Origin of the sequence: Streptomyces sp. S3(2020) (assembly GCF_013044505.1) — a bacterium.
Lineage (GTDB): Bacteria > Actinomycetota > Actinomycetes > Streptomycetales > Streptomycetaceae > Streptomyces.
Genome location: NZ_JABERD010000002.1, coordinates 55,405 through 161,866, shown reverse-complemented (window position 1 = coordinate 161,866; position 106,462 = coordinate 55,405). Strand labels below are relative to the sequence as shown.

Genomic DNA, 106,462 nt, shown 5'->3' with positions numbered 1-106,462 from the left:
GAAAAGAGACAGCACCACGCCCACCCGCCCTTTCTCGGCGAGGAGTTCGACGGGACGCAGGAAGAAGCGCATACGGATCCGGCGTGCGGCGGACCGCCCGGGGGTCGTGGCCCAGCCGCGCAGCACCTCCACGTTGCGGCGCTGCGCGGCGGGCAGCGCGGAGGGGTCGAGGAATGCCGGGTCCAGCGCCAACTCCTCGGGATCCACGCTCACTTCGGTGTCCGGAAGACCGCCCAGCTCGCGCAGCTCCTTGGTGGTGAAGCGGGCCTGGGAGGGGCCGCGCCGACCCACCATGTGCACCTCGGACACCCGGCTCGCCGCCAGCGCGTCGAACGCCGCCTGCGGCATGTCCGTGGGGCTCAGCTCCGCCGCGCCCCGGGCGAGCATCCGGGCCACGTCGACCGCGACGTTCCCCACGCCGATGACCACGGCCGAGCGGGCACCGCGTACGAATCCGTCGTCCACGGCGTCCGGATGGGCGCTGTACCAGGACACGAACTCGGTCGCCGACCAACTGCCCGGCAGGTTCTCGCCGGGTACGCCCAGATGCCGGTCGGTGGCGGCCCCCACGCAGTACACGACCGCGTGGTACAGCTCCCGCAGCCGGGCGGCGGACACCCCGTCCTCGCCCACCCGCACACCGCCGAGGAAGCGCACCCGCTCGTGCTCCAGGACCGTGCGCAGATTGTTCTGGAGGGACTTGATCTTCTCGTGGTCCGGCGCCACCCCGTAGCGCACCAGTCCGTATGGGCAGGGCAGCCGGTCCAGGACGTCGACGCGGGCCGACGGATCGAGCTGGACGAGACTCTGGGCGGTGTAGCACCCGCTCGGCCCGGAGCCGACGACGGCGACACGAAGCACGGCGGTACTCCTTACCCGAGGGATCAGAGGAGATCGCTGATGTCTCCAGCATCGCACCGTCGCCGCTGCGCTGACAGGGTGCCGTACGGGTCCGTGGACGCGTGTCCGTTGGTATGGAAAGTGATCATGCGGTTACGTTGCGTGTGTGCTAGAAGCATCGTTTCTTAATCTTTCTGATCGTTGCCCGACGGACGGCGCGGTGTCCGTGTGGCCCGCGTGGGAAGTGCAGGAGGGTGAGGGCGCGACAGTCTGGTTCAACGTCCGGCTGGCGTTCACCGACGGCGCCCGGGTCGACGCGCTCGCCGTCGTGGCCGAGGGGCAGGTCTCGATCGAGGACGTCCGGGCCCAGCCGGCGCTCTCCCTCGACGACCTCGCGGTGTTCGCCGACTGGATCGAGGGCCCGCTCTGCGAGGCGTGCGGTGCCGGACCGGCGGACGAGGACGACGAACAGGCCGGATCGCGGCGCGCCCGGCCCGCCTGGCCGCGCGGCGCCGAGGGCCGCTGGCTGCTCGCCCAGGAGTACCGCGCGGCCCAGGACGAGGGTGTCGACCCGGTGCTCGCGGTGATGTGCGCGACCGGCCACAGTCGCCGCAAGTCGCTCAGGATGATCGCGCAGGCGCGCGACGCCGGTTACCTGACGCCACGTCACGCACGGCGCTAGACAGGGCGGTTGAGGTCGGTGGGGCCTTCTACTGCATGTCCCGCATCCGGGAGATCTCGGCCGTCTGCTGGGCGACCACGTCGTCGGCCATCTCCTCGATCCGGATGTTGTTGCCCTGCCCCTTCACGTCGGCGGCCATGGTGATCGCCCCTTCGTGATGCGTGATCATCAGGGTGAGGAAGAGCTCGTCGAAGGCCTTGCCCTTGGCGGCCCGCAGCTTGTCGATCTGTGCCTCGGTGGCCATCCCCGGCATCGAGGAATGGTCGTGCGCGTCGCCCTTCTCGTCTTCCTCCTCCTTGCCGTACGTCTTGAGCCAGCTCCGCATGGCGGCGATCTCCGGCCCCTGGGCCGCCGCGATCCGCTCGGCCAGCCTCTCGACCTTCTTGGACTCGGCGCGCTCCGGGACGAGTTCGGTCAGCTCCAGAGCCTGTGTGTGGTGCTCGATCATCATCCGGGCGTACGAGACGTCCGCGGAGTTGGGGGAGTCGTCCTCGGCGCGCTGGTCCGCGGCCTCGTCGGCGGAGAGGGTGCGGTTCGCCTCGCCGGGCTTGCCGGGCACGAGCACCGACGGTCCGCTCGGGGCCGGCTTCGCGTCCGAGTCCGCGTCGCAGGCCCCGAGTCCCAGCATCGCGAGGGCGGTGAGGGCCACCGGGGCGAAAAACTTCATTGCGATCTTGTTGCCCCCTGTTGGTATGTGCATGGCGAAGACAATACTTCGGTGGTGCGTGACCCGTTCCGAGGTGAACGGAACTAGGGAGGAAACAGTGATCCTGTTGAAGAATCCCCGAACGCGGCACAGACGACTGGGAGTTGCCACGGCCGCGGCCGGACTCCTGGCGGCGCTGCTGACGGCGGGACCGGCGGCCGCGACCCCCGACCCGGGGGACGGCTCCACCGTGGGCGAGGAAGTGTCCCGGAGCACCGAGGCCGAGGTCCGGGCCGCGATAGCCGACGGGGAGATACCCGGCAAGGACGAGATCGTCCACTCCGGCAACATCGAGCATGTCGCCAACTCGCCCAAGGCCTTCGCGAGTATCAACTCGGACCTGGCGTTCCAGGGCAAGTACGCCTTCTCCGGTAATTTCGACGGCTTCGTCACTTACGACATCAGCGACCCGAAGGCACCGAAGATCGTTTCCCAGGTCCTGTGCCCCGGTTCCCAGAACGACATCTCGGTCTCCGGCAACCTGCTCTTCCTGTCGACCGATTCCTCGCGCACCGACAACAGTTGCAACAGCACCACGCAGCCCGCGACGGAGAAGTCCTCCTGGGAGGGCATGAAGGTCTTCGACATCAGCGACAAGGCGAACCCGAAGTACGTCGCCGCCGTCGAGACCGCCTGCGGCTCGCACACCCACACGCTGGTCCCCGAGCGCAAGAACGTCTACGTCTACGTCTCCTCGTACTCGCCGAACGCCGCCTACCCCGACTGCCAGCCGCCGCACGACGGCATCTCCGTCATCAAGGTGCCGCGTGGCGCCCCGGAGAAGGCGGCGGTCGTGAGCTTCCCGGTGCTGTTCCCGGGTGAGGGCCCGGACGGCGGCGGCAACCCCGGTGGGCCCACCAACCCCGGCGTCTCCAAGACCACCGGCTGCCACGACATCACGGTGCTGCCCTCGAAGGACCTCGCGGCGGGCGCCTGCATGGGCGACGGCATCCTGTTCTCCATCAAGGACCCCGAGAACCCGAAGGTCATCGACCGGGTGCAGGACAACGTCAACTTCGCGTTCTGGCACTCGGCGACCTTCAACCAGAAGGCCGACAAGGTCGTCTTCACCGACGAGTTGGGCGGCGGCGGCGCGGCCACCTGCAACGCGGCGATCGGTCCGAACCGCGGCGCCGACGGCATCTACGACATCGTCGGCAAGGGCGACAAGCGCAAGCTGGTCTTCCGCAGCTACTTCAAGATCCCCCGCCACCAGGCCGACGTCGAGGTCTGTGTCGCCCACAACGGCTCGCTGATCCCGGTCAAGGGCAAGGACATCATGGTCCAGGCCTGGTACCAGGGCGGAGTCTCCGTCTGGGACTTCACCGACTCCTCGAAGCCGAAGGAGATCGCCTACTTCGAGCGCGGCCCGGTGAACACCGAGCAGCTCACCACCGCCGGTCCCTGGTCGGCGTACTACTACAACGGCTACATCTACTCGAACGACATCTCCAAGGGCTTCGACGTCCTGAAGATCAAGGACCGCCGCACGGACGCGGCCAAGTGGGTCCGGCTGGGCGAGCTCAACGTCCAGACGCAGCCGGACTACTTCGACTGACCGGCCGCGGGATCCCCGGTCTCGAAGAAGCGCGACAGATCGGTCTCGTACGTCCCGCCGGACGCCTCATCGGTGTCCGGCGGGACGCCCAGCTCCCAGTCCAGCCGGTAGCGCCCGAACAACTCGGCCCGCAGCACCGGGATCGGCATCGGCACACCGGGCACCAGGGCGGCGTAGACCGAGCCCATGAGCAGGGCGCGCAGCATCGGATAGTCGGCGTCGACGTCCTTCGAGCCGTTGCGGGCGACGGTGTCCCGTAGCAGTTCGGCCAGGCGGCGCTGTTCCGGGCACGGCATGAAGCCCTCGGCCTGGAGCAGTCCGGCCATGTGCTGGCGCATCAGCACGGGCCGCTCCCTGGCCAGGCCCAGGATCGCGTCGATGGCCCGCGCCATCCGCTCCTCGCCGTCGTCGGTACGCGGCTCGCGCTCCAGCGCCTCCTCCAGCGTGCGGTGCATCAGCCGGTGCACGGCGGACTGTACGAGCTGGCGCTTGCCGGGGAAGTAGTACGACGTCAGCCCGCGCGCCGAACCGGCCCGGTCCGCGATGTCGCCGAGCGTCGTCGCCTCATAGCCGTGCTCGGAGACCAGTTCGAGCGCGGCCTGCAGGAGCCGCTCCCGGGAACGCCGGCGCAACTCTTCATTGACCGAGGCGCTGCGCGGGGACATGCTGTAACTCCTGCGTTGACTGGTTACCAGCCAACTATACTCAGCACGTCCGGACCGGCCGGTGAAACGGCTGGTCAGGGCTGCCGCCTGTCTCGGGCGACGCGGGGGATCGCCCGAGGCGGGCGGCTCTTCCGCCCCGGTGGTGGCCTGAGGCTACTTACCGGCGGCGTCCTTCCGCGCTCCGTCCACGAGATCCAGCACCGCCAGCAGCCCGTCCGGGCGCTCGGTCACCGGCAGATGGTCCACGAAGTGCACCCCGCATCCCAGCGCTGCCGCACCGCCGTCGGCCCGCCGGTCGTCACCGACCATCAGGGTCCTGTGCGGTTCGGCCCCCAGTGCCTCGCAGGCGAGGGCGAACAGTCGTGGGTCCGGCTTCTGGACGCCGTGCTCGTACGACAGGGCGTAGGCGTCGACGTACGGGTCGAGGCCGTGCTCCCGGAACACGGGCCGCAGGTCCCAGCCGATGTTGCTCACGATCCCGACGCCGATCCCGCGCTCGCGCAGTGCCCGGAGCACCTCGGCGGTGTCCGGGTAGGGCTGCCAGGCGGACGGTGACCGGTGCCGGTCGTAGAGCCGGTCGTGCAGCCGCGGGTCGGGCAACGGCACCTGCCGGGAGAGCCCGGTGTAGGTGGCCCGGTGCAGTTCGGCGCTCTCGTCCCGGGTCGCCCACCGGCCGGCCAGCTCCTCGGGCACCCGCACCGGATTCGCCCCGCCGGGCAGCGCCCCCGCCACCTCCAGCGCCCTCGCCGTCGCGGCGATCTCGGCCTCGGGGAGCGCGATCCCGGCCTCCGCGAGCGTTCCGCGCAGCCAGGACTCGGTGGACTCGATGCGGAACAGGGTCCCGGAGAAGTCGAACAGCACGGCGATCATGCGGAGATCCTACGAGTCGACGTTCCACTCGACCGGAAGATCGCTGCCGCAGAACACGCACACGAAGTCGTCCTCACGCACCACCGAGCACTCCTGGCACGCCTCGCAGCGACGGAACACCACCTCGTGGGTGAAGCGGCCGCCATGACCGACACCGGCGTCCTCCAGGGCCCGGGCGACCGCGTGCCACGAACCGAGGTCCGGACAGTAGCCGGTCGACTGGTTGCTGATCTCGTGGGTCGACCACCGCCCGGACGTGCGGCCGAAGGCGATCTCGCCCGCCGCCAGGACGGGCCGGCCGCCGGCGCAGGCCACATGCTCGCTGCGCCGCGGCGCGAGCCGCAGCCGGCCGTCCAGGTCCACGACGAAGGTGTACGGTTCCCGCGCCTCGGCCTCGCCGCGCTCGGTCACCCAGGCGCCCAGGTCACCCGGTGAGCCGATGGCACGGCCCTCGGAGCCGGGGCGGACCGCCGCCGAGATCTCCGCCGGTCCCACGTAGCGGTAGCTCATGTGCCGCGACGTCCGTGCACGAGCACCGCGACGGCCACCACGAGCATCCCCAGCAGCCAGCCGCCCACGACGTCCGAGGCCCAGTGGACGCCGAGCCAGATACGGGTGAGACCGACACCGACGACGGAGAACACGCAGACGGCCAGGACCGTACGGAAGACGCGGCGGTCGGCGCCGTAGTGGTGCAGGAGCCACAGCAGGAGGCCGCAGACGACCGTGGCGGTCATGGCGTGCCCTGAGGGGTAGGCCGCGTAGCGGGCCGAGTCGACGGGGTCCGGCCAGACCGGGCGGGGGCGGTCGACGGCGGCCTTGAGCCCCTGTTGCAGCAGGGTGCCCAGCAGGCAGGTGACCCCCAGCCACAGGGCCGTCCACCACGCCTGACGCCGCCACATCAGCCACAGCGCGACCACCGTGCACAGCAGTCGCATCGTCCACGGGTCCCACACCCAGTCCGTGAGGATGCGGAAGGCCTGGGTGAGCCCTGACTCGTCCACCGCCCAGCGGTGCGTGGTCGTCGCGATGTCCTCGTCGAGGCCGGTCAGGGGGTGCCAGCGGACCGCGACCAGGGTGAGCAGCAGTACGGAGCACACGGTCAGGACACCGGCCGAGCGCAGGGCGGTGCGCTGGTCCTGCGGGCGGGGCGGGGCGTCGACGGGCGGCGAGTACATACCGCGATCCTCGCCGACGAGTGGGGCCGGAGGCGAATTCCGCCGTACGGCGACCTGCTAGCCGAGCGCCCGCAGTCCCGGCACGAACGCGACCAGCACCGGGACCACCGGTACCAGCGCCGCCGTCGCCGTCAGACGGAGCCGGTGTACCGCCGTGAGCCGGTCCGGGGGAGTGAGGAGTCGGTTCACCCGCTGCGGGACATGGGCCTGCGGGGTCGGGCAGGGCCCGAACACCCCCCGGTCCTCGTTGAGTTCCACCAGCGCCAGCGCGGTCGTCAGGCGCCCGAAGCGGCGGGAGGCCATGTCGTCCGCGGCGAGCTCGACGAGCCGGTGCATCTCGTCGCGGAACGCGGCGAACACCGGAACCTGCGGAAACCCACCCGCCAACGCGCCCGAACTGTGCAGCAGCCAGTCGTGCCGAGCCTGCGCGTGCCCCTCCTCGTGGGCCAGCAGGGCGTCCAGCTGCCGCCCCTTGAGGCGGCGCAACGCGGCGGTGGTGATGACCAGTTGGGGCGCCGACCCGGGCAGCCACCACGCGTCGGGCCGCCCGCCCTCCAGGACCACCAGACGGCCGGCGCCGCGCTCCTCGCCGGGCAACAGCGGGGCCCGCACCAGGAGTTCGGCCCGGCGCAGCCGCCGTCGCGCCCGCGCCCGTACGACCTCACGGACCAGCATCGCCGCGCTCCACACCCCGCCAAGGGCCAGCGTCACCGCGGTCGTCGCCGCCCAACTGCCGCCCCTGCCGAGCGCGTACGCCTCCACGACCCCGGACGGCGCCGGCGCGAAGACATGGGCGCGCACCGCCTGCCAGGCGGCCGCCGCGCTGAGTGTCATCGACAGGGCGCAGCACAGGAGTACGGCCGCCACCGCGCACTGCCACACCCACAGGGCGACCACGGGTTCACGGTCCACCCAGTCGACCCGGGCGAGCAGCCGAGGGGCGAGGACGGCGGTCAGCGCGCCGAGCAGCAACAGTGCCGCGGGGACCATCATGGGAGCACCCTATGAGCGGCGTACCGCCCAGGGGTACGGCCCCCGAGAGCAAAGTGACGCAGGACACGGCGGAGTTCAGAGCGTCGCCAGCATCGCGACCATCGCGATCCCCATCGACAGCCGGCACGCCCGCGCCAACTCCGGCCGGTCGCCCCAGCCGACCGTCCCGCCCCCGGCGGTCACGGGCACCAGCCGCACTCCGGACAGCAGGACGTACCCCGCGAAGTAGAGGAGCAGCACCCCGGTCAGCAAGGGGATCCCGGCCCCCGCGTGATGCCCGGGTGAGGCGGCCATCACGACCGCCATGTAGACCATGGCCGACGCCCCCACCAGGTGGTGCAGATGGTGGCTGCTCGCCCGGGCCGCCCACAGGGCCCGCACCGCCGCCGCACCGAACACGACGGCGTAGACCGACCAGGCCCACGGCGGCGGGGTGAACACCGCCGCGGGTACGGCCATCGCGGCCATGCCGAAGCCCATGAGCGCCTCGCCGCCCGCCGCACGGCGCTGCTCCTCGACCTCGCTGCGCATCCGCAGCAGACAGTAGGCCCCGGTCGCCGCACACAGCGCCACCAGCAGCCAGCCGGGCGAAGCCGGTCCGTGCACACGCACCTCCCCGCTCGACGGTCGGTCAGGGATGCGATGCCCCGCCCGCGTGGCGCTCACGCGGGCGCAAGGGTGTACACGGGGAGCATTCGGCGGAGCACGGCAGGTCAGCGCGGGGCGGTGAAATCCTTTACGAGTAAAACACCTGTTAAGGTTATGGTTATGAGCAGCGCGACCCCACGTCTTCCCCTCGCCGGTGTCCTGCGCCTCGGCCGGCCCTCGGACATCTGGTTCAAGCCCGCCCTGAGCGTCGTCGTCGCGGTCGCCCCGCCCAATCTGACCCTGCTGGCGCTCGGCCGCCTCGATCTGGCGATGTACACGATGGCCGGGTCCCTGTGCGCGCTCTACGCCCACAACCGCCCCTACGCCGCCCGGGCCCGCGCCCTGGCCTGGGTCGTCCTCGGCATGCTCGCCGGCCTCGCCGTCGCCCTCGTCGCCGCCTCGCTCACCACGAGCGCCGTGGCACTGGTCACCGTCGGCGCCCTGCTGGCCGCGGCGCAGAAGGCGCTGTGCGACGCGGCCCGGATCGGCCCGCCCGGCAATGTGATCTTCACCTTCATCAGCTCCGCCGCCCTGTTCGCCCCGCAGACCCTCGCCCAGGTCCCCGGCCACCTCACCCTCGCCGCGGCGGCGGGCGTCTGGGCCTGGCTCATCGGCATGGCACCCGGCCTGGTCCGCCCGCACGGCCCCGAACGCCGAGCCACCGCCCACGCGCTGCGCACCGCCGCCGCGTACGCCGAGCGGCCCGACGACCCCCGCGCCAGGGCCGCCGCGGCCGCCGCCGTCCAGGCCGCCTGGCAGGCGCTGCTGTCCGCGGGTGCCCGCACCGAGCCCCGCCGCGCCCTCGACCGCCTCGTCGTCCGCGCCGAGGTCGCCCTCGCCGCCCCCGCCGACACCGGCCCGGAACGGCTGCGGACCTGGGCGCGCGACCTGCGCGGCAACGGAGAGGTCCCACGGACCGAGGACCGGGGCGCACTGCTCGGCATCGACGCCGAACTCGGCCTCGGCGGCGTCCCGTTGCGGCGCCGCCTCGGCCCCCTGGCCCCCCTCGCCCTGCGCACCGCCCTCGGCTGCGCCCTCGCCGGATACGCCTCCCTGGCCTTCGGCGTCGGCCGCCCCTACTGGGCCCTGGTCACCGCCGCCTCCCTCTACCAGGCCAACCTCACCCTCACCTGGAGCCGCGGCGTCCAGCGCGTCGTCGGCAACCTCGTCGGCGTCCTCCTCTTCGCCGCCGTCGTCCCGCTCGCCCACCTCGGCCCGGCCGCCCTCGTCCTGTGCTGCCTCGCCTTCAACTTCGGCGCCGAGGCGCTGATCAGCCGCAACTACTGGCTCGGCAGCGTCTGCGTCACCCCGATGGCGCTGCTCATCACCGAGTTCGCCGGCTTCCAGGAGCCCGGCCGGCTGATCACCGAGCGGATCGTGGACACCGTCGTCGGCGCCCTGGTCGGCTTCGCCGCCGCGATCGCCGTCACCAACCGGCGCGCGGGCGACCGCATCGAGGACGCCCTGACCGCCGCCGACCGTGCCCGCGAACACACCGCCCGCCTCCTCGCCGAGCCGCACCCCACCCCCGTCGCCGCCCTGGAGTCGGCGCGCCGGACCCTGGCCGCCGCCCTCGTCGAACTGCGGGCCGGCATGGACGCCGCGTCCGGCGAGTGGTGGCAGCGCGCCCTGCCCCAGGAGCGGGTCGTGCTCGCCGAACAGGCCGGACACCGTACGCTCGCCGCGACGACACGACGGTTGACCAGCGCGACGACGGAGGACGTACGGCCATGACGGCGGAGACCAGCAGGGGAAGCGGCCCGCGGACGGACACGGTCGCGGCGGTCGTCCGGCAGTGGCAGAGCGTCCATCCCGGCCTCGACACCGGCCCCATGGAGATCATCGGCCGCATCAACCGCTCGGCCGCCCTCCTCCAGCAGGCCGAGGACGCCCCGCTGCGCCGGGCCGGCCTCAGCCGCCCCGAGTTCGACCTGCTCGGCGCGCTCCGCCGCACCGGCCACGAACTGACCCCCGGCGATCTGGCCCGCGAGACCTTCTCCTCGGGTGCCGCCGTCACCAAACGCCTCAAGCAGCTCACCGAACGCGGACTGGTCGAACGCCGTGTCGACAGCCGTGATCGCCGGGTGGCCCACCTCCGCCTCACGGACGCCGGCCGCGATCTCGTCGACGGCATCCTGCCCGAGCAGCTCGCCTACGAGACGGCGGTGCTGTCCGTCCTGGACGGCGGGATGCAGAGTGAACTCGCCTCGCTGCTCGGAGAGTTGCTGACACAGCTGGAAGGCCGCCTCGGAGCACTCCGCGTCTGATCGGCCGTTTCGGAAATTTCGGAACCGGCCCTTCCATTGACGTGATCCACACCCGCTCCCTAGGTTCGGTTCGATTCGCCGACTCATGTGCGAAATACCGGACGAAGGAGAGATGTCGTGGCAGCCGAAACGCTCACCGTCGACCTCGGCACCGAGACGGGCCCCTTCCACGGCGGCGCGAGCGGCACGCTCTACGGCCTCTACGGCGACGGTGTGCCCAGCCGTGCCGTCGTCGAGGGCATGTACGTCCGCACGGTCGCCACCAAGGCCCAGGACGGCATCCAGCACCCCGGCGCCGACGCCCTGGAGATCCTGCCGTCCTTCGTCGCGGCCGGCGGCAAGGACGTCTACCTCTACATGCCCGACATCCTGCGCGGCTTCCCCTACGAGTGGCCCGGCGCCACCGGCGAGGAACGGCTGGCCGGCTTCACGGAGAGCGTCCGCAAGCAGGTCGAACAGGTCCTGACCATGGGTGAGTTGGCGGCCCACGTCGTCTACGTCCCGTTCAACGAACCCGAGGGCAACATGTTCGGCGAGGGGGAGTGGAGCTACGACGGCATCTCGTGGCACACCGACCCCCGGCACTACTTCGCCGCCTGGCGGGACACCTACCGGCTGATCAAGGGCCTCGACCCGGACGCCCGGATCGCCGGGCCCAACACCTGCATCCTGTACCCCGAGGTCAAGGGGTTCCTCGCCTTCGCCAAGGAGCACGACGTCCTGCCCGACGTGATCACCTGGCACGAGCTGTCCTCGCCCGCCGAGGTCCGCACGAACGTGGCCGAGTACCGCGAGTGGGAGCGGGAGCTGGGCATCGGGCCGCTGCCCGTCAACGTCAACGAGTACGCCCACAACTACCACCTGTCCGTCCCCGGGCAGATGATCCAGTGGATCGCCGCGATCGAGGAGTCCAAGGTCGACGCCGACATGGCGTACTGGAACATCGCCGGCAACCTCAACGACTCGGCCGTCGAGGCCAACAAGGCCAACGGGCAGTGGTGGCTGTTCAACGCCTACGGCCAGATGAGCGGCAACACGGTCGAGGTGACCGCGCCGCGGCCCAACGTCCAGTACACGCTCCAGGGGGTCGCCACGCTCGACCGGGACAAGCGGCAGGCGCGGTTGCTGTTCGGGGGATCCGGCGGTTCCGCCGACATCGTCGTGAAGCGGCTCGACCTCTTCGGCGCGACCGTCCGCGCACGGCTCCAGGAGATCCCCTGGACAGGCCAACTCGGAGCCTCGGCCCAGCCGTTGATCCTCAAGGACGAGGAACTCCCGGTGGTGGACGGCACGGTGACACTGCCCCTGACCGGCCTCGACGAGATGTCCGCCTACCAGCTGATCCTCTCGCCCGGCGGCGACGGACCCGACCCCGCACAGCCTTCAGCGGGCTGGCGGCGGACGTACGAGGCCGAGGACGCCACGTACACCGGCGGCGGCTACTCCAGGAACGGTCCCGAGGGATCCCCGGCGGACGTCGACAAGTTCGCCACCTCCGGCGGCTACCACGTCGGCGGTCTGCGTACCGGCTCCGACGGCGTGCTCGCCTTCGACGTGGAGGTCCCGCGGGACGGGACGTACGAGATCCGGGTGTACGCCAACGCGCACAACCTCGCCGAACCGGTGCGGGAGCACGGCCCCACCAACGTGTTCCTGCGCGTCGACGGCGAGGACCCGCGCGAGCTCCTGCTGCCGCTCGGCTACAAGCCGGCCGTCTGGGGCCACACCGACACCGAGGCGGAGCTGACCGCGGGCCCGCACCGGATCACCCTCGCGGCACAGGATCCCGACCTCGGCACCACCCGGGGCGACGCGGTCGTCGACCGCCTCGACCTGGTCCTGCGCGACACCGGGACCGTCGCGCGCTACGACGCCGGGTACGCGGCCCTCGCCGGCGGAGCGCGGGTGAGCGGCCCCGCCGCCGTGCTCCCGCGCGGTGGGACCGCGACCTTCTGGGTGCACGCGGCCGACGACGGGGAGGCGACCGTCGGCCTCCGCGGGGACGGCGAGGGACTGCTGACGGTCAACGGGGAGGAGATCGGGCGGATCGGGGACGCCGAGCTGCCTGTCTTCCTCTCGGGAGGCGTCAACAAGGTCACGGTCGCGGCGACTTCGCACGAGCTCCTCGCGGAACAGCTCACCGTCGGCCCCTCACGCGGCCTGCTGCCCACCACGACGTACGCCGCCGAGGCGGGACAGCTGACCGGCACCGCGAAGGTGACCGCGTTCTCCTACGCCACCGGCGGCAAGGCCGTCGACGGCATCGGCCGCGGCGCCGCCAACGCACTCACCCTGACGGTGACGGCGGACCGCCCCGGACGCCACGCGCTGACGATCCGCTACTCCAACGGCGAGCAGCCGCCGAGCACCCACTACAACCCGGACCCGGTCTGCCGCCACGCGGACGTCACCGTCAACGGGGACGACACACGCCGTGTCCTGTTCCCCACCACCTTCCACTTCAACAACTTCTGGCAGCTCTCCGTCCCCGTCACCCTCCGACAGGGCGCCAACACCGTCACGTTCACCGCCGACGAACTCCCCGACTTCGACGGCACCGGCACGAACGCCCACGGACAGCGCTCCGCCCACGCCCCGGTCCTGGACTCGGTGACGGTGACGCCGCTCGCCTGACGACCGCCGTCAGGTCTAGGTCCGCGGTCCTCCTCCCCGGACCCGTGGAGATCGTCCGGAGGCCCGATGCCGCCGCCGGGGGCAACGGGCCACCATTTCCGGAGCAGACCTGCCGGAAGGAGCACGCCATGTCGTACCCCGAGCCCCGCTACCACGGCGACAAGGGCGAGGTGAACGCCGTCTTCCGTCCCGCCGACACCCCCGCGGACCTCTCCTCGCCCGGCGGCTCGACCCACTACCTCGCCACCCACGACTCGACCGGCGGCGAATTCGGTCTCTACAAAGTCGAGTTGGGCGCACGGTCGGCCGGCGCCAGAACCCACTTCCACAAGGCGATGTCGGAGTCGTTCTACGTCCTGTCGGGCGAACTGGAGCTCTACGACGGGGAGAAGTGGGTCACCGGTCGCGCGGGCGACTTCCTGTACGTGCCGGTCGGCGGCCTGCACGCCTTCAAGAACGTGACCGACGAGCCGATGTCCATGCTCATGCTCTTCTCCCCGGGCGCCCCGCGTGAGGAGTACTTCGAGCGGGTCGCGGAGATGACCCGGCGCGGTGGCGGGGAACTGGAGGAGTTCCGCGTCCGGCACGACAGCTACTTCGTGGACTAGAGGGGGCTAGAGGGGACCAGGGGGCTAGAGGACCTCGGTCGCCGTCCGCCGGTATCCCGAGCGCCGGTCGTCGATGTCCGTCCAGCGGTCGCCGTAGACCGTCCGGACGACGTCCGGGTCCCGTACGAAGTCGTGCGGGAAGCCCAGCGGCACCGCGCTCACCTCGTCCAGGCGTGTGACCGCGTCGGGGTCGAGGCGGACGTCGACGCTGCCGAGGTTGTCGGTGAGCTGGTGTTCCCTGGTGGCCGCGATGATCGGCACGACATTGCCGGGCCGCTGGAGCAGCCAGGCCAGCGCCACCTGGGCCGGGCTCCAGCCGCCCTGCTCGGCGATCTCCAGGACGGCGGTGACGACCTCGTCCTCCCGCGCGCTCGGCTTGTCGACGGAGGAGCCGAGCCGGCCCGTCTCGCCCCGCCGGTACTTCCCGGTCAGCTTCCCGGCCGCCAGCGGCGCCCACGCCAGTACCGCCTGGCCGAACGCCCGCGCCTGCGGCAGCAGTTCACGCTCCGGTGTCCGCTCCAGCAGGTTGTAGCGGAGCTGCGATCCCGCGAAGGCGGTCCAACCCCGCAGCTCCGCGAGGGTGTTGGCCTGCGCGATCTCCCATGCGGGCCAGTCCGAGACACCGACGTACAGCACCTTGCCGGTCCGTACGAGGTCGTCGAGCGCCCGCATCACCTCGTTGACCGGGGTGAAGTTGTCGCGGGCGTGCACCCACAGGACGTCGAGCCGGTCGGTGCGCAGCCTCCCCAGACTCGCCTCCACCGACCGCACCAGGTTCTTGCGGTGGTTGCCGGCCGCGTTGACATCCCCGGCGCGGGTGCCGCAGGTGTACTTGCTGGCCAGCGCGAACTCCTCGCGCCGTCCCTCGAGGAGCTCGCCGAGGATCCGCTCGGAGTCGCCGCCGGAGTAGATGTCCGCGGTGTCGATGAAGTTGCCGCCCGCGTCGGCGTAGGAGTCCAGCAGTTTCGCACTGGTCTCCTTGTCGGAGCCGGCGCCCGAATCCTCCCCCATCACCATCGCGCCGAGACTCAGCTCGCTCACGCGCAGACCGGTCCTGCCGAACAGTGTGTAACGCACGATGCGGTTCCCCCTCCGGGCAGTTCGTGCGTACGACGCTATGGGCTGGAGCGCACTTCAACGCAAGCGGGTTTCGTGGCGGCGGCGGATCAGTGTTCCGCGCCCGCCAAGTACACCCCGAACACCGCCCCTTGAGGGTCCCGCAGTACCGCGATACGCAGACTGTCGGGCACCGTGGTGGGCTCCATCAGGACCGTGCCGCCCGCCTCCGTCGCCGTGGCCGCGCTCGCGTCCACGTCCGCCACCGCGAAGTACGGCAGCCAGTGCGGCGGCACCTCGGGCGGGAACTTGTCGTCCATCGTCACCATGCCGCCGAAGTCGGCGCCGTCCAGGCCCCACTGCGTGTAGTGCTCCGAGGCGTCGACGCTCCAGCCGAACACCGTGGTGTAGAAGTCCACCGAGCGCTCGGGGTGCCTGCTCATCAGCTCCACCCAGCCCAGCGAGCCCGGCTCGTTGAGCAGCCCGGCACCCTCGAAGCCCTTCGCCTGCCACACATGGAAACCGGCGCCCTGCGGATCGGCGACGGAGGCGAAGCGCCCCATGCCGGGGACGTCCCCGGGCTCGAACGTCACCGTGCCACCTGCCGACTTGACCTTCTCCACCGTGGCGTCGACGTCCGCCACGGCGAAGGTCACGAACCACGTGACCGGCTGCGGCTCCTCGCCCAACGGCACGAGCGCGGCGACAGGGAGACGACCGACGTACGCGATCGTGTAGCCGCCCATCTCCTCGCGGGAGTCGGTCTCCGTACGCCAGCCGAAGAGCTCGCCGTAGAAGCGCTGTCCGGCCTCCAGATCGGGGGTTCCCACCTCGGCCCAGCAGGGCCCACCGGCCACCGGCCTGTCGAGTTTCATGGCGTCACGGCCTTCCTGCCGACGCGGGCGTCCCCTCTCGCACGCTAGCCCCGCTCGACGGCCGCTGCCATCCGGCGTCGCACTCCGCCCGGCGGCCAGGAGCAGCGGCCCTAGACGCCCGGCCGGTAGCGGATCGGATGGTCCGCCGGGACCTCCACCAGCACGATCGGTGTGCCGTCGGGATCGGCGATCCACATCTCGATCAGCCCCCAGGGCTCCTTCACCGGCGGCCGTACGATCCCGACGCCCTTCGCCACCAGCTCCTCGTGTGCGGCCGTCACGTCCGCGACCTGCATCCACAGGCGTACGGACCGGGACGGGGGCGTCTCGGAGCGTCCCGAGAGCTCCAGGAAGCCCCCGCCGAGGAAGTAGACGGTGCCGCGCTCGGGTCCCGTGCCGAACTCGCGGTAGACGCCGAGGCCGAGCTGCTTGCCGTAGAAGACCCGGGAACGCTCGGGGTCGGTGGGGTGGAGGAGGGTCCGGCCGCTCAGTACATGCACCATGCGGCGGAGCCTAGCGGGGGCGTTACGCTCGTCCGTGCCCGTGCCGTGCCCGAGAGCGGAGATACGCCCCATGACCGCTGGACTCACCTTCCGCGACGCCGTCGACACCGATGTGGACACCCTGGTCGCACTGATCGAGTCGGCGTACCGCGGGGACTCCAGCCGGACGGGGTGGACCACCGAGGCGGACATCCTCGAAGGACAGCGGACCGACCCCGAGGGCGTTCTGGAGGTCATCAAGTCGCCCGACAGCCGGCTGCTCGCCGTCGAGCGCGACGGCGGGATCGTCGCCTGCTGCCAGCTCGAACACCGCGGTACCCACGCCTACTTCGGGATGTTCGCGGTCAGCCCGAAGCTCCAGGGCGGCGGCCTCGGCAAGGTGATCATCGCCGAGGCCGAGCGCAGGGTCCGCGAGGAGTGGGGCGCCACGGAGATGCAGATGACGGTGATCTCCGTACGTGACGACCTGATCGCCTGGTACGAGCGCCGCGGCTACCGCCGTACGGGCCGGATGACCCCGTTCCCGTACGGCGACGAGCGCTTCGGTGTCCCGCAGCGCGCGGATCTTCAGTTCGAACTGCTGGTCAAGCCGCTGGTGTGACGTTCATGCGGGGACCTACGCGGTGAAGCGGCCGGTGCGCTTGATCTCCGGGTAGTCGGTGGTCGCGCCGTCCAGCTGGAGGGCCCGTACGAGCCGCAGATGGTCCTGCGTGTTCACCACCCAGCCGATGATCCTGAGATCCGCCTTGCGGGCGGCCTCCACGACCTCCAGCGTGATCCGGCGGATGTTCAGACAGACGGTCGCGGCACCGGCCTCGACGGCTCGGTCCACGACGTCGGTCCCGTACCGGCTGGCGATCAGCGCGGTCCGTACGCCCGGCACCAGGCGGGAGATCTCGGCGATCGCCTCGTCATGGAACGAGGAGACCTCCACCCGGGCGACCAGGTCCCGCCTGAGCATGACCTCGGCCAGTGCCCGGGCGGCCTGCATGTCCTTGATCTCGGCCTGGAGCGGCGACCGCACCGCGTCCAGGACCTCTTCGAAGACGGGTACGCGCTCGCCGCCGCCCGCGTCCAGGGCGCGCAGTTCGGCGAGGGTCTTCTCGGCGATCGGACCGGTCCCGTCGGTCGTGCGGTCCACGTCCGTGTCGTGCATGACGACCAGGGCACCGTCCTTGCTCAGGTGCAGGTCGAGTTCGATGACGTCGAGGCCGGCCTGCTGGGCGGCCACGAAGGAACGGAGGGTGTTCTCGGGTTCGAGACCCATGACCCCGCGATGACCGATGGTAAGGAAGTTCAAGGTTCAACTCGCTTCCGTCGACGGCGGCTCGTGCCTCCGCGCGGACCGGAGCGGACGATCGCGCGGGCGGATTCCGCAGCCTAGTGCGCCCGGCCGGTGATGAACCCGCGCGTACACGGGGGATCGGGGTGACACGAGGGGCGGACCTGCCCGGTACGGCTCCGGGTGGTCACCCTGGGGTGGGCGAGTCCTGTGGACATTGACCACGTGATCCCGCCCGGACGTTCATCTCTACCCATCCGAGCGGTGTTCATGACATCCGGCAGGAAAAAGTTTCGTGACCATGCGGTTGCACAGGATAATTTCCGGAGCTTGCTCTTGCTGGAAGGAAGCCCATACGCATACGGTGTTCTTACGCGAGGTTCTCCCGTGGAGGATGGGACATGACGGAAATTCTTGTGCAGGCGGCGACGGGGGAGCAGGCTCCTCCCGTGACCAGGGTGGTGGAGCACCCGGCATGGCCCGTGCTCAAGGATGCCGTGGAGCGGATCCGGCCCTGGCAGACCAAGGACGGGTCGATCGACTTCACCGCCGAGGGCGCCCCCGGGCGCGCGGACGCCGAGGCCGTCGTACGGCAGGTCGTCGACGCGGTCGAGGAGCTCTCCCCGCTGCTCCCGCACGACATCGGCTATCACGAAGCCCTGGTCAAGGACCTGAGGCGGTGGGCCGACGGCGGCTTCGAGGTGCCCGACTTCCTCGACTCGCTGCTGGCCTTCCAGCCCGCCAAGGGGCGCGCGGACGGTCTCCAGCACCTGGTCGTCTTCCCGATGTACACCCAGAACGGCAACCCGGACCGCAATCTCGAAGCGGTCGTGCTGCGCATGGTCTGGCCTGAGTGGCTGGCCGAGCTGGAGCGCACGCGGTATGACAACCCACTGTTCTGCGGCATCAAGTTCGAGGACTTCACGGCCGGCTACGACACCAACTCGGCCGTCCTCTTCCCGGAGACCATCGCCGTGCGCGAGGCGCCGGAACGATTCTCCTGGGGCGGCATCTTCTGCGACCGCGAGGCCGCCCGCTTCCGCCGCGTGACCGACGCGGCCGTCGGCATCCTGGGCCTGGAGCTGCCCGAGGACGTCGCCGCGATGGTCCACGACCAGACGCGCTGCGAGGAGGCCTTCGTCCTGTGGGACATGGTCCACGACCGCACCCACAGCCACGGCGACCTGCCCTTCGACCCCTTCATGATCAAGCAGCGGCAGCCGTTCTGGATGTACGGCCTGGAGGAGCTGCGCTGTGACCTCACCGCCTTCAAGGAGGCCGTGAAGCTGGAGGCGGAAGGCGTCTCGCAGGCCCGTGACGTGCAGTTCGCGGTCCTCTTCGACCGCATGTTCCGCTTCCCGGTCACCGGCGAGCGGGTCCGCAACTACGACGGGCTCGGCGGCCAGCTGCTCTTCGCCTACCTGCACAAGCACGACGTCGTCCGCTGGACCGACAACAAGCTGCACATCGACTGGCAGCGCGCCCCGCAGGTCACCAACGAGCTCTGCGCCGAGATCGAGGAGCTCTACCGGGCTGGCATCGACCGCCCGAAGCTCGTCCACTGGTTCGCCGCGTACGACCTGGTGGCGCGGTACCTCGCCCCGCACCCGGGCTCCCGCTGGGCCAAGGGCCCGGACGCCCTGGATCTGACCCAGCCGCCCCGGAAACTCGTGGATGACGTGCTTCCGGACGAGTTTCCGCTGAGCATGTTCTATGAGGCCCTCTCCAAGAAGCTCAAGAACGTGATCGCCTCGACCAAGGGCATCACGGCGGAGAGCGCCGAGCGAGTCGCCGCGTGAGCGACCGCACCACAACAGCTCAGGAGGCGAAGATCATGGCGGGGAACGGAGCTCTCAGCGGTGCGGTGATCGCGGTGGCCGGCGCGGGCGGACCCGCCGGACGCGCGACACTCGTCCGCCTCGCCGAGGCGGGGGCGACGGTCGTCGCCGCCGACAACGACCCCGAGCGCCTCGCGGAGGCGGTCGCCGCGGCCCGCGACGCGGGCGGCGGCGCCACCGTCATCGGGGAGCCGGTCGACCTGCTGGACCTGGAGTCCACCAAGGACTGGGCCACGGGCATCGAGAAGGAGTTCGGCCGTGTCGACGGCGTCGTCCATCTCGTGGGCGGCTGGCGCGGCAGCGAGACCTTCGTCAAGACCAGCCTCGACGACTGGGACTTCCTGGAGCTGCTGCTCATCCGCACCGTGCAGCACACCTCCCTGGCCTTCTCCGAGGTGCTCCAGAACAGCGACCGCGGCCGGTACGTCCTGATCAGCGCGGCCGGCGCCTCGAACCCGACCGCCGGGAACGCGGCGTACGCCGCCGCCAAGGCCGCCGCCGAGGCCTGGACGCTCGCCATGGCCGACTTCTTCCGCAAGGCGGGGGCCGGTGAGGAGCTCACCTCGGCCGCCACCATCCTGGTGGTGAAGGCGTTGGTGCACGACGCGATGCGCGCCGAGCGCCCCAACGCGAAGTTCGCGGGCTTCACGGACGTCAAGGACCTCGCGGGGGCCATCGCCGACGTCTGGGAGAAGCCCGCCGGGGAAGTGAACGGAAACCGTCTGTGGCTCACCGAGAAGCCGTGAACCCTCCGAAGACCGACGCCCGCCGGCACCACGACCCGGACAGCCGGGGCTTCGCCAGCGACAACTACGCCGGCGCCCACCCGGAGGTGCTCGCCGCCCTGGCCCTGGCCAACGGCGGGCACCAGGTCGCCTACGGCGAGGACGACTACACCGAGAACCTCCAGGCGATCGTCCGCAGCCACTTCGGCGCCACGGCCGAGGCGTTCCCCGTCTTCAACGGCACCGGCGCCAACGTCGTCGCCCTCCAGGCGGTCACCGACCGCTGGGGCGCGGTGATCTGCGCGGAGAGCGCGCACATCAACGTGGACGAGGGCGGCGCCCCCGAGCGCATGGGCGGCCTCAAGCTGCTCACCGTGCCCACACCGGACGGCAAGCTCACACCCGAGCTGATCGACCGGCAGGCGTACGGCTGGGACGACGAGCACCGCGCGATGCCGCAGGTCGTCTCGATCACCCAGAGCACGGAGCTGGGCACCCTCTACACGCCCGACGAGATCCGCGCGATCTGCGACCACGCCCACGCGCACGGCATGAAGGTGCACCTGGACGGTTCCCGCATAGCCAACGCGGCCGCCTCCCTGGACGTCCCGATGCGGACGTTCACCAACGCGGTCGGCGTCGACATCCTCTCGCTCGGCGGGACCAAGAACGGCGCGCTGTTCGGCGAGGCCGTCGTGGTGATCAACCAGGACGCCGTCAGCCACATGAAGCATCTGCGCAAGCTGTCCATGCAGCTCGCCTCGAAGATGCGCTTCGTCTCGGTCCAGCTGGAGGCGCTGCTCGGCAAGGACCTGTGGCTGCGCAACGCCCGGCACTCCAACGAGATGGCCCAGCGGCTCGCGGAGGGCGTCCGTGCCGTGCACGGCGTGGAGATCCTCTACCCGGTGCAGGCCAACGGCGTGTTTGCCAAGCTCCCGCACGAGGTCAGTGTGCGCCTGCAGAAGCGGTTCCGGTTCTACTTCTGGGACGAGACGGCGGGTGTGGTGCGCTGGATGTGCGCCTTCGACACGACCGAGGAGGACGTGGACGCGTTCGTCGCGGCGCTGAAGGAGGAGATGGCGCACTAGCGCACCTCCCATCTCTGCATAGATATGCGATCACCCGTAAAAACATTGACGATCGGGTGATCGCATTCCTATGCTCTGCGGTCATGGAGCTGATCCAGAACACCACTGATCTGTCCGCATATTTGGCCGCGGACGAGGCCATCGACCATCACCATCCACGCGTACGGGACACCGCGGCCCACCTCGCCGCGCAGGCCGAGGACTCGTATGGCTATGCGCGGCTGGCCTTCGAGTTCGTGCGCGACACCATCCCCCACTCCCAGGACTCGGGCGACCCGCGCGTCACCTGGCGGGCCTCCGACGTCCTGGAGCAGGGCACCGGCATCTGCTACGCCAAGGCGCACGCGCTGGCCGCGCTGCTGCGCGCCGAGGACATCCCGACGGCCCTGTGCTACCAGAGGTTCGACGTGGTGCACGGACTGGTCGCCGTGCGGTTCAACGGGGCCTGGCATCGACAGGATCCACGGGGCAACAAGCCGGGTGTGGACGCCCAGTTCTCCCTCGACGGCGAACGGCTGGCTTTCGTGTGCGATCCGGAGTCCAATCAGATGGACTATCCGGTGCTGTACGCTGAACCGCATCCGACCGTGTTGAGTGTCCTGCGGGCCGCCCCCGACCGGCCGTACCTGTGGAAGACGCTCCCTCCCGCACTCTGAGGCACTCGATGACCTTCTCCCTGGCCGTGTCCGACGAGGTGCGCGCGCTCGCGCCCGGCTTCACGCATGTCGCCGTCGAGGCACACGGCCTCGTCAACGGACCGAGCACCGAAGCGAGTTCGGCGCTCCTCGACGAAGCCGCCCACCGACTCGCCGCACGTCTGGACGGGCGGGCCCCGCACGAGGACCCGCACATGGCCGCCTGGCGCGAGGTCTACACGGCGTTCGGGTCGAAGCCGTCGCGCACCCGCAACTCGGCGGAGGCGCTGGCCAGAAGGGCGCTCGCGGACGGCGGACTGCCCCGGATCAACCTGCTCGTCGACCTCTACAACGCCATCAGCGTCGCCCGTCTCATCCCGGTCGGCGGCGAGGACATCGACCGCATCGAGGGCGGCATGCGCCTCGTACGGGCCACCGGCGACGAGGACTTCGTGACGGTGGCCGGAGGCGAGGAGGCCGTCGAGCACCCCGACGCCGGAGAGGTGGTCTGGCGCGACGAGCGGGGCGTGACCTGCCGCCGCTGGAACTGGCGCCAGGGCCCGCGCACCCGGCTCACCGAGGAGACCGTCTCCGGCATCTTCCTCCTGGAGAGCCTCGCACCGATGCCGGTCCCCGACGTCGAGGCGGCGGCCGCCGAACTCGCCGAACTGCTGGAGAAGTTCAGCCCCGGGGCGCGTATCGAGGTGCACGGGGCCGACCCGGTGCGCGGCTGATCCGTCGCAGTCGTTAACCTCCCGGCATGCGTGATGGGGGAGCGGTGGACGACGGCACGAGCGTGGACGCGGAGCAGCCGGTGCGGCCTCTGGCCCGGCTGAGGAGGCACTGGCCGCTCACCTTGGCCGTGGCACTGGCGGTGCTGGCGACGGCCACGGTCGTGCCGGTCGTCCTCGCGGACTCCGAGGGCGACCCCCCGTGCCAGGAGATACCCGCGTCGACCCGCGCGCTCGCGAAGGACCCGGCGGCCGCCACCCGCGCCCTCGACCCGGGCGACGAACTGACCCTGTTCGGCGCCGTACGCGACCTCCTGGTGCACGAGAACCCGTGCGGGGACGGCGGCAAGGTGCTCGGCCAGGTCGTCGAGGCGGCCACCCGTGCCCCGGCCGACGGCAAGCCCCACACCCTCGCCCAGGCCCGCAGTGCCTACGCGGTCGTGGCCGCCTTCGACGACAAGGACGTGCCCGTCGGCATGGCGCCCGGCCTGGCCCGTCTGCTCGCCGAGTACGTCGTGGACGCGAACCGCTATCTGAGCCCCGACGACGAGGCCTACACCCCCGCCGTAGACGCCACGTCGGCCGCGCCGGACGACACCGGCTGGACGACGTACGGCCGCTTCCTCGCCCCCGGTGAGGCGCACGCCGACTTCGAGCACGTCCAGCCGTACTCGCCCGTGCGCGCGGACCCGGAAGCCCTGACGGCCGAACTGGCCAAGGACCCCGAGGCGTTCGCGATCCTCTACGACGCCCAGCGCGCGTACCTCGCGTACTACCTCGAACGCCTCACCCGGGCGGGCACGGACCCCGACCACCACCCGGAGCCGGACAAGGACGGGACACCCGGGTCCACCGAGACCTGGGTCGACATCGACCTGGAACACCTCACCGACCGCGTCGGCGCACTGATGAACCTCCGGGCGCGCTACGCCAGGGAGGGCACCGTCCCCGACCTCGCGGCCTTCGACAAAGCCGTACGGCAGCACACGCGCGGCGCCTACCGGGCGGCCGCGCGGCAGGTGGGCAGCCGTCCGCCGGTGGGGGACATCGCCGAGCGGCAGGTGTCCGGGCCGATCGCCGGGGACCTGATGGACGGGCGGCACCAGCTGTTCACCGTGCTGGACGCCTGGGCCGAGGCGCGGAACGTACCGCGGGAACGCGCGTCCGACCTGCGGCAGTTGATCGACGACCGGTACGTCAGGGCGCTGTGGATGAGGTTCTGAGCGGACTCAGCCGCCGAGCTCCAGATCCGTGCACCCCCGCTGCCGTACCTGCTCGCGGGCGAAGGCCGTGAGCAGCTTCCGCTTCTCGGCCTCAACGACGCCGGGGATGTCCTTGTCGTCACTGAGCGCGAAGTTGGCCGCCTCGCCGTCACAACGGGCCGTCGCCGTACGGGCCGCGGGCAGTCGGCCCTCCTCGGCGATCAGACGGCTGCTCCAGTCGCCGTACCAGGCGGCGAACCGCAACCGGGGCTCCATTTCACCGGAGTCGGCGTCCCGCGCGTACAGGTCGCAACGTCCCACAGGACCGGCGTCGTTCATCAGTGTCGCGACCTGCCACTTGGACGCTTCGAGCAATCCGGACTCGACGGCCCAGCCGCAGACGGTGTCCGCGGACCTGCCGAGGGACACCGTCCTCGGATCCTTCTCCGGATCCACCGGCGCGGCCTCGCCCCCGGGTGCCCTCAGCGGCTCGGCGCCACAACCCAGCCGTTCGGACGCGGAGTTGGTGAGGGCTACGGCCGTCTCATAGGCGGCGGGCGTACCCCACAGGGTGTCCCGGCCCAACCGGGTACGCACCAACAGCTTGGGACGGCGGCCCTCGTCGTCCTTGTCGAGGGCCGGACAGGGCACCAGGAGCTGGAGGTCGCCGAACTTGTCGATGAAGCCGGGCATTCCCCTGGGCATCGGCGCCATGGTGTCGAAGCCCGTCTCGGGGAAGACCACCATCAGCTCGCGGTCCAGATCGTCCCGCCGGGTGTACGCCTCCATCAACAGCAGCCGGTCGCCGCGCAGTTCGTCGCCCTCGAAGTCGAGGGAGCAGCCGTAGTCGCCCAGCTCCGGGTGGGAGGCGCTCGTCGCGTCCTTGAAGTGCGAGCCGTTGCGCCCGAGTTCACGCACCGCGTCCACGGGCAGCGACCCGTCGCAGGCGGTACGCAACAGCCACCAGTCGTTGACGTACGGGGTGGCGATCCAGCCGCCCATGCCCAGCACGACCGCGGCCGTGATCGACACTTTGACCCAACGCCGCATGTCCAGCCCCCGTAGCGCACCCCGGACACCTGGCGTCCGGTCACGCCCAGCACACTATCCAGGGGCGCCGGGAACCGCGCGACCAGCCCCCACCGGCCCGCGGCCTCGCAACGACCTCTTCCGCCGACCTCTCAGCGAGCCTCCGCCGCCTTGACTTCCTCCGGAGTCGGCGCGGTCCCACCGAGATGCGCCGGCATCCACCACGTGTCGTTCGCGTCCTTCGGGCGGACCGGGTACGCGCGCTGCGCGGCCTCCAGCATCTGCTGGACGCTCTCGCGCAGCTGACGGGTGATCGCGCCCGCGTACTTGTCCTTGGACGCCTCGATCGCCTCGCCGACCCGGATCGTGATCGGGATGTGGCTGCGCTTGAAGTTGCGCGGGTGACCCTTGGTCCACAGTCGCTGGGTGCCCCACACCGCCATCGGGATCAGCGGGACGCCCGCCTCCTGAGCCATGCGCGCGGCACCGGACTTGAAGGACTTCAGCGTGAACGACTGCGAGATCGTGGCCTCCGGGAAGACCCCGACGATCTCGCCGGAACGCAGCGAGTCCAGCGCGTGCTGGTAGGCGGTCTCACCCTGCTTGCGGTCCACGGGGATGTGCTTCATCCCGCGCATCAACGGGCCGGAGATCTTGTGCCGGAAGACGGACTCCTTCGCCATGAAGCGAACGAGTCGTTTCTGCGGGAGCGCCGCCAGTCCGTCGAAGATGAAGTCCAGGTAGCTGATGTGATTGCTCACCAGCACGGCGCCGCCCGAGCGCGGGATGTTCTCCGACCCCTGGCAGTCGATCTTGAGGTCCCACGCCTTGAACAACGTGAGCGCGAGGCCGACGGCGGGTCGGTAGACAAGCTCTGCCATGGACGGGGTGGACCCTTCCTTCTCTGCCTGGGAACGATGGTTCCCGGCGGGAAAGTTACGGCGCCGTAGGTTTACGGCATCTCGCAGATCGTGCCCCAAGAACGGACCGGGGGCCAGTCCTCGTGCCCGCGAACGGCGAGATCCTTGTCACGTCGCCTGCTTGATCCACCTCGTGCTTTTACGGCGTCTTTACTGCGTACGCACCGTTACCCGTCGTACGAGCAGGTACATCTCGCAGCCCAGGCAGTACCCGAACGCGGAGTTGAGAAAGGCGGCCGCGAGCGCCGCACCGGTCGCCGCGAGCCCCAGCCACGCCGGTCCGAGCCCGTAGCCGACGAGCCCCACGGCGGCGAAGACGAGTCCGACCGCCTGAGCGAACCGCGGCGGCTCCGGCGCCTCGAACTCCGTCGGCGGGCCGAGCCGCGGCCGTACGACCGTGCGGAACAGCCAGCCGTACGGCGAACGCGCCACCCCGCCCGCCGCGCCCAGCGCGAACGCCAGGGTCTGCCAGGCCAGGAGCCACACACTGCCGGTGATCAGTACGACCGCCAGTACTAGGGTCGTCACGGCCGCCCCGAAGCGCGGTCCCCTCACGTCGATGTCCATGAATCAAGCATTCCGCATGGAAAACCGTTCGTGGCGCCGGGAATCTTTGCAGTCTCGTGAACGCTGGAGCCCAGTAATGGCCGGAGTCGTGGTGTGTGTGGTGGTGCTCGTCGCCGCGAGCGCCTACGGAGTGCTGCACAAGCGGCGGAGCGGGAGGGTACGCGTGCGTGGGCGTGACGACGGCAAGCGGCTCGGCGCGGCCGAGCTGGGCGGGGAGTTGGGGGAGCGCGCCACGCTCGTCCAGTTCTCCAGCGCCTTCTGCGCACCCTGCCGCGCCACCAAGCGGATCCTGGGCGAGGTCGTCGAGATGGTCCCCGGGGTCGCCCACATCGAGATCGACGCCGAGGCCCATCTGGACCTCGTACGCGAACTCGACATCCTCAAGACGCCGACCGTGCTCGTCCTGGACGCCGACGGCCGTGTCGTGCGGCGGGCCACCGGGCAGCCGCGCAAGGCGGACGTCATCGCGGCCCTGGGGGAGGCGGTTTGACACGGCTCACGCGGACGGTGAGGCATCTCCCATATGCCGGAACGTACTTGACTGTGCGCACCACCTATCGTCAGCCTGACCGTATGCCTTCGGAACTCCTTCTCTTCGGGCGGGTCCACGTCGACCTCGCCCGCACGGCGAGCGCGCGCTGTCCGGGTTGTTGAGCAGCCACGGACCCCCTCGCCCCTCCTTGCCGAAGGACCACTCCATGACGGCCTCGCCGGAACTCCGTACCCCTGAACTCGCTTCCGCCGACCTCCTCCGCTCCGTCTTCCGGCGGCACGCGGCGGGGGTCGCCGTGATCACCGCCGGTGGCGAGGCGGGTCCGGTCGGCTTCACCGCCACCTCTCTGACCTCGGTCTCCGTCGAGCCCCCGCTGCTCTCCTTCGGGATCGGGGTCGGCGCCTCCAGCTGGCCGGCGATATCCGAGGCCGACCATGTCGGCGTGCACATACTCGGCGAGCACCAGCAGGACCTGGCGGCCACCTTCGCGCGCAGCGGCGCCGACCGCTTCGGCGCGCCGACCGCCTGGCGTGAGGGCCCCGAAGGGGTTCCCGTCCTCGACGGCGTCCTGGCCTGGCTGGTGTGCCGGGTCGCCGCGCGCGTACCCGCCGGTGACCATCGCATCGTCCTGGCCGAGGTGCTCCTCGGCGATCCGGCCGGGGCCGGCCGTCCGCTCGTCTACCACCAGGGTCGCTTCGGCGGCCTGCGCGACTGACGCCCACTTCTGCGGAGCGGTCGAGTTCCGATTACGCTGCGTTGCGAAGGTCACAGTTCAAAGCGCTTGCTTAGCGGGAACGAACTGGGTGTACTGACGAGTAATATTTCGTTCGGAGCGCGGGTCGCCCCGATCGGGATCGGCCGCTTGGGGCGCCTATGCTGCCTGCAAGTAGGCAGCAGAGAAATGTCGACGCAGCAGTAGGAGAGCCGGCGTGAGCTTGAGGATCGTTGTCACCGTGAAGTACGTGCCCGACGCCACTGGCGACCGGCACTTCGCCGATGACCTGACCGTCGACCGGGACGACGTGGACGGTCTGCTCTCCGAGCTGGACGAGTACGCGGTCGAGCAGGCCCTGCAGATCGCCGACGAGGCCGACGACGCCGAGATCACGGTGCTGACCGTCGGTCCCGAGGACGCCAAGGACGCGCTGCGCAAGGCGCTGTCCATGGGTGCCGACAAGGCGATCCATGTCGAGGACGACGACCTGCACGGCACGGATGCGATCGGTACCTCGCTGGTGCTGGCGAAGGCGATCGAGAAGGCCGGCTACGACCTGGTGATCTCCGGCATGGCGTCCACGGACGGCACCGCGGGCATCGTGCCGGCGCTGGTCGCCGAGCGTCTGGGCGTCCCGCAGGTCACCCTGCTGTCCGAGGTCTCCGTCGAGGACGGTGTCGTGAAGGGCCGCAGGGACGGCGATGCCGCCTCCGAGCAGCTGGAGGCCTCGCTGCCGGCCGTCGTGTCGGTCACCGACCAGTCGGGCGAGGCGCGTTACCCGTCCTTCAAGGGCATCATGGCCGCCAAGAAGAAGCCGGTTCAGTCCTGGGACCTGTCCGACCTCGACATCGAGGCCGAAGAGGTCGGTCTGGACGGCGCCTGGACCAAGGTCGACTCCGCCGCACAGCGTCCGGCGCGTACCGCGGGCACGATCGTCAAGGACGAGGGTGAGGGCGGCAAGCAGCTCGCCGAGTACCTCGCGAGCCAGAAGTTCATCTAAGGGTCCTGGCCCGCTCAAGGCTCACCCCTCTTACCGCCCCTGAAGACTTCGCAATTCGCAGGAGAGCATTCCCATGGCTGAAGTTCTCGTCTACGTCGATCACGTGGACGGTGCCGTCCGCAAGCCCACCCTGGAGCTGCTGACCCTGGCCCGCCGCATCGGCGAGCCGGTCGCCGTCGCACTCGGCGCGGGCGCCGCCGACACCGCCGCCGCGCTCGCCGAGCACGGCGCCGTCAAGGTCCTCACCCACGAGGCCGCCGAGTACACCGACTACCTCGTCGTCCCCAAGGTCGACGCCCTGACGGCCGCGGTCGCCGAAGTGTCCCCGGCCGCCGTGCTGGTGCCCTCCTCCGCGGAGGGCAAGGAGATCGCCGCCCGCCTCGCACTGCGCATCGGCTCCGGCATCATCACCGACGCCGTCGACCTCGAAGCCGGCGACGAGGGCCCGGTGGCCACCCAGTCCGTGTTCGCCGCGTCCTTCTCCACCAGGACCCGCGTCATCAAGGGCACCCCGGTCATCACCGTCAAGCCCAACTCCGCCGCCGTGGAAGCCGCCCCGGCCGCCGGCACCGTCTCCGAACTCGCCGTGTCCTTCGGCGCGCTGGCCACCGGCACCAAGGTCACCGCCCGCACCCCGCGCGAGGCCACCGGACGCCCCGAGCTGACCGAGGCCGCGATCGTCGTCTCCGGCGGCCGCGGCGTCAACGGCGCCGAGAACTTCGCCCTCATCGAAGCCCTCGCCGACTCCCTCGGCGCGGCCGTCGGCGCCTCCCGCGCCGCCGTCGACGCCGGCTGGTACCCCCACACCAACCAGGTCGGCCAGACCGGCAAGTCCGTCTCCCCGCAGCTCTACATCGCCTCCGGCATCTCCGGCGCCATCCAGCACCGCGCCGGCATGCAGACCTCCAAGACCATCGTCGCCATCAACAAGGACGCCGAAGCCCCCATCTTCGACCTCGTCGACTACGGCATCGTCGGCGACCTCTTCGACGTCGTCCCCGCCCTCACCGAAGAGATCAACACCCGCAAGGGCTGATCACAGCCGGACGTGCCGAGGCCCCCGTGACCGCTTCCCGAGCGGTTCACGGGGGCCTCGGCTCATCCCAGGGTCAGGGACGCCTGAACCGGCAGATGGTCGCTCGGGAACTGGCCGTTCAACGTGAACGTGTTGATCCTGGCCCGGTGGACGGTGACCCGCGGAGTGGCCAGGATCCAGTCGATGCGGTCGCCGTCGGGTGCCAGCGGCTTGTAGCCGTGGAACGTGGCGTACAGCCTGCCGCGCTCGGCCGCCACGTCCCAGGTGTCGACCAGCCCGGACCCGAGCAGGATGCCGTAGGCCTGGTTGGTGTGGGCCGCCGCGTTGAAGTCGCCGGTCACCACGACCGGCAGGGAACGGTCGAACGCGCCGATGCCCTCGGTGATGAGCCGTGCGGCCCGCTCGCGCGCGTACTGGCTCACATGGTCGAAGTGGGTGTTGAGCACGTAGAACTGCTGCCCGCCGGCGGCCCGGTCGCGGAACCGGACCCAGGTGACGATCCGTGGCAGCGAGGCACCCCAGGTGTTCGAGCCGATGGTCCTCGGGGTGTCGGAGAGCCAGTACGTGTCGTGCTCCAGCGGAGCGAGGCGGCGCGTGTCGTAGAAGATCGCCGTGGACTCGTCGTTGCTCCCGCCCTCACGGCCGGTGCCGATCCAGTCGTAGTGCGGTCCGAGGTCGGTGTGGATGTCGAGCAGTTGCTGGTAGAGGCCTTCCTGAGTGCCGATGAAGGTGGGGGCCTCGCGGCGCAGCAGGCGGCGCATCACCGGGCGGCGGGCGGCCCAGCTGTTGGGTTCGGAGGTGCTCGCGTAGCGCAGGTTGAACGTCATGGCGTCGAGCCGGCGGCCGGCCGGCCTGGCGGCGGAGGCGGGCATCGTGGCCATCAGGGGCAGGGCGAGCGCGGCGGCCATGGTCGTTCTCAGTCCCATCCGACGCGTCATTCTGGTGGTGTCCGTCATGTAATCCCCTCCCGACGGATCAGGATGAAGGTGCGAACCGGTGTGCGAAAGAGGGCCTGGAGGTACTTGGCATGCCGAATGAACGCCGCGGCTCATGCTGTGGACGGGGTGTTGACCAGTCGGAAGCTTCTGGATAACTTCGCTCTACGGATTGTTGATTCCGTAGAGCGGAAAATAGGAGGGTGTGGCATGGGTCAGGGCCAGCAGGAGCAGGTGGCGACGAGCCTCGCGAGTGCCGTCAGCGAGGAGATCAGTGCCTCCCTCGCGCCGGTCGACGCCGAGCTGGAGCGCCGCTACCCCGGTGACCCCGGCACCCGCCAGCCCGTCCACACCGTCTACGTCCCCGGCGACGCCTTCGCCGCCGACACCCTGCGCTCCTGGGGCGACCAGGCCCTCGCCGCCCTCGACGAACACGCCCCGGACGCCGCCTCCTTCGCCGCCGTGCTGGGCCTGTCCGACGAGCTCGCCGAGCCGGTGTACTCCCGAGTGCGCGCCAAGCTGGAGCGCGAGCCCGTCGAAGACCTTCGGGTGGACTTCGAGGACGGCTACCAGGGCAAGGACGAGGACCAGGACGCGGCGCGCGCCGCCCGGCTGATCGCCCAGGCGTACCGGAACGGCACGGCGGCCCCGTACATGGGCATCCGTATGAAGTGCATGGAGACGGCGGTACGCGACCGCGGCATCCGCACCCTGGACATCTTCCTCACCGGCCTCATGGAGGCCGGCGGCCTGCCCGAAGGGCTCGTCCTCACGCTGCCGAAGGTGACGTACGCCGAGCAGGTCACCGCCATGGTGCGCCTCCTGGAGGAGTTCGAGAAGGCACGCGGCCTGGAGCCCGGCCGGATCGGCTTCGAGATCCAGATCGAGACCAGCCAGTCCATCCTCGCCACCGACGGCACCGCCACGGTCGCCCGGATGATCGGGGCCGCCGAGGGCCGCGCCACCGGACTGCACTACGGCACCTTCGACTACAGCGCCTGCCTCGGGGTCTCCGCCGCCTACCAGGCCAGCGACCACCCGGTCGCCGACCACGCCAAGGCGATCATGCAGGTCGCGGCCGCGGGCACCGGCGTACGCGTCTGTGACGGCTCCACCAACGTCCTGCCGATCGGCCCGACCGCCAAGGTCCACGACGCCTGGCGCCTTCACTACGGCCTCACCCGCCGCGCCCTGTCGCGCGCCTACTACCAGGGCTGGGACATGCACCCCGGCCACATCCCGACCCGCTACGCCGCCGTCTTCGCCTTCTACCGCGAGGGCTTCGAGCAGGCCGCCGCCCGCCTCGCCCGCTACGCCAACCACACCGGCGGCGACGTCATGGACGAGCCCGCCACCGCCAAGGCCCTCGGCGGCTATCTGCTGCGCGGCCTGGACTGCGGCGCCCTCGACATCGCCGAGGTCGCCCGGCTGACCGGCCTGACCCGGGCCGACCTGGAGGGCTTCGCGGCGCCCCGGCGCGGTGACCTGACGATCTCCGGCCGGTAGCGGCCCGTTACCTTGCGGCCATGACTCTCGGACCCGATGACGAGATCGGCACCCGCGAGGAACTGGCCGCGTTCGTCCGCGCCCTGCACGAGGAGTGCCTCCAGCGGGGTGACGAGTGGGAGAACCGCACCCTCGACACCTTCCTGGAGGCGCTCTCGGCGTGGATCGACTCCGCGCCGGGCTGGTACCGGAACTTCGACAAGGACCTCCCCGCCGGGGGCGACTGGACCTTCCTGGCCCGGGCGCTGCGCGCGGCGACCGACTACGAGTGACGGACGGCACCCGAGGAGCCGTACGGGACGGATTAGTCTGGGCGCCACGCATGGACGTGTCACAGGAACGGGGCAACGGTGTCATCGGGGGAGAACGGACGTACGGACGAGACCGGCCGAGTGCTGGCCGGGCGCTATCGCGTCGTGGCGCAACTCGGCCGGGGCGGCATGGGAGTGGTCTGGCGGGCCGTCGACGAGGTCCTCGGCCGTGAGGTCGCCGTCAAGGAACTGCGCACCTACACCGACTCCGACGGCCCCGAGCTCGCCGGCCTGCGGCTGCGCATGCAGCGCGAAGCCCGCGCCGCCGCCCGGGTGCGCCATCCCGGAGTCGTCGCCGTCCACGACGTGACCGAGGTCGACGGCCGCCCGCTGATCGTCATGGAGCTGGTGGACGGGCCGTCGCTCGACGACGTCCTGCGCGAGCGCGGCACCCTCGAACCGGGGGAGGCGGCCGGGATCGGCGCCGAGGTCATGGACGCGCTGGCCGCCGCCCACCGCGCAGGCGTACTGCACCGGGACGTGAAGCCCGGCAACATCCTGCTCGACCGGTCGGGACGGGTCGTCCTCACCGACTTCGGCATCGCGACGATGGAGGACCCGGGCGACGGCTCCGCCACCCATCTCACCCGCAGCGGCGAACTCGTCGGCTCCCTCGACTACCTGGCGCCCGAGCGGGCCCAGGGCGCCGACCCCGGCCCGGCCTCCGACATCTGGGCCCTGGGCGCCACGCTGTACGCCGCCGTGGAGGGCTCCTCGCCCTTCCGCCGTACGTCCACCTTCTCCACCCTCACCGCGATCGTCAGCGAGCCGCTCCCGGAACCCGCCCGCGCGGGAGCGCTCGGGCCCGTGCTCCGGCGGCTGATGGACAAGCGGCCCGAGGGCCGTCCGGAGGCGGCGGAGGCGCGGGAACTGCTCCAGGCGGTCGCGGACGCGGAGGGTACGGATTCCGCGACGACGACATTGCGGGGTACGGCGGGCGCGGCGTCGGCGGAGACGGAGCGCGGTGTGCCGTCGGTGCCGCCCGGGTTCGGGCCGGTGACGCCGGTCGCTCCGGCAGGGCAGGGCTCCCCGACGGGTGGAACGGGCCCGCACGGCTACGGCGCACCCAGCCAGGGCGTTCCGGCCCCGCAGGGCTACGGTGCCCCCGACCAGAGCGTCCCCGTACCGCAGGGCTACGGCGCTCCCGGCCACGCCGGACCGGCTCCGCACGGCTTCGGGGCAGCCGCCCCGGGACCGCTGGACCCGGCCGTCACCGGCCCCGTGGACACCACCCGGCCCTCCCGCCGCAAGGGCCGTGGGCTCCTCGCCGCCGCGGCCGTCACCGTCGTCCTGGCGTCGGCCGGCGTCACCGTCGCCCTGCTGAACAGCGGCGGCGACAAGGAGACCGGCGCACGACCCACGGCGTCCGCCACCGGCATCGGGGCCACCTCCTCGGCGAGCGGCCGTGGCGGCGCCGTCCGCACGGACGACCCCAAGCCCACCGGGCGAGGGGACGAGAAGTCCCCGACGGCGACCGGGGCACCGAGCCGCACGACCGACAGCGCCCCCACGGGCCGGGCCACCACCTCCTCCCCGACGCGGACCTCGGGCGGCGGCGACGGCGGGTCCTCGGGAGACGGCGGGGCCACGGGAGGCGGTGGCGCGACGACCCCCGCCCCGGCCTGCTCGCCCAGGGGCGACGGCAAGTACGACTGCACGGTCTGGAAGACCGCCGCCTCCTACACCGCCTCCGGCACCGAGGTCGGCGTCCTCAACGCGGGCACCAACTACTTCTACTGCCAGGAGAACCTGGGTCGCCGTGAGACGGACGGCGAGTGGACCAACGTCTGGTGGGCCAAGACGGACGACGACAGCGGCAACACGAACGTCTACGTCAGCGACGTCTACATCAAGGGCGGCGACAACGACGAACCGGTGCCGGGACTCCCGGTCTGCTGAGCCCGCACGTGGCGCTCCAGGCCGGAGGGGATCACCAGCTTCTCCTCCGCGAAGAGCCGCGTGCCCTGCCGGCACAGCTCCCGGTCGGCCCGTGCCCGGGCGCAGAACTCCTCCGGTGTGGCCCCGAACAGCTCCCTCAACCGGGCCGATCCGGCGAGGAGTTCGGTGAGCAGCGCCCGCTGGCCCGGGTGTGTGCGCGGGGCGCCGGTGCCGTCGTGGAGGACGCCGTGGCGGTTGACGTACACGTACGCGCCCGGGAGTCGCGTGCCGTCCGCCAACTCGATCCCCACCTCGGGGGAAGGCAGCCAGGCGCGCCGGTAGTTGCCGGTCGGCAGCGGCACCCCCTCGCTCGCGTCGACCACCGCCAGCTGCTCCGCGTCGAGCCAGGTGACGAACAACTCCCTTACGGCGGCGGGTGCGTCGACCGGTGACGCGGACACGTACCCCAGCAGGCTCACATGCGCGGAGACGCCGACGTCGATGCCCGTGACGCGGGTCCGCACCATCGGGATGGGGGAGGTGATCCCGTACTCGGCCATCTTGTGCCGCAGTTGGGCCGGGCTGGCGTTGGAGCCGACGGCCAGCACGGGGACTCGGTCCTCGAACCGCAGCCGGTCCAGGGGCAGCAGGCGATCCCCGTCCAGGAGCCCGGAGTCGGCCGGCCAGACACCCGGGTAGAGCAGCGGATGGTCACGCGGCGCCTCGGCCAGTCCGAGGGCCTCCAAGGTGCGGGCGCCCGGGGCCGGTTCGGTTCGCTGTACGTCGGGCGCGAGCGGAGAGGCCCGCCGCGGACGCCCCGAGGGGGCCTCCGAACCAAAACCCAACCGCGAGGAACCACCCACGCGTCCGTCCGAGGCGGCCGCGGCATGCGGTGGATAACCTGCCGAGCCATCGTCTGCGGCCCCCGGCAGCGGCAGCCCGCTCGGGTTTCCGCCCGAGGTCGGCGGGGGTTGTTGCGGTTCGTCCGTGGAGGGTGTTGGTGTCGGTCCCGGGTGTGGCGGCTCGCTCGGGTTTCCGCCCGAGGTCGGCGGGGGTTGTTGCGGTTCGTCCGTGGAGGGTGTTGGTGTCGGTCCCGGGTGTGGCGGCTCGCTCGGGTCTCCGCCCGAGGTCGGCGGGGGCTGTTGCGGTTCGTCCGTGGAAGGCGTCGGTGTCGGCCCTGGGTGTGGTGGCCTGTTCGGGTTTCTGCCTGAGGTCGGCGGGGGTTGTTGCGGTTGGCTCGTGGAGGGTGTTGGTGTCGGCGCTGGGTGTGGCGGTCCGCTCGGGTTTCCGCCCGAGGTCGGCGGGGGCTGCTGCGGATCGCTCGCGGAAGGCGTCGGTGCCGGACCGCTCGTGTGTCCCTCCGGTGCCTGCCCGGGCTGACGTACCTCGCGCGCGCCCTCCTCCATCGGACGCTCAGTCCGCCGGCGGCAGTTCGCCCGAGCCGCGGGTGATCAGGCGGGTGGGGAGCTCGATGCGTTCCGGGGTGATCAGCGTGCCGTCGAGCTGGCGGAAGAGGCGCTCGGCGGCGGTACGGCCGAGGGCTGCCGCGTCCTGGGCCACGACGGTGACGCCCGGCTGGAGCAGGTCGGCCAGTTCGATGTCGTCGAAGCCGACCAGGGCGATGTGCCGGGACTGTTCGGCGAGGACACGGATCACGGTGACCGTCACCCGGTTGTTGCCCGCGAAGACCGCGGTGACCGGCGCCGGTCCGGAGAGCATCTCCTCGGTCGCCCGCCGCACCCGCTCGGGGTCGGTGACGCCGAGGGACATCCAGGAGTCCTCGACCGGTATGCCCGCGTCCTCCATTGCGGCCCGGTAGCCGCGCAGCCGCTCGGCGGCGGTGTGGATGCGGGGCATGTCGCCGATGAAGCCGATCCGGCGGTGCCCGTGGGCGATGAGGTGGGCGACACCGTCGCGGGCGCCGCCGAAGTTGTCGGAGAGGACGACGTCGGCGTCGATCTGTCCGGCCGGACGGTCCACGAACACCGTGGCGACGCCCGCCTTCAGCTCCGGCTCCAGATACCGGTGGTCGTCACCGGCCGGGATGACCACCAGGCCGTCCACCCGCCGTGCGCACAGCGCCAGCACCAACTCCTGCTCGCGGTCCGGGTCCTCCGCGCTGGAACCGTTGATCAGCAGGGCGCCGTGGGCACGGGCCACCTCCTCGACGGAGCGGCTCAGCGGACCGTAGAAAGGGTCCGCGAGGTCCTCCAGGACCAGCCCGATACTGGCGGTGCTGCCCTTGCGCAGCACCCGCGCGCTGTCGTTGCGGCGGAAGCCGAGCGCGTCGATGGCCTCCTGGACCCGGCGCTCGGTCTCCGGTGTGACGCCCGGTTCGCCGTTGACCACACGGGAGACCGTCTTGAGGCCGACCCCGGCGCGCGCGGCCACGTCCTTCATCGTCGGACGGTTGCCGTAACGCGTGGCGGAGAGGCGGTCTGCGCGGCGGGTGGAGTCGGGCACGATGCGGCGTCCTGTTCCTGTCGTCCGGGAAGGTGCGGCGGCCATGATTTTGTATGAGGATGTGGCGTCGAGCATAGAGCCTGGACAACGTTGTCAGATGCGGGGGACACTGTCCACCGCAATCTCCGGTTCCGTGCCCCCACCCCGGGATCGGCCCACACTCGCTCATGGTTGACCGGGAGATCACACACTGATGCACACCGACCTCGTGGCCGCGCTCGACATCGGCGGCACCAAGATCGCCGGGGCGCTGGTCGACGACCACGGCCGGATCCTGGTGCGAGCCCAGCGCGCCACGCCCGCCAAGGAGGACGGCGAGACCGTGATGGGTGCCGTCGAGGAGGTGCTCGGCGAGCTCACCGCGTCGACGCTGTGGGGACGCGCCTCCGCCCTCGGTATCGGCAGCGCGGGGCCCGTGGACGCCTCCGCGGGCACCGTGAGCCCGGTCAACGTGCCCGGCTGGCGCGACTATCCGCTGGTCCGGCGGGTCCGGGAGGCGACGGGTGGGCTGCCCGTCGAGCTGATCGGCGACGGCGTGGCGATCACCGCGGCCGAGCACTGGCAGGGCGCGGCCCGCGGCCATGACAACGCGCTGTGCATGGTCGTCTCGACGGGTGTCGGCGGCGGCCTGGTCCTCAACGGCCGTCTGCACCCGGGTCCGACGGGCAACGCGGGACACATCGGCCACATCAGCGTGGACGTGGACGGGGACCCGTGCGCGTGCGGTTCGCGCGGCTGTGTGGAGCGCATCGCGAGCGGTCCGAACATCGCCCGCCGGGCCGTGGAGAACGGCTGGCGCCCCGGCCCCGACGGCGACACCTCCGCCGCGGCGGTGGCCGCGGCCGCCCGGGCCGGCGACCCGGTCGCGGTGGCCTCCTTCGAACGGGCCGCCCAGGCCCTGGCCGCCGGAATCGCCGCCACCGCGACACTCGTCGAGATCGACATCGCGGTGATCGGCGGCGGTGTGGGCAAGGCGGGCGACGTCCTCTTCGCACCGTTGCGCAAGGCCCTGACCGACTACGCCACCCTGTCCTTCGTGCGGCGTCTGGCGGTGACGCCGGCTCAGATGGGCACCGACGCGGGGCTGGTGGGTGCGGCGGCGGCCGCCCTCGCGAAGCGGACGGACGCGGCCACGGTCTGACCGGACCTCGGCAGGAACGTTCACTCGGCAGGGACGTTCACTCGGCTGCCGGACCCGACGTACGACCGTCGGGTCCGGTATCGGCCAACATCCGGTTCGGCCCCATGCGGCATGCCCCGGGCAGGACGCATATGGCACACACCGTTCCTCCACTGTGGGTATCTCTGGCATATCCCTGTTTCCCGTAGAACATGGCTGATCGTCATGTTTATGGCCCGATTTCATGCTTAGCCGCCGTAAGCCGGACGAGTAGCGTCATGGGCCTTCCGCGAAGCGTTCCGCGGGTGAAGGGGGAATGCCATGACGTGGCTGGGCTGGGAGAGTCTCGGGGGCACGCTGACGAGCGGCCCCGGTGTGTCGTCCTGGACCTCGGGGCGGCTGGACACGTTCGTGCGCGGGACCAACTCCGCGCTGTGGCACAAGTGGTACCAGAACGGCTGGTCGAACTGGGAGAGCCTCGGCGGCATCCTCACCTCGGAGCCCGCCGCGGTCTCCTGGGGGAACGGCCGTATCGACGTCTTCGTGCGGGGCACGGACTCCGCCCTGTGGCACAAGTGGTATCAGAACGGCTGGTCGGGCTGGGAGAGCCTGGGCGGTGTGCTCACTTCCGCCCCGTCCGTGGCGAGTTGGTCGTCCGGGCGGCTCGACGTCTTCGTGCGGGGGACGGACTCGGCGTTGTGGCACAAGTGGTTCCAGAACGGCTGGTCGGGCTGGGAGAGTCTCGGTGGTGTGCTGACCAGCGCACCCGCCGCCGTCTCCTGGAGCAACGGCCGTATCGACGTCTTCGGCGCCGGCACGAACGCGGCGCTGTGGCACAAGTGGTTCCAGAACGGCTGGTCGGGCTGGGAGAGCCTGGGCGGTGTGCTCACTTCCGCCCCGTCCGTGGCGAGTTGGTCGTCCGGGCGGCTCGACGTCTTCGTCGCGGGCACCGACTCGGCGTTGTGGCACAAGTGGTTCCAGAACGGCTGGTCGGGCTGGGAGAGTCTCGGTGGTGTGCTGACCAGCGCGCCCGCCGCCGTCTCGTGGGGACCGAACCGGATCGACACGTTCGTCGCCGGTACCGACAGCGCGATGTGGCACAAGTGGTGGACACAGGTCCCCACCGTGCGGCTGCACGCCAAGGTCCTCACCGCTCCGAACGTGTCCGTCACCGACGCCGTGGCACGCATGCGGGAGGTGTACGCGACCGCGGGCATCGCCGTGGAACTGGCGTCTACCGAGAGTCTGAACCTGCCGGCCCTCAACGACATCGACGTCGGACAGTGCGTGAGCGGACAGACGACGGCCGAGCAGAACGAGCTCTTCGCCCATCGCAACAACGCGGGTCCCGACGACGTCGTCGCCTACTTCGTACGGTCGACGGTGCCGCCGTTCAACGGCTGCGCGGCGCATCCCGCCGGCCGCCCGGGTGCCGTCGTGGCGCAGGGTGCGACACAGTGGACACTGGGGCATGAGATCGGGCACGTCCTGGGCCTGCGGCACGTGACCGACAACAACCGCCTGATGACGGGCAACGGCACGGCCAACATCACGAACCCACCGCCCGACCTGGTCTCGGACGAGGTGAAGACCATGCTCGACAGTCCTCGGACCCAGGACATCTAGGAGGCTTCGGTGAGCGTATCGATGCGTGATGTGCGCAAGGTCCTCGATCCCGAGGAGCCGGACTACGCGGCTGCCGCCCGGCTGGGCACCGACAGCCTGCCCCATCTGCGCAGGCTGGTCGCGGGCGACGATCCGCTGCTCGCGGCCAAGGCGGCCTACGCGGCCGGGCAGCTGGCGGGCGACACCGGGCAGGACGTGGTGACCACGGCCGCCCGGAGCGAGGACCCGACGCTGCGCGTCGCGGCGGCCAGTGCCGCGGCCAGTCTGCCCCCGGAGTCCGCCGCCGCGGTTCTCTCCGACCTGGTGGCCGACGACGATCCCGGCGTGCGCAAGGTGGCTCTGGCGGCTGTGCCCGCGGACCCGCCGACGGAGCTGGCCGACCGTATCCAGCAGGCCTCCCTCGCTGCGCAGGCGGTGCCGGCCGAGCCGGTGCCGAACGGCGAGCAGCCGCTGGGGACGATGCCCGGAGAGCGGGCCGACAGCGGTCTGATGCCCGGCGAGGGCGCCACGACCGGGCTGATGCCCGGCGAGGGTCCGGGCGCCGACCGGCGCATGGGGGACTCCGGCATCGAGCCGAAGCCGGGGAAGATGCCCGGCGAGGAGTGAGATCCGCTCGTCCCCGGGTGCCCGGGCCCAGCCGCCGCCGCGTGCCGGGTCCGGGCACCCGCGTACTCCCGCCGGCCGCTTTCGTCGACGTTCCCGTGACTCCCGCCCGCCCGCGCCGTTGATCCGGGCATGAAGAAGCGCACCATGCTCGCCATCGCCACCATGGCCACCGGTTTCGTCGTCGCCGCGGTCACCCCCTCGCACGCGCTCGGGGACGACCTGCCCGACCTCGACGTGGACAAGACCGTCAGCACGCTCGGCGACACGATCGCCAGCGAGAGCCTCTCCGTCGACGACACCGCCCTCGGGCAGAACGGCTGAGGCCGACCGGAGCACGGCGCCGGCGCCCCTCGCGTCAGGGGGCGCCGGCGCCGTCGTATGCGCCCCCTCAACTGGGGCTGGTTTCCGTGGCAGGGTGAAGCGGGCAAGCCTCAGGGGGCCAACAGAAGAGGGGGAACCGTGATCGTCTGGATCAACGGTGCGTTCGGTGCGGGGAAGACCACCACCGCACGAGAACTGATCGAACTGATCCCGAACAGCACGCTCTTCGACCCCGAGGTCATCGGCGGAGCGCTGACGCACCTGCTCCCGCCCAAGCACCTCGCCGAGGTCGGTGACTTCCAGGACCTGCCGATCTGGCGACGTCTTGTGATCGACACGGCCGCCGCCATGCTGGCCGAGCTCGGCGGGACCCTCGTGGTCCCCATGACCCTGCTGCGCCAGGAGTACCGCGATGAGATCTTCGGCGGCCTCGCCGCTCGCCGGATCACGGTCCGGCACGTCCTTCTCGCCCCGGCCGAAACGATCCTGCGGGAGCGGATGGCCGGGCGGGAGATCCCGCCGGACCTGCCCGACGGCGACATACGGATACGGCAGTGGTCGTACGACCACATCGAGCCGTACCGCACCGCCCTCGCCTCCTGGCTGACCACCGACGCCCACCCCGTCGACAACGGAGCCCGCACCCCGTACGAGACGGCCGTCCGCATCGTGGAGGCGGTCGGATCCGGTGCCGTACCCGTCTGCGACATCGTGCAGACCCCCGAACCGACCGCCGAGACCCTCGCCGCCGGAGTCCTCCTCTTCGACGAGCAGGACCGGGTGCTGCTCGTCGACCCCACCTACAAGGCCGGCTGGGAGTTCCCCGGCGGCGTCGTCGAACCCGGTGAGGCGCCCGCGCGGGCCGGTATCCGCGAGGTCGCCGAGGAGACCGGGATACGGCTGGAGGACGTACCGCGGCTCCTCGTCGTCGACTGGGAGCAGCCCCGGCCGCCCGGCTACGGCGGTCTGCGCCTCCTCTTCGACGGCGGCCGTCTCGACTCCGCACAGGCGGGCCGGGTGCTGCTGCCCGGGCCCGAACTGCGGGACTGGCGCTTCGTCACCGAGCAGGAGGCCGCCGACCTGCTGCCGCCCGTCCGCTACGAGCGGCTGCGGTGGGCGCTGCGGGCCCGGGAACGCGGGGCGGCGCTCTATCTGGAGGCGGGCGTTCCGACGGCCTGAGCGGCGGCGTTCAGCTCCTCGTCCGGATAGGGGGTCAGCCTGCTCTCCTCGGACAGCCGACGGGCGAAGTCGTTCATGACGGCTGTCGGCCGGGCGTAGCGGGTGATGATGTCGGCCGCGGCCCGCGGGATCCCGCCCCCGGGCCGCGCGCCGTCGGCGCACGCGCGGATGAAGTCGTCCCGCTCCTGCCCGCGATGCCCGTAGAGGGCGGTGACGAGCCAGATCACCAGGTGTCTGGTGGTGTAGTCGCGGTCGTAGTGCCGGTGCCGGCCGAAGAAGGCGCGCTCCTGCGGGGTGAGGCGGAAGCGGGTGGAGAGGGAGAGGCCGTAGTCGGCGAGGTGGAGCCGGTGGCCGTCGGTGAGGATGTTCTGGAAGTGGGCGTCGAAGTGGACGAGTCCACGGCTGCCGAGGAAACCGGTGAGTGCGCGGAGCTGCCGTTCCACCGACACGCACGCGGCATCGGCGTCGTCCGTGCGCAGCCGGGCCTCCAACCAGTCGTGGAGGGTGTGCGGGACGTACTCCAGGAACAGCGCCAGGCTCGCGGACGCCGTGCGCAGCGACTCGATGCGTTCGCGCACCGCGGGGCTGCCGCCCCAGTAGGCCACCGCCCGTTCCACGTCCGCGAGTTCGATGGGCAGGGGCCGCGGGGTGTCGGGCAGGACCCGCCAGTGGTGCATCAGGGGGAAGCCCGGGAAGTGGCCGGCCAGTACCCAGTCGGTGGTCATGGTGTGTACGGCCAGTTCCCGCCAGGTACCCAGGCCCGGGCTGCCGATGCCGTAGTGGAAGTGCGGCGGCACCTGGAAGAGGTTCTCCGTGGACCGGACGTTCTCCGGCCGCAGTTCGAGGTCGGTGAGCGGTACCCGCTTCACGAAGACCCGTCTGCCGTCCACCTCGACGAGCGCCGCACGTCCGCCGATTCCCGTGCCGAGCGGCGAACCCGACTCCACCAGTTCCATGAGCCCGGTGTTGCTGAGGAGCGATAGGGACGCGGCGATGTCGGCATGGGCGGTGCGGCGATCGGTGCGGGACATGGAGTCATCCTCGGCCGGACAGCGCGTGGTTGTCCGCCGATTTCCGCGGCGCCGCCGGGCGACGGACGACCGTGGAAAGGCCCCCGTCCGTGGACGAGGGCCTTCCGGTGACGGCGAAGTCGGTCAGCCCGCCGCGTAGTTGCGCAGGAACAGCGCCTCCGCGACCGAGAGGCGCTCCAACTCCTGCGGGGACACGCTCTCGTTCACCGCGTGGATCTGGGCCTCGGGCTCGCTCAGGCCGATGAGCAGGATCTCGGCGTGCGGGTAGAGCGCGGCGAGGGTGTTGCACAGGGGGATGGAGCCGCCCTGCCCCGCGTACTGCATCTCCTGGCCCGGGTAGGCGACGGACATGGCGTCGGCCATCGCCGCGTACGCCGGGCTGGTCGTGTCGGCGCTGAAGGGCTGGCCCTGGCCGATCTGCTCGGTGCGCACCCGGGCGCCCCACGGGGTGTGCGCCTCCAGGTGGGCCTGGAGCAGCTTGGTCGCCTCGGCGGCGTCGGTACCCGGCGGCACCCGCAGGCTGACCAGGGCGCGGGCGCCCGCCTGCACGGACGGGGTGGCGCCGACGACCGGCGGGCAGTCGATGCCGAGGACCGTGACGGCCGGACGCGCCCAGATGCGGTCGGCGACCGTGCCGGAGCCGATCAGCTCGACGCCGTCCAGGACCTTCGCGTCCTCGCGGAACTGCTCCTCGTCGTACTGAAGGCCGTCCCACCCGGTCTCGGGGGCCAGACCGTCGACCGTCGTCGAACCGTCCTCGGCGCGCAGCGAGTCCAGTACGCGGATCAGCGCGGCCAGCGCGTCCGGGGCCGCACCGCCGAACTGGCCCGAGTGCAGGTTGCCCTGGAGCGTGTCGACCTGCACACGGAGCATGGTCATGCCGCGCAGGGTGGACGTGACCGTCGGCAGACCGACCCGGAAGTTGCCCGCGTCGCCGATGACGATGGTGTCGGCCTCCAGGAGGTCCGGGTGCTGCTCGGCGTACCGCTCCAGACCGCCCGTGCCCATCTCCTCGGAGCCCTCGGCGATCACCTTGACGTGCACGGGCACGCCGCCGTTCGCCTTCAGCGCGCGCAGGGCGAGCAGGTGCATGATCACGCCGCCCTTGCAGTCGGCGGCACCGCGTCCGTACCAGCGGCCGTCGCGCTCGGTCAGCTCGAACGGCGGAGTGGTCCAGGCGGACTCGTCCAGCGGCGGCTGCACGTCGTAGTGGGCGTAGAGCAGGACGGTCTTCGCACCGTCGGGGCCGGGCAGGTAGCCGTAGACCGACTGGGTGCCGTCCGGGGTGTCGAGCAGGGCCACGTCCTGGAAGCCCTCGGCGCCGAGCGCGTCGGCGACCCAGCGGGCCGCGCCCTCGCTCTCGCTCCTGGGGAACTGGTCGAAGTCCGCCACCGACTTGAACGCCACCAGTTCGGTGAGCTCCGCCCGCGCTCTGGGCATCAGCGAGGCGACGGTCTCGGCGACCGGATTCGACGACATGGGCACGCTCCTTGTAGGTGCGACGTTGTACATGTGGGTATGGAGATCCTCCCACAGTGGCCTGCGGCGATGACGGTCGTAGGATGCGGGAGGCAGGTGCGGCAACGGGCTTGATCGGAGCAGTAGACCATCGTGACCAGCGAGAACTCTTCGGCGGACGACGCGCGGCAGGTGTGGGACGTCGTCGTGGTGGGTGCGGGGCCGGCCGGGGCCTCGGCCGCGTACGCGGCGGCGGTGGCGGGCCGCCGTGTGTTGCTGCTGGAGAAGGCGGAGCTGCCCCGCTACAAGACGTGCGGCGGCGGCATCATCGGCCCCTCGCGCGACTCCCTGCCGCCCGGCTTCGAGCTGCCGCTGCGGGACCGGGTGCACGCGGTGACCTTCTCCCACAACGGCCGCTTCACCAGGACGCGTCGCTCCAAGCAGATGCTGTTCGGGCTGATCAACCGGCCCGAGTTCGACCACCAGCTCGTCGAGCACGCCCAGAAGGCCGGCGCCGAGCTGCGCACGGGCGTCGCCGTCCAGCGGGTCGAGCAGCACGGGACGGCGGTGCCGGACCGGCGTACCGTCGCCGTGGTCCTCCAGGGCGGCGAGACGGTGTTCGCGCGGGCGGTCGTCGGCGCGGACGGCAGCGCCAGCCGGATAGGAGCACATGTCGGGGTGAAGCTCGACCAGGTGGATCTGGGCCTGGAGGCGGAGATCCCGGTGCCGGAGACCGTCGCCGAGGACTGGCAGGGGCGGGTGCTCATCGACTGGGGGCCGATGCCCGGCAGTTACGGCTGGGTCTTCCCCAAGGGCGACACCCTCACGGTCGGGGTGATCTCGGCACGCGGTGAAGGGGCCGCGACCAAGCGGTACTTGGAGGAGTTCATCGGGCGGCTCGGCCTCGCCGGGTTCGAACCGAGCATCTCCTCCGGTCACTTGACGCGTTGCCGGGCCGACGACTCGCCGCTGTCCCGTGGCCGGGTGCTGGTGTGCGGGGACGCGGCGGGGCTCCTGGAGCCGTGGACGCGCGAGGGCATCTCGTTCGCGCTGCGTTCGGGGCGGCTCGCGGGGGAGTGGGCGGTGCGGATCGCCGAGGCGCATGACGCCGTGGACACCCGGCGCCAGGCTCTCAACTACGCGTTCGCCATCAAGGCGGGGCTGGGCGTGGAGATGAGTGTCGGCAAGCGGCTGCTGATGGCGTTCGAGCGCCGCCCCGGTCTCTTCCATGCCGCGCTGACCGGGTTCCGGCCGGCCTGGAGGGCGTTCACGGAGATCACCCGAGGGTCGACGACGCTGGGGGAGCTCGTCCGCGGCCGTCCCATGGCCCAGCGTGCGCTGGCCGCGCTGGACCGTCGGCAGGCACCCGACGGCGGCGAGGTCACTTCCTGACGGTGATCCGGAAGACGGGGTGGTCCTGGGCGCACGCGACGATCTCCTCGTCGGAGGACTTCGCGGTGACCCCCTGGAAGTACTGGTTGACCTCCCAGCCCCACTTCTCCAGGTAGGTCCGCAGGATCGGGAGCTTCTCCGCGTCGGGGAGCTCCACCGCGGTGAACTCGCGGACCTTGCGGCCGACCCGCAGCTCCCCGCCGCCGGCCACGCGCATGTTGCGCACCCACTGGGAGTGGCCGCGGGCCGAGACCAGGTACTGCCCGCCCTCGTACGTGTGCGGGTTGACCGGGATGCGCTGCATCTTGCCGCTCTTGCGGCCCCGCACCGACATCTCCGCCATCCCCGCCAGGCTGAAGCCGTGCCGGGCCAGCCAGCCGAAGACGCTGTTGAAGCGGACGTTGAGCGGGCTGCCCTTGAGGTAGTACGGCTGCGACATGGTGACCCCATCGGATTGGGAGAGCGGTGCTCTCGCTGTGCCCTCAGTCTGCGCCAGAACAGTGCTCCAAAGCAAGAGCAGTGCTCTCTTTTTTGTTCACCGCTCTCTTTTTTGTTCGCTGCTCTCGTTTGTGTGCACTGCTCTGCATTCGTGGGACACTGGCCCGCATGAGCACCGCACACGGCGCCCGTGCCCGGGCCAGGATCGAAGTCACCGCGGCCATCAAGGACGCGGCGCGCAGACAGCTCGCCGCCGACGGTGCCGCGAAGCTCTCGCTGCGGGCCGTCGCGCGTGAGCTCGGCATGGTCTCGTCCGCGCTCTACCGCTACTTCCCGAGCCGTGACGAGCTGCTCACCGACCTCATCATCGACGCCTACAACTCGATCGGCGAGAGTGCGGAGGCGGCGCACGACAAAGCCGTCGGCGCCGGGCCGGCCGAGCGCTGGACCGCGGTGTGCGAGGCGGTACGCGGCTGGGGGCTTCGGCATCCGCACGAGTACGCGCTGATCTACGGCTCCCCGGTGCCGGGTTACACCGCACCCGACACCACCGTCCCGGCCGCCTCCCGCGTCGGGCTCGTCTTCATCGGCATCGTCCGCGACGCCCACCAGGGGTCCGCCCTCGTCACGCCCTCGTTGTCCGCCGCACTGCGCCCCGAAGCCGAGCGGATGGCCGCCGACCTGGCCCCGGACCTGCCGCCGGAGTCGGTGGCGGCGCTCGTCGCGGCCTGGGCCCAGCTCTTCGGGCTGGTGGGGTTCGAGCTGTTCGGACAGTTCAACCGGGTCGTCGAGGACCGCGACACGTTCTTCCGGCAGGCCGCGACCCGACTCGCCCACGGGGTCGGGCTGGTGGCCCAGCCGACCGACATCGCCGACGGAGGCGAGGGCAGCGGTTCCGGGTCCTGAGGCGGCGGCTCGCGGGGCGGGCGGACCGGTGGGCGCCCGAGGGGCTGCGGGCCAGGGAGGGCGGCGTACTTCGCGGGGAGTACCCGTGGTGTCCTCGCCCGGCTGACGTCCGGGGTGGCGGGCGGCGTCTAGCGTGGCGGACATGGATGAGCAGGGCGTGTCCGGGGGCGGTCCTCCGTGGTGGAACCGCTGGGGTGATCAGGAGCGTGCCGCACGGTGGCCCTGGCGTTCCACCGTGCTGGTCACGGCGTTCGTGCTGGCCGGGTCGAACTTCGCGGCGCGGCAGCAGGTGGACGAGCGGGCGGACCTCGACGTCTTCGCGCGTGTGCTGCTCGTCGTCGCGGCCGGGCTGCTGCTGTGGCGCCATCGGCACCCGGTGGTCGTCGTGTTCGGCACGGCGGCCGCCACGATGCTCTACCTGGGCGCCGGATACCCCTATGGACCGGTCTTCGTGACGTTCGCCCTGGGCTGCTTCAGCGCCATCGCCGCAGGGCACCGCAAGGCTGCCTGGACGGCGCTCGGCCTGCTCTGGACCGGGCATGTGCTGGTGGCCCACTGGCTCTACCAGTGGCTGCCGCCGTCCGGGGACGAGGCCGCCTCCTGGGGGTCGGAGGGCGTGGTCGCCGCCTGGGGGGTCGCCATCGTCGCGCTGGCGGAACTGGCCAGGACCCGCCGTGAGCAGTGGGCCCGGGAACGGGCCGAGCGGGCGCAGGCGGCACGGCGACGGGCCGACGAGGTGCGGCTGCGGATGGCCCGCGAACTCCACGACGTCCTCGCGCACAGCATCTCCGTGATCAATGTGCAGGCCGGCGTCGGCCTCGCCCTCCTCGACAGCGACCCCGAACAGGCACGCACGGCGCTCACCACCATCAAGGCCGCCAGCAAGGAGGCGCTGGGCGAGGTCCGCCAGGTCCTCGACACCCTGCGCACCCCCGGGGACGCGCCCCGCGCACCGGCCCCCGGGCTCGATCGGCTGCCCGAACTGGTGGAGCAGGCGGCGAGCGCGGGACTGACCGTGGAGATCGAGGGGCGGGCCCCGGAACTCGCGCCGGGTACGGATCTCGCCGCGTTCCGTATCGTCCAGGAGGCACTCACCAATGTCGTACGGCACTCAGGATCGCGGCACGCGCGCGTGCACCTCGCTCATGACGACAGGACGACGCTACGGCTCCGTATCGACGACGACGGGCCCGCGACCGGCGCCGACGCGGGCGGCAGCGGCAACGGGCTGGCCGGAATGCGGGAGCGGGCCGCGGCCCTGGGTGGCACGATCGAGGCCGGGCCGCGCCGCGACGGAGGCTTCCGGGTGCTCGCCGTATTGCCGCTCACAGTGAAGGAGGACCGGTGATCCGCGTACTGCTCGCCGACGACCAGTCACTGGTCCGGGCCGGGTTCCGGGCGCTGCTCGACGCGCAGCCGGACATCGAGGTGGCAGGCGAGGCCTCCGACGGTGCGGAGGCGGTGCGCCTGGTGCGCGAACTGCGCCCGGACGTCGTCCTGATGGACATCCGGATGCCGGTGCTCGACGGACTCGCCGCGACCCGTCGGATCACCGACGACGAGCGGCTGTCGGACGTCAGGGTGGTCATGCTCACCACCTTCGAACTCGACGAGTACGTCTTCGAGGCGATCCGCTCGGGCGCCTCAGGATTCCTCGTCAAGGACACCGAGCCGGAGGAACTCCTGCGTGCGGTCAGGGCGGTGGTGGAGGGGGACGCGCTGCTCTCGCCGGGGGTGACCCGGCGGCTCATCGCCGAGTTCGCGGCCCGCTCCAAGGAGCCCGCGACGGCCGACGCGCTGGTCCGGCTCACCGAGCGGGAGCGGGAGGTGATGGCCCTGGTCGGCATCGGCCTGTCCAACGAGGAGATCGCCCGGCGCCTGGTCGTCAGCCCGCTCACCGCGAAGACCCACGTCAGCCGCACGATGGTGAAGCTGGGAGCCCGCGACCGGGCCCAACTCGTCGTGCTGGCCTATGAGTCGGGGTTGGTCCGGCCGGGCTGGCTGGGCTGAGCCGCGCCGTCCTCGCGCCCCAAGCGCAGCAGCACACTGATGACCCGGGCCATGAACAGCACCGGTGCGAGCGCGAGGCCCACGTGGACCAGGAGCCTCTCCATCGTCCGCGGCAGATCGAAGAGCAGCGCCGGACCCGCGAGCGCCCCGAAGACGACCGCCGCCGCGAACGCCGCGCTGAACAGTGCGTAGCCGATCTCGACGGTGATCGCGTCCCGCGCCGCCTGATCCCGTCGTCCCCCGTGTTCGGTCATACGGCGAGTCTCACAGCCGTGCGCCCGGCGGAGCAAGCGGCTCCGCCGGGCGCACGGTGGGGGAGGCGTCCCCCTTCTCAGTCGCGCACGGTCACGCGCGCCGCCTCCTCCTGGGATGTGGACCTGGCGACCACGACGGTCTTCCGGCGGGGCCGGACCCGCAGTCCGGTCAGCGAGATCAGCAGGCCCAGGACCGCGACGCCGGTGACCACCGTCAGACCGGGCAGATAGCTGTCGAGGACGGCCTGGGGAGAGGCGTTCTCCTCGGGGGCGTTCGCCGTCAGCACCGCTGTGACCACGGCCAGGAAGAGCGCGCCGCCCACCTGGACCGAGGTGTTGAGCAGACCGGAGACCATGCCCTGCTCGTGTTCGTCGACGCCGTTGGTGGCCTGGACGTTGAGCGAGGGGAAGGTCAGGGCGAAGGCGGCGCCGACCAGCAGCATGGTCGGCAGGATCACCGACGCGTAGACCGGGTCGAGGTCGATGCGCAGGAACAGCAGATAGCCGACGACCATCAGCGCGAAGCCGGCCACGATGAGCCGCGGGGTGCCGAACCGGTCGATGACCGTGCCCACCTTGGTCGCGGACAGCGCCACCAGTGTGCCCGCCGGAAGGAAGGCCAGCGCGGTGTGCAGCGCCGACCAGCCGAGCACTTGCTGCATGTAGAGGGTGACCAGGAACTGGAAGCCGATGTAGCTGCCGAGGAACGTCAACGCGCCCAGCTGGGCCCGGACCTGTGGGCCGGAGCGCAGGACGCCGAGCCGGATCAGCGGGCTGGGGCTGCGCCGCTCGACGGCCACGAAGGCGGTCAGCAGGACGGCGACGGCGACGAACGACAGGATCGTGCGGGCGGAACCCCGGCCGACCTCCGCCGCCTCGACGACGGTGAACACCAGCAGCAGCATCGAGGTGGTGCCGAGGACGGCGCCCGGGATGTCGTAGCCGCCGGTGCGCTGTTCGCGTTCGCTGCGCGGCAGCAGCTTCAGGCCCGCGATCAGGGCGATCAGGGCGACGGGGGCGGGCAGCAGCATGGTGTAGCGCCAGCTGGCCTCGGTGAGCAGGCCGGAGAAGACCAGGCCCATCGAGTAGCCGGTGGCGCCGCAGGTGGTGTAGATCGACAACGCGCGGTTGCGCAGGGGGCCTTCGGCGAAGGTCGTGGTGATGATGGACAGACCGGCGGGCGCGGTGAACGCGGCGCTCAGGCCCTTGACGAACCGGCTGGCGATCAGCAGCGGTCCGGAGTCGACGAGCCCGCCGAGCAGCGAGGCGACCGCGAAGACGCCGAGGGCGACGAGGAACACCTGGCGCCGGCCCAGCAGGTCGGCGGCGCGACCGCCGAGCAGCAGCAGGCCGCCGTACCCGAGGATGTAGCCGCTGACGATCCATTGCAGGGTCGAGGTCGACAGACCGAGGTCGGCGCCGATGGACGGCAGCGCGACGCCGACCATCGACACATCGAGCGCGTCCAGGAACATCGCGGCGCAGAGCACCAGCAGTGTGCCCCACAGTCGGGGAGTCCAACGCCCTTCGGGCGCCGGGGTGTTGAGCGGAGAGGTCATGCCGGAGACACTACATGCGCATGCATCGAATGCAAACGCATTTAATTACAGTGCAATAATTTCGGCTCTCTGCTACGGTGCGCCCATGGCGGCGAAGAAGGCCGAGCAGACGCTCGTGGACCAGTGGCGGGACATCCTGGCGCTGCATGCGCGCACCCAGTGCGAGCTGGACCGTGCGCTCCACGGGCACGGCCTGTGCGCCAGCGACTTCGAGGTGCTCGACGTACTCGCCGACGTACGGCGCGCCCCGGGCGGCGACTGCTCCTATCGCGTCCAGGAGATCTCCGAGCGGGTCCATCTGAGCCAGAGCGCGCTGTCGCGACTGATCGCCCGGCTGGAGAAGGACGGACTCGTCGAGCGCGGCATGTGCTCGGAGGACCGGCGGGGTGTCCGTGTCTCGCTCACGTCGAAGGGGCGCACCCTGCACGGCGAGGTGCTCCCGGTGCAGCGCGCGGTACTGACGAGAATGCTGGCCTCGGACTGAGCGGGGCCGGGTCTCAGATCCCGGACGTCACACGCCACAGCTCGGCGAGCGAGCCGTCACCGGTCACGCCGGGGAACGGCACGCGATTCCACAGCGACAGGTACACCTGCGCTGCGGGACCGCTGATCTCGCACTCCGCGTCCCCCTCCTCGCTCCGCTCGGCCGCGGGCGGCTCCTGGGTCAGCCGTACGGTCCACACGGCGCCCTCGGCGTCCGTCGCCCGGACCCGCAGCACCCGGGGCCGCTCACTGCGCACCCTGCTCCTGGCACGGGCGTGGAAGCCGGTCAGCAGTTCGTCGATGCCGTCGGCGGCGAACTCCGCGGTGATCTCGCTCGAAGCGCCGCCCCGCGCGGACTCCGCGTCGAAGCGGTGCACCGTGGTCTCGTGCGCCTGCCTGCGCGCCCAGAACGCGAGCGGCGAGGGCGCCGGCAGGAAGTACCAGCACCGCGTGTCCGGGTCGGCGGAGGCGAGGGTGTCCACAAGGCGCTCGTGCCCCTCACGGAACCACGCCAGGAGGTCGGCGCCGTCGAGGTCGGGCAGGCCCCCGAAGGGGCGAGGGGAGGTGTGGGCGTCGGCGACGAACCCCGCCGCCCAGCGGTGCACCGCGCCCGTGTGCCGCACCAGATCCCGCACCTGCCACTCCGGGCAGGTCGGCACCTTGGCGTCGGTACCGGCCCGCTCGGCGGCCGCGGCGAGCGACCGGCCCTCCCGGTCGAGGATGCGGACGAACTCGGCAGTCTCCATGGGGGTGAGTGTGCCGCATGGAGCGCGGTCGAAGGGGGAGCGTCGCGGCGCACGCCGGATCCCTGGGCAAGTCGGCTGAGTTTCCGCAGAGTTGAGGTGTGGGGTCCTGGCCGCCGAGGACGGCGGACTCAGCCGTGACGCCGGGTGAGGAACCCGATGACGGCTGCCGTGGCGGCGAGGACGGCCACGCTGGTGAGGGCGAGCGGGAGGGAGAACCAGTCCGCCATGAAGCCGATCGCGGGCGGGCCCAGGAGCATACCGCCGTAGCCGAGCGTGGAGGCGGTGGCGACGCCGGTGGGGCCGGCGAGCGTGCCGGCGCGTTCGATGGCGACGGGGAAGAGGTTGGCGAGGCCGAGTCCCGCGATGCCGAAACCGAGGAGCGCGGCCCACAGTTCGGGGGCGAGCGCGCCGAGCAGCATGCCGGCCGCCGCGGTGGTGCCGCCGGCGATCACGGTACGGCTGCGGCCGAGCCGCTCCAGCAGGGTCGTGCCGGTGAGGCGGCCGATGGTCATGGTCAGGGCGAAGCAGGAGAAGCCGACGGCGGCGACACCGGGGGAGGTGTGGAGGTCCTCCTGGAGATGCAGGGCGCTCCACTCGGCCATGGCTCCCTCGCCGTACGCCGTGCAGAGGGCGATCAGCCCGAAGACGATCACCAGCCCACGGGTGCGCCGGCCCGGCCGGTCGGGGGCGGTGCCCGCTCGCGGTTCCGTCCGCCCGGGCGGCACGGGCGGTTCGATCCGTAGCAGCGCGCGTCCGGCCACGGCCGTCACGAGCAGACCGATGACGGTGAGGCCGAGCAGATGCCGGGTGGGCGAGAGATGCGCGGCGACCACTCCGCCGAGGCCCGCGCCGACCATGCCGCCGAGGCTGAAGGCCGCGTGGAAGCTGGGCATGATGGGGCGCTTCAGGGTGGTGACGAGGTCGACGGCCGCGCTGTTGAAGGCGACGTTGATCCCGCCGTACGCGCTGCCGAAGACCAGCAGCACGGCGCCGAGGGCCGGTGCGGAGTGGGTGAGCGGGGGGAGGGCCACGCTGAGCGAGAGGAGCACGGCGCAGGCGACGGTGACCTGGTGGTTGCCGTAGCGGCGGCACAGGCGGCCGGTGAGCATCATCGTGACGACGGCACCGGCGGAGACGCCGAGGAGGGCGAGGCCGAGGGTGCTGGCGGTGGCGTGGGTCTGTTCCTTGATGGCGGGGATGCGGACCACCCAGCCGGCGAAGATGAAGCCGTCGAGGGCGAAGAAGACGGTCAGGACCACGCGGAGTCGGCTGAGGGCGGTCCTGTCGTTCCCGTTGTCCCCGTCGTTCCCGTTGTCCCTGCTGTTCCTGTTGTTCCCTGGCACGTCGTTGTGCGTTCGGGTTTTGTTTATTGGCGGCACAAAGTCAGGCTAGGTGCGGAGGCGCGCTGGGGCAAGGTGCCTGGTGTGCGCCTGTGTCGGATCGTTGTCAGAGTGGTGCCATGTGCTGGAGTGCCACGGCCGATCTCGTCGCCGGTGCCGGGATCGCCGGCGTCGGCGTGGCCTGCGTGGCGCGAGTGCGCAGAGCGGGCGATCTCCCGATGGCCGCGCTGCCGCTGCTGCTCGGCGCGCATCAGCTGGTCGAGGCCCGGGTCTGGCACGTCGGGGGCGGAACCGGGCCCGCCACCGTCGTATGGGCGGTGATCGCCCTCCCCCTCCTGGCGGCGTGGGTGCCGCTCGCCGTCCTGTGCGCGGCACCGCGGCAGGCGTGGGGCCGGCTGGCGCTTCCCGTGGTGTGCGGCCTGGTGACCGCCGCCGTGATGGCGTACGCCATCGCCACCCGTCCCGTGCGCGCGGAGATCCGCGCGCACACCGTCGGCTACGTCCTCGGGCTGCCGCACGCCGAACTGCTCATCGCGGGCTATCTGCTCGCCACGGTCGGTGCCCTGCTGCTCTCCGGTGACCGTTGGCTGTTCGGGTTCGGCGTGCTGGCCGCGGTGGGCGCGCTGGTGTGCTCGGCGTTGTGGCGGCTGGAGTTCGTCTCGACCTGGTGCGCGTTCGCGGCGGTGTGCTCGGTGGTGGTGTTCGGGTGGGTGCGTCGGCGGGCGGCGTGTTCCCCCTGAGCATGCGTGTGCGCCTGAGCGCGTGTATTCCCCCTGAGCGTGGTGGTCCCGCTACCGGGACCGGTGATCCTGCCAGCGGGAGGGGCCTGGCTGGGCAGGTGCCCGCGGCGCAGGGTGGGCTGATGAACATCAGTGAGACGTCACAGCCCCGCAGCCGTGTGACACCGCTGCGCCGGCTCAGGGGAGACATGTACGTACCACGCGGGACCACTGCGCCCAGCCTGCGCCGGCAGAACGACGAGCAGGCCGCCAGGAGAGGGTCCGACGGCGGTCGGTCCCGCTGAGTCTCGGGGACATGGGGCAGACTGCCGGTTCTGTGGACACTGATTGCGGGGACACCGCTTTCGTCACCGAGCCGCTCACCGCGCGCTGCCGGGAGATCGCCGCGCGGCAGGAGCACGCCTGCGTGGGCATCAGCCTCTTCAACAGCTACTTCAAGCGGGCCCGCGTCGCCGAACTGTGCCACTGGGCCACGGCCGGCTACGAGACGGTGCAGTTCCATGTCCCCGACACCCCCTCGGAGTTCACCCTGCGCGCGCTCGGCATGCCGCCCGACAAGGCGCGACGGCGGGCCCACGAGAACGGGCTCAAGATGCGCAACCGCATCACGGCGGGGATAGCGGCGCTCGGCCTGCCCTGCACGGAGGCCCACATCCTCAACTGGCGCTTCCTGCGGGCCAACGGCTCCTTCCGGATACTGCACCGCGCGGCCCTCGCCCACTTCGAGGACAACGCCGCCTTCCGGGACCTCTGCCTGCGCGAGTCGCGTGCCGTGCTCGTCCACCGTATGCCGCCGGGATCAGCCGGACCGACGGACGGCCAAGTCCGTACCGCCGTCCGCTACTTCCTCGCTGACATCCCCTTGCTCGTCGACACGCCCGCGGTGACCGGGGTCGACTCGTCCGTCTACTGCTATCACCGCACGACGCCGTTCGTGGAGGCCCTGTACGACGGCGGCCTCCCGATCCGGCCGAGCCCGCGACAGGGATACGTCGTCGTCAGGGCTCCGCACTGATGCGTGGCCGCACCGGTCGGCGGCCCGCCGCTCTCGCCGCAGCCGCCACGGCCTCGGCGGCCAGGCGGCCAAGGCGGACACGAGTGCGGTCGCGGCAGGCGGATCGGTGACGAGGTCGACCGCCTCGCCCGCCCGGACCGGCGACGGGGGTACGGCGCCGCGTGCCACGTCGGACTCGTAGGCCTGGCGGGCCGCCGGCGGTCCGGATACGGGTGTCCGAGGGTGCTTGCCGTGTTCTTCGGGGCCATCGGGAGCCATGGGCGCTGTCTAGGACGCGGTTGCGTTCGGTGTCCTGTGCCCGTCGCCGTTGCCGTCGCCATCCCCATCCCCGGAGCAGGGCCTCGGCGACCGAGGGGTGGACGAGCGCATCGGCCGTCGTCTGGAAGCGGGTTCCGATCAGCGCCCGGGCGGCCCCCCGGCCGCCAGCGTCGGCACCGGTCCCACCAGATCCACCACGACCGGCACGAACATCAGCGTGGACCGCCCGTGCCGGGCACCGTGTCCACCGCACCCGGGCCGGCCGGTCCCGCTCAGCCCTGTGGCTCGGTGATGTCGACCATCCACGGGACGCCGAAGCGGTCCGTGCACATGCCGAACACGTCGCCCCACATCTGCTTGTCGAGCGGCACGGCCACCGAGCCGCCGGCCGACAGTCTCTCCCAGTAGCCGCGCAGCTCCGCGTCGTCGTCGCCGCTCAGGCTCACCGAGAAGTTGGTGCCAGGGCTGTGTTCCGTACCGGGCGTGGAGTCGGCGCCCATGAGGGTGAAGCCGCTCGGGGTCTCCAGCATGCCGTGCATGATCTTGTCGGCCTCGGGGGCGTCCGGCCGGCCGAAAGCACCGTAGGTGTTGAGCGTGAGCGTGCCGCCGAAGACCTCCTTGTAGAACTCCATCGCCTGCCGGGCGTCTCCGTCGAAGCTGATGTAGGGGTTGAGTCGCGAGCCCATGAAACCCTCCCGGAACGGGGCAAAGAATCAGTAGTCCGGAGGTTAGCCCGGGGCACTGACAACGGCACTCCGGGCGGGCGGAGCGGGCTCGTGCGGGGCTCTCCGGCTCCTTGACTGTCCCGGGCGCGTCCGAAGTGCGACGCTGGGACGAGAGACATCCGCCGAGGGGACTCGGAGGGCACGATGGGACGTGAAGTGCCGGCCCTGGTGTTCACGCGGGAGGACCGCCGTCGGTACCGGGAGAAGATGCACACCTGCCTCGACGTGCTGGCGCAGATGCTGCGCGAGTCGGGGTTCGAGAGTGAGCGTCCGCAGGTCGGGCTGGAGATCGAGCTCAATCTGGTGGACGACGACGGGATGCCGGCGATGCGGAACACCGAGGTGCTCCAGGCCATCGCCGACCCGGCCTGGGCGAGCGAGCTGGGGCGCTTCAACCTGGAGATCAACATCCCGCCCCGTGAGCTGACGGCCGGTGGCCCCGGTGCGTGGGAGCAGGCGATCCGTAACGCGCTCAACCACGCCGAGGAACGTGCCTCGGCCGTGGGCGCGCATCTGATCATGATCGGCATCCTGCCGACCCTGGGCGAGGGGGACGTCGGCGAGCACGCCCTGTCCGGCGATCCGCGCTACCGGCTGCTCAACGAGCAGATCTTCGCGGCGCGCGGCGAGGATCTGCGGATCAGGGTGGACGGGGTGGAACGCCTGGCGATGTACGCCGACGCCATCACACCCGAGGCCGCGTGCACCAGCACCCAGTTCCATCTCCAGGTCGCGCCGAAGGAGTTCCCGGACTACTGGAACGCGGCCCAGGCCGTCGCGGGCGTACAGATCGCCCTGGCGGCGAACTCGCCCTTCCTGTTCGGCCGGGAGCTGTGGCGCGAGACCCGTATCCCGCTGTTCGAGCAGGCCACCGACACCCGCCCGCAGGAGATCAAGGCGCAGGGTGTGCGGCCGCGGGTGTGGTTCGGCGAGCGGTGGATCACCAGCGTCTTCGATCTCTTCGAGGAGAACGTGCGCTACTTCCCCGCGCTGCTGCCGGTGTGCGACGAGGAGGACCCACAGGAGGTGCTGGACGGCGACGGAGTGCCCCAGCTGGGCGAACTGACGCTGCACAACGGCACGATCTACCGCTGGAACCGCCCCGTCTACGCCGTCACCGACAGCGGACCGCATCTGCGCATCGAGAACCGGGTCCTGCCCGCCGGACCCACCGTGGCCGACACCATCGCCAACGGCGCCTTCTACTACGGCCTGACCCGCGCGCTGGTCGACGAGGACCGGCCGGTGTGGAGCCGGATGTCCTTCTCGGTCGCCGAGGAGAACCTCCACGCGGCGGCCCGCGACGGCATCGACGCCCGTCTGTACTGGCCCGGCGTCGGTGAAGTCCCGGTCACGGAACTGGTGTTGCGGCGGCTGCTGCCGCTGGCCCACCGGGGTCTGGAGCTGGCCGGCATGGACGCGGAGTGGCGCGAGCCGCTGCTGGGCATCGTCGAGCAGCGCTGCGTCAGCGCCCGCAACGGCGCGCTGTGGCAGGCGGAGACGGTCCACCGGATGGAGAAGGAAGGCGTCCACGACCGCCAGGAGGCGCTGCGCCGGATGACCTCGACCTACATGGACTACATGCATCTCAACGCGGCCGCGCACACCTGGCCCGTGGACTGAGACCGGTCAGCCCCGCCATTCCCGGGCGGCCGTCAGCGGAACGGGGGCCGGGGGCCGCGTCGAGGTCGTCAGCTCGACGCGCCGGCCCTCGGCCGACGAGCGGAGCAGCGCGGTCATCGTCTCCAGTACGTGCAGGGCGAGTTCACCGTCGGCGCGCGGCGCCCGCTGTGCGTCGGCGGTGACGAAGTCCAGCAGGCCGATGCCCCGCGAGCCGTCGACGTAGCCCGCCGACGGCGGGAGCCTGCGCCACCCGGTGTCGCCGAGTCCGAAGAGCCGTACCTCGCCGTCGAAGTGGTTCGGGTCCGGCACCGAGAGGGTCCCGGTCTCGCCGTGGACCTCGATCGGTGCCGCGGTCGTGGTCACGCCGTCGAAGCTCGTCGTGATCGTCGTCAGCGTCCCGTCGGTGTGTTCGAGCACTCCGGAGACATGGCTGTCGACCTCGACCGGTATCCGCTCGCCCGCGCGGGGGCCGGAGGCGATGACGCGCTCGGTGCGCAGTCGGCTGGACGCCCCGGTCACGGCCCTTACCGGGCCCAGGAGATGGACCAGGGAGGTGAGGTAGTAGGGGCCCATGTCCAGGAGGGGGCCGCCGCCGGTGGTGTAGTAGAAGTCGGGGTGGGGGTGCCAGCGTTCGTGCCCGGGGGTGATCATCACGGCCGAGGCGAACAGGGGGCGTCCGATGCTCCCCGCCTCGACGGCCGCCCGGGCCGTCTGGATCCCGGTGCCCAGGACGGTGTCCGGTGCGCAGCCCACCCCGACGCCCGCCTTCGCGGCGGCCTCCAACACGGCGTGGGCGTCGGTGAGTTCGGCGGCGAGCGGCTTCTCCCCGTAGACGTGCTTGCCGTGCGCGATCGCGCCGAGGGCGATCTCGGCGTGGGCCGCGGGGACGGTGAGGTTCAGGACCGTGTCCACGTCCGGGCTGCTCAGCAACTCCTGGACGGTCAGCGCCCGGACGCCGGGGAACTCGGCGGCGACCGCGGCCGAGCGGGCGGCGTCCAGGTCGGCGACCGCGGTGACCCGGACGGTGGGAAGGCCGACGAGTGTGTCCAGATAGGCGCGGGAGATGACGCCGAGACCTACGACGCCGATGCGGTGCGCGTCGCCCACAGCATGCCCCTCTCGATGACGGTACGGACGTTGGGGTTCTCCAGCACGTCGAGGCTGTGCCCCGGCGTCGTCACGACGATCCGCCCGGCGCCCCACTGCCGGGTCCAGACCGCCGGCGCGGTGACCGGCCGGTGCCAGGGCTGCCAGGGCCGGGTGGGATGGGTGGTGGTGGCCAGTACGTCGATCAGGTCGTCGTGGAGCACCCAGTACTGCTCGGTGGTCAGCTCGAAGTCCTCGATGCCCGCGGTGACGGGGTGTTCGCGGCCGAGTTCGGTGAGGGTGACGGTGTGCGGCAGGAAGTTGTCCGACTCCTCGCCCCGGCGCTCGCAGGGCTCCTTGCCGGGGTGGGTCGCGAACTGGCCGCCCACCAGGTGGAGATAGTCGGAGGAGGCGCGGAAGGAGTCGGCGATTCCGCCGTGCCAGCCGGTGAAGCCGGTGCCGGCCACGACCGCCGTGCTCAGCCCCGCCAGTTGCCCGGCGGTGATCTCCGACATCGTGACGCACTGCACGACGAGGTCGGTGGCGGCCATCGTGGCGGTGTCGGCGTAGACCTCGGTCGTCTCCTCGACGCGGACGGTGTATCCGTTGCCTCGCAGGAAGGGCACGAACAACTCCGTGGCCTCGACCGGCCGGTGTCCCTCCCATCCGCCTCGGACCACCAGGGCCTTCTTGTCTGTCATGTGGTTCCTTCGCCGAGCCCGTCGAACTGCGCCCTTCACTATGCGTCAGTGGCTCGCGCCCGGGAAAGGGCTGTCGGCTTCCGCGAAAGTTTCGCCTCCTCGCGGGAGTTGGTCTGCACCAAGCCCTTGACATGTTCATATCTCATTTCTTAAATCACGTAGTGAACTAAGTCACCCCCCACCCGCAGAAGCGGAGAAGCAATGCTCCGACTCCCCAGACCGACCGTGGCGTTCGTGGCCGCGGCCGCCGTCGCCTCGGCCCTCGTCGTCCTGGAGCCCACCGAGGCGGCCGCCGCCCTGCCCGGCAGTTGGGCCACGGTCGTGAACTCCGGCAGCGGCAAGTGCCTGGACGCCCGGTCGGCCGCGACCGTGAACGGCACCGCCGTGCAGCAGTACACCTGCAACAGCACCACCGCCCAGCAGTGGAGCTTCACGCCGACCGGTGACGGCTACGTACGCATCAACAACCGCAACGACGCCGCACAGGTCGTGGACGTCAGCGACGTGTCCACGGCGGACAACGCGCCCGTGCACCTGTGGACGTACGGCGGTGGCGGCAACCAGCAGTGGCAGGCCGTCGACGAGGGCGGCGGCGCGTACCACTTCGTCAACCGCAACAGCGGCAAGTGCCTCGACGTCCCGTCCGCCTCGACGGCCGACAGTGTTCAACTCGTGCAGTACACCTGCAACGGCTCGGCCGCCCAGCGCTTCCAGGTCGCACCGGTGAGCACCGCGCCCGGGGACGTCGACCTCGGTCCGAACGTCGTCGTCTTCGACCCGTCGATGCCGTCGGCCACCATCCAGAGCCGGCTCAACCAGATCTTCCAGCAGCAGGAGACGAACCAGTTCGGCTCCCAGCGCTACGCGGTCATGTTCAAGCCCGGCACCTACAGCAACGACGTCAACGTCGGCTTCTACACCCAGGTCCTGGGCCTCGGCCAGTCACCCGACTCGGTCACCATCAACGGCGCCGTGCATGTGGAGGCCGACTGGTTCCCGCCGCAGAACGCCACCCAGAACTTCTGGCGCGGCGCGGAGAACCTCTCGGTCAACCCCACCGGCGGCACGGACCGCTGGGCGGTCTCACAGGCCTCCGGATACCGGCGTATGCATGTCCGCGGCAACCTGGAGCTGAGCGACGGCGGCTGGTCGAGCGGTGGCTTCATGGCCGACAGCAAGATCGACGGCCAGGTCCGCTCCGGCACCCAGCAGCAGTGGCTGACCCGCAACTCCCAGCTCGGCGGCTGGACCGGCGCCAACTGGAACATGGTCTTCGTCGGCAGCCAGGGCGTCCCCGGCAACAGCTTCCCCAACCCGCCCTACACCACGGTGAACCAGACCCCGAAGGTCCGGGAGAAGCCCTTCCTGTACGTCGACGCGGCGGGCGCCTACAAGGTGTTCGTGCCGTCCGTGCGCACCAACTCCTCCGCCACCAGCTGGGCGAGCGGCAACGCCCCGGGCACCTCGCTCGGCATCGACCAGTTCCACGTCGTGAAGCCGGGCGCGACCGCCGCCCAGATCAACGCCGCCCTGGCCGAGGGCAAGAACCTCCTGGTCACCCCCGGTGTCTACCACCTGAACCAGACCCTGCGGGTGACCCGCCCCGACACCGTCGTCCTCGGGCTCGGTCTCGCCACGTTCATCCCCGACAACGGCATCACCGCCATGACGGTCGCCGACGTCGACGGAGTGAAGCTCGCGGGCGTCCTCTTCGACGCGGGCACCACCAACTCGCAGACCCTCGTGGAACTCGGCCCGTCCGGCGCCGCCGCCGACCACTCGGCCAACCCCACCTCGCTGCACGACGTCTACTTCCGCGTCGGCGGCGCGGCCGTGGGCAAGGCGACCACCAGCCTCGTCGTCAACAGCGACGACGTCATCGGCGACCACATGTGGATCTGGCGCGGTGACCACGGCAGCGGTATCGGCTGGAACTCCAACACGGCGGACACCGGACTGGTGGTCAACGGCGACGACGTGACGATGTACGGCCTGTTCGTCGAGCACTACCAGAAGCACCAGACCATCTGGAACGGCAACGGCGGCCGGACGTACTTCTACCAGAACGAGATGCCCTACGACCCGCCCAACCAGGCCGCCTGGATGAACGGCTCCACCCAGGGCTACGCCGCCTACAAGGTCGCCGACTCCGTCACCAGCCACCAGGCCTACGGACTCGGCAGCTACTGCTACTTCAACGTCAACCCGAGCGTCACCGCGGAACACGCCTTCGAGGTGCCCAACACCCCGGGCGTCCGCTTCCAGAACATGGTGACCGTCTCCCTCGGCGGCACCGGCACCATCCGGCACGTCATCAACGACCGGGGAGGCCCCTCCAACTCCTCGACCAACGTGGCCAACCTGGTGAGCCACCCATGAGGGGAACACCGGATCCGGGCCGTTCGTTCGCCGTACGAGATGCCTGGGACCCGAGCTCGTAGCGCCCTTCTCACCGGTACCGGCATCGCCCTGCTCCTCGGCTGCTCCGGCGGCGGGGGAGCGGGCGGTGCGTCCACGACGGACCGGGGAGCGGCACCAGCTGCGACCAGCCCGGCGGAGTCCGCACCGGCCTCGGCGCCCGCGGCGGCTCCGACACCCCCGACGCCCCGGGCGGCCTCGCTCACCATCGAGGCGATCGGCGTCGCGAACCTGCGGGTCATCCCCTACGAGGGCACCACGGACGACCGGCCGGGCACCAGGATCCAGAACCGCGGCCTCGCCGCCAGCCCCTACGGCGAACATGGCGGCGTCGGCCCCGGCGAGGTCGGCAACTACCTCGTCACGGCCCACCGCCTCTCCAACGGCGGCCCCCTGCGCCGGCTCCCCGACCTCGACGAAGGCGACTCGGTCCTGGTGAGCTCGGGCGGAACGGTCTACGAGTACGAGATCACCGACACCAGGACGACGTCCTTCCGCTCCGCACGATCCCTCGCCGAACAGCGGGCGGCGGTCCCGGGATTCCCCGGCAGGCTCCCCACCCAGGCCGTGATCACGATCTCCACCTGTCTGACCCTGGAGGACCACGCGGCGGGCAACTACTGGCGAGACGACCACGGAAACCCCGAGCATCGCGTCGACAAGATCGGCGTGCTGTCGGCCACCCGGACCCCGGAGAATGGCTGAAGCCGGTGTGGCGCGTGGGACGTGGAGGGCTCGACAATCATCCGGAGTCGAGGAATCCGGAGTCGTCATGCGTCTGTTCCCCGTTCTCAGCCGTACCCGCGTCACCGCCCTGGCCACCGGGCTGGCCGCGACAGCCGTACTCGCCGTCGGCGCACCCGCGTCGGCGACGGCCCAGGCCGATGTCACGGCCACCCTGCGGGTCACCGTCACCGACGGCGACTCGGTCATGACCCAGACCGCCGGTCAGTACATCTGTCACAGCGGTTTCAGCGTCGGCCAGGCGAAGGACATCTCGGTCACCGTGCCCGCCGGGCAGTGGGTCCAGGTGTTCAGCAGCCACGGCTGCTACGACGCGATCGCCATCAGCGGCACCTACATCGAGACCGACGGCCAGGTCATCACCTTCACCCTCTGACACGTCAGCCCGACAGCCCAGCAGGGCACGTCAGCCCCGATAACCCCGCAGTTTCCGATACAGGGTCGCCCGGCCGATCCCCAGGGCCGCCGCCGTCCTTGCCTTGTTGCCGCCGTTGAGACGGAGGGCCTCCAGGATGGCGGCGCGCTCGGCACGTTCCATCGGTGTGAGCGGACGGGGCGCGGGTCCCTCGCGGACGAGGTCGGGGAGTTCGGTACGCCGGACCGGTCCCGACGAGCGGCGACGCTCTGCCAAGGCCCGTACGAGGTGCGCGAGTTCGGTGACGTTCCCGGGCCACGGGTGCCGCTCCAGTGCGCGCAGCGCGTCCAGGGTCCAGGTGAGCGGGGGGTGCCCCGGCGCCGGCGCGGGAGCCAGGGACGTGAGCAACTCCCGGATGTCGTCGGGCCGTTCACGCAGCGCGGGCAGAGTGACGGAGCGGGCCGCCAGCGTATCCAGGAGCCGTTGGAGACACGGGCCCGGCGCCGCTCCGGGGGTGTAGGTCACCAGCAGAGGCACACCCGGATGCGTGTCGAGGAGTGAGTTGAGGGTCGCCGTGTCGGGTGGGGCGAGCCGCTCCACGTGCCGGATGAGGAGCGGGCGGCCCTTGACCAACTCGGCGAGTTCGAGGTCGAGTTCGCCCTCGGCCGCATCGGCGATCGCCGGGTCGCCGGCCAGTTCCCGGGCGAGCGAGGTCTTCCCCGTGCCGCGCTCGCCGACGATCAGCAGCGGCTCCGGCGACGCGGCCAGCTCCACCGCGCGGCCGACCGCGTGCCGCCAGGGCAGCGACCGTCCGGCCGGCCCGACGGCGGTGCGGGGGGCGGCCGGCGGGACCGTGTGCCCGACCGGCTCCAGGACCGCGACCGCTCCGACGACCGAGCCCCGGTGGGCGACGAGGCTGACGGTGGCGGCAGTTCCCGGACCGTCGGAGACCCGTATCCGCGTCTCCGTCCGCTCCCGCACCTGTGCGACGACTCGCTGCTCCAGCGCCTCCAGTTGCTCCGGCGACAGCAGCTGTCCCGCCGCCTCGCTGACGAACCGGTTGCGGCCGTCCAGGGCGACCACCGCACGCCCCGGCTGTCCGGCGGCCCGCAGATAGGCGTCCAGCAGCACCCGTTCCGCCGCCCGTGACCGTGCCAGGAGTTCCGCCTCCACCGCGATCACCGCGGCCTCGGCGACCGGGGCACCCGGATGCGGGCCGCACTCGACGCACAGCCCGCAGGACACGGTCACCGTGCCCAGCAGCCGGCCGGTCTCCGGCTCCCGCACCGGCACACTGACCCCGGAGACGTCCTGCCACAGATCGAGGAAGTGCTCGGGCCCGTGCACCTCGGCCCGGCGCCGGGTGTGCAGGGCGAGGGCCGCGCTGTTGTGGCCGACCGCCTGTTCGGAGAGATCGTGGTGGGGGTGGTCCGGGGTGAGTCCGGTGGCCCAGAGCACCCGCAGCCGGTCGTCGGTGAGGACGAGCGTGGTCCGCCCGCTGTCGAGGGTGGGGGCGATGCGCTCCAGCACGGGCCGGGCCGCCGTCAGCAAGGGCGACTCGGGCGGTGAGACGGCGGGCGCCGATTCCCGTACGTCATGTCGTACCCCGAAGAACCGGGCGCGCTTCCACGCGGCGAGGACCTCTTCCGGTACCCCGTCCGGCAGTGGGTGCCCGCGCAGGAACAGCTCGCGGGCCCTGCGCAGCGAGGCGAGGGCGGGGCGGGCGGTGGGGCGCTCTGCGGTGGTCACGGCACGGCTCACCCTACCGGGAACGGTTGAACGGGCAACAATCCCGGGGTCTCCCTCTCCCCGACCGGGCTGTCTCGAATTGAGACACCCGCGCTCCCGCACCCCCGTACATGATCTTGGACAGTAGGTGCCTGTTCTCATTCCCTGGAGCGTCCCCCGTGCAGACCGTCGAGCCCGATGTCGTGACCGACGTACTGATCGTCGGCAGTGGTCCCGCGGGCGGCGCCGCCGCACTCGCCCTGAGCAGCTACGGCGTACCCAACATCGTCGTCACGCGCTACGCGAGCCTCGCCGACACGCCCAGGGCGCACATCACCAACCAGCGCACCATGGAGGTGCTGCGCGACCTCGGTGTCGAGGACGAGGTCGTCGCGAAGGCCACCCCGCAGCAGCTGATGGGCAACACGACCTTCTGCACCAGCCTCGCCGGCGAGGAGCTCGGCCGGGTCCGCTCCTGGGGCAACGATCCGCTCGTCCAGGCCGCGCACGAACTCGCCAGCCCCACCCGGATGTGCGACATGCCCCAGCACCTCATGGAACCGGTGCTCATGGACGCCGCGGTCTCGCGTGGGACGAACCTGCGCTTCAGCACCGTCTACAAGTCCTTCGTCCAGGACGACTCCGGTGTCACGGTCACCGTCGAGGACCGGCTGCGCGGCGACGAGTACACCATCCGCGCCAAGTACCTGATCGGCGCCGACGGCGGCCGGTCGCAGGTCGCCGAGGACGCCGGGCTGCCGATGGGCGGCCAGATGGGAGTGGCCGGCAGCATCAACATCGTCTTCGACGCCGACCTGTCGAAGTACACCGCCCACCGCCCCTCCACGCTCTACTGGGTCCTCGCCCCGGGTGCCACCGTGGGCGGCATCGGCGCGGGCCTGGTGCGCTGTGTGAGGCCCTGGAACGAGTGGCTGATCGTGTGGGGCTACGACGTGAACGCCGGCGCCCCCGACCTGACCACCGCATACGCCGAGTCCGTCGTACGCCGGCTGGTCGGCGACGACGACATCCCGGTGACCATCAAGTCCTCCTCCGCCTGGACCGTCAACGAGATGTACGCCGAGACCTACTCCGCGGGCCGGGTCTTCTGCGCCGGCGACGCCACGCACCGCCACCCGCCGTCCAACGGCCTGGGCTCCAACACCTCCATCCAGGACTCCTACAACCTGGCCTGGAAGCTCAAGCTCGTCCTCGACGGCACCGCCTCCCCGAAGCTGCTCGACACCTACACCGCCGAACGCGCCCCGATCGGCAGGCAGATCGTCACCCGCGCCAACAAGTCCATCGGCGAGACCGCCCCGGTCTTCGAAGCCCTCGACGGGCTCTCCCCACAGACCCCCGAGCAGCTGTGGGCCAACATCGCCGCCCGCAAGGAGGACACCGAGGCCGCCGAGAAGCAGCGGGCGCGGCTGCGGGAGGCGATCGCGTTCAAGGCCTACGAGTTCAACGCGCACGGCGTCGACCTCAACCAGCGCTACACCTCCACCGGGATCGTCCCCGACGGCACCGACGACCCCGGCTTCGACCGCGACCCCGAACTCCACCACCAGCCGTCCTCCCGCCCCGGCGCCAGACTCCCGCACGCCTGGATCACCTCCGGCACCCGCACCCTCTCCACCCTCGACACCGTCGGACAGGGCCGCTTCACACTGATCACCGGCATCGGCGGCACCGACTGGGTACGGGCGGCCGACGCCCAGGACCTGGAGATCGCCACCGTCGTCATCGGCCCGGGCCAGGAGTACGAGGACCCGTACGGCGACTGGGCGCGGCTGAGCGAGGTCGCCGACGGGGGAGCACTCCTCGTACGGCCCGACGGGTACGTCGCCTTCCGGCACGCGACGGCGGCCGCCTCCGGTGCGGACGCCGAGCACACGCTCACCGAGGCCGTGCGGCGCATCCTCGGGCACGCCTGATGAGCGCCGAACTCACCCGGAGCGTGGTCGACAGCCTCGACGGCACGCCGGACCCCCGGCTGCGCGCACTGCTCGCCGCCCTCACCCGCCATCTGCACGCCTTCGTCCGGGAGACCGAGCCGACCATGGCGGAGTGGGAGCAGGCCGTCGGCTTCCTGACGGCGACCGGGCAGACCTGCACGGACACCCGCCAGGAGTTCATCCTGCTGTCGGACGTGCTCGGCGTCTCGATGCTGGTGGAGACGGTCAACAGCGCAGAGGGAGGTACCGAGAGCACGGTCCTGGGGCCCTTCCACATGACCGAGTCACCGGTCCGTGCCCTCGGCGCGGACATCGACCTGGTCGGCGGCGGCGAGCCGTGCGTGGTCAGCGGACGGGTGCTGTCGGCGGACGGCACCCCGCTGCCGGGCGCGCTCCTGGACGTCTGGCAGGCCGACGGCAACGGCTTCTACGACGTCCAGCAGCCGGGGATCCAGCCCGCGGGCAACGGACGCGGGCTGTTCACTGCGGACGACGAGGGCCGCTTCTGGTTCCGCACCTGTGTGCCGAGCCCGTACCCGATCCCCACCGACGGCCCCGTCGGGAAACTGCTGCGGGCCACGGGCCGGCATCCCTACCGTCCGGCCCACATCCACTTCATCGCCACGGCCGAGGGACACGAGCCGGTCACCACGCACATCTTCGTGGCGGGCGGCGACTACCTCGACTCGGACGCGGTGTTCGCGGTCAAGCAGAGCCTCGTCCAGGACTTCACGCAGACCGACGACCCCGTCCTGGCACGGGAGTTCGGCGTCCCGACCCCGTTCCGGCACGCCCGCTTCGACCTCGTCCTCAACTCGGTCCGCCCGTGAAGGAGTTCACGTACGAGGCCCAGCCGATGCGGGTCGTCCTGCGCCCCGGCGCCGCCGAAACCGCGGTCCCCGGCGAGGTCGAACGACTGGGGCTGCGAAGGGTGTTGGTGGTCAGCGGGCCACGGGGCGCGCGGACCGCCCGGGCCGTCGCGGACGCGCTCGGCGGTGACTGCGCGGGGCTGCACACCGAGGCGCGGATGCATGTGCCCGCCGAGGTCGCCGACCGGGCCGTGGCGGTCGCGCGGGCCGCCGGAGCCGACGGCTGTGTGGCCGTGGGCGGCGGCTCCGCCATCGGCCTCGGCAAGGCGATCGCGCTGCGCACCGGACTGCCGCTGGTCGCCGTGCCCTCCACGTACTCCGGCTCCGAGATGACCCCCGTCTGGGGCCTGACCGAACACGGGGCCAAGCGCACCGGCCGCGATCCCTCGGTCCTGCCGCGCAGTGTCGTCTACGACCCCGAACTCACCCTGTCCCTCCCGGTGGACCTCTCCGTGACCAGCGGCGTCAACGCCCTCGCGCACGCGGCCGAGGCCCTGTACGCGCCGGACGCCTCGCCACTGGTGTCACTGATGGCCGAGGAGGGCGTACGCGCCATGGCCGACGCCCTGCCCGCCCTGACCGCCGCTCCCCGGGACCTGGACGCCCGCGGCCGGGCCCTGTACGGAGCCTGGCTCTGCGGTGCCGCGCTCGGCGCGACCACCATGGGGCTGCACCACAAGCTCTGCCATGTCCTCGGCGGCACCTACGGCCTGCCGCACGCCGAGACGCACACCGTGGTCCTGCCCTACGCCCTCGCGTACAACGCGCCCGCCGCGCCCGAGGCCATGGCGGCGCTCGGCCGGGCCCTGGGCACGGACGACGTCCCGAGTGCGGTGCGGGACCTCGCCGATGGTCCCGGCGTACCCCGCTCGCTGGCCGAACTCGGCCTGGCCGAGGCCGATGTGGCGGCGGCCGCGCAGGTGGCGGCCGAGCAGGCGTACCCCAACCCGCGCGAGGTCACCGCGCAGGGCGCGCTGGACGTGCTGAGAGCGGCGTACACGGGCGACCGGCCGCGCAGGGATTCCTGAAGAACGCCGGGACTCCCGAGGAGCACCGAGTCTCCTGAAGAACACCGCGACTCCTGAAGAGCACCGAGTCTCCTGAAGAACACCGCGACTCCTGAAGAGCACCGCGACTCCTGAAAAACCAGAACGGAAAGGTGGACCCCATGCCCCTCGGACTGCTCCGGCGGCGACTGAAGAATGCCTCCGGAGGTGCCGCGGGCCTCGCGCTGCCGGTCCCGGCCGGCGCGGGCGTCGTCTGCCGCGAGGTCCTCGACCCGGTGAACCAACCGCTCGGCGGTGCCGAGGTGACGGTGACCGAACTCCGCAGCCACCAGGTCGCGGCACGCGGCACCACGGATCCGTACGGCCTGTTCCTGGCCGCGCTGCCGCCGGGCGGCTACAGCCTGATGATCGTGGCCGAGGGACTGGAACCGCACCGCGAGAGCATCGACGTCGTCGCCGACGCGGGCCTGGAGTCCCAGCGCGTCTGGCTCCAGCCGGCCCGGCAGGCCGAACTCCCGGTCCCCGGCACCTGGCTCTTCGACCCGCCGCACACCGCGATCCGGTTCATCGCCAAGCATGTCGGCATGGCCCATGTGCACGGCCGTTTCGAACGGTTCGAGGGCGGCATCCAGGTCACCCAGGACATCGGCGACTCCCGTGTGCACGTGCGCATCGACGCCTCCAGCATCACCACCGGCAACAACACCCGGGACGCACACCTGCGGTCCGCCGACTTCCTCGACGTCGAGCACTTCCCCTACATCGACTTCAGAAGCACCCGCTTCGCCTACCGGGGCGGCAGCAGGTGGTCGCTGCTGGGCACGCTGACCATGCACGGAGTGAGCCGGTCGGTGTCGCTGGACACGAACTACCTCGGCATGGTCAACGGCGGTTACGGCGAGGAACTCCGGTGCGCCGCCCTCGCCAAGGCCGAACTGCACAGGGAGGACTACACGCTCAACTGGCGGTCCATGCTGGCGCGGGGGATCGCCGTGGTCGGCCCGACGGTCCAACTGGAGCTGGACGTCCAGGCGATGTACCGCACGCACGACACACCGACGCCACCCGAGTAGGTGCGGTCACTCGGCGCGGTCACGTGGCACACCCCGCGCACAAATTCTTCACAGCGGTGAGGGTATGAGGATGTCCAAAACTGAAGTTTTCGGCGTAGGGTCCGATCATGGACGGCCCCAGCAACCGTAATTCCTCCCCCCGCCTCGCTGATCTGGCGCAACTCGTCCGTCTGCCCGCGGCGTTGAGTGTGCCCGGTGATGTCCTGGCAGGGGCCGCCGCGAGCGCGGGGACACCGTCGCCCCGCATCCTCGGCACGATGGCGTCGTCCGTGGCCCTCTACTGGGCCGGGATGGCGCTCAACGACTACGCGGACGCGACCGTCGACGCGGTGGAGCGGCCCGAACGCCCCGTGCCCTCAGGGCGGGTGGCCCGCCGTACCGCCCTCGCCACCGCCTGTGGACTCACCGCCGCCGGGCTCGGCCTCGCCGCCCTGACCGGCGGGCGGCGGGCGCTCGGTGTGGCGCTGCCGCTGACCGGACTGGTCTGGGCGTACGACCTCGGCCTCAAGTCCACCGCCGCCGGACCCGCGGCCATGGCGGGCGCCCGGGCCTGCAACGTCCTGGCCGGAGCCGAGCCGGGACGCAGGGCGTCCGCACTGCCGGCCGCCCTGCTGGTCGGCGCGCACACCTACACCGTCACGGCACTGAGCCGCCACGAGATATCCGGCGCCCCGCGCGAGGTACCCGCCGCCACGCTGGCCGGCAGCACCGCGACCGCCGTGGCCGCCGCGGCACTTCCGGGCCTGCGCGGGCACGGCAGGACCGCCCGGACCGGCGCGGCCCTGGGAGCGCTCGCCTACCTCGCCTCGTACGGCACCGCGCAGGCCCGCGCGGCACGCGAACCGTCCGCGACGAACGTGCGGAACGCGGTGGGCACCGGGATCATGTCGCTGATGCCCCTCCAGGCGGCGCTCACCGCGGGGGGCGGCAGTACCGGGCTCGCCGGGATCCTGGCCGCGGCGCATCCGCTGGCCCGCAGACTCGCGCGGAAGGTGTCGCCGACGTGACCCCGAAACCCGGGCCTCCGGAGCGCCTTCGGTTCGGGTTCGGCACCAACGGCTTCGCCTGCCACCGCCTCGACGACGTACTGACCGTCCTCGCCGACCTGGGATACGACTCCGTCGGCCTCACCCTGGACCACGGCCACCTCGACCCGTACGCCTCCGACCTGCCCCGCCAAGTCGACCGACTCGCACGGCGGTTGGACCGCCTCGGCCTCGCCGTCATGGTGGAGACCGGAGCGCCCTACCTCCTGGACCCGTGGCACAAGCACCACCCCACCCTGATGTCCCCGGCCGACAGCGGGCGGCGCGTCGACCTGCTGGCGCGCGCGGTGCGCGTCGCGGCCGACCTCGGCGCCCCGGCCGTCCAGCTGTGCAGCGGCCCGGCGCCGCGGGGCATGCCCGAGGAAGAGGCCTGGAAACGGCTGGCCGCGGGCTGCGAAGAGGTCCTGGCGATCGCCGGCGAGCACGGTGTGGCCCTGGGCTTCGAGCCCGAGCCGTACATGTTCGTCGACACCGTGCGGCGCGTCCTGGAGCTGCGGCGACTGCTCGGCGATCCCGCCCTGTTCGGCATCACCCTGGACATCGGGCACGCCCACTGCGTCGAGGAGCCCGCACTGCTCGACTGCGTGGCGCTGGCGGCGCCGCACCTGGTGAACGTGCAGATCGAGGACATGCGGCGCGGGGTCCACGAGCACCTCGAACTCGGCGCGGGCGAGATCGACTTCCCGCCCGTCCTGGCCGCGCTGAAGGCCTCCGGCTACCTCGGACCGGTCTCCGTGGAGATCCAGGGCGCCGCCCTGGACGCGCCCGACGTCGCCCGCCGCTCCCTGGAGTTCCTGAAGGCCGCCGAGCCGTCCTGAGGCCCCGACCTCCTCCGACATCAGCACATCCGAACAGGAGACCTGCGCCGTGGACCCCCACATATCCACCGCCCTCGACCGACAACTCACCCCCGACGCACGGCTCTGGCTGACCGAGGCCGTCGCCCGCGTCGGACAGGACCCCACAGCCGTACGCACCGTCTTCCCGGCCGTCGGCCGACGCTGCGGGCGCGGCCCCCTCACCCCCGGCTGGACGGTCGCCGACGCCGCCCGCGCCCGACTCCTCGCGGCCCTGCCACTGCGCGGAGCGGAACTCGCCGAGGAGGTCACCGCCCTGCACCGGTACGGGGACGCCGCCGAACAGCGGGCCGTACTAAGGTCGTTGGCCCTGCTGGAGAAGGCGGATCCCTCCTTCGTCGACCTGGGCCTGCCACTCGTCCACATCGCGCTGCGCGGCAACGACACCGGCCTGATCGAGTCGGCCCTCGGCCCGTACGCCGCACGTCACCTGGACTACGACGGCTACCGGCACGCCGTACTGAAGTGCGTGTTCTGCGAGATCCCCCTCGACCGGGTCGCAGGCCTTCAGGAACGCGCGGACCGCGAACTCGCCCGGATGCTCGCCGACTTCGCCCACGAGCGGGTCGCCGCAGGCCGGACCGTCCCCGCGGACGTCTGGCCGATCCTGCGCGCCCACCCCGGCACGCTGGAGGCCTCCGGGCTGCCCGCCGAAGCCGACTCACCCGTCCCCGCCCGCCGAACCGCCGCCGAACAGGCCCTCGCCGCCTTCACCGGAGCAGCATGATGCGCATCTTCGACCCGCACATCCACATGACCTCACGCACCACCGACGACTACGAGGCCATGTACGCGGCCGGGGTCCGCGCGGTGGTGGAACCCTCCTTCTGGCTCGGCCAGCCACGCACCTCGGTGGAGAGCTTCACCGACTACTTCGACGCGCTGCTCGGCTGGGAGCCGTATCGCGCCGCGCAGTTCGGCATCCAGCACCGCTGCACCATCGCCCTCAACCCGAAGGAGGCCAACGACCCACGCTGCACCGGGGTGTTGGACGTCCTGCCGCGCTACCTGGCCAAGGACCGCGTGGTGGCCGTCGGCGAGATCGGCTACGACTCCATGACCCCCGAGGAGGACGAGGCCCTGGCCCGCCAGCTCCAACTCGCCATCGAGCACGAACTGCCCGTCCTCGTCCACACCCCGCACCGCGACAAGGCCGTCGGCACCCGCCGCACCCTCGACGTCGTGCGCGAGTCCGGCATCCCGCCCGAGCACGTCCTCGTCGACCATCTCAACGAACTCACCGTGGGCATGGTCGCCGACAGCGGCTGCTGGGCGGGCTTCTCCATCTACCCGGACACCAAGCTGACCGAGGACCGCATGGTGCGCATCCTCCAGGAGCACGGCACCGAGCGGATGCTCGTCAACTCGGCCGCCGACTGGGGGCGCAGCGACCCGCTCAAGACCCGCAGGACCGCCGACGCGATGCTCGCCGCCGGCTTCGACGACGACACCGTCGACCAGGTCATGTGGCGCAACCCGGTCGCCTTCTACGGGCAGAGCGGCCGACTCGACCTGGAGGACGTCAAGGCCGACGGCACGGCCCTCTTCGCGGGCAACTCGATCAAACGCGGCGGGGAGTGACCCCGCCGTGCGCTTCCGGCACCCCGACGGCACCACCGTCCACCTCGCCTATTGCAGCAACGTCCACCAGGCCGAGGACCTCGACGGAGTGATCGGCCAACTCGCCACGTACGCCGAGCCCGTACGGGAGAACCTCGGCGCCGACCTGCTCGGCATCGGCCTGTGGCTGGCCCGCGACGTGGTCACCGAACTGTCCGCCGATCCCGACGCCGTACGCCGCCTGCGCGCCGAACTCACCGCGCGCGGCCTGGAGACGGTCACCCTCAACGCGTTCCCCTACGGCGGATTCCACCGCGAGGTCGTGAAGAAGGACGTCTACCTGCCCGACTGGGCCGACCCCGCCCGGCTGGACTACACGGTCGACTGCGCCCGGGTCCTGGCCGGGCTGCTGCCCGACGACGCCCGGCGCGGCAGCGTCTCCACTCTTCCGCTGGCCTGGCGCACACCGTGGCCGGCCGGGGCGCGGGACTCCGCACGGCGGGCCCTCGACCAACTCGCGAGCCGGCTCGCCGAGTCGGCGCGGGAGACCGGCCGGACGATCAGGGTCGGGTTCGAGCCCGAGCCCGGATGCGTGGTGGAGAACACCGTCCAGGCCGCCCGGGAACTCGGGGGAGTGGACCCCGAGTGGCTCGGGATCTGCCTCGACACCTGCCACCTCGCCGTGCAGTTCGAGGAACCGGCCGCCGCGCTGCGCCGGATCGCCGACGCCGGGCTCCCGGTCGTCAAGGTGCAGGCGTCCAGCGCGCTCCAGGCCGACGACCCCGCCGACCCCGAGGCCCGGCGCGCGCTGGCCCGGTTCGCGGAACCCCGGTTCCTGCACCAGACACGCACCGCCCCGAACGGCACCGTCACCGGCGTGGACGACCTCCCCGAGGCCCTGGCGGGCGGCCTCGACCCGCACTCGCCCTGGCGGGTGCACTTCCACGCACCCCTGCACGCCGCACCCGAGCCGCCGCTCAGCACGACCGCGAGCGAACTGACCGCCTCTCTGGGCGCGTTGCTCGGTGGCCCGCGAGCCGTGAGCGACCACATCGAGGTCGAGACCTACACCTGGTCCGTCCTCCCCGAACACCTGCGGCCCCACGACCGCGCGGGCCTCGTCGCGGGACTGGCCGCCGAACTGGCCTGGACCCGCGACCGGTTCGAGGAACTCGGCCTCAAGCCCCTCTCAGGATCGGAGCCCCTCTCATGACCCGACTGGTCGTCCTCGACATCGTCGGCCTCACTCCCCGCATGCTCCGCCACATGCCCGCCGTCTCGGCCGTCGCCGAGCAGGGCTTCCAAGCCCGGCTCAACACCGTGCTGCCCGCCGTGACCTGCTCCGTGCAGTCCACCCTCCTCACCGGCGCACCGCCCTGCGAGCACGGGATCGTCGGCAACGGCTGGTACTTCCGGGACCTCGGCGAGGTCCTGCTGTGGCGCCAGCACAACGCCCTCGTCGGCGGCGAGAAGATCTGGCACACCGCCCGCAAGGCCGACCCCGACTACAAGGTCGCCAACGTCTGCTGGTGGTACGCCATGGGCGCCGACGTCGACCTCACCGTCACCCCCCGACCGATCTACTACTCCGACGGCCGCAAGGAACCCGACTGCTACACCTGGCCGCCCGCCCTGCACGACGAACTCACCGACCGTCTCGGCGACTTCCCCCTGTTCACCTACTGGGGCCCCAACGCCGGCCTGCCCTCCAGCCAGTGGATCCTCGCCGCCGCCCGGCAGATCTTCGACGAACACCGCCCCGACCTGACCCTGGTCTACGTCCCGCACCTCGACTACGAGCCCCAGCGCTCCGGCCCCGACTCCCCGCAGACCGCCCGTGAGGCCCGCCGCCTCGACGACGCGCTGCGGCCCCTGCTGGAGCACTTCCGGCGCGAGAACGCGACCGTCGTGATCCTCAGCGAGTACGGCATCGCGCCCGCCTCCCGCCCCGTCGACATCAACCGGGCCCTGCGCGGCGCCGGACTGCTCGAAGTGCACACCCAGGACGGTATGGAGTACCTCGACCCCTGGACGTCCCGCGCCTTCGCCGTCGCCGACCACCAGATCGCCCACGTCTACGTCCGCGACCCGGCGGACACCGCGGCCGTGGCGAAGATCGTCGCCGAACTCCCCGGCGTGGACCAGGTGCTGGACGCCGAGGGCAAGGCGGCCCACGGCCTCGACCACGAACGCTCGGGCGAACTGGTCGCCGTCGCGGAGTCCGACGCCTGGTTCACGTACTACTACTGGCTGGACGACGACCGCGCCCCCGACTTCGCCCGCCAGGTCGAGATCCACCGCAAGCCCGGCTACGACCCCGCCGAACTCCTCTACGACCCCACGGTCCCCGCCGTGAAGGCCCGCGCCATCGGCCAGGTCGCCCGCAAGAAGGCCGGCCTGCGCTACCGCATCCAGACCGTCCCCCTGGACCCCTCCGGCGTACGCGGCAGCCACGGCTGCCTGCCGCAGGACCCGCAGGACAGCCCCGTACTGCTGTGCTCACGGCCCGAAGCCGCACGCGACGAGATCGACGCGACCGACGTCAAGAGCCTCCTCCTGACGCTGGCCGGCATCACCACTCCCTGAACAGCCCATCACCGGAGCCCCCCACATGAGCCCGACGAAAACCCCGCCACCCCTGCCCGACCACCGGCCGCTCCTCGACCCCGCCGCCGAATACCGCCGTTGGACCGAGGAGCGCCCCCTCGCCAGGATCAGCCTCTGGGGTGACACCCACCCCTGGCTCGTCACCCGGCACGAGGACGCCCGCGCCGTTCTCAGCGACGCCCGGTTCAGCTCGCAGAACGTGCGGCCCGGCTTCCCGGGCCTTCAGCCGACGCCTCCGCCGCTCACGCCCGGCCAGCTCTTCGCGATGGACCCGCCGGACCACACCCGGCTGCGCCGCATGCTCATCCCCGAGTTCACCTTCCGCCGGGTCGAGCAACTGCGGCCCGCCATCCGGAACATCACCGCCGACCTCCTCGACGGACTGCTCAAACAGGAGCAACCGGCCGACCTGGTCGAGCACTTCACCCTCCCGCTGCCCCTCCTGGTCATCTGCGAACTGCTCGGAGTGCCCTACACGGACCGGGACTTCATCAACAAGCAGGCCGCCGCGTTCGCGACCGTCTCGGCGGGACCGGAGGCCATGCGGGCGGGCTGGGGCGCCCTCTTCGGCTACCTGCGGGAGCTGCTCGCCGCCAAGTCCCGCGAACCGGGCGACGACCTGATGAGCAAGCTCGCCACCGAGCGGGTCGCCACCGGCGAGGCCGACGCCGCGGAGGCGGCCGGGATGCTCGTCCAGCTCCTCATCGCCGGGCACGAGACGACCGCGAGCATGCTCTCCCTCGGCGTCGTCGCCCTGCTGCGCCACCCCGACCAGCTGGCGGCACTGCGCGCCGACGAGGACCTCGTGCCGGGTGCGGTGGAGGAGCTGCTGCGCTATCTGACCGTCGTACACATCGGGCTGCGCCGAATCGCCACCGAGGACGTCGAGGTCGGCGGTGTCACCGTCCGGGCCGGCGAGGGGGTGGTGGTCGCCCTCCAGGCCGCCAACCGGGACCCCGCGGTCTTCACCGGCCCGGACACGCTGGACCTCACCCGGGACGCGGGTCAGCATCTGGCCTTCGGCCACGGCCTGCACCACTGCCTCGGCCAGTCGCTCGCCCGCGCCGAGCTCCAGATCGCCCTGCCGATGCTGTTCGAGCGGCTGCCGGGGCTGCGTCTGACCGGTCTCCCCGCGGAGGAGTACGCCTTCGAGGGGCGCGCGATCCACGGTGTGCGGGAGCTGCCCGTGGCCTGGTGACGCCTTCGAGGGCACCGGCCGCCTGGTGCGGCCGGTGCCCTCGAAGGGGGAAGCGGAGCGCCCCTACTTCGGGTCGCGGTCGAAGAGCGACTTGGACCAGCGGTAGCCGAGCGCCGTGAGGCCCAGGCACCAGGCCACGGCCAGCCAGCCGTTGTGGCCGATCTCGGTGCCGAGCAGCAGTCCGCGCAGGGTCTCGATGGCGGGTGTGAAGGGCTGGTACTCGGCGATGGGCCGGAACCAGCCCGGCATCGCGTCCACCGGGACGAACGTGCTGGAGATCAGGGGCAGGAAGATCAGCGGCATCGCGTTGTTGCTGGCCGCCTCGGGGTTCGGGCTGGACAGGCCCATGCCGACGGCGATCCAGGTGAGGGCCAGGGCGAACAATGCGATCAGTCCGACCGCGGCGATCCATTCCAGGACGGTGGCGTCGACCGAGCGGAAGCCGATGGCCACCCCGACGACCCCGACGAGGACCCCGCTGGCGACGCACTGGAGCACGCTGCCGATGACGTGTCCGATGAGCACCGACCCGCGGTGGATCGCCATGGTGCGGAAGCGGGCGATGATGCCCTCGTTCATGTCCATGGAGACGGACACGGCGGTGCCGATCGTGGTGGAGCCGATGGTCATCAGCAGGATGCCCGGGACGAGATACGCGATGTACTCGGAGCGGTCCGCCCCGCCGCCCCCGATGCCGGCGCTCATCGCGTCGCCGAAGATGTAGACGAACAGCAGCAGGAGCATGACCGGTGTGAGCAGCAGGTTCAGCGTCATCGACGGGTAGCGGCGGGCGTGCAGCAGGTTGCGTCGCAGCATGGTGGAGGAGTCGCGTACGGCGAGGGACAGGGTGCTCATCGGGCGTTCTCCTTGGGCTGGTCGGTGTCGTCGGTGAGGGCGAAGAAGACGTCGTCGAGGTCGGGGGTGTGGACGGTGAGTTCGTCGGCCTCGATGCCGGCCGTGTCCAGCCGGTCCAGGAGGGTGCGCAGGTCGCGCTGGCTGCCGTCGCTGGGGAGCTGGAGGGTGAGTGCCTCGTCGTCGCGGGTGACCTCGTGCAGGGTGTCGGCGGCGCTCTGGTAGGCGGCCGGGTCGGTGAACCGCAGCCGGACGTGTCCGCCAGGGATGAGCCGTTTGAGTTCCTCCGCGCTGCCCTCGGCGGCGATCCTTCCGTCGTGGAGGACCGCGATGCGGTCGGCGAGTTGGTCTGCCTCCTCCAGGTACTGGGTGGTGAGGAAGACGGTGACGCCGTCGGTGACGAGTTCGCGGATGATCTGCCACATGTTGTGGCGGGAGCGGGGGTCGAGGCCGGTGGTGGGTTCGTCGAGGAAGATGATCCGCGGGCCGCCGACCAGGGTCATGGCGATGTCCAGGCGGCGTTTCATGCCGCCGGAGTAGGTGGAGGCGGGCTTCTGCGCGGCCTCGGTGAGGTCGAAGCGTTCCAGGAGTTCGGCGGTGACCCGGCGTCCCTCCTGCTTGGACAGGTGGTGCAGGTCCGCCATCAGGAGCATGTTCTCCTCGCCGGTGATCAGGCCGTCGACGGCGGAGAACTGCCCGGTGACCCCGATCGCGGCCCGCACGCCGTCAGGTGACGTGGCGAGGTCGTGGCCCGCGACCTGGGCCTGTCCGCCGTCCGCCGTGATCAGCGTGGACAGGATCTTCACGGCGGTGGTCTTCCCGGCGCCGTTCGGTCCGAGCAGCGCGAAGACCGAGCCGGCCGGGATGTGCAGATCGATGCCGTCGAGGACGACCTTGTCGCCGTACGACTTGCGCAGACCGATGGTGGAGACGGCGGCCGGTGACGTGGGACCGTCGGCCTGCCTGGGCGTGGGCATGACAGATGAAGGCATGGGGCCCTCCGATCGAAGGCTGAAGTGGTGAGGGAGCGGGGCTGGGCGAGGAGGCGGGGCCGGTCGAGGAGGTGGCGGTTCAGGCCTTGGCGCGCAGGACGTCGATGTTGCCCCAGTGGGTCCGTGCGCGGATCTTGACGGTGTCCTCGGTCTGCTCCGGAGCGTCGGAGGCGCTGAGCGAGTTGCGTACCTGTCCACGGTTGGAGCTGACGTCGAGCCAGGCGGCGGTGCCCTGGCGGATCCCGATCTCGATGGCGCCGTTGGACGTCTCCAGCTGGACCTCGCCCCGGGCGACCTCGGCGACCCGCAGATGGCCGTTGGTCGTGGTGCAGGTGACCGAGGACTCGGCGCGCGCGATGTCGATGCCGCCGTTGGCGCCGTTCACCCGCAGTTCGCCGGTCACGGCCGCGACGGTCGTGATGCCGTGGCTGTTCTTCAGGACGGCGGGTCCGTCGACGAGGCCGACCCGCAGATTGCCGGAGCTGGTGGTCAGCTCGGCCTCGCCCTCGACCCGTTCGACGGTGATCGAGCCGTGCGACACGGTCCCCCGCAGCGGACCCGTGGTGTCGAGGCGGACGTCACCGGTGGAGGTCTTCACCCGGACCTCGCCCAGCCGGCCCTCGCCGAGGACCTGGATCCAGGAGCCGGTCAGCTCGATGTTCGAGTCGGTGGGCAGCTCGACCGTCACGTTCACGGCGCCGCTGGGTCCGACGAGGCGGCGCTCCTTCGTCCTGACGGTGAGGACACCGCTCGCGTAGCCGACCTCGGTCTGCTCGGCCGCCCGCACGTCCTTGTCCTTCTTCGGGTCGCTGGGCCGTACCTCGACGACGGTGTCGGGGCGGTCGCCCGCGGTGAACTGGATGGAGCCGGCCCCGACGTGCGCGGTGACCGAGATCGGTTCGAAGGTGTCGAAAGAAGGCATGACTGTCCCGTCCTCTTGGGTCTTCAGGGCGTCCCCGCTGGTGGGACGTGGTGGGTGAGTGCGGTGTCTGTTTCCCGGGGCGTGGGTGCGGTCAGCGCACCCAGCCCGTGAAGCTCTGTCCGAGGGTCTGGGTCTTCTCCGTCGTGCGTGGCCGGGTGCCGCCGTCGACCGCGGCCGACACGGCGCGCACCAGCCACGCGTTGACCGACAGGCCCTCGCGGTTCGCGGCCTCCTCGGCGCGGGTCTTGAGGTGGGCCGGCAGCCGCAGGTTGATGCGGGCGGTGCCGCCCTCGTCGCCGTCGGCCGGGGCCGGGGTCCTGAGCGGTTCGGCGGGTGCGGCCGGCTCCGCGGGGGCGGCGCCGTAGGTGGGCGGCGGTGTCACCACGAAGTCGGGGTCGAGCCCGCGCAGCCGTACGTCGACCGAGCCGGGGGCGAGATCGCGGGTGATCTCGTCCATCGCGGCGGAGAGCACGTTGAGCATGGTCAGCCGAGTCGCCGACTCCAGCGGAGCGGTGAGCCGCTCCGCCAGCTCGCGGGCTTCGTCGCCACCGGCTTCGGCGGCCACCGCGAGTTCGCGGCGGAGGGTGTCGACATACGGGGTGAGGTCCATGACGCCATCATGGCATCACTGTGGTGCCATGCGCAAGCCATGGTGTGGCGCCGGTGGCGCCACTCTGTCGGGTGGGTGCTCTGACCTGCGTAAATATCGTGATGCCTAGATGGTCGGCAATGGCGCCATGCGTGCTCGGGTGTCTCTGTAAGTGCGAGATGGCGCCAGGTGGTGCCATGTAGTGCCATGCGGTGCCACGTCATGCCTCACCGGAGGAAGCGCTTCACCGGAGGAAGCGCAGCAGCAGGACGCCCGCGACCGCCACCGTCAGAAGCCCACCCCCGGTGACGGCCCAGCCGGCCCCGAACGCAGCCCCCGCCATGCCGTGCGCCAGATCGCCCAACCGGGGCCCGCCCGCGGCCACCACCGTGTCGATCCCCTGGAGCCGGCCCCGCATCCCGTCCGGCACGGCCGTCTGCAGAACGGTCCGGCGGAAGACGCCCAGCACGAGGAGCGCCCCGCCCGCCAGGGCCAGCCAGCAGGCCGCCGCGACCAGCGAGCCGGTCACGCCGAACCCCGCGACGGCCAGGCCCCAGACGCCGACCGAGACGGCGACCGCGACGCCGTGCCGGCTCACCCGGGTGAAGGCCCCGGAGAAGAGGCCGGCCAGCACCCCGCCCACCGAGAGGGCGGCGTACAGGACGCCGATGTCCGACGCCCGGAAGGTCTCCTGGGCCAGTTGCGGGAAGAGAGCCGTGGGCAACCCCAGGAACAGGGCGGCGAAGTCGGCGAGATACACCAGCAGCAGTACCTGGCGGCGCGCCACGAACCGGAAGCCGTCAGCGATCTGCCGGACGCCGGCCCGTTTCCTCCCGGCGGCGCCGAGGGGAGGGAGCGGCGGCAACCGCCACACCGCCCACACCGTCGCGCAGACGGCGACGGCATCCGCCAGATACAGCGTCCGCGCACCCACCACCGGCAGCAGCGCGCCGGCCAGCAGCGGACCCGCGATCCCGGCCGACATGACGACCGTCGACTGGAGCGCGTTGGCGGCGGTCAGCGACTCGGGCGGCACCAGCCGCGGAACGACCGCCCGCCCCACCGCGGCATTGGCGCCGAACAGGGCCTGCTGCACGGCCACCAGCGCCAGCAGCACACCGGCCGACCGCAGGCCCGCCCGGTCCTGGGCCCACAGCAGCAACGACGTCACACCGATCCCGGCCGTCGTCACCAGCAGCACCCGCCGCCGGTCCCGTACGTCGGCCAGCGCGCCGCCCCACAGCGCGGCCGCGGCCATCGGTGCGAAGCCCACCAATCCGGCCAGCCCGACGTAGGCGGACGACCCGGTGAAGCCGTAGAGCTGCAACGGCACGACGACCGCGGTGAGTTGAGCCCCCAGGCCGGTCACCAGGCCGGCCGCCCACAGGCGCCTGAAGGCACCTCCACGCAGCGGCCGTACGTCCACCAGCACTCGCGCCTCCCCGCCCGCCCGGTCCGTGCACCGATGCTGCGGGCTCCCCCTGGGGCAAGGTCAACGAGCGCTGTCCCACACCTGCCTTCTACGAGCCGCCGGGGGAGTCCGGGCTCACGCCTTGACCCAGGACAGACCGTCCGGCGTGACGGCCAGGCCGTCGAGGTCGGCCGGGCCGGGATCGTCGAGCGGGCCGCCGTAAAGGGCCTGCTCCTGAAGGTCGTTGCCGGTGCGGAAGGTCTCACCGACGACCGGGGCGGACAACAGCGGGTTGATACGCCCGTCGGAGGCCGCCAACTTCTCCACCGCGCCGTCCAGTTGGGCCGCCGAGCTGTGCCAGTCGGCGCGGACGACCGCCGTGTCGCGGGACACCAGCCCGCCCGCCAGCTCGGCGAACGCGGCGGCCTCGCCGAGCTCCACCTTCGTGATCTTCTTCGCCGACCAGAAGTACGAGTCCTCGTTGCGCTCCATGTCGTAGAACGAGATGAGGAAGTCGTAGAACACGCGGTACTCGCGGCGGTAGCGGGTCTCGAACTCGGCGAAGCCCAGTTCCTCGGGCACGCTGCCGTCCAGCGCGGAGTTCACCGAACGGGCGGCCAGCAGGGCGCCGTAGGTGGCCAGATGGACGCCGGAGGACAGCACCGGGTCCACGAAGCACGCGGCGTCGCCGACCAGTGCCATGCCCGGAGTCCAGAAGGCCTTCTTCCAGTACGACCAGTCCTTGCGCACCCGCACCTGGTCGTACGGCTGCTCGGTCGCCTCCGGTACGCTCGCCACCAGCCGGCTCACCTCGGGGCAGGCGGCGATCATGTCCCGCCACGCGGCCCGCGCGTCGCGCTGGACGGCCGGCGTGTGCGTGGGGGAGATCACCGCGCCGACACTCGTCAGGTCGTCACGCAGCGGGATGTACCAGAGCCAGCCCGCGTCGAACGCGGCGCAGAAGATGTTGCCGCTGTTCGGCTCGGGCAGCCGGGCCCCGCCCGCGAAGTAGCCGAACACGGCGAGGTTGCGGAAGAAGTCGGAGTACACGCGCCCGCCGCCGACCCCGCCGTGCAGCCGGCTGGTGTTGCCGGACGCGTCGATGACGTAACGGGCGTACACCGTATGGGAGTTGCCGTCGGCGTCGGTGTACTCGACGCCCCGCACCCGCTCGTCGTCGGCGACGGCACGACGCACCGCGCTGCCCTCGCGGACCTCGGCGCCGGCCCGTTCGGCGCCGCGCAGCAGGATCTCGTCGAAGCGTGAGCGCTCCACCTGGAAGGCCGTCGCGGTGGGCTCGGGGACGCGCGGAGTCATGGCGAAGGAGAACTGCCACGGCTCGGGGTCACGGCCCCAGCGCAGCGTCCCGCCGCGCTTGAGGGTGAACCCGGCCCGCTGCACCTCGTCGGCGACACCGAGGATGCGGCACAGGCCGTGGACCGTGGCGGGCAGGAGCGACTCGCCGATCTGGTAGCGCGGGAAGGTCTCCCGCTCCAGCAGCAGGACCCGGTGCCCGCGCTTGGCCACGACGGTCGCGGCGGTCGAGCCGGCGGGCCCGCCGCCGACGACGATCAGGTCGTACTCCTGGGTCATACGGCAACTCCTGTTTCCCTGGTGCGGTGTCGGTGGCTCATGCCGTCAGCCAGGCGCGCATCGCCGCGGCCGTGGTGTCGGCGTCGTGGTGGACGAGGGTGTAGTGGTCGCCGGGGACGTCCGCGGTGTCGTGCGGCAGCGGCCAGTGCGGCAGCCACTCCCCTTCGGGGTCGAGGCGACGCATCTGCGCGGTCGGCCGGCCCCGCACCAGCAGGGTCGGGACCGGTGACGGTTCCGGGTCCCAGTTCTCCAGCACGCGCGCGTAGCCGCCGCCGGCGATCAGCAGCGAGTCCTCGAACTCGGCGACGACGTCGTCCGGCAGTTCGGCCCCGGCGGTCATCAGTGCCAGCGCCCGCTCGTCGTCCCGGCGCAGCACACCCGCGTGGGCGTCGAGCAGGATCAGGCCGGCCGGCGGCCGGCCCGACCGGGCGAGCTCACCGGCCACGGCGTGCGCGATCGCGCCCCCGGCGCAGTAGCCCACGAGGACGACCGGTCCGTCGGACGACAGGGCGCCGACCGCGTCCACGTGTGTCCGCACGACCGCGGCCGCACTGTCCGGCACGGCTTTCCGGCCGCCGAGGCCGGGGTGCTCCAGCAGGAACAGGTCGCGTTCGCCGTCGAACTGCTTGGCCAGACCGGCGGGGACGCGATGGTACGGCGTGAGGTAGTCCGGGATGTACGCCAGCGTGGTGCCCGCGCCCTGTGCCAGCCGGACCGGGGCGACCGCGTACCGGTCGCGTTCGGCGGTGGTGAAGGACGGGAGGGCGTGGGACGCCAGGAAGCGCAGCCCCATCGCCTCCAGGGGGCCGCGCTCGCGCAGGACCTGGTGGTAGAGGGGGCCGAAGCGGTAGGAGGGCGGCTCGTCCCCGCCGTCGGTACCGCTCCCGGGTTCGGCGTCGGCTTCGGCTTGGGCGTTCGGGAGGACTTCGCGCAGGGCGTCATGGACGTGCGCGGCCAGTGAGTGCAGCGTCGGATGGTCGAACACGATCGTGGACGCCAGCCGCACGCGCGTGAACGCGCTGAGCCGATTGCGGAACTGCACCGCCATCAGCGAGTCGAAGCCGAGCTCCCCGAACGCGCGATCGGCGGGGAGGGTGGCCGGGTCCTCGAAGCCCAGCAGCAGGGCCAGTTCGGCGCGCATCAGCTCGACCAGCACCGCCTCCCGCCCGTCCGCCGGAACGGAGGCGAGCCGCTCCCGCCAGGCGCCGGGCGCCTGTGCGACGGCGGTCGGGGCGGCGGCCGGACGCTTCGGCACCAGGTCCGTGAGGACCGGCGGGGTGGCCGGACCGCCGAGCGCCCGCAGGTCCAGCGGGATCGGCACCAGCACCGGCTCCGGGGTCCGCAGCGCGCGGTCGAGCAGCACGATGCCCTCCTCCTCGTCGACCGGCAGGACACCGCCGTCGCCGAGTTGACGCGCCGGGATCTGGGCCGCCATGCCGTCGTCCCCGGCGGTGTGCCACGGGCCCCAGGCCAGGGCCTGCGCGGGCAGGCCCTGTGCGACGCGATGCCGGGCGAGTGCGTCGAGGAAGCCGTTGGCCGCCGCGTAGTTGGCCTGTCCGGGGCGGCCCAGCACGCCCGCGGCCGAGGAGTACAGCACGAACGCGGACAGCCCGAGGTCCTTGGTGGCCTCGTGCAGATGCCAGGCGCCGTCCGCCTTCGGTGCGAGCACGGTCGCCAGCCGCCGCGGGGTCAGGCCGTCCACGACGCCGTCGTCCACGACCCCGGCGAGATGGAACACCGCCGTCAGCGCCGGCCGGCAGGACGCGACCAGAGCGTCCACGGCGGCGCGGTCGCTCACCTCGCAGGCCGCCGTGCGCACGGTCGCGTCGAGTTCGGCGGCCCAGGCCGGGGTACGGCCACCGCGGCTCGCCAACAGCAGGTGCCGGACCCCGTGTTCGGCCACCAGGTACCGGGCGAGGCTCGCGCCGAGCGCTCCGGTGCCACCGGTGATCAGTACCGTCCCCTCGGGATCGAGGGCGGGTGCCGCCGTCCGTGGCCGCACCGCGGTCAGCCGGGGCGCGAGGACCACGCCGTCCCGGAGGGCCACCTGGGGTTCGCCGGTGCGCAGTGCCGTGTCGAGGTCCGCCGGGGACGCCGGTCCACCCCGGAGGTCGACCAGCGCGATCCGGCCGGGGTGCTCGGACTGGGCGCTGCGGACGAGTCCGGCGACCGCGGCCTGTGCCGGGTCGGGATCGTCTCCGGTGGCGTGGTGGGTGAGCACCAGGAGCCGCCCCGGCCGCGCGTCGGCGGTCCACTCCCGTACGCCCGCGAGCGTGGTGGTGAGGAGCCTGCGCACCCGGTCGGGCTGGTCGGATCCCAGGTCGGGTCCCGCCGCGTCGAGGGGGCCGGTGTCCGTGCCGGGTGCCGTGCCGTCGAGAAGCCCGGTGTCCGCGCCGGGTGCCGTGCCGTCGAGGAGGTCGCCGCCGACGCCGGTGCCCGTCAGGTCGAGCAGTTCGTGCCGCGTGTCTCCGTCGCCGGCCGCCGTGACGGGCCGCCACACCAGGCCGTACAACTCGGCCTGGCTGACCGGCCGTTGGGCGGGAAGGACCCGCGTGACCAGGGACTCGACCGTGGCGATCGGCTGGCCGGCGTGGTCGGTGAGAGCGACCCGGAACTCGTCCGGGCCGAGCCGCTCCAGCTGGGCCCGGGCGGCGGTGGCGCCGGTGGTGTGCACCGTCAGTCCGGCGCAGGTGAGCGGGACCCGCGCCTCGCCCGGACCTTCCGCCAGGAGCGCGGCGTGCAGCGCCGCGTCGAGGAGCGCGGGATGCAGGGTGTACGAGCCGGCGGTCGCCGCTTCCCGGGGCGGCAGCGCCAGTTCGGCGTACAGGGACGTCCCCCGGCGCCACAGCGCGGTCACCGCTCGGAACGCCGGACCGTAGTGGTGGCCGTGCGCGGCGAGCCGTGCGTAGTCGACCGGGAGCCGCTCGGCACCGGTGGGCGGCCAAGCCCCGAGCGGAACGGCGGGCGCCGCACCGGCCGGGGCGATGGTCGCGGTGGCGTGCCGCGTCCACGCGTCACCCGCCCGGGACCAGACGGCGACCGGCCGGTTCCCCGCCTCGTCCGGACCGCCGGTGACGACCTGAACGCGCACCGGCTCCGACTCCGGCAGGACCAGCGGCTCCCGGAAGGCCAGTTCGCTCAGCCGGACCGGACCCGGTGTCCCGGCCGCGTGGCAGACCAGCTCGGCGAACGCCGTCGCGGGCACCAGGACCCGGCCGCCGATCGCATGGTCGGCGAGCCAGGACTGCCGTACGACGGACAGCACCCCGGCGTGCCGCACACCGGGTCCGTCCGCGTCCGGCTGCGGCTCGCCCAGCAGCGGATGCCCGGCCGGGGCGGCATGCCGTACCGCGTCCAGCCAGTAGCGCTGCCGCTGGAACGGGTAGGTGGGCAGCGGGCGACGACGGGCACCGCTGTCCGCGTACACCGACCGCCAGTCGACCGGAACGCCGTGCACATGGAGCGAGGCCAGCCCCGTGAGGGCTTCCCGCGCGTCGGCGCACGACGTGAACAGGGCGCCCGCGTCCGGCGCGACACAGTCCTCGGCCGCCACACTCAGCGCGGCGCCGGGACCGGCCTCGACGAAAGCCGTCACACCCGCCTCGGCCAGCCAGTTCACCGCGTCGGCGAACCGGACGGTCTCGCGCACCTGCCGTACCCAGTGGTCGGCGGTGGCGAGCGCCTCGGGCTCGGGGCGGCCGGTCACCGTGGACACCACCGGTACCGTCGGCCGGTGGTAGGTCACGGTCTCGGCGATCGCCCGGAACCCGTCCAGCATCGGGTCGAGCAGCGGCGAGTGGAAGGCGTGGCTCACCCGCAGCCGGGTGCTCCGGCCACCGAGCGAGTCGGCCAGCGCGGTCACCGCGCTCTCGTCACCGGAGACCACGACGGACGCGGGACCGTTGACCGCGGCGATCGCGACGCGGCCGGGCACCTCGCCGAGCCGGCGCACCACTTCGGCCTCCGGCGCCCGCACCGCGGCCATCGCGCCACCGGCGGGCAGCGCGGCCATCAGCCTGCCGCGCGCGGCGACCAGCCGGACCGCGTCGCCGAGCGAGAACACACCGGCGAGACACGCGGCCGCGAGCTCGCCGACCGAGTGACCGACCAGGTAGTCCGGCCGTACGCCCCAGTCGGCGAGCAGTGTGTGCAGGGCGACCTCGAAGGCGAACAGCGCGGGTTGCGCGTAGTCGGTGCGGTCCAGCAGCCCGCTGTCGGGATCGTCGATGACCTCCCGCAGCGGTCGGTCCAGCAACGGCCGGAACCACTCGCACACTTCGGAGAACGCCGCGTCGAACACCGGGAACGCCGCCGAGAGTTCACGTCCCATCCCGACCCGCTGCGTGCCCTGGCCGGCGCAGAGCAGCGCCAGCTTGGGGGTGCCGCGCACGGTGTTCCCGAGGAGTGCCGGGCCCTCGCCGCCGGCCGCCAACTGCCGTAGACCGGCGAGCAGTTCGGTGGTGTCGGAGCCCAGTACGGCCGCGCGGTGGGACAGGGGGGTCCTGGTGGTCGCCAGTGAGTACGCGATGTCCAGCGCGGCTTCCTCGGCCGCGTCCGGGGCGGCTTCCGCCAGTGTCGCCGCGAGTCTCCCGGCGTGGGCCCGAAGACCGGCCGCGTCGCCGCCGCTCACCAGCCAGGAGGTCACGGGCAGTCGACGCGTGGCCTCGGCCGTGCCGTCCGCCTCCGACGGCTGCTCGATGATCACATGCGCGTTGGTGCCGCCGATCCCGAACGAGGAGACCGCGGCCCGGCGCGGCCGGTCGCGTTCCGGCCACGGTCGTGCCCGGTCGAGCAGTCGCACCGCGCCCGCGGACCAGTCCACGTGCGGCGACGGCCGCTCCGCGTGCAGCGAGCGGGGCAGTTCGCCGTGGTGCATGGCCTCGATCATCTTGATCACACCGGCCACCCCGGCCGCGGCCTGTGAGTGCCCGAGGTTCGACTTGACCGAACCCAGCCACACCGGGTCGGTCCGGTCACGGCCCTGTCCGTAGGTGGCCAGCACGGCGCCGGCCTCGATCGGGTCGCCGAGCGCGGTGCCCGTGCCGTGCCCCTCGACCACGTCCACGTCGGCCGGGCCCAGCCCCGCGTCGGCCAGCGTCAGCCGGATCAGCTCGCGCTGCGCCTCGCCGTTGGGGGCGGTCAGCCCGTTGGACGCGCCGTCGGAGTTCACCGCGGACCCGCGCAGCACGGCCAGTACCGGATGGCCGTTGCGTCGGGCGTCCGACAGCTTCTCCAGCAGCACCAGGCCGACGCCCTCGGCCCACGCGGTGCCTTCCGCGTCGGCCGCGAACGACCGGCACCGGCCGTCCGCCGACAGTCCGCGCTGCCGGCTGAACGCGATGAACGGCTGCGGGCTCGACAGCACCGTGACGCCACCGGCCAGCGCGAGCGTGCACTCGCCCGCGCGCAGCGCCCGCGCCGCCAGGTCCATCGCGACCAGCGACGACGAGCAGGCCGTGTCGACGGTCATGGTCGGGCCGCGCAGGCCCAGGACGTACGAGATCCGGCCCGAGGCCACGCTGCCCGCCGAGCCGATGCCGATGTGCGACTCCAGCTCGTGCGGTGAGAGCCCGGTGCCGTAACCGGCGTGCATCAGACCGACGTACACCCCGGTGCTGGAGCCGCGCAGCGACGGCGCGGGGATGCCGGCGCGTTCCAGCGTCTCCCAGGCGACCTCCAGGAGCAGCCGGTGCTGGGGGTCCGTGGCCAGCGCCTCGCGCGGGGAGATACCGAAGAACAGCGGGTCGAAGCCGGCCACATCGTCCAGGAAGCCGCCGCGCCGGGTGTACGTCGTGCCGAGCCGGTCGGGGTCGGGATGGTGCAGGGCGTCGATGTCCCAGCCGCGGTCGGTGGGGAAGTCGCCGGTGGCGTCCACGCCGTCGGAGACCAGCCGCCACAGGTGCTCCGGGGAGCTCACACCGCCCGGGTAACGGCAGCCGACGGCCACGATCGCCACCGGTTCGGCCTCCGGGCCGCGGAGCGGAGCGGCCGTCGCGGGAGCGGGAGAGGATCCGGGAGCGGGAGGGAACGCGGGAGCGTCTGTGTCACCGCTCATCCGGCTGTCCAGGTAGGCGGCGACCGCGGCCGGGTTCGGATGGTCCCAGACCAGGGTCGCCGGCAGTCGCAGTCCGGTGCGCAGCGTGAGCCGGTGCCACAAGGTCATGGCGTCCAGCGAGGTCAGGCCGAGATCGGCGAACGCGGTGCCGGGATCGGCCGCCGTGCCCCGGATCGCCTCGGCCAGAGCGCACACCAACTCCGTGAGCGCGGCGCGTCGTTCACCGGCCGTGAGAGCGGCCAGCCGTGCCAGCTCCGGCGCCGGGGGACGTTCGGCGAGCGTCTCGCGCAGCACCGCCCGGCGGGGCTTGCCCGCCGCCGTACGCGGGACGGCCGGCGTGAAAAGCACCTCCTCGGGCACTTTGTGAGCCGACAGCAGCTCCGCGCACCCCCGCAGCAGCTCGGCCGGGTCCAGCGACTGCTCCGCCGGCACCACGAACGCCACCGGGACCTCGCCGAGCAGCGGATGCTCCCGTGCCACCACGGCCGCGTCCCGCACCCCGGGCAGATCGCGCAGCACCCGCTCGACCTCGGCCGGGTCGACGTTCTCCCCGCCGCGTACGATCCGGTCGCCCAGGCGGCCGGTGACGGTCAGAGTGCCGTCCGCCCCGAGCCGGCCCAGGTCGCCGGTGCGGTACCAGCCGTCGCGTACGGCATCGGCGCTCGCCTCCGGCCGGTTGTGGTACCCGAGCATGACACCGGGGCCACGCACCCAGATCTCACCCTCACCGCCGACCGGGCCGCCGACGGTGCTGTGGACCGAGCCCTGGACCGAGCCGCCCACCGAGCCCTGCGCCCCGACCGACGACTCGGCCCCGACCACGTCCAGCCCGCTGTCCGGGTCGACCAGCCGCACCTCCATGCCGGGCACGGGCGTCCCGCTGCCGCCCGGCACCCGCGACCCGCCCACCGCCTCCATGGCGATCTTGCCGCAGGTCTCGGTGGAGCCGTAGCCGTCCAGGAGCGGTGCGCCGAAACGCCGCTCGGCCTCCTCCCGCAGACCGGCGTCGCTCGGCGCGCCCGCGGTGACACACACCCGCAGGGAGGGCACCGCGCCCAGGCCGCCGTCGAGCAGTTGCCGGAAGGTGAGCGGCACGCCACCCAGCACGGTCGGCTCGAACTCGCCGATCAGCCGCACCAGTCGGGCCGGATCGGGCGCCGAGGTGATCCGCGCGCTCGCCCCGGCCACGGTCGTGCCCAGCACACAGAGGGAGTGGGCGTAGGTGTGGGCCAGAGGCAGCGGCCAGAGCACACGGTCCGTGTCCGTGAGCCCCAGCCTTGGCAGATAGCAGGCGAACGAGGACCAGAGCGCGGACCGTTGGCTGGACACGGCCGCGGTCGGCGTCCCGGAGGTGCCGGAGGTGTAGAGCAGCCAGGCCGGTTCGTCCAGCCCGAGATCGTCACGGGGAGCGACCGAGTCCCGGGCCTCAAGGCCGCCCCGGGCCTCAACGCTGCCCCCGGCCTCAACGCTGCCCCTGGCCTCAAGGCTGCCCACGGTCGCAGAGTTGCTCTCGGCTCCGAGGCTGCCTCCAGCCTCAAGGCCGCCCCTGGCCGCAAAGCCACCCGCGATCCCAAGGCCCCCCTCGGCCCCAGAGCTCCGTCCGGCTCCAGGGCCGCCTCCGGTCCCAGGGCCACGCCCGGTCCCGAGGCCACCCCCGGGCATGTGGCCGCCCCCGCCCATGAGTTCGTCGATGTGCGACGCGTCGTCCGGCACCTCACCCTCACCGGTCACCACCAGACGCACCCCCCGCCCGGCGACCATCCCCGCGATGCGCGGCAGCCGCCGCTGGTCCGTGACCACCACGGCCGGATCGCAGTCGGCCAGCAGGTACGCGAGTTCGGCATGGGTGGCGCGCGGGGGCAGCGGCACACCGATCGCCGCGGCACGGACGGTGGCCAGCAGTCCCTCGACCAGCTCCACACTGTTGTCCAGGCAGAACGCCACCCGGGTACCCCGCTCGACTCCGAGTCCGGCCGCCAACCGGGCGGTCCGTCGGTCCAGTTCGGCCCAGCTGACGCCGCGCCGGTCGTCGGCGAACGCGAGCTTCTCGCCGTACCGTACGGCGTTCTCCGCGAGCAGCTCCGGCACCGGCCGGACCACGACCGCCTCCGCCAAACCCATCGGGCCTCCTGTCAGGGGGAGTCCGCTCCGCGGCGGATCTTGAAACAGCCTACGTCGGAGGTCTTCAACGATGGCCGAAACCCGGCCAGTTGCCCTGGACGGTCAGAATCGGAGACCGTCGATTGGTATGGACCTGTCAGTGATCTGCCGCTAGGATCTGCCGCGCCCCACCCCTGAGAGCGCTCTCACCGCACCACTGCTCCTGCTGTTCCACCCCCACTCCACTGGAACGACGAAGGGCAACCTCCATGAGACGCACCGGATTCACGCACGCCGCCCTGGCCGTGCTCCTCACCCTCGGCGCCGGCCTGACCGCGGGCGCCACCCCCGCGTCGGCCGGCGACTCCGGCGCGAAGGCGCCCGCCTCCGCCGAGAAGGCACCCGCCTCCGCCGGTCTCCTCACCGCCATGCAGCGCGACCTGGACCTCTCGAAGACGGAAGCCGAGGAGAGACTCGCCGCCGAGCGGCGCGCCACGGCCCTGGAGCCCAAGGTCCGCCGCGCCGCCGGGAGTTCCTTCGGCGGCACCTGGTTCGACGCCACCGCGGGACGGCTGACCGTCGGCCTCACCCCGGACGCGACCCCGGCGACCCTCCGGAACGTCCGGGCCACGGGCGCCACAGTCCGCACCGTCGCGCACAGCGCACGCGAACTCACCGCCACCCAGGCACGGTTGGACAAGCTCGCCGCACCGGCGGGCGTCAGCAGCTGGCACGTGGACCCCGAGGCGAGCACGGTCGTCGTCGACGTCGTCGCGAGCGAGCAGGCAGACAACGATGTCCGGCGGTTCCTGACCCGGGCCCACCGCGCCGGCCCCGTCACCGTCCGGCACGTCTCCGCCGCACCGCAGACCCTCGCCGCCGGAACCGTCGGCGGCGACCCCTACTACACCGGCAACGTCCGCTGCTCCATAGGGTTCTCGGTGTACGGCGGGTTCATCACCGCCGGACACTGCGGGCAGCCGTCCGCCGCCGTCTACGGCTGGGACCGCAGCTACATCGGAAACTTCCAGGGCTCCTCGTTCCCGGAGAACGACTACGCCTGGGTCAACGTGGGCAGCGGCTGGTGGACGGTGCCGGTCGTGCTCGGCTGGGGAACCGTCTCCGACCAGCTGGTCCGCGGCTCGAACGTGGCGCCCGTCGGCTCCTCGATCTGCCGCTCCGGTTCGACCACCCACTGGCACTGCGGGACGGTCCTCGCGATGAACGAGACCGTCAACTACAGCCAGGGCGCCGTGCGTCAGATGACCAAGACCAGCGTCTGTGCCGAACCCGGCGACTCCGGCGGCTCGTTCATCAGCGGCGACCAGGCGCAGGGCGTCACCTCCGGCGGCTGGGGCAACTGCAGCGGCGGGGGCGAGACCTGGTTCCAGCCCGTCAACGAGATCCTCAACCGGTACGGCCTGACGCTGCACACCGCCTGAGCGGTGAGGGCCCGGCCTTGCCCGGCCGGGCCCTCATGTGTCCTTACGTCCGGCTCATGGGATCGGCTCCCGTGTCCCGCCGTGACGCGTGCCGTGGCCACGGCAGTTGAGGACCGGACTGTGCCGTGGACTGCGACGCCGCGAGATGGTGTTGCAGATCGAGATGGCGGAACTGGTGGACCGCTCCCGACTGCCGCAGCACACCGTGTCGTTCGTGGGCGTCGGTGAGGAAGGCCGTCAGGTCCCGGGGCAGTCGCCGGCGCAGGGCAAGATGATGGCGGGCGAGGGCGTGGTGCCACCAGGCGTTGTGGCTGAGCGCGGCGGCGAGGCCGACGGTGACGCCGTAGGCCAGTCCCCGGTCGAGGATGTGCAGCGGGCTCATCGTGATCGCGTGTCCGTCCGCCGTGCCGCGGCCCAGACCGTAGGAGAGGCCGCCCTGGACGAGCTGGTCCACGCCGTAGCAGAGACAGAACGCGGCGCCCACCGCGAGACCGACGACGAGCCACAGCCGGCCGATGATTCTGCGGTCCTGCTCCAGGAACTCTGCGGGTACGACCGGTGCGGTCAGATCGGCGGGCTTGCCGGTGAGCCCGCGGGCCATGCCGACGGCGAGCCCGAACGCGCAGCTGAAGGCGACCATCGTGCTCAGGGGATAGGAGGACGTGCCGGTCAGCAGCGCCTGGACGCGCAGCACGGCCCAGTGGGTGACCCCGATCGCCGACCCGCTGGCCAGCCCCGTGGCGAAGCCCCGCCAGTCCCAGGCCCACCGCGTTCTGACGGTCGGCACGGCACCGTCCCGGTGCGCCGACAGACTGCTCGCCCGGCCACCCACGGCGCCACCGGCCACCGCGTAGACCGTGCCGGTGACGAGGGCGCCGACCAGCGCGGCCCGCGGGCCGTAGGTGAGGCGGTACGAGAACCACAGGGTGGCCCCGGCCACGAAACCGAGGGCGCACATCCGCCAGTTCCAGGCCCGGGCCGCCGCACCGCACCCGCGTACCGTCACCCTGCTGGACAGCGCGCCGACGATGCCGCCCGCGAAGCCGTAGGCGAGACCGTTGGCCGTCGTGGTCGCCGGCCACGCCGCCTGTCCCGTGACGAGCAGATGCGTCAGCCCTTCGGCGAGCCCACCGGTCACCCCGGCGACCAGCCCGCAGCCGATGCCGCCCGCGACCCCTCCGGCCAGCCCCGCGACGATGGCCGCCGGCGGTCCGGTCAGCCACCCGGAGTCCAGACCGCCGAGGAGTGCCGTGAGCCGGCCCGCCCCGGTCGCGGAGAGCCAGGCGACCACGCCGAGGACGATCCCGGTGACCGTCTGGGCGACCCGTGACGGCAGGGCGCGGCGCAGCTGCCACCAGGCGAGGTCGGTCGTGCCGCGCAGGTGCCGGGCCAGAAACCGCAGGGTGTGCTCGGCCTGTTCGGGGGACCAGCGGCAGGGGTGCACCGGATGCGTCCGGTAGGCGGCGGGCACGTAGGCGTCGAAGAGATGGGTGCGTACGGCCGCGGGATCGGGGAAGCGGCCGGGGTCGCACAGGTCCGAGGGGTCGGGGAGTGCGGCCGTCCCTTCCCCCGGCCGGGGGTTGTAGACGGTCCGGGCCAGGAACAGCATCAGTGGGGTTGTCAGCGCCCGGGCCACCGGGGCGTCGGTGCCGAGCAGCCGCAGCACCGGCTCCCAGCGGGCGTCCGCCGTCTGCTGGCCGCCGGCGTCACGGCGCAGATAGGCGGCGATGTCCGGTGCCTCCAGGGGCCGCAGCTCCACGGTGGCGGCCCCGACGAGGCGGACCGGGACCCCGTCGGACGGGGCCAGCGTGGCCTCGTACTCCGTGCCCCGGCTGGACAGCACCAGCGGATGGCCGGGCGGCAGGGCGGAGTTGACGGCGTCCAGCGCCTGGGCGCGGAACCGCTCGGGGATCTCGTCGAAGCCGTCCAGGATCGGCAGGACCAGCCGGTGCTCCAGCAGCAGCCGGGCCCTGTCGACCCGCCCGGCGCGGTCCGCGGGCCCCGCCTGCGGGGTGCCCAGTCCGCTGTAGTCACGCGCGAGCTGTTCCGCCATCCAGGACTCCAGCGGCTGCTCGGCGGGGTTCCACGAGGCGGGGGAGAGGAGCACCGGGACCGGGCCGCCCTCCGCACGGTCGGCGAGCAGGGCCAGCAGCAGCCGGACCAGCAGCATCGTCTTGCCGCTGCCGGGAGCGCCCAGGACGACGAGCCGCCGGGTCGGCACCCGCTCCAGGAACACCTCGGTGATCTGCCCGCCCGTACCGCACAGCCCGGCGGGGTCGTCGGGCCGGCCGGAACGGGCATCCGACCGCTCGGCCGTCTCGCTCGGCAGCACCCACGGTTCCTGGAACCGGTCGTCGGCCGGACGCCAGGAAACCGGCAGCGGATAGGGGTCGTTGAGCCGGCGCACCCCGGCCTCCGCCTCCCACTGGCGTCGTACGGCCACCGCCAGCCGGTCCGCGACCGCCGCCGGTCCGTCACCGTCCGCCGTGTCCCGCTGCTCGGCCCGGAAGGTCGCCCAGGACAGATACGTACCGCCCAGGGAGGGCAGCAGCGCCGCCACCGTCTCGGCCATCCGCAGGTCGAAGCGGACGGTCACTCACACCGCCGCGGCCATGCCGCCCACCGACAGCAGGAGATAGAGCAGACCGACCCGTCGCGTCCGCCGACCAGTTCCCATGGCCGGGATTCTCCGGGCGCGGAACCGCCGTACCCGCTGGAACTGCGCTTCCGCCCCACGGACGAGTGACAGTCAGTGCCTTGGGGGCGCGGTGCTCTCCCTCAGCGCGAGCCGGGTCGGGACCAGGTCGGTGCCCGGCGGGGAACCGCCCGGGGTGCGGATCTGCTGGAGCGCCTTCTGCACACAGCGGTGGCCCACCTCGGCGAAGTCCTGGTGGACGGTGGTCAGGGGCGGCACGAAGTACGCGGCCTCGGGGATGTCGTCGAAGCCGACCACGCTGATGTCGTCGGGGACGGTACGGCCGCGCTCGTGGAAGGCGCGCAGCAGCCCCAGCGCCATCTGGTCGTTGGCCGCGAACACGGCCGTGCAGTCGGGCTGTTCGGCGAGCGCGAGCCCGGCCGCGTACCCCGACTCGGCCGACCAGTCGCCGTGCACCTCCGGCGGGACCGGACGCCCGGCCTCTTCCAGCACCGCGCGCCACGCCTGCGTCCGGCGCTGCCCCGAGAAGGACGACTGCGGGCCGGTGACATGCCATACGGTGCGATGGCCCAGGCCGAGGAGATGCTCTACGGCCCTGCGCGCACCGTCCGCCTGGTCGGTGTCGACCACGGTGTGGCGGTCGCCGGCGTCGGAGTCCACGACCACGGCGTGGACGCCGGGCGGGAGTCGGACCGTGCCGGCGTCGAGGAGGCGGATCTCCATGATGACGATGACGGCGTCGACGGCCAGCTCCCCCATGCGGGTGAAGGCGCCCAGCATGTTGTCCTGGGTCGGGACGTCGATGGGGATCAGGGTGATCGCGTAGCCCTCGGCCGCCGCGTGGGTGGCGATCGCCTCCACGGTACGGCTGTTGCCGGTGGAGGAGAGGCTGAAGAGGATCACGCCGATGGTGTTGAACTGGCCGTAACGCAGGGCGCGGGCCGCGCTGTTGGGCCGGTAGCCCAGCTCCCGCATCGCCGCGAGCACCTGTTCCCGCGTCGAGGCGATCACCGCGGGATGACCGTTGGCGACACGCGAGACCGTCTGGGACGAGACGCCCGCGAGCGCGGCGACATCCGCCATGGACACCCGCTGCTTACGGCGCCCGCCGGGTACGTCGGAGCCACCCCGTTCCACCACTGGCGCCTCCTCGGATCGGCTGTGAGCGCTGTTGCACGGCGCATCGGATGGTACGTGTGGGAAACCTTGACGGCCGCTGGGGTGGATGTCACGATTCCGGCGCCGAGCATGTTTACGTAAACATGCCGTCGTCCTGGAAGGGTATGTCGATGCGCAAGACGCCTGTCAGCACTCGCCTCGCCCCCCGACCGCGCACCGCTCTCGCCGTGGTCGCGGTCGCCGCCGTCACCGGCGCCACCCTGGTGGGCAGCCCGGCCTCCGCCGCGCCGAGAACCGACACCACCCAGTTCAAGGGCGTCAACTGGGCCGACCCCCGCGACAACTTCGCCGACGACCTGCTCCAGCTGTCCGGCCTGTCGACCTCGGACACCTACCGCGAGACGTACACCAAGTCGAGCCGGATCATCGCGGCGTTCCGCGCGAACCTCGGTGCCAACACCGTCCGGCTGCCGATCAACCCGTACACCGTCAACGGCTCGTACTGGAAGTCGTACCGCGGTGTCATCGACGCGGCGACGGCGCAGGGCTTCAAGGTGATCGTGTCCTACTGGGAGGGCACGGGGGAGCGCAAGGACGGCTACATCGACGACACCGCGACCTACTGGCCCATGTGGGACACCGTGGTGAAGACGTACAAGAACAACTCGAAGGTCTACTTCGAGCCGATGAACGAGCCCCACGGCTACACCGACACCGAGTGGGCCGACATCGCGGCGAAGTGGCTCGACACCTACGCGAAGGTGCCCCGCAACCGGGTCTTCGTCAGCGGCGCCGGCTACAACGACCACGTGACCTCGGTCTGCGCCGACCCGCGACTGAAGGGCACGTACCTGTCGCTGCACCACTACGGCTTCTGGAAGTCGTACGCCACCTACGACGAGTGGGTCGCCGACCTCAAGGTGCGCATCGGGGACTGTGCGAACCGGACCGTCGCGGACGAGTTCGGCGCCCCGATGACGACCGGCCTGAACTACAACGTGCCGACCCCGGACGACAACTACGTCAACTTCGTCCAGGCCGTCACCGACGTCTTCCGCGAGCTGAGGATGGGCTCCGTGTACTGGCCGGGTCTGCGGACCGACGACACGTACTCGATCCAGAAGCTGACCGGCGACGCGGCCAGGCCCTGGCTCACCACCACCAACCGGTCCGGCGCGGACCGCCTCGCCTGGGCGTGGGGCCGGGGCAGGCCCGTCCAGGACTGATCCGTCCCGCACGGTGCCTGCCTGGCGGATCAGGTCGGTGTCGCGGCATCCGGCACGCGAATCCGCCGCCGGTCGCCAACTCCCGGCTTGGCTCGGAATGGGGGAGCCCCATCCCGCTCGCTCGCCCGGCTCGGTCGGCAGGTGTCGTCCCCCGCAGTCCGCCTGATGCCGCCGGACAGGCTCTACGCGGCGCGGGCCCGGTGGCGGCGGACCGCGTCGCGGTTGGCGCAGCGCGGGGAGCAGTAGCGCTGTCTGCCCGTGCGCGAGGTGTCGGCGAAGATCGTGGTGCACTCCGTCACGGCACAGCGCCTGAGGCGGTGCACACCGCGTCCCGCGAGGTGGAGTGCGGTACCCACGGCGATCAGGGAGGACAGCACACCGCCGAGGGGCTGTCCCTCGTCGCGGTAGTGCAGATGCCAGCCGGTGCCGACGTGATTGGTCATCCGCGGGTAGGCGGCGGCCGCGGCGAGCATCCGGTTGACCAGCTCCGCGCGCTCGTGCTCGTCCGTGGTGTCGACGACCTTCTCCCAGGCGTCCAGTACGAGCGCTGTGCGCTCCAGGTCCTCCGGCGTGGCCGGACCTTCCACCACCAGACCGGCGGCACGGCAGCGGTCGGTCAGTTCCCCGGTGCTCGCCGGGCGGCGGTTGGCCAGGTCGGCGGCGAGATTCACGGCATCCTCGCCGTAAGGGTTGAGGTGCATAAGGGCATTACATCAGGGTCGTGGTCATGGGACAACGCACCGAACCCCGATCCGGCGTACGGCAGGCCGTGGAGTACGACCTCGTCGAACTCGTCCGTCTGCGGACTCTGTTGTTCGAGCACCTCGGAGGCGACTTCTTCGACCCCGCGACGGCGGACGACGGCTGGCTGGACGCCCTGGCCGTGGTGCTCAAGGAACAGCTGACCGCCGACACCGTCCGCATCCTCGTCGTGGACGGCGCCGACGGCCGCCTCGCCGCCTGCGGGATCGGCACCGTCGAGCAACGGCTGCCGGGACCGCATCTGCCCAACGGCCGGATCGGACAGGTCATCGGCGTGGTCACCGACCCCGCGCACCGGCGACGCGGGCACAGCCGCGCGATCATGCGCGGCCTGCTCGACTGGTTCCGGGACCGCGAGGTCGCACGCGTGGACCTGTACGCCTCCGCGGCGGGCGAACCGCTCTACCGCGAACTCGGCTTCACCCCACACCCCGACCCCGCCCTGTACCTGCGCCCGTGAGACACGGCGCACGTCATCGACGGGCCGTCCTCGCCGCCTCGGACTTCGTCCATACGATCGGCAGCGGCCCCCATCTGACCGCCGGAGTCCTCTGCTTCACGCAGGCCGCGCCCGCAGCCGTCCGCCGGGCCGTGATGAACCAGGCCGGGACGAACCGGGCCGGGTTCAGCCGACCGTTCGCAGATACGCGCCGAGCCGGGCGATCGCCGAAGGGTTGCGCGGGCTCTCGACCAGGTCGACGTAGTCGAGCGTGAAGATGCGCTTGTGCTTGACGGCGGAGACGTTGCGCAGCGGGGCGTAGGAGAGCAGGAACTTCTTCTTCTGCTCCGCGCTGACGTCCCCGTAGTCGCAGATCACGATCACGTCGGGATTCCGCTCGACCACGCTCTCCCAGCCGACCGTGGTCCAGGAGTCCGGCACGTCGTGCATGACGTTGACGCCGCCGGCCTCGCTGATGATCTGGTCGGGGGCGGCGTAGCGGCCGGAGGTGAAGGGCTGGTCCTGGCCGCTGTCGTAGAGGAACACCGTGGGCTTCTGCGCGGGCGCCTCGGCATGGACGGCGGCGACCTCCTTCTTGAACCCGGAGATCAGCGTGGCCGCGCGCTTCTCGACGCCGAACAGCTTCCCGAGGTTGGTGAGATCGGTGTAGAGGGCCTGAAGCGGCGGCATGATGCCGCGCGAGGTCTTCGTCCGGCCGTTGCGGCAGGACTCGGTGAGGATGTACGAGGGGATGCCGAGCTTCTTCAGGGCGTCGGGGGTGAAGCCGGCGTCCTCGCGGAAACCGTAGTTCCAGCCGGCGAAGACCAGGTCGCCACGGACGTCGAGGACGTTCTCCTTGGTCAGCTGGTCCTTGGAGAGCCACTTGACCTTGTCGTAGCCGTCCTTCCACGGGACACCACCGAGGTCGCCCTTGTCGTCGGGCATGGCGAAACCGGCCATCCGGTCCTCCAGGCCGAGCGCGAACATCAGCTCGGTGATCCCGACGTCGTTGGTGACGACGCGCTCGGGGACCTTGTCGAACGTCACCTTCCTGCCGCAGTTGGTGAGGGTGACCGAGGACGACTCGGCGCCCTTCGAGGCGGTCTCCACCGAAGCGCCGCAACCGGTGGCGGTCGCGGCGAGACACAGGGCGGCGGCGAGCAGTCTGCGCATGGGGGTCCTGACAATCTCTTGGAGCCTCAACGGGCTGTACGGGCTGTACGGGCTGTACGGGCTGTACGGGCTCTGCGGTCTTTACGGTCTTTGCGGGCTTTATGGGAGCAGGTCGAACAGGAGCTGGACGGCACCGGTCTCCGGATGCCGTACGGGATGCGCACGCACCCCGAACACCTCGGCGAGCAGGGCTGGTCGAAGCACATCGTGCGGCGGTCCTGACGCGACGACCCGGCCACCTGCGATCACGTACAGGACGTCGCAGTGCGCGGCGGCCAGATTGAGGTCGTGCAGGGCGGCGAGCACGGTCACGCCGCTGGCGCGCACCAGGGACAGCACGTCCAACTGGTGCGCGATGTCGAGGTGGTTGGTGGGTTCGTCGAGGACGAGCACCCGGGGCCGCTGGGCCAGGGCGCGGGCGATCAGGACGCGCTGCTTCTCCCCGCCGGACAGGGCGAGGAACCCCCGGTCGGCGAGGTGCTCCACACCGGTGCGCCGCATGGCCTCCGCGCAGATCTCCGTATCGGAGGCGGCCGTACGGTCCCGGTGCGGCAGCCGTCCCATGGCGACGACTTCGGTGACCGTGAAGTCGAACTCGGCCGACGACTCCTGCGGCAGCGCGGCCAGCACCCGGGCGGTGTCCCGGGCCGGCATCGCGTGCACGTCCTCCCCGTCGAGCCGGATCACGCCCCCGGCGGGCCGCAGCGCCCGGTACACACAGCGCAGCAGCGTCGACTTGCCGCTGCCGTTGGGGCCGACGAGCCCGACGAACGCCCCGCTGTCCACGGCCAGTCGCAGGTCGTCCACGATCCGGGCCCCGGCGATCTCGACCGTCACGTCCTCGATGTCGAGCCTCATCGTCAGCGGCCTCCGAACGCGTAGCCGCCGCGCCGCATCAGCAGCAGGAAGGCGGGCACACCCACCACGGCGGTGATCACTCCGACGGGCAGTTCGGCGGGCGCCAGCAACAGCCGGGACAGCACGTCCGCCCACACCAGCAGGACGGCCCCAGCGAGCGGCGCCACGGCCAGCACCCGCCGGTGGTCGGCGCCGACCAGCATCCGTACGACATGCGGCACCATCAGCCCGACGAACCCGATGGCCCCGCTGACCGCGACCACGGTCCCCGTCACCGCGGCGGTCACGAGGAACAACTCCCGTCGCAGCAGGGTCGGCCGGACACCCAGCGCGGCCGAGGTCTCGTCGCCCATGGCCAGCGCGTTGAGCGACTCGGCCCGCCGGCGCAGCCACGCCCACCCGGCCGTCACGGTCACGGCGACGAGCGGCACCTGCGCCCAGGTCGCCCCGCCCAGACTGCCCAGCAGCCACATCAGCGCCGAACGGGCCGCCTCACCGCGTGCCGCGCCGAACACCATGACCGTGGTGACCGCCTCGAAGCCGTACGCCAGCGCCGTACCGGTGAGGACCAGCCGCAGCGGGGTCAGCCCGTGCGGGGACCGGGCCACGGCGTAGACCAGGACCATCGCCGCGAGCGCCGAGGCGAACGCCGACACCGACAGTGCCCAGATCCCGAGCCCGGCGAACGCGCCCAGCAGGATGACCGCGTTGGCGCCCACCGCCGCGCCGGAGGAGATGCCGAGTACGAAGGGGTCGGCGAGCGCGTTGCGGACCATCGCCTGCACGGTCACGCCGACGGCCGCGAGCCCCGCCCCGACGACGGCACCGAGCACGACCCGCGGCAGCCGTATCTCCCAGACGATGGTGTACGCGGCGACGTCGTCGGCGTGCACGGTCCCGCCGGTCAGCCCGGCCCACAGGAACCGGAGGACCTCGGTCCAGCCGATCCCGGCGGCCCCCAGCCCCACCCCGCCGACCAGGGACACCAGGAGGAGCAGTGCCGTCCCGGCCACCAACGGGGCCAGGGGTGTTCGGCTCGGCGTGGGACTTCGGCGCACGGTCGGGGCGGTCCTTGCCTGGGGCCGCCTGAGAGACGTCGTCGAGGCCGGCCCGTACGGCACGACGGCCGCGCGGTCCCCCTCTCGCAGTCCACGGCGAGCAGTGATCGGGTCGCACCACCCACGGGCGATCGGGCTCACGCGACACACCGTCGCGCACACCGTTGCGGGTCAGCGCCGGACTCTCACCGGACTTCCCCCGCGGGAGGCTCGGGGAGCGTAGCAAACAGCGGTGCCCACCGGCCGTGGGGGTGGGCGCGGTCGTGCCCCGTGCTCGAACGGCCGCTCGTGGTGGGGGAGTTGTGGCGGCACGACCCGAACCGGCTCAGGCGCGCAGCACGACGCGCTCCCGGGGCCGGTCCCCGCGGAAGGCCCACCTCAGGTCCGGCTCCATGACGAACCGGAACGCCCTGCGCACGGGCGGGGTGCACAGCACGGTCACGACCGCGGCCGCGAAGACCGTGACGACGATCTCGCCGAGCGGCTCGTACACCCACGCGGGGTCGTACCAGCCCCAGTACTTGGAGCCCTGGGCGACGAAACCGTGCAGCAGATAGCCGTACAGCGTGCCCGCGCCCAGCGCCGTGAACCACATCCGCCGCCCGGGCACCCAGGAGAGGAAGCAGGCCACCAGCAGTGTCGAGCAGGCGAAGACGACCAGGGTCATGAACGGGCCGTACCAGGCGGGCGCACCGAGTTCCTGGGCGCTGTCCCGGTGGTAGAACCAGGCGCCGCTCAGCCGCGGCACCGCCCAGTACGCCAGCGCGAGCGCCCCCACGAACACCGGTACCGCGGCGATCCGCGTCCTCCAGCGCCGGATCAGCCGGAAGTGCTCCGGCTTCAGGCACAGGCCGAGCACGAAGTACGGCAGGAACTGCAGGGTGCGCTGGAGGTCGAAGTCCTCGCCGATGGACGGTGCCGTGGTCGCCAGCATGGCGACGGCGAGGGCGAGCGGCAGCGGCCACCGCACGGAGCGCCACACCGGGGTGGTCAGCCGCCAGATGAACAGCGCGGCCAGGAACCATGTCAGGTACAGCGGCTCCTGAAGGCTGACCGGGCGGTCCGGCACGCCGTCGGTCCACCGGGTGTAGAAGGTGTACGCCGTCTCGAAGACGACGTACGGGACGGCGACCCCGGTCACCAGCCGCCTGAGCCGCTGCGGGCTCGCGTCGAAACTCCGGGAGAAGTAGCCGGCGATCACGATGAACGCGGGCATGTGGAAGGCGTAGACGAGCATGTAGAGCGCGGAGACCGCCCTGCTGCCGTCGCGCAGCGGCTCCCACGCGTGGCCCGTCGCCACCAGCACGATCGCCAGGTACTTGGCGTTGTCGAAGAACGCGTCCCGCTGTTTCACGGGCTCGGTCCGCGGCGGCGTGTCCTGCGGCGGTGTCCTGGGTGCGAGGTCGGCGGCCGGGCTCACCACACCGCCCCCTGCGCACCGCGCAGGAAGTCGGCCGATACGTGTCTGACGGAAGTGGCTGCTGTGATGAGTACCTGGGACATCCCACGCGCCTGACCACTTCCCGGCGCGGCAAACCTCTCAGGCCGCCGGACGCACCAGCCCGGACTCGTAGGCGAAGGTCACCGCCTGGACGCGGGCGCGGCCGCCGATCTTGGCGAGGATGTGGCTGACATGCGATTTGACGGTGGTCGGCGCGATGGAGAGCCGCGTGGCGATCTCGGCGTTGGACCAGCCGGAGGCGACGGCGGTCAGGACGTCGCGCTCCCGCTCGGTGAAGGTGTCGAGCCCCACGCCCGACGCGGTCGGGCCGACGGGCTGCAACTGCCGGACCGTGTCGATGAGAGCGCGGGTCAGATGAGGGGTGATGACCGAGTCCCCGGTGGCCACGACGCGGATGGCGGCGATCAGTTCGTCGGGGGTGGCGTCCTGGGGGAGGAAGCCGCCGGCTCCGGCGCGCAGGGCGGCGTAGGCGTGTCCCTCGTCGCTGGTGGGGGTCAGGACCAGGACGCGCGCCGGACGGACGGGCTGGGCCGCCACGGCGAGGGCCGGCGGGTGTGTGATCCGGCGGATGACCTCGGGGCCCTCCGTCTCATGGATACGGCCGTCCAGCAGGACCACGTCCGGGCGCAGCACGGCGGCCAGCCGGACCGCGTCGGTCCCGCCGCGGGCTTCACCGGCGACGGTCAGATCGGGCTCGGCGGCCAGCAGGATGCGCAGGCCGTGGCGTTGGAGGGACTGATCGCTGGCGATGAGTACGGAGGTCATGCCGGCCCCTTCTAAACGAAACCGTTTCGTTCACCTGGGCCTCAGCGTACCCCTCCTCCGGCATCGAAACGAAGCCGTTTCTTTTGTGGTGTCGATCACCCCGTCCCGGAGGGCTCGCCTCAGAGGAACGGAGTCCCCGCGTCCAGCCCCGACAGGACCCGCCCGTACAGCTCCAGGTTGGTCGCGGGATTGACGAAGGAGTGGAGATTCAACGCCTGCACATCACGCACGGCCCGCTGGATGGGGACCTCCCGGCGCAGGGAGGAGGCGCCGGACGCCGACGCGATGAGATCCACGGCCTCCTTGCACAGCCGCGCCACATAACCGGCCTGCGCCCGGATCCGGGCGCGCTCCTCCACCGTGAACGGCTCACCGGCCTCGATCCGGGTGACGAAGTCCCCCGTCATCAGCTCGGCGCAGGAGATCTTCATCGCGGCCTCGGCCGCCTGGAGATGGGTGACGGTGGCCTCGTTCTGCCGCTCGTGGAAGGTGTACGTGATGCCCCGCCGATGGATCCGCTCGGTGAACCCCGCCAGGGCTCCCCGGGCCACGCCGAGCGCGTGGGACGCGGTCCAGACGCAGAACATCAGCAGGACGGGCATCCGGTAGAACGGGTCGTCGGCGTGGGACTTCGAGGGGAACTCACCGGCCAGCAGCGGCCCGACGGGCAGGATCCGACGGGCGGGTACGACGACGTCGTGGGCGACGACGCTGTTGCTGCCGCTCCCGGCCAGCCCCGAGACGTACCAGTCGTCGAGCACCTCCAGCTCCGCCATGGGCACGGCGGCCCACAACACCTCGGGCGGCCCCTCACCGGACTCCACCCGCGCCGTCAGCAGATGCCAGTCGGCGTCCTGGCAGCCGGTGGCGAAGCCCGAGGTGCCGTTGACGACATAGCCCCCGTCCGTCGCGACCGCCGTGGCGTCCGGGACGAGGGTCCCGCCGACCCTCACATCGGGGCTGGTGAAGATCTCGTCCTGCGCCTCGTCGGGAAAGAGCGCGGCGATGAAGGCGCAGCCGGCCTGGATCAGCGCCGTGAACGCGGTCGAGCCGCACGCGGCGGCCACCTCGGCCAGCGCGTCGACCTGAGTGCCCGGCCGGGTCTGGTAACCGCCGTACCGCCGGGGCACGTTCATCCGGTACACCCCGGCGTCCGTCAGCGCCGCGAGCACCTCGGCCGTCACCCTCCTGCGCTCCTCGGCGCGCAGCGCGTGCTCGCCGATGAGCGGCCGGAGCGCATGGACACGGGCGACGAGATCCGCGTCGGAACGGGGTGCCGGCATGGGTGACCTCCGGGGAGCCTCGCGGGAACCCACACGGTTACGCGGATCGCCTCCCTCGTCAATGGCCTTTCCCGCACGGGGAGTTGAGGGGATCATTCCGTCAGTGGGTAGTGGCAGGCGGTGAGCCGGCCGGAGGCCGTGGCGGTGAGCCGGGGACGCTCCTCGGCGCAGCGCGCGCGGGCGTAGGGGCAACGGGAGCGGAACGGGCAGCCCGACGGCCTGTCCGCCGGGTCGGGCACCTCGCCGGTGAGGACGATGCGCTCCCGGACCCGCGCGCCGGAGCCGTCGTCGATGTCCGGGACCGCCGACAGCAACGCCTGGGTGTACGGGTGGGCCGGGGACTCGTACAGCGCCTCCGTCCCGGCGAGTTCGACGATCTCGCCCAGATACATGACGGCGATCCGGTCCGACACATGGCGGACCACGCCTGGTTGTCGGCGCCGAGGAAGTAGTGGGCGGGGTCCCAGGTCGGGCCGATCGGGGTGACGCCGAGGCCGAGGCCGGTGCTGCTCGGGGTGAGCACCGGCACGGTAGTGATGTGGCCAGGTTGGGGACGACTGCTGCCCGCCGACCTTCTTGAACGCGAGCAGCCCGTCGTACATCGACTGGTACAACTGCCAGTACTGGAGCGTGTAGTTGACCTGCGGGTCGAGGGTGCCCGCGGCCGCGTGGGCGACGAGCTTCAGGGTGCCGCCCCGGTGCTGCGGCTGGAAGGCGGAGGTGCCGGCGCCGGAGGAGGCGCTCGGGTCCGAGGACGGGCCCGGGTCGGAGGACGAACAGGCGGCGGCGGTCAGCGCGAGGGCGACGGTGGCGGCGGCCAGCGCCCCTCGTCCGGCGGTACGGGTCAGCGGCGGGGTCATGGCGGGCAACTCCCGGGATCAGTCGGTGGAGTCGAGGAACTCGCCGACGACCCGGAGGTAGAGCTCCTCCTCCTCGACGTGCGGCATATGGCTGGAGTGCTCGAACATGTGCCAGCGCACGTCGGGAATGTGGTCGGCGAAGGGCTTGACGGTGTCGGGGGTGGCCTCGTCGTGGCGCCCGGACACCAGCAGGGTCGGCACCTCGACGAGAGGGAGCCGGTCGATGACGGACCAGTCCTTGAGGGTTCCGACGACATGGAACTCGTTCGGCCCGTTCATCGTGTGGTAGACGGTCGGGTCGGCCGCGATGTTGTCCCAAGTGGCCTGCACCTCGGGAGGGTTGGGGGTGAGGCGGCATACATGGCGGTCGT

At 71.7% G+C, this 106,462-nt stretch carries 96 protein-coding genes, 1 pseudogene and 1 riboswitch (1 of these 98 cut by a window edge); of the genes and pseudogenes, 50 read left to right on the top strand and 47 right to left on the bottom strand.

The window, feature by feature from the left end; genetic code table 11:
- A partial coding sequence (locus HLK59_RS01820; protein ID WP_171139360.1) for an FAD-dependent oxidoreductase occupies positions 1-861 on the bottom strand: 861 nt, incomplete at its 3' end.
- A gap of 199 nt (positions 862-1,060) precedes the next feature.
- Between HLK59_RS01820 and HLK59_RS01815 the strand changes: the two genes are divergently transcribed.
- Positions 1,061-1,522 (top strand): DUF6214 family protein, encoded by a 462-nt coding sequence (locus HLK59_RS01815; protein ID WP_171139359.1) that lies wholly within the window; start codon positions 1,061-1,063, stop codon positions 1,520-1,522.
- A gap of 28 nt (positions 1,523-1,550) precedes the next feature.
- Here the strand turns inward: HLK59_RS01815 and HLK59_RS01810 are convergent, their stop codons facing one another.
- Entirely contained in the window at positions 1,551-2,189 is a 639-nt protein-coding gene (locus tag HLK59_RS01810) for a DUF305 domain-containing protein (RefSeq protein ID WP_240982121.1), read from the bottom strand.
- A 97-nt stretch (positions 2,190-2,286) separates the two neighbouring features.
- On the opposite strand from HLK59_RS01810, the gene HLK59_RS01805 reads away from it, so the two are divergent.
- On the top strand, positions 2,287-3,786 hold the full coding sequence (locus tag HLK59_RS01805; protein ID WP_171139358.1) for a hypothetical protein: 1,500 nt from the start codon (positions 2,287-2,289) through the stop codon (positions 3,784-3,786).
- Here the strand turns inward: HLK59_RS01805 and HLK59_RS01800 are convergent.
- The 6 genes from HLK59_RS01800 to HLK59_RS01775 all read right to left on the bottom strand — a co-directional run bounded on the left by HLK59_RS01800 (position 3,774) and on the right by HLK59_RS01775 (position 8,098).
- On the bottom strand, positions 3,774-4,451 hold the full coding sequence (locus HLK59_RS01800) for a TetR/AcrR family transcriptional regulator (RefSeq protein WP_171139357.1): 678 nt from the start codon (positions 4,449-4,451) through the stop codon (positions 3,774-3,776). The two genes, HLK59_RS01805 and HLK59_RS01800, sit on opposite strands and share 13 nt — an antisense overlap.
- 153 nt (positions 4,452-4,604) lie before the next feature.
- Positions 4,605-5,321: an HAD-IA family hydrolase gene (locus tag HLK59_RS01795; RefSeq protein WP_171139356.1), complete on the bottom strand. Its 717-nt coding sequence runs from the start codon at positions 5,319-5,321 to the stop codon at positions 4,605-4,607.
- Positions 5,322-5,330: 9 nt separating this feature from the next.
- Positions 5,331-5,831: a hypothetical protein gene (locus HLK59_RS01790; protein WP_171139355.1), complete on the bottom strand. Its 501-nt coding sequence runs from the start codon at positions 5,829-5,831 to the stop codon at positions 5,331-5,333.
- Positions 5,828-6,499 carry a phosphatase PAP2 family protein gene (locus tag HLK59_RS01785; protein WP_171139354.1) on the bottom strand — a complete coding sequence of 224 codons (672 nt, stop codon included), beginning with the start codon at positions 6,497-6,499 and terminating at the stop codon, positions 5,828-5,830. Before HLK59_RS01785 ends, HLK59_RS01790 begins: the two co-directional genes overlap by 4 nt.
- 57 nt (positions 6,500-6,556) lie before the next feature.
- Positions 6,557-7,492 carry a M56 family metallopeptidase gene (locus HLK59_RS01780; RefSeq protein ID WP_171139353.1) on the bottom strand — a complete coding sequence of 312 codons (936 nt, stop codon included), beginning with the start codon at positions 7,490-7,492 and terminating at the stop codon, positions 6,557-6,559.
- A 75-nt stretch (positions 7,493-7,567) separates the two neighbouring features.
- Positions 7,568-8,098, bottom strand: a complete 531-nt coding sequence (locus HLK59_RS01775) for a DUF5134 domain-containing protein (protein ID WP_171139352.1) — start codon at positions 8,096-8,098, stop codon at positions 7,568-7,570.
- 162 nt (positions 8,099-8,260) lie between these two features.
- On the opposite strand from HLK59_RS01775, the gene HLK59_RS01770 reads away from it, so the two are divergent.
- From HLK59_RS01770 to HLK59_RS01755, 4 genes are all read left to right on the top strand, one after another.
- Entirely contained in the window at positions 8,261-9,874 is a 1,614-nt protein-coding gene (locus HLK59_RS01770; protein WP_171139351.1) for an FUSC family protein, read from the top strand.
- The gene (locus tag HLK59_RS01765; RefSeq protein WP_171139350.1) at positions 9,871-10,407 is read left to right on the top strand and encodes a MarR family winged helix-turn-helix transcriptional regulator; all 537 of its coding nucleotides are present in this window, start codon (positions 9,871-9,873) and stop codon (positions 10,405-10,407) included. The genes HLK59_RS01770 and HLK59_RS01765 overlap by 4 nt, the downstream gene beginning before the upstream one ends.
- Before the next feature lie 117 nt (positions 10,408-10,524).
- Complete coding sequence (locus tag HLK59_RS01760) at positions 10,525-13,041, top strand: cellulosome protein (protein WP_171139349.1); 2,517 nt, start codon at positions 10,525-10,527, stop codon at positions 13,039-13,041.
- A gap of 128 nt (positions 13,042-13,169) precedes the next feature.
- Complete coding sequence (locus HLK59_RS01755; RefSeq protein WP_171139348.1) at positions 13,170-13,649, top strand: cupin domain-containing protein; 480 nt, start codon at positions 13,170-13,172, stop codon at positions 13,647-13,649.
- Between the two features lie 24 nt (positions 13,650-13,673).
- Here the strand turns inward: HLK59_RS01755 and HLK59_RS01750 are convergent, their stop codons facing one another.
- The 3 genes from HLK59_RS01750 to HLK59_RS01740 all read right to left on the bottom strand — a co-directional run bounded on the left by HLK59_RS01750 (position 13,674) and on the right by HLK59_RS01740 (position 16,083).
- A complete protein-coding gene (locus tag HLK59_RS01750; protein WP_171139347.1) occupies positions 13,674-14,726 on the bottom strand; it encodes an aldo/keto reductase in 1,053 nt (350 codons plus the stop codon).
- 89 nt (positions 14,727-14,815) lie between these two features.
- Entirely contained in the window at positions 14,816-15,580 is a 765-nt protein-coding gene (locus HLK59_RS01745; protein WP_171139346.1) for a VOC family protein, read from the bottom strand.
- Between the two features lie 110 nt (positions 15,581-15,690).
- The gene (locus HLK59_RS01740; RefSeq protein ID WP_171139345.1) at positions 15,691-16,083 is read right to left on the bottom strand and encodes a VOC family protein; all 393 of its coding nucleotides are present in this window, start codon (positions 16,081-16,083) and stop codon (positions 15,691-15,693) included.
- 70 nt (positions 16,084-16,153) lie between these two features.
- Between HLK59_RS01740 and HLK59_RS01735 the strand changes: the two genes are divergently transcribed.
- Positions 16,154-16,684 carry a GNAT family N-acetyltransferase gene (locus HLK59_RS01735; RefSeq protein ID WP_171139344.1) on the top strand — a complete coding sequence of 177 codons (531 nt, stop codon included), beginning with the start codon at positions 16,154-16,156 and terminating at the stop codon, positions 16,682-16,684.
- 15 nt (positions 16,685-16,699) lie between these two features.
- Here HLK59_RS01735 and HLK59_RS01730 read toward each other — a convergent pair whose 3' ends face one another.
- Positions 16,700-17,383, bottom strand: a complete 684-nt coding sequence (locus HLK59_RS01730) for a glycerophosphodiester phosphodiesterase family protein (RefSeq protein WP_171139343.1) — start codon at positions 17,381-17,383, stop codon at positions 16,700-16,702.
- Positions 17,384-17,766: 383 nt separating this feature from the next.
- Between HLK59_RS01730 and HLK59_RS01725 the strand changes: the two genes are divergently transcribed.
- From HLK59_RS01725 to HLK59_RS01700, 6 genes are all read left to right on the top strand, one after another.
- On the top strand, positions 17,767-19,164 hold the full coding sequence (locus tag HLK59_RS01725; protein WP_171139342.1) for a DUF6421 family protein: 1,398 nt from the start codon (positions 17,767-17,769) through the stop codon (positions 19,162-19,164).
- Positions 19,165-19,199: 35 nt separating this feature from the next.
- Positions 19,200-19,949, top strand: a complete 750-nt coding sequence (locus tag HLK59_RS01720) for an SDR family NAD(P)-dependent oxidoreductase (protein ID WP_171139373.1) — start codon at positions 19,200-19,202, stop codon at positions 19,947-19,949.
- A complete protein-coding gene (locus HLK59_RS01715) occupies positions 19,946-21,016 on the top strand; it encodes a low specificity L-threonine aldolase (protein WP_171139341.1) in 1,071 nt (356 codons plus the stop codon). Before HLK59_RS01720 ends, HLK59_RS01715 begins: the two co-directional genes overlap by 4 nt.
- An 83-nt stretch (positions 21,017-21,099) precedes the next feature.
- Complete coding sequence (locus HLK59_RS01710) at positions 21,100-21,672, top strand: transglutaminase domain-containing protein (RefSeq protein WP_171139340.1); 573 nt, start codon at positions 21,100-21,102, stop codon at positions 21,670-21,672.
- 8 nt (positions 21,673-21,680) lie between these two features.
- Positions 21,681-22,385, top strand: a complete 705-nt coding sequence (locus HLK59_RS01705) for a phenylalanine--tRNA ligase beta subunit-related protein (protein WP_171139339.1) — start codon at positions 21,681-21,683, stop codon at positions 22,383-22,385.
- A 26-nt stretch (positions 22,386-22,411) separates the two neighbouring features.
- On the top strand, positions 22,412-23,605 hold the full coding sequence (locus tag HLK59_RS01700; RefSeq protein ID WP_171139338.1) for a hypothetical protein: 1,194 nt from the start codon (positions 22,412-22,414) through the stop codon (positions 23,603-23,605).
- 6 nt (positions 23,606-23,611) lie between these two features.
- Here HLK59_RS01700 and HLK59_RS01695 read toward each other — a convergent pair whose 3' ends face one another.
- From HLK59_RS01695 to HLK59_RS01685, 3 genes are all read right to left on the bottom strand, one after another.
- Positions 23,612-24,634 carry a hypothetical protein gene (locus tag HLK59_RS01695; RefSeq protein WP_171139337.1) on the bottom strand — a complete coding sequence of 341 codons (1,023 nt, stop codon included), beginning with the start codon at positions 24,632-24,634 and terminating at the stop codon, positions 23,612-23,614.
- Between the two features lie 131 nt (positions 24,635-24,765).
- Complete coding sequence (locus HLK59_RS01690; RefSeq protein ID WP_171139336.1) at positions 24,766-25,494, bottom strand: lysophospholipid acyltransferase family protein; 729 nt, start codon at positions 25,492-25,494, stop codon at positions 24,766-24,768.
- 189 nt (positions 25,495-25,683) lie between these two features.
- On the bottom strand, positions 25,684-26,100 hold the full coding sequence (locus HLK59_RS01685; protein WP_171139335.1) for a DUF4395 domain-containing protein: 417 nt from the start codon (positions 26,098-26,100) through the stop codon (positions 25,684-25,686).
- A 76-nt stretch (positions 26,101-26,176) separates the two neighbouring features.
- On the opposite strand from HLK59_RS01685, the gene HLK59_RS01680 reads away from it, so the two are divergent.
- The 4 genes from HLK59_RS01680 to HLK59_RS01665 all read left to right on the top strand — a co-directional run bounded on the left by HLK59_RS01680 (position 26,177) and on the right by HLK59_RS01665 (position 29,344).
- Entirely contained in the window at positions 26,177-26,590 is a 414-nt protein-coding gene (locus HLK59_RS01680) for a thioredoxin family protein (protein ID WP_171139334.1), read from the top strand.
- A gap of 208 nt (positions 26,591-26,798) precedes the next feature.
- Positions 26,799-27,308, top strand: coding sequence for a flavin reductase family protein (locus HLK59_RS01675; protein WP_171139333.1), 510 nt, complete (start codon positions 26,799-26,801; stop codon positions 27,306-27,308).
- 214 nt (positions 27,309-27,522) lie between these two features.
- Positions 27,523-28,308 (top strand): electron transfer flavoprotein subunit beta/FixA family protein, encoded by a 786-nt coding sequence (locus tag HLK59_RS01670; RefSeq protein ID WP_171139332.1) that lies wholly within the window; start codon positions 27,523-27,525, stop codon positions 28,306-28,308.
- A gap of 73 nt (positions 28,309-28,381) precedes the next feature.
- The gene (locus HLK59_RS01665) at positions 28,382-29,344 is read left to right on the top strand and encodes an electron transfer flavoprotein subunit alpha/FixB family protein (protein ID WP_171139331.1); all 963 of its coding nucleotides are present in this window, start codon (positions 28,382-28,384) and stop codon (positions 29,342-29,344) included.
- A gap of 62 nt (positions 29,345-29,406) precedes the next feature.
- Here HLK59_RS01665 and HLK59_RS01660 read toward each other — a convergent pair whose 3' ends face one another.
- Complete coding sequence (locus tag HLK59_RS01660; RefSeq protein WP_171139330.1) at positions 29,407-30,300, bottom strand: endonuclease/exonuclease/phosphatase family protein; 894 nt, start codon at positions 30,298-30,300, stop codon at positions 29,407-29,409.
- A 189-nt stretch (positions 30,301-30,489) separates the two neighbouring features.
- Between HLK59_RS01660 and HLK59_RS01655 the strand changes: the two genes are divergently transcribed.
- The 3 genes from HLK59_RS01655 to HLK59_RS01645 all read left to right on the top strand — a co-directional run bounded on the left by HLK59_RS01655 (position 30,490) and on the right by HLK59_RS01645 (position 33,995).
- Entirely contained in the window at positions 30,490-31,785 is a 1,296-nt protein-coding gene (locus HLK59_RS01655) for an aldolase/citrate lyase family protein (RefSeq protein ID WP_171139329.1), read from the top strand.
- Positions 31,786-31,805: 20 nt separating this feature from the next.
- Positions 31,806-32,057 carry a hypothetical protein gene (locus tag HLK59_RS01650; protein ID WP_206326642.1) on the top strand — a complete coding sequence of 84 codons (252 nt, stop codon included), beginning with the start codon at positions 31,806-31,808 and terminating at the stop codon, positions 32,055-32,057.
- Between the two features lie 78 nt (positions 32,058-32,135).
- On the top strand, positions 32,136-33,995 hold the full coding sequence (locus HLK59_RS01645; RefSeq protein ID WP_171139328.1) for a serine/threonine-protein kinase: 1,860 nt from the start codon (positions 32,136-32,138) through the stop codon (positions 33,993-33,995).
- Here HLK59_RS01645 and HLK59_RS01640 read toward each other — a convergent pair.
- Together HLK59_RS01640 and HLK59_RS01635 are read right to left on the bottom strand one after the other, a co-directional pair.
- On the bottom strand, positions 33,941-34,720 hold the full coding sequence (locus HLK59_RS01640; protein ID WP_171139327.1) for a hypothetical protein: 780 nt from the start codon (positions 34,718-34,720) through the stop codon (positions 33,941-33,943). The two genes, HLK59_RS01645 and HLK59_RS01640, sit on opposite strands and share 55 nt — an antisense overlap.
- Positions 34,721-35,387: 667 nt before the next feature.
- On the bottom strand, positions 35,388-36,482 hold the full coding sequence (locus HLK59_RS01635; protein WP_171139326.1) for a LacI family DNA-binding transcriptional regulator: 1,095 nt from the start codon (positions 36,480-36,482) through the stop codon (positions 35,388-35,390).
- A 148-nt stretch (positions 36,483-36,630) separates the two neighbouring features.
- Between HLK59_RS01635 and HLK59_RS01630 the strand changes: the two genes are divergently transcribed.
- From HLK59_RS01630 to HLK59_RS01610, 5 genes are all read left to right on the top strand, one after another.
- Positions 36,631-37,578, top strand: a complete 948-nt coding sequence (locus tag HLK59_RS01630; RefSeq protein WP_171139325.1) for an ROK family protein — start codon at positions 36,631-36,633, stop codon at positions 37,576-37,578.
- Positions 37,579-37,878: 300 nt separating this feature from the next.
- Positions 37,879-39,183, top strand: a complete 1,305-nt coding sequence (locus tag HLK59_RS01625) for a hypothetical protein (protein ID WP_171139324.1) — start codon at positions 37,879-37,881, stop codon at positions 39,181-39,183.
- A 9-nt stretch (positions 39,184-39,192) separates the two neighbouring features.
- Positions 39,193-39,789, top strand: a complete 597-nt coding sequence (locus tag HLK59_RS01620; protein ID WP_171139323.1) for a HEAT repeat domain-containing protein — start codon at positions 39,193-39,195, stop codon at positions 39,787-39,789.
- 129 nt (positions 39,790-39,918) lie between these two features.
- A complete protein-coding gene (locus HLK59_RS01615; RefSeq protein WP_171139322.1) occupies positions 39,919-40,110 on the top strand; it encodes a hypothetical protein in 192 nt (63 codons plus the stop codon).
- 138 nt (positions 40,111-40,248) lie between these two features.
- A complete protein-coding gene (locus tag HLK59_RS01610) occupies positions 40,249-41,289 on the top strand; it encodes an NUDIX domain-containing protein (RefSeq protein ID WP_171139321.1) in 1,041 nt (346 codons plus the stop codon).
- Here the strand turns inward: HLK59_RS01610 and HLK59_RS01605 are convergent.
- Both HLK59_RS01605 and HLK59_RS01600 read right to left on the bottom strand, forming a co-directional pair.
- Positions 41,259-42,320: a protein kinase family protein gene (locus HLK59_RS01605; protein ID WP_171139320.1), complete on the bottom strand. Its 1,062-nt coding sequence runs from the start codon at positions 42,318-42,320 to the stop codon at positions 41,259-41,261. The genes HLK59_RS01610 and HLK59_RS01605 overlap by 31 nt on opposite strands.
- A 123-nt stretch (positions 42,321-42,443) precedes the next feature.
- Positions 42,444-43,799: a dipeptidase gene (locus HLK59_RS01600; protein ID WP_171139319.1), complete on the bottom strand. Its 1,356-nt coding sequence runs from the start codon at positions 43,797-43,799 to the stop codon at positions 42,444-42,446.
- Positions 43,800-43,931: 132 nt separating this feature from the next.
- Between HLK59_RS01600 and HLK59_RS01595 the strand changes: the two genes are divergently transcribed.
- Entirely contained in the window at positions 43,932-45,170 is a 1,239-nt protein-coding gene (locus HLK59_RS01595) for a geranylgeranyl reductase family protein (protein WP_171139318.1), read from the top strand.
- On the opposite strand, the gene HLK59_RS01590 is transcribed toward HLK59_RS01595, so the two are convergent.
- A complete protein-coding gene (locus HLK59_RS01590) occupies positions 45,160-45,609 on the bottom strand; it encodes a nitroreductase family deazaflavin-dependent oxidoreductase (protein WP_171139317.1) in 450 nt (149 codons plus the stop codon). The two genes, HLK59_RS01595 and HLK59_RS01590, sit on opposite strands and share 11 nt — an antisense overlap.
- 167 nt (positions 45,610-45,776) lie before the next feature.
- Here HLK59_RS01590 and HLK59_RS01585 point away from each other — a divergent pair, with 167 nt between their 5' ends.
- From HLK59_RS01585 to HLK59_RS01575, 3 genes are all read left to right on the top strand, one after another.
- Positions 45,777-46,514: a TetR/AcrR family transcriptional regulator gene (locus HLK59_RS01585; protein ID WP_171139316.1), complete on the top strand. Its 738-nt coding sequence runs from the start codon at positions 45,777-45,779 to the stop codon at positions 46,512-46,514.
- 142 nt (positions 46,515-46,656) lie between these two features.
- On the top strand, positions 46,657-47,862 hold the full coding sequence (locus HLK59_RS01580; protein WP_171139315.1) for a sensor histidine kinase: 1,206 nt from the start codon (positions 46,657-46,659) through the stop codon (positions 47,860-47,862).
- Positions 47,859-48,524 carry a response regulator transcription factor gene (locus tag HLK59_RS01575; protein ID WP_171139314.1) on the top strand — a complete coding sequence of 222 codons (666 nt, stop codon included), beginning with the start codon at positions 47,859-47,861 and terminating at the stop codon, positions 48,522-48,524. The genes HLK59_RS01580 and HLK59_RS01575 overlap by 4 nt, the downstream gene beginning before the upstream one ends.
- On the opposite strand, the gene HLK59_RS01570 is transcribed toward HLK59_RS01575, so the two are convergent.
- The gene (locus HLK59_RS01570; RefSeq protein ID WP_171139313.1) at positions 48,485-48,778 is read right to left on the bottom strand and encodes a DUF6332 family protein; all 294 of its coding nucleotides are present in this window, start codon (positions 48,776-48,778) and stop codon (positions 48,485-48,487) included. The two genes, HLK59_RS01575 and HLK59_RS01570, sit on opposite strands and share 40 nt — an antisense overlap.
- A gap of 77 nt (positions 48,779-48,855) precedes the next feature.
- On the bottom strand, positions 48,856-50,337 hold the full coding sequence (locus HLK59_RS01565) for an MFS transporter (RefSeq protein ID WP_171139312.1): 1,482 nt from the start codon (positions 50,335-50,337) through the stop codon (positions 48,856-48,858).
- Between the two features lie 85 nt (positions 50,338-50,422).
- Here HLK59_RS01565 and HLK59_RS01560 point away from each other — a divergent pair, with 85 nt between their 5' ends.
- Entirely contained in the window at positions 50,423-50,821 is a 399-nt protein-coding gene (locus HLK59_RS01560) for a MarR family transcriptional regulator (RefSeq protein WP_171139311.1), read from the top strand.
- Between the two features lie 13 nt (positions 50,822-50,834).
- On the opposite strand, the gene HLK59_RS01555 is transcribed toward HLK59_RS01560, so the two are convergent.
- Together HLK59_RS01555 and HLK59_RS01550 are read right to left on the bottom strand one after the other, a co-directional pair.
- Positions 50,835-51,566 carry a maleylpyruvate isomerase family mycothiol-dependent enzyme gene (locus HLK59_RS01555; protein WP_171139310.1) on the bottom strand — a complete coding sequence of 244 codons (732 nt, stop codon included), beginning with the start codon at positions 51,564-51,566 and terminating at the stop codon, positions 50,835-50,837.
- Between the two features lie 128 nt (positions 51,567-51,694).
- Complete coding sequence (locus HLK59_RS01550) at positions 51,695-52,825, bottom strand: MFS transporter (RefSeq protein ID WP_346779621.1); 1,131 nt, start codon at positions 52,823-52,825, stop codon at positions 51,695-51,697.
- Between the two features lie 200 nt (positions 52,826-53,025).
- Here HLK59_RS01550 and HLK59_RS01545 point away from each other — a divergent pair, with 200 nt between their 5' ends.
- Positions 53,026-53,646 carry a DUF6629 family protein gene (locus tag HLK59_RS01545; protein ID WP_171139308.1) on the top strand — a complete coding sequence of 207 codons (621 nt, stop codon included), beginning with the start codon at positions 53,026-53,028 and terminating at the stop codon, positions 53,644-53,646.
- 316 nt (positions 53,647-53,962) lie between these two features.
- On the top strand, positions 53,963-54,661 hold the full coding sequence (locus HLK59_RS01540; protein WP_206326640.1) for a tRNA-dependent cyclodipeptide synthase: 699 nt from the start codon (positions 53,963-53,965) through the stop codon (positions 54,659-54,661).
- A gap of 530 nt (positions 54,662-55,191) precedes the next feature.
- Here HLK59_RS01540 and HLK59_RS01535 read toward each other — a convergent pair.
- A complete protein-coding gene (locus HLK59_RS01535) occupies positions 55,192-55,605 on the bottom strand; it encodes a VOC family protein (protein ID WP_171139306.1) in 414 nt (137 codons plus the stop codon).
- A gap of 183 nt (positions 55,606-55,788) precedes the next feature.
- Between HLK59_RS01535 and HLK59_RS01530 the strand changes: the two genes are divergently transcribed.
- The gene (locus HLK59_RS01530) at positions 55,789-57,267 is read left to right on the top strand and encodes a glutamate--cysteine ligase (protein ID WP_171139305.1); all 1,479 of its coding nucleotides are present in this window, start codon (positions 55,789-55,791) and stop codon (positions 57,265-57,267) included.
- A gap of 6 nt (positions 57,268-57,273) precedes the next feature.
- On the opposite strand, the gene HLK59_RS01525 is transcribed toward HLK59_RS01530, so the two are convergent.
- Both HLK59_RS01525 and HLK59_RS50695 read right to left on the bottom strand, forming a co-directional pair.
- Positions 57,274-58,374 (bottom strand): Gfo/Idh/MocA family oxidoreductase, encoded by a 1,101-nt coding sequence (locus HLK59_RS01525; RefSeq protein ID WP_171139304.1) that lies wholly within the window; start codon positions 58,372-58,374, stop codon positions 57,274-57,276.
- Complete coding sequence (locus HLK59_RS50695) at positions 58,344-59,054, bottom strand: ThuA domain-containing protein (RefSeq protein ID WP_171139303.1); 711 nt, start codon at positions 59,052-59,054, stop codon at positions 58,344-58,346. Before HLK59_RS50695 ends, HLK59_RS01525 begins: the two co-directional genes overlap by 31 nt.
- A gap of 201 nt (positions 59,055-59,255) precedes the next feature.
- Between HLK59_RS50695 and HLK59_RS01515 the strand changes: the two genes are divergently transcribed.
- From HLK59_RS01515 to HLK59_RS01505, 3 genes are all read left to right on the top strand, one after another.
- Complete coding sequence (locus HLK59_RS01515) at positions 59,256-61,433, top strand: RICIN domain-containing protein (protein WP_171139302.1); 2,178 nt, start codon at positions 59,256-59,258, stop codon at positions 61,431-61,433.
- A 39-nt stretch (positions 61,434-61,472) separates the two neighbouring features.
- Entirely contained in the window at positions 61,473-62,177 is a 705-nt protein-coding gene (locus HLK59_RS01510) for a class E sortase (RefSeq protein WP_171139301.1), read from the top strand.
- A gap of 67 nt (positions 62,178-62,244) precedes the next feature.
- Positions 62,245-62,592, top strand: a complete 348-nt coding sequence (locus HLK59_RS01505; RefSeq protein WP_171139300.1) for a hypothetical protein — start codon at positions 62,245-62,247, stop codon at positions 62,590-62,592.
- A 30-nt stretch (positions 62,593-62,622) separates the two neighbouring features.
- Here HLK59_RS01505 and HLK59_RS01500 read toward each other — a convergent pair whose 3' ends face one another.
- Complete coding sequence (locus tag HLK59_RS01500) at positions 62,623-64,320, bottom strand: helix-turn-helix domain-containing protein (RefSeq protein ID WP_346779620.1); 1,698 nt, start codon at positions 64,318-64,320, stop codon at positions 62,623-62,625.
- Positions 64,321-64,478: 158 nt separating this feature from the next.
- On the opposite strand from HLK59_RS01500, the gene HLK59_RS01495 reads away from it, so the two are divergent.
- From HLK59_RS01495 to HLK59_RS01445, 11 genes are all read left to right on the top strand, one after another.
- Positions 64,479-66,236, top strand: a complete 1,758-nt coding sequence (locus tag HLK59_RS01495; protein WP_346779619.1) for an FAD-dependent monooxygenase — start codon at positions 64,479-64,481, stop codon at positions 66,234-66,236.
- The gene (locus HLK59_RS01490) at positions 66,236-67,087 is read left to right on the top strand and encodes an intradiol ring-cleavage dioxygenase (RefSeq protein WP_171139297.1); all 852 of its coding nucleotides are present in this window, start codon (positions 66,236-66,238) and stop codon (positions 67,085-67,087) included. Before HLK59_RS01495 ends, HLK59_RS01490 begins: the two co-directional genes overlap by 1 nt.
- Positions 67,088-67,113: 26 nt before the next feature.
- Entirely contained in the window at positions 67,114-68,154 is a 1,041-nt protein-coding gene (locus HLK59_RS01485; protein ID WP_171139371.1) for a maleylacetate reductase, read from the top strand.
- Between the two features lie 140 nt (positions 68,155-68,294).
- Positions 68,295-69,206, top strand: coding sequence for a YceI family protein (locus HLK59_RS01480; protein WP_171139296.1), 912 nt, complete (start codon positions 68,295-68,297; stop codon positions 69,204-69,206).
- A gap of 107 nt (positions 69,207-69,313) precedes the next feature.
- Positions 69,314-70,213, top strand: a complete 900-nt coding sequence (locus HLK59_RS01475) for an SCO3242 family prenyltransferase (RefSeq protein WP_171139295.1) — start codon at positions 69,314-69,316, stop codon at positions 70,211-70,213.
- Positions 70,210-71,070 (top strand): sugar phosphate isomerase/epimerase family protein, encoded by an 861-nt coding sequence (locus HLK59_RS01470; protein ID WP_171139294.1) that lies wholly within the window; start codon positions 70,210-70,212, stop codon positions 71,068-71,070. Before HLK59_RS01475 ends, HLK59_RS01470 begins: the two co-directional genes overlap by 4 nt.
- 49 nt (positions 71,071-71,119) lie before the next feature.
- Positions 71,120-71,836 (top strand): EboA domain-containing protein, encoded by a 717-nt coding sequence (locus HLK59_RS01465; RefSeq protein WP_171139293.1) that lies wholly within the window; start codon positions 71,120-71,122, stop codon positions 71,834-71,836.
- Complete coding sequence (locus HLK59_RS01460; RefSeq protein ID WP_171139370.1) at positions 71,836-72,690, top strand: TatD family hydrolase; 855 nt, start codon at positions 71,836-71,838, stop codon at positions 72,688-72,690. Before HLK59_RS01465 ends, HLK59_RS01460 begins: the two co-directional genes overlap by 1 nt.
- Before the next feature lie 7 nt (positions 72,691-72,697).
- Positions 72,698-73,882 carry a metabolite traffic protein EboE gene (gene eboE / locus HLK59_RS01455; protein ID WP_171139292.1) on the top strand — a complete coding sequence of 395 codons (1,185 nt, stop codon included), beginning with the start codon at positions 72,698-72,700 and terminating at the stop codon, positions 73,880-73,882.
- Positions 73,879-75,255 carry a nucleotide pyrophosphatase/phosphodiesterase family protein gene (locus HLK59_RS01450; RefSeq protein ID WP_171139291.1) on the top strand — a complete coding sequence of 459 codons (1,377 nt, stop codon included), beginning with the start codon at positions 73,879-73,881 and terminating at the stop codon, positions 75,253-75,255. Before eboE ends, HLK59_RS01450 begins: the two co-directional genes overlap by 4 nt.
- A gap of 25 nt (positions 75,256-75,280) precedes the next feature.
- Positions 75,281-76,474, top strand: coding sequence for a cytochrome P450 (locus HLK59_RS01445; protein WP_171139290.1), 1,194 nt, complete (start codon positions 75,281-75,283; stop codon positions 76,472-76,474).
- A 63-nt stretch (positions 76,475-76,537) separates the two neighbouring features.
- Here the strand turns inward: HLK59_RS01445 and HLK59_RS01440 are convergent, their stop codons facing one another.
- From HLK59_RS01440 to HLK59_RS01410, 7 genes are all read right to left on the bottom strand, one after another.
- Entirely contained in the window at positions 76,538-77,329 is a 792-nt protein-coding gene (locus HLK59_RS01440; RefSeq protein WP_171139289.1) for an ABC transporter permease, read from the bottom strand.
- Positions 77,326-78,318, bottom strand: a complete 993-nt coding sequence (locus tag HLK59_RS01435) for an ATP-binding cassette domain-containing protein (protein ID WP_171139288.1) — start codon at positions 78,316-78,318, stop codon at positions 77,326-77,328. Before HLK59_RS01435 ends, HLK59_RS01440 begins: the two co-directional genes overlap by 4 nt.
- Before the next feature lie 79 nt (positions 78,319-78,397).
- A complete protein-coding gene (locus tag HLK59_RS01430) occupies positions 78,398-79,240 on the bottom strand; it encodes a DUF4097 family beta strand repeat-containing protein (RefSeq protein ID WP_171139287.1) in 843 nt (280 codons plus the stop codon).
- A gap of 91 nt (positions 79,241-79,331) precedes the next feature.
- Entirely contained in the window at positions 79,332-79,850 is a 519-nt protein-coding gene (locus HLK59_RS01425; protein WP_171139286.1) for a toxin-antitoxin system HicB family antitoxin, read from the bottom strand.
- 223 nt (positions 79,851-80,073) lie between these two features.
- Positions 80,074-81,261: an MFS transporter gene (locus HLK59_RS01420; RefSeq protein WP_171139285.1), complete on the bottom strand. Its 1,188-nt coding sequence runs from the start codon at positions 81,259-81,261 to the stop codon at positions 80,074-80,076.
- 114 nt (positions 81,262-81,375) lie between these two features.
- Positions 81,376-82,833, bottom strand: a complete 1,458-nt coding sequence (locus HLK59_RS01415; protein WP_171139284.1) for a tryptophan 7-halogenase — start codon at positions 82,831-82,833, stop codon at positions 81,376-81,378.
- Between the two features lie 37 nt (positions 82,834-82,870).
- Entirely contained in the window at positions 82,871-91,009 is an 8,139-nt protein-coding gene (locus tag HLK59_RS01410) for a type I polyketide synthase (RefSeq protein WP_171139283.1), read from the bottom strand.
- 248 nt (positions 91,010-91,257) lie between these two features.
- Between HLK59_RS01410 and HLK59_RS01405 the strand changes: the two genes are divergently transcribed.
- Positions 91,258-92,430 carry a S1 family peptidase gene (locus HLK59_RS01405; protein ID WP_171139282.1) on the top strand — a complete coding sequence of 391 codons (1,173 nt, stop codon included), beginning with the start codon at positions 91,258-91,260 and terminating at the stop codon, positions 92,428-92,430.
- A 43-nt stretch (positions 92,431-92,473) separates the two neighbouring features.
- On the opposite strand, the gene HLK59_RS01400 is transcribed toward HLK59_RS01405, so the two are convergent.
- Both HLK59_RS01400 and HLK59_RS01395 read right to left on the bottom strand, forming a co-directional pair.
- Entirely contained in the window at positions 92,474-95,026 is a 2,553-nt protein-coding gene (locus HLK59_RS01400) for an NACHT domain-containing protein (RefSeq protein ID WP_171139281.1), read from the bottom strand.
- A 153-nt stretch (positions 95,027-95,179) separates the two neighbouring features.
- A complete protein-coding gene (locus tag HLK59_RS01395; RefSeq protein ID WP_346779618.1) occupies positions 95,180-96,226 on the bottom strand; it encodes a LacI family DNA-binding transcriptional regulator in 1,047 nt (348 codons plus the stop codon).
- A gap of 149 nt (positions 96,227-96,375) precedes the next feature.
- On the opposite strand from HLK59_RS01395, the gene HLK59_RS01390 reads away from it, so the two are divergent.
- Positions 96,376-97,431, top strand: a complete 1,056-nt coding sequence (locus HLK59_RS01390) for a cellulase family glycosylhydrolase (protein WP_171139280.1) — start codon at positions 96,376-96,378, stop codon at positions 97,429-97,431.
- 182 nt (positions 97,432-97,613) lie between these two features.
- Here the strand turns inward: HLK59_RS01390 and HLK59_RS01385 are convergent, their stop codons facing one another.
- The gene (locus HLK59_RS01385) at positions 97,614-98,132 is read right to left on the bottom strand and encodes a CGNR zinc finger domain-containing protein (protein WP_171139279.1); all 519 of its coding nucleotides are present in this window, start codon (positions 98,130-98,132) and stop codon (positions 97,614-97,616) included.
- A gap of 26 nt (positions 98,133-98,158) precedes the next feature.
- Between HLK59_RS01385 and HLK59_RS01380 the strand changes: the two genes are divergently transcribed.
- The gene (locus HLK59_RS01380; protein ID WP_171139278.1) at positions 98,159-98,653 is read left to right on the top strand and encodes a GNAT family N-acetyltransferase; all 495 of its coding nucleotides are present in this window, start codon (positions 98,159-98,161) and stop codon (positions 98,651-98,653) included.
- Positions 98,654-98,818: 165 nt separating this feature from the next.
- On the opposite strand, the gene HLK59_RS01375 is transcribed toward HLK59_RS01380, so the two are convergent.
- The 8 genes and pseudogenes from HLK59_RS01375 to HLK59_RS01335 form a co-directional block, all read right to left on the bottom strand.
- Positions 98,819-99,805 (bottom strand): ABC transporter substrate-binding protein, encoded by a 987-nt coding sequence (locus tag HLK59_RS01375; protein ID WP_171139277.1) that lies wholly within the window; start codon positions 99,803-99,805, stop codon positions 98,819-98,821.
- Between the two features lie 99 nt (positions 99,806-99,904).
- Positions 99,905-100,663 (bottom strand): ABC transporter ATP-binding protein, encoded by a 759-nt coding sequence (locus HLK59_RS01370; protein ID WP_171139276.1) that lies wholly within the window; start codon positions 100,661-100,663, stop codon positions 99,905-99,907.
- A 2-nt stretch (positions 100,664-100,665) separates the two neighbouring features.
- Positions 100,666-101,721: an iron ABC transporter permease gene (locus HLK59_RS01365; protein WP_171139275.1), complete on the bottom strand. Its 1,056-nt coding sequence runs from the start codon at positions 101,719-101,721 to the stop codon at positions 100,666-100,668.
- Between the two features lie 125 nt (positions 101,722-101,846).
- Positions 101,847-101,921: riboswitch (cobalamin riboswitch) on the bottom strand.
- A gap of 125 nt (positions 101,922-102,046) precedes the next feature.
- A complete protein-coding gene (locus HLK59_RS01360; RefSeq protein WP_346779617.1) occupies positions 102,047-103,141 on the bottom strand; it encodes an acyltransferase family protein in 1,095 nt (364 codons plus the stop codon).
- A gap of 120 nt (positions 103,142-103,261) precedes the next feature.
- Positions 103,262-103,948 (bottom strand): response regulator transcription factor, encoded by a 687-nt coding sequence (locus tag HLK59_RS01355; protein ID WP_171139273.1) that lies wholly within the window; start codon positions 103,946-103,948, stop codon positions 103,262-103,264.
- A 119-nt stretch (positions 103,949-104,067) separates the two neighbouring features.
- Complete coding sequence (locus HLK59_RS01350; RefSeq protein WP_171139368.1) at positions 104,068-105,231, bottom strand: acyl-CoA dehydrogenase family protein; 1,164 nt, start codon at positions 105,229-105,231, stop codon at positions 104,068-104,070.
- A 92-nt stretch (positions 105,232-105,323) separates the two neighbouring features.
- Positions 105,324-105,659: pseudogene (locus HLK59_RS01345) on the bottom strand (ABC transporter ATP-binding protein); the annotation flags it as partial.
- Positions 105,660-106,109: 450 nt separating this feature from the next.
- On the bottom strand, positions 106,110-106,462 hold the 3' end of the coding sequence (locus HLK59_RS01335; RefSeq protein ID WP_171139272.1) for a proline iminopeptidase-family hydrolase. The gene runs 544 nt beyond the window's last position; only the last 353 of its 897 coding nucleotides appear in the window; its start codon lies beyond the right edge, outside the window — the gene reads right to left on this strand; the stop codon is at positions 106,110-106,112.

Bases quoted from the DNA above. Each gene is read 5' to 3' on its own strand.
- HLK59_RS01675 (WP_171139333.1), top strand. From the start codon at position 26,799: ATGACGGCCTCGCCGGAACTCCGTACCCCTGAACTCGCTTCCGCCGAC.
- HLK59_RS01380 (WP_171139278.1), top strand. From the start codon at position 98,159: ATGGGACAACGCACCGAACCCCGATCCGGCGTACGGCAGGCCGTGGAG.
- HLK59_RS01800 (WP_171139357.1), bottom strand. From the start codon at position 4,451: ATGTCCCCGCGCAGCGCCTCGGTCAATGAAGAGTTGCGCCGGCGTTCC.
- HLK59_RS01425 (WP_171139286.1), bottom strand. From the start codon at position 79,850: ATGGACCTCACCCCGTATGTCGACACCCTCCGCCGCGAACTCGCGGTG.
- HLK59_RS01710 (WP_171139340.1), top strand. From the start codon at position 21,100: ATGGAGCTGATCCAGAACACCACTGATCTGTCCGCATATTTGGCCGCG.
- HLK59_RS01375 (WP_171139277.1), bottom strand. From the start codon at position 99,805: ATGCGCAGACTGCTCGCCGCCGCCCTGTGTCTCGCCGCGACCGCCACC.
- HLK59_RS01445 (WP_171139290.1), top strand. From the start codon at position 75,281: ATGAGCCCGACGAAAACCCCGCCACCCCTGCCCGACCACCGGCCGCTC.
- HLK59_RS01705 (WP_171139339.1), top strand. From the start codon at position 21,681: ATGACCTTCTCCCTGGCCGTGTCCGACGAGGTGCGCGCGCTCGCGCCC.
- HLK59_RS01810 (WP_240982121.1), bottom strand. From the start codon at position 2,189: ATGAAGTTTTTCGCCCCGGTGGCCCTCACCGCCCTCGCGATGCTGGGA.
- HLK59_RS01615 (WP_171139322.1), top strand. From the start codon at position 39,919: ATGAAGAAGCGCACCATGCTCGCCATCGCCACCATGGCCACCGGTTTC.
- HLK59_RS01795 (WP_171139356.1), bottom strand. From the start codon at position 5,321: ATGATCGCCGTGCTGTTCGACTTCTCCGGGACCCTGTTCCGCATCGAG.
- HLK59_RS01405 (WP_171139282.1), top strand. From the start codon at position 91,258: ATGAGACGCACCGGATTCACGCACGCCGCCCTGGCCGTGCTCCTCACC.
- HLK59_RS01745 (WP_171139346.1), bottom strand. From the start codon at position 15,580: ATGAAACTCGACAGGCCGGTGGCCGGTGGGCCCTGCTGGGCCGAGGTG.
- HLK59_RS01685 (WP_171139335.1), bottom strand. From the start codon at position 26,100: ATGGACATCGACGTGAGGGGACCGCGCTTCGGGGCGGCCGTGACGACC.
- HLK59_RS01625 (WP_171139324.1), top strand. From the start codon at position 37,879: ATGACGTGGCTGGGCTGGGAGAGTCTCGGGGGCACGCTGACGAGCGGC.
- HLK59_RS01650 (WP_206326642.1), top strand. From the start codon at position 31,806: ATGACTCTCGGACCCGATGACGAGATCGGCACCCGCGAGGAACTGGCC.
- HLK59_RS01505 (WP_171139300.1), top strand. From the start codon at position 62,245: ATGCGTCTGTTCCCCGTTCTCAGCCGTACCCGCGTCACCGCCCTGGCC.
- HLK59_RS01755 (WP_171139348.1), top strand. From the start codon at position 13,170: ATGTCGTACCCCGAGCCCCGCTACCACGGCGACAAGGGCGAGGTGAAC.
- HLK59_RS01415 (WP_171139284.1), bottom strand. From the start codon at position 82,833: ATGACCCAGGAGTACGACCTGATCGTCGTCGGCGGCGGGCCCGCCGGC.
- HLK59_RS01440 (WP_171139289.1), bottom strand. From the start codon at position 77,329: ATGAGCACCCTGTCCCTCGCCGTACGCGACTCCTCCACCATGCTGCGA.
- HLK59_RS01790 (WP_171139355.1), bottom strand. From the start codon at position 5,831: ATGAGCTACCGCTACGTGGGACCGGCGGAGATCTCGGCGGCGGTCCGC.
- HLK59_RS01410 (WP_171139283.1), bottom strand. From the start codon at position 91,009: ATGGGTTTGGCGGAGGCGGTCGTGGTCCGGCCGGTGCCGGAGCTGCTC.
- HLK59_RS01490 (WP_171139297.1), top strand. From the start codon at position 66,236: ATGAGCGCCGAACTCACCCGGAGCGTGGTCGACAGCCTCGACGGCACG.
- HLK59_RS01735 (WP_171139344.1), top strand. From the start codon at position 16,154: ATGACCGCTGGACTCACCTTCCGCGACGCCGTCGACACCGATGTGGAC.
- HLK59_RS01600 (WP_171139319.1), bottom strand. From the start codon at position 43,799: ATGTCGTCGAATCCGGTCGCCGAGACCGTCGCCTCGCTGATGCCCAGA.
- HLK59_RS01700 (WP_171139338.1), top strand. From the start codon at position 22,412: ATGCGTGATGGGGGAGCGGTGGACGACGGCACGAGCGTGGACGCGGAG.
- HLK59_RS01720 (WP_171139373.1), top strand. From the start codon at position 19,200: ATGGCGGGGAACGGAGCTCTCAGCGGTGCGGTGATCGCGGTGGCCGGC.
- HLK59_RS01560 (WP_171139311.1), top strand. From the start codon at position 50,423: ATGGCGGCGAAGAAGGCCGAGCAGACGCTCGTGGACCAGTGGCGGGAC.
- HLK59_RS01390 (WP_171139280.1), top strand. From the start codon at position 96,376: ATGCGCAAGACGCCTGTCAGCACTCGCCTCGCCCCCCGACCGCGCACC.
- HLK59_RS01460 (WP_171139370.1), top strand. From the start codon at position 71,836: ATGCGCATCTTCGACCCGCACATCCACATGACCTCACGCACCACCGAC.
- HLK59_RS01770 (WP_171139351.1), top strand. From the start codon at position 8,261: ATGAGCAGCGCGACCCCACGTCTTCCCCTCGCCGGTGTCCTGCGCCTC.
- HLK59_RS01680 (WP_171139334.1), top strand. From the start codon at position 26,177: ATGGCCGGAGTCGTGGTGTGTGTGGTGGTGCTCGTCGCCGCGAGCGCC.
- HLK59_RS01475 (WP_171139295.1), top strand. From the start codon at position 69,314: ATGGACGGCCCCAGCAACCGTAATTCCTCCCCCCGCCTCGCTGATCTG.
- HLK59_RS01725 (WP_171139342.1), top strand. From the start codon at position 17,767: ATGACGGAAATTCTTGTGCAGGCGGCGACGGGGGAGCAGGCTCCTCCC.
- HLK59_RS01510 (WP_171139301.1), top strand. From the start codon at position 61,473: ATGCCTGGGACCCGAGCTCGTAGCGCCCTTCTCACCGGTACCGGCATC.
- HLK59_RS01430 (WP_171139287.1), bottom strand. From the start codon at position 79,240: ATGCCTTCTTTCGACACCTTCGAACCGATCTCGGTCACCGCGCACGTC.
- HLK59_RS01605 (WP_171139320.1), bottom strand. From the start codon at position 42,320: ATGTCCCGCACCGATCGCCGCACCGCCCATGCCGACATCGCCGCGTCC.
- HLK59_RS01435 (WP_171139288.1), bottom strand. From the start codon at position 78,318: ATGCCTTCATCTGTCATGCCCACGCCCAGGCAGGCCGACGGTCCCACG.
- HLK59_RS01530 (WP_171139305.1), top strand. From the start codon at position 55,789: ATGGGACGTGAAGTGCCGGCCCTGGTGTTCACGCGGGAGGACCGCCGT.
- HLK59_RS01515 (WP_171139302.1), top strand. From the start codon at position 59,256: ATGCTCCGACTCCCCAGACCGACCGTGGCGTTCGTGGCCGCGGCCGCC.
- HLK59_RS01785 (WP_171139354.1), bottom strand. From the start codon at position 6,499: ATGTACTCGCCGCCCGTCGACGCCCCGCCCCGCCCGCAGGACCAGCGC.
- HLK59_RS01485 (WP_171139371.1), top strand. From the start codon at position 67,114: ATGCGGGTCGTCCTGCGCCCCGGCGCCGCCGAAACCGCGGTCCCCGGC.
- HLK59_RS01535 (WP_171139306.1), bottom strand. From the start codon at position 55,605: ATGGGCTCGCGACTCAACCCCTACATCAGCTTCGACGGAGACGCCCGG.
- HLK59_RS01385 (WP_171139279.1), bottom strand. From the start codon at position 98,132: ATGCACCTCAACCCTTACGGCGAGGATGCCGTGAATCTCGCCGCCGAC.
- HLK59_RS01655 (WP_171139329.1), top strand. From the start codon at position 30,490: ATGGGTCAGGGCCAGCAGGAGCAGGTGGCGACGAGCCTCGCGAGTGCC.
- HLK59_RS01765 (WP_171139350.1), top strand. From the start codon at position 9,871: ATGACGGCGGAGACCAGCAGGGGAAGCGGCCCGCGGACGGACACGGTC.
- HLK59_RS01565 (WP_171139312.1), bottom strand. From the start codon at position 50,337: ATGACCTCTCCGCTCAACACCCCGGCGCCCGAAGGGCGTTGGACTCCC.
- HLK59_RS01690 (WP_171139336.1), bottom strand. From the start codon at position 25,494: ATGGCAGAGCTTGTCTACCGACCCGCCGTCGGCCTCGCGCTCACGTTG.
- HLK59_RS01580 (WP_171139315.1), top strand. From the start codon at position 46,657: ATGGATGAGCAGGGCGTGTCCGGGGGCGGTCCTCCGTGGTGGAACCGC.
- HLK59_RS01630 (WP_171139325.1), top strand. From the start codon at position 36,631: ATGCACACCGACCTCGTGGCCGCGCTCGACATCGGCGGCACCAAGATC.
- HLK59_RS01740 (WP_171139345.1), bottom strand. From the start codon at position 16,083: ATGGTGCATGTACTGAGCGGCCGGACCCTCCTCCACCCCACCGACCCC.
- HLK59_RS01450 (WP_171139291.1), top strand. From the start codon at position 73,879: ATGACCCGACTGGTCGTCCTCGACATCGTCGGCCTCACTCCCCGCATG.
- HLK59_RS01660 (WP_171139330.1), bottom strand. From the start codon at position 30,300: ATGACGGACACCACCAGAATGACGCGTCGGATGGGACTGAGAACGACC.
- HLK59_RS01555 (WP_171139310.1), bottom strand. From the start codon at position 51,566: ATGGAGACTGCCGAGTTCGTCCGCATCCTCGACCGGGAGGGCCGGTCG.
- HLK59_RS01635 (WP_171139326.1), bottom strand. From the start codon at position 36,482: ATGGCCGCCGCACCTTCCCGGACGACAGGAACAGGACGCCGCATCGTG.
- HLK59_RS01570 (WP_171139313.1), bottom strand. From the start codon at position 48,778: ATGACCGAACACGGGGGACGACGGGATCAGGCGGCGCGGGACGCGATC.
- HLK59_RS01695 (WP_171139337.1), bottom strand. From the start codon at position 24,634: ATGCGGCGTTGGGTCAAAGTGTCGATCACGGCCGCGGTCGTGCTGGGC.
- HLK59_RS01350 (WP_171139368.1), bottom strand. From the start codon at position 105,231: ATGCCGGCACCCCGTTCCGACGCGGATCTCGTCGCCCGTGTCCATGCG.
- HLK59_RS01780 (WP_171139353.1), bottom strand. From the start codon at position 7,492: ATGATGGTCCCCGCGGCACTGTTGCTGCTCGGCGCGCTGACCGCCGTC.
- HLK59_RS01545 (WP_171139308.1), top strand. From the start codon at position 53,026: ATGTGCTGGAGTGCCACGGCCGATCTCGTCGCCGGTGCCGGGATCGCC.
- HLK59_RS01355 (WP_171139273.1), bottom strand. From the start codon at position 103,948: ATGACCTCCGTACTCATCGCCAGCGATCAGTCCCTCCAACGCCACGGC.
- HLK59_RS01480 (WP_171139296.1), top strand. From the start codon at position 68,295: ATGCCCCTCGGACTGCTCCGGCGGCGACTGAAGAATGCCTCCGGAGGT.
- HLK59_RS01370 (WP_171139276.1), bottom strand. From the start codon at position 100,663: ATGAGGCTCGACATCGAGGACGTGACGGTCGAGATCGCCGGGGCCCGG.
- HLK59_RS01585 (WP_171139316.1), top strand. From the start codon at position 45,777: ATGAGCACCGCACACGGCGCCCGTGCCCGGGCCAGGATCGAAGTCACC.
- HLK59_RS50695 (WP_171139303.1), bottom strand. From the start codon at position 59,054: ATGACAGACAAGAAGGCCCTGGTGGTCCGAGGCGGATGGGAGGGACAC.
- HLK59_RS01665 (WP_171139331.1), top strand. From the start codon at position 28,382: ATGGCTGAAGTTCTCGTCTACGTCGATCACGTGGACGGTGCCGTCCGC.
- HLK59_RS01590 (WP_171139317.1), bottom strand. From the start codon at position 45,609: ATGTCGCAGCCGTACTACCTCAAGGGCAGCCCGCTCAACGTCCGCTTC.